Source organism: Actinomycetes bacterium (genome assembly GCA_024222295.1).
In the GTDB taxonomy this organism is placed as follows: domain Bacteria; phylum Actinomycetota; class Acidimicrobiia; order Acidimicrobiales; family Microtrichaceae; genus JAAEPF01.
The window spans coordinates 1-113,978 of record JAAEPF010000002.1 but is presented as its reverse complement, the minus strand read 5'-3'; the positions used below and the strand labels follow the sequence as shown (position 1 = coordinate 113,978).

Annotated in this window: 109 protein-coding genes and 1 tRNA gene (1 of these 110 running past the window's edge); 41 read left to right on the top strand and 69 right to left on the bottom strand. The window is 68.2% G+C overall.

Going from position 1 to position 113,978, the window contains the following annotated elements; genetic code table 11:
• Both GY812_00555 and GY812_00550 read left to right on the top strand, forming a co-directional pair.
• Positions 1–350 carry the 3' end of an ABC transporter substrate-binding protein gene (locus GY812_00555; protein MCP4433975.1) on the top strand. 1,099 nt of this gene lie to the left of the window's left edge, so 350 of the gene's 1,449 nt are visible here — the last part of the coding sequence; its start codon lies beyond the left edge, outside the window; it ends in the stop codon at positions 348–350.
• A gap of 67 nt (positions 351–417) precedes the next feature.
• Positions 418–1,875 (top strand): ABC transporter substrate-binding protein, encoded by a 1,458-nt coding sequence (locus GY812_00550; GenBank protein MCP4433974.1) that lies wholly within the window; start codon positions 418–420, stop codon positions 1,873–1,875.
• A 13-nt stretch (positions 1,876–1,888) separates the two neighbouring features.
• Here the strand turns inward: GY812_00550 and prmC are convergent, their stop codons facing one another.
• The 11 genes from prmC to GY812_00495 form a co-directional block, all read right to left on the bottom strand.
• Positions 1,889–2,752, bottom strand: coding sequence for a peptide chain release factor N(5)-glutamine methyltransferase (gene prmC / locus GY812_00545; protein MCP4433973.1), 864 nt, complete (start codon positions 2,750–2,752; stop codon positions 1,889–1,891).
• Between the two features lie 7 nt (positions 2,753–2,759).
• Positions 2,760–3,827 carry a peptide chain release factor 1 gene (gene prfA / locus GY812_00540; protein ID MCP4433972.1) on the bottom strand — a complete coding sequence of 356 codons (1,068 nt, stop codon included), beginning with the start codon at positions 3,825–3,827 and terminating at the stop codon, positions 2,760–2,762.
• Entirely contained in the window at positions 3,827–4,648 is an 822-nt protein-coding gene (locus GY812_00535; protein ID MCP4433971.1) for a hypothetical protein, read from the bottom strand. The genes prfA and GY812_00535 overlap by 1 nt, the downstream gene beginning before the upstream one ends.
• Positions 4,649–4,818: 170 nt before the next feature.
• Positions 4,819–5,103 carry a type B 50S ribosomal protein L31 gene (locus GY812_00530; protein ID MCP4433970.1) on the bottom strand — a complete coding sequence of 95 codons (285 nt, stop codon included), beginning with the start codon at positions 5,101–5,103 and terminating at the stop codon, positions 4,819–4,821.
• Between the two features lie 146 nt (positions 5,104–5,249).
• Positions 5,250–7,058, bottom strand: coding sequence for a transcription termination factor Rho (locus tag GY812_00525; protein MCP4433969.1), 1,809 nt, complete (start codon positions 7,056–7,058; stop codon positions 5,250–5,252).
• Positions 7,059–7,284: 226 nt separating this feature from the next.
• Positions 7,285–8,697, bottom strand: a complete 1,413-nt coding sequence (locus GY812_00520; GenBank protein ID MCP4433968.1) for a threonine synthase — start codon at positions 8,695–8,697, stop codon at positions 7,285–7,287.
• A gap of 45 nt (positions 8,698–8,742) precedes the next feature.
• Positions 8,743–10,047 (bottom strand): homoserine dehydrogenase, encoded by a 1,305-nt coding sequence (locus GY812_00515; GenBank protein MCP4433967.1) that lies wholly within the window; start codon positions 10,045–10,047, stop codon positions 8,743–8,745.
• A 176-nt stretch (positions 10,048–10,223) separates the two neighbouring features.
• Positions 10,224–11,159 carry a DUF559 domain-containing protein gene (locus GY812_00510; GenBank protein ID MCP4433966.1) on the bottom strand — a complete coding sequence of 312 codons (936 nt, stop codon included), beginning with the start codon at positions 11,157–11,159 and terminating at the stop codon, positions 10,224–10,226.
• Between the two features lie 182 nt (positions 11,160–11,341).
• On the bottom strand, positions 11,342–12,616 hold the full coding sequence (gene lysA / locus GY812_00505) for a diaminopimelate decarboxylase (GenBank protein MCP4433965.1): 1,275 nt from the start codon (positions 12,614–12,616) through the stop codon (positions 11,342–11,344).
• On the bottom strand, positions 12,613–14,244 hold the full coding sequence (locus GY812_00500) for an arginine--tRNA ligase (GenBank protein ID MCP4433964.1): 1,632 nt from the start codon (positions 14,242–14,244) through the stop codon (positions 12,613–12,615). The genes lysA and GY812_00500 overlap by 4 nt, the downstream gene beginning before the upstream one ends.
• A 37-nt stretch (positions 14,245–14,281) precedes the next feature.
• The gene (locus GY812_00495) at positions 14,282–14,542 is read right to left on the bottom strand and encodes a DUF1971 domain-containing protein (protein ID MCP4433963.1); all 261 of its coding nucleotides are present in this window, start codon (positions 14,540–14,542) and stop codon (positions 14,282–14,284) included.
• Between the two features lie 167 nt (positions 14,543–14,709).
• On the opposite strand from GY812_00495, the gene GY812_00490 reads away from it, so the two are divergent.
• Positions 14,710–14,784 (top strand) — tRNA-Arg (locus tag GY812_00490).
• An 88-nt stretch (positions 14,785–14,872) separates the two neighbouring features.
• Here GY812_00490 and GY812_00485 read toward each other — a convergent pair.
• Complete coding sequence (locus GY812_00485) at positions 14,873–16,615, bottom strand: hypothetical protein (GenBank protein MCP4433962.1); 1,743 nt, start codon at positions 16,613–16,615, stop codon at positions 14,873–14,875.
• A gap of 57 nt (positions 16,616–16,672) precedes the next feature.
• Positions 16,673–18,130: an LCP family protein gene (locus GY812_00480; GenBank protein MCP4433961.1), complete on the bottom strand. Its 1,458-nt coding sequence runs from the start codon at positions 18,128–18,130 to the stop codon at positions 16,673–16,675.
• A gap of 213 nt (positions 18,131–18,343) precedes the next feature.
• Between GY812_00480 and GY812_00475 the strand changes: the two genes are divergently transcribed.
• Positions 18,344–19,138, top strand: a complete 795-nt coding sequence (locus GY812_00475) for a methyltransferase domain-containing protein (GenBank protein MCP4433960.1) — start codon at positions 18,344–18,346, stop codon at positions 19,136–19,138.
• Between the two features lie 30 nt (positions 19,139–19,168).
• On the opposite strand, the gene GY812_00470 is transcribed toward GY812_00475, so the two are convergent.
• Positions 19,169–20,416 carry an acyl-CoA dehydrogenase gene (locus GY812_00470; GenBank protein ID MCP4433959.1) on the bottom strand — a complete coding sequence of 416 codons (1,248 nt, stop codon included), beginning with the start codon at positions 20,414–20,416 and terminating at the stop codon, positions 19,169–19,171.
• A 270-nt stretch (positions 20,417–20,686) separates the two neighbouring features.
• Between GY812_00470 and GY812_00465 the strand changes: the two genes are divergently transcribed.
• A complete protein-coding gene (locus tag GY812_00465) occupies positions 20,687–21,859 on the top strand; it encodes a 4Fe-4S dicluster domain-containing protein (protein MCP4433958.1) in 1,173 nt (390 codons plus the stop codon).
• Between the two features lie 396 nt (positions 21,860–22,255).
• Here GY812_00465 and GY812_00460 read toward each other — a convergent pair whose 3' ends face one another.
• The 3 genes from GY812_00460 to GY812_00450 form a co-directional block, all read right to left on the bottom strand.
• Positions 22,256–22,654, bottom strand: a complete 399-nt coding sequence (locus GY812_00460; GenBank protein ID MCP4433957.1) for a hypothetical protein — start codon at positions 22,652–22,654, stop codon at positions 22,256–22,258.
• Between the two features lie 110 nt (positions 22,655–22,764).
• The gene (locus GY812_00455) at positions 22,765–23,970 is read right to left on the bottom strand and encodes a UPF0104 family protein (protein ID MCP4433956.1); all 1,206 of its coding nucleotides are present in this window, start codon (positions 23,968–23,970) and stop codon (positions 22,765–22,767) included.
• A 77-nt stretch (positions 23,971–24,047) separates the two neighbouring features.
• The gene (locus GY812_00450) at positions 24,048–24,752 is read right to left on the bottom strand and encodes a uracil-DNA glycosylase (protein MCP4433955.1); all 705 of its coding nucleotides are present in this window, start codon (positions 24,750–24,752) and stop codon (positions 24,048–24,050) included.
• Positions 24,753–24,831: 79 nt separating this feature from the next.
• Here GY812_00450 and GY812_00445 point away from each other — a divergent pair, with 79 nt between their 5' ends.
• The 3 genes from GY812_00445 to GY812_00435 are packed head-to-tail and all read left to right on the top strand — an operon-like array spanning position 24,832 to position 26,811.
• The gene (locus GY812_00445) at positions 24,832–25,503 is read left to right on the top strand and encodes an MSMEG_4193 family putative phosphomutase (GenBank protein ID MCP4433954.1); all 672 of its coding nucleotides are present in this window, start codon (positions 24,832–24,834) and stop codon (positions 25,501–25,503) included.
• Complete coding sequence (locus tag GY812_00440) at positions 25,500–26,057, top strand: DUF3090 family protein (protein MCP4433953.1); 558 nt, start codon at positions 25,500–25,502, stop codon at positions 26,055–26,057. The genes GY812_00445 and GY812_00440 overlap by 4 nt, the downstream gene beginning before the upstream one ends.
• A 58-nt stretch (positions 26,058–26,115) precedes the next feature.
• Entirely contained in the window at positions 26,116–26,811 is a 696-nt protein-coding gene (locus GY812_00435) for an SCO1664 family protein (protein MCP4433952.1), read from the top strand.
• Positions 26,812–26,815: 4 nt separating this feature from the next.
• Here the strand turns inward: GY812_00435 and GY812_00430 are convergent, their stop codons facing one another.
• The 4 genes from GY812_00430 to GY812_00415 form a co-directional block, all read right to left on the bottom strand.
• Entirely contained in the window at positions 26,816–28,123 is a 1,308-nt protein-coding gene (locus GY812_00430) for an FAD-binding protein (protein MCP4433951.1), read from the bottom strand.
• Positions 28,124–28,205: 82 nt separating this feature from the next.
• Complete coding sequence (locus GY812_00425; GenBank protein ID MCP4433950.1) at positions 28,206–29,171, bottom strand: electron transfer flavoprotein subunit alpha/FixB family protein; 966 nt, start codon at positions 29,169–29,171, stop codon at positions 28,206–28,208.
• 29 nt (positions 29,172–29,200) lie between these two features.
• Positions 29,201–29,983 (bottom strand): electron transfer flavoprotein subunit beta/FixA family protein, encoded by a 783-nt coding sequence (locus tag GY812_00420; GenBank protein MCP4433949.1) that lies wholly within the window; start codon positions 29,981–29,983, stop codon positions 29,201–29,203.
• Between the two features lie 83 nt (positions 29,984–30,066).
• Positions 30,067–30,807, bottom strand: a complete 741-nt coding sequence (locus GY812_00415; protein MCP4433948.1) for a glycerophosphodiester phosphodiesterase — start codon at positions 30,805–30,807, stop codon at positions 30,067–30,069.
• A gap of 135 nt (positions 30,808–30,942) precedes the next feature.
• Here GY812_00415 and GY812_00410 point away from each other — a divergent pair, with 135 nt between their 5' ends.
• Positions 30,943–31,275 (top strand): WhiB family transcriptional regulator, encoded by a 333-nt coding sequence (locus GY812_00410; GenBank protein ID MCP4433947.1) that lies wholly within the window; start codon positions 30,943–30,945, stop codon positions 31,273–31,275.
• 240 nt (positions 31,276–31,515) lie between these two features.
• On the opposite strand, the gene GY812_00405 is transcribed toward GY812_00410, so the two are convergent.
• The 5 genes from GY812_00405 to GY812_00385 all read right to left on the bottom strand — a co-directional run bounded on the left by GY812_00405 (position 31,516) and on the right by GY812_00385 (position 37,087).
• Positions 31,516–32,820 carry a hypothetical protein gene (locus GY812_00405; GenBank protein MCP4433946.1) on the bottom strand — a complete coding sequence of 435 codons (1,305 nt, stop codon included), beginning with the start codon at positions 32,818–32,820 and terminating at the stop codon, positions 31,516–31,518.
• Between the two features lie 268 nt (positions 32,821–33,088).
• Positions 33,089–34,708: an ATPase gene (locus GY812_00400; GenBank protein ID MCP4433945.1), complete on the bottom strand. Its 1,620-nt coding sequence runs from the start codon at positions 34,706–34,708 to the stop codon at positions 33,089–33,091.
• On the bottom strand, positions 34,705–35,898 hold the full coding sequence (locus GY812_00395) for an ArsA family ATPase (GenBank protein MCP4433944.1): 1,194 nt from the start codon (positions 35,896–35,898) through the stop codon (positions 34,705–34,707). Before GY812_00395 ends, GY812_00400 begins: the two co-directional genes overlap by 4 nt.
• Positions 35,898–36,833, bottom strand: a complete 936-nt coding sequence (locus tag GY812_00390) for an ArsA family ATPase (GenBank protein MCP4433943.1) — start codon at positions 36,831–36,833, stop codon at positions 35,898–35,900. Before GY812_00390 ends, GY812_00395 begins: the two co-directional genes overlap by 1 nt.
• 20 nt (positions 36,834–36,853) lie before the next feature.
• Entirely contained in the window at positions 36,854–37,087 is a 234-nt protein-coding gene (locus GY812_00385; GenBank protein MCP4433942.1) for a DUF3107 domain-containing protein, read from the bottom strand.
• Between the two features lie 23 nt (positions 37,088–37,110).
• Here GY812_00385 and GY812_00380 point away from each other — a divergent pair, with 23 nt between their 5' ends.
• Together GY812_00380 and GY812_00375 are read left to right on the top strand one after the other, a co-directional pair.
• Positions 37,111–38,310 carry a glycosyltransferase gene (locus GY812_00380; protein MCP4433941.1) on the top strand — a complete coding sequence of 400 codons (1,200 nt, stop codon included), beginning with the start codon at positions 37,111–37,113 and terminating at the stop codon, positions 38,308–38,310.
• A gap of 28 nt (positions 38,311–38,338) precedes the next feature.
• Complete coding sequence (locus tag GY812_00375) at positions 38,339–39,301, top strand: D-cysteine desulfhydrase family protein (GenBank protein MCP4433940.1); 963 nt, start codon at positions 38,339–38,341, stop codon at positions 39,299–39,301.
• 135 nt (positions 39,302–39,436) lie between these two features.
• Here GY812_00375 and GY812_00370 read toward each other — a convergent pair whose 3' ends face one another.
• Complete coding sequence (locus tag GY812_00370; GenBank protein MCP4433939.1) at positions 39,437–40,585, bottom strand: Mrp/NBP35 family ATP-binding protein; 1,149 nt, start codon at positions 40,583–40,585, stop codon at positions 39,437–39,439.
• 109 nt (positions 40,586–40,694) lie between these two features.
• Between GY812_00370 and GY812_00365 the strand changes: the two genes are divergently transcribed.
• Genes GY812_00365 through GY812_00355 form a run of 3 tightly spaced genes read left to right on the top strand, consistent with a single transcriptional unit; the run spans position 40,695 to position 43,165 of the window.
• Complete coding sequence (locus tag GY812_00365) at positions 40,695–41,399, top strand: helix-turn-helix domain-containing protein (GenBank protein ID MCP4433938.1); 705 nt, start codon at positions 40,695–40,697, stop codon at positions 41,397–41,399.
• Between the two features lie 18 nt (positions 41,400–41,417).
• Positions 41,418–42,545: an aminotransferase class V-fold PLP-dependent enzyme gene (locus GY812_00360; GenBank protein ID MCP4433937.1), complete on the top strand. Its 1,128-nt coding sequence runs from the start codon at positions 41,418–41,420 to the stop codon at positions 42,543–42,545.
• On the top strand, positions 42,542–43,165 hold the full coding sequence (locus GY812_00355) for an HAD-IA family hydrolase (protein MCP4433936.1): 624 nt from the start codon (positions 42,542–42,544) through the stop codon (positions 43,163–43,165). The genes GY812_00360 and GY812_00355 overlap by 4 nt, the downstream gene beginning before the upstream one ends.
• Before the next feature lie 37 nt (positions 43,166–43,202).
• Here the strand turns inward: GY812_00355 and GY812_00350 are convergent, their stop codons facing one another.
• Positions 43,203–43,586 (bottom strand): hypothetical protein, encoded by a 384-nt coding sequence (locus GY812_00350; protein MCP4433935.1) that lies wholly within the window; start codon positions 43,584–43,586, stop codon positions 43,203–43,205.
• A gap of 49 nt (positions 43,587–43,635) precedes the next feature.
• Here GY812_00350 and GY812_00345 point away from each other — a divergent pair, with 49 nt between their 5' ends.
• Positions 43,636–44,097, top strand: coding sequence for a histidine phosphatase family protein (locus GY812_00345; GenBank protein ID MCP4433934.1), 462 nt, complete (start codon positions 43,636–43,638; stop codon positions 44,095–44,097).
• Positions 44,098–44,106: 9 nt separating this feature from the next.
• On the opposite strand, the gene GY812_00340 is transcribed toward GY812_00345, so the two are convergent.
• Positions 44,107–45,432, bottom strand: coding sequence for a DUF1446 domain-containing protein (locus GY812_00340; protein ID MCP4433933.1), 1,326 nt, complete (start codon positions 45,430–45,432; stop codon positions 44,107–44,109).
• Positions 45,433–45,534: 102 nt separating this feature from the next.
• Here GY812_00340 and GY812_00335 point away from each other — a divergent pair, with 102 nt between their 5' ends.
• Entirely contained in the window at positions 45,535–46,386 is an 852-nt protein-coding gene (locus tag GY812_00335; protein ID MCP4433932.1) for a hypothetical protein, read from the top strand.
• 95 nt (positions 46,387–46,481) lie between these two features.
• Here GY812_00335 and GY812_00330 read toward each other — a convergent pair whose 3' ends face one another.
• From GY812_00330 to ccmA, 7 genes are all read right to left on the bottom strand, one after another.
• Positions 46,482–47,921 (bottom strand): hypothetical protein, encoded by a 1,440-nt coding sequence (locus tag GY812_00330; GenBank protein MCP4433931.1) that lies wholly within the window; start codon positions 47,919–47,921, stop codon positions 46,482–46,484.
• Positions 47,918–48,502, bottom strand: a complete 585-nt coding sequence (locus GY812_00325) for a TlpA family protein disulfide reductase (GenBank protein MCP4433930.1) — start codon at positions 48,500–48,502, stop codon at positions 47,918–47,920. The genes GY812_00330 and GY812_00325 overlap by 4 nt, the downstream gene beginning before the upstream one ends.
• Positions 48,503–48,519: 17 nt before the next feature.
• The gene (locus tag GY812_00320) at positions 48,520–50,502 is read right to left on the bottom strand and encodes a heme lyase CcmF/NrfE family subunit (GenBank protein ID MCP4433929.1); all 1,983 of its coding nucleotides are present in this window, start codon (positions 50,500–50,502) and stop codon (positions 48,520–48,522) included.
• Positions 50,499–51,086, bottom strand: coding sequence for a cytochrome c maturation protein CcmE (locus GY812_00315; protein MCP4433928.1), 588 nt, complete (start codon positions 51,084–51,086; stop codon positions 50,499–50,501). Before GY812_00315 ends, GY812_00320 begins: the two co-directional genes overlap by 4 nt.
• A gap of 121 nt (positions 51,087–51,207) precedes the next feature.
• The gene (ccsA, locus tag GY812_00310) at positions 51,208–51,960 is read right to left on the bottom strand and encodes a cytochrome c biogenesis protein CcsA (protein ID MCP4433927.1); all 753 of its coding nucleotides are present in this window, start codon (positions 51,958–51,960) and stop codon (positions 51,208–51,210) included.
• Between the two features lie 55 nt (positions 51,961–52,015).
• Positions 52,016–52,696, bottom strand: a complete 681-nt coding sequence (locus GY812_00305) for an ABC transporter permease (GenBank protein MCP4433926.1) — start codon at positions 52,694–52,696, stop codon at positions 52,016–52,018.
• 16 nt (positions 52,697–52,712) lie between these two features.
• Positions 52,713–53,405: a heme ABC exporter ATP-binding protein CcmA gene (gene ccmA, locus GY812_00300; GenBank protein ID MCP4433925.1), complete on the bottom strand. Its 693-nt coding sequence runs from the start codon at positions 53,403–53,405 to the stop codon at positions 52,713–52,715.
• 71 nt (positions 53,406–53,476) lie between these two features.
• Between ccmA and GY812_00295 the strand changes: the two genes are divergently transcribed.
• Positions 53,477–54,394 (top strand): class E sortase, encoded by a 918-nt coding sequence (locus tag GY812_00295; GenBank protein ID MCP4433924.1) that lies wholly within the window; start codon positions 53,477–53,479, stop codon positions 54,392–54,394.
• A gap of 15 nt (positions 54,395–54,409) precedes the next feature.
• Here the strand turns inward: GY812_00295 and GY812_00290 are convergent, their stop codons facing one another.
• Together GY812_00290 and GY812_00285 are read right to left on the bottom strand one after the other, a co-directional pair.
• Positions 54,410–55,183 carry an enoyl-CoA hydratase gene (locus GY812_00290; GenBank protein ID MCP4433923.1) on the bottom strand — a complete coding sequence of 258 codons (774 nt, stop codon included), beginning with the start codon at positions 55,181–55,183 and terminating at the stop codon, positions 54,410–54,412.
• 65 nt (positions 55,184–55,248) lie between these two features.
• Positions 55,249–56,028, bottom strand: a complete 780-nt coding sequence (locus GY812_00285) for a hypothetical protein (GenBank protein MCP4433922.1) — start codon at positions 56,026–56,028, stop codon at positions 55,249–55,251.
• 23 nt (positions 56,029–56,051) lie between these two features.
• On the opposite strand from GY812_00285, the gene GY812_00280 reads away from it, so the two are divergent.
• The gene (locus GY812_00280; protein ID MCP4433921.1) at positions 56,052–56,723 is read left to right on the top strand and encodes a DUF5317 domain-containing protein; all 672 of its coding nucleotides are present in this window, start codon (positions 56,052–56,054) and stop codon (positions 56,721–56,723) included.
• A 75-nt stretch (positions 56,724–56,798) separates the two neighbouring features.
• Positions 56,799–57,074, top strand: coding sequence for a hypothetical protein (locus GY812_00275; protein ID MCP4433920.1), 276 nt, complete (start codon positions 56,799–56,801; stop codon positions 57,072–57,074).
• Here GY812_00275 and GY812_00270 read toward each other — a convergent pair.
• Entirely contained in the window at positions 57,022–57,471 is a 450-nt protein-coding gene (locus tag GY812_00270) for a hypothetical protein (GenBank protein ID MCP4433919.1), read from the bottom strand. The two genes, GY812_00275 and GY812_00270, sit on opposite strands and share 53 nt — an antisense overlap.
• 169 nt (positions 57,472–57,640) lie before the next feature.
• On the opposite strand from GY812_00270, the gene GY812_00265 reads away from it, so the two are divergent.
• Positions 57,641–57,916: a hypothetical protein gene (locus tag GY812_00265; protein ID MCP4433918.1), complete on the top strand. Its 276-nt coding sequence runs from the start codon at positions 57,641–57,643 to the stop codon at positions 57,914–57,916.
• Between the two features lie 290 nt (positions 57,917–58,206).
• On the opposite strand, the gene GY812_00260 is transcribed toward GY812_00265, so the two are convergent.
• The 3 genes from GY812_00260 to GY812_00250 form a co-directional block, all read right to left on the bottom strand.
• Positions 58,207–58,422 carry a hypothetical protein gene (locus GY812_00260; protein MCP4433917.1) on the bottom strand — a complete coding sequence of 72 codons (216 nt, stop codon included), beginning with the start codon at positions 58,420–58,422 and terminating at the stop codon, positions 58,207–58,209.
• A gap of 153 nt (positions 58,423–58,575) precedes the next feature.
• Positions 58,576–58,779, bottom strand: a complete 204-nt coding sequence (locus GY812_00255; GenBank protein MCP4433916.1) for a hypothetical protein — start codon at positions 58,777–58,779, stop codon at positions 58,576–58,578.
• A 179-nt stretch (positions 58,780–58,958) separates the two neighbouring features.
• Positions 58,959–59,981, bottom strand: a complete 1,023-nt coding sequence (locus GY812_00250; GenBank protein MCP4433915.1) for a hypothetical protein — start codon at positions 59,979–59,981, stop codon at positions 58,959–58,961.
• 124 nt (positions 59,982–60,105) lie between these two features.
• Here GY812_00250 and GY812_00245 point away from each other — a divergent pair, with 124 nt between their 5' ends.
• Complete coding sequence (locus GY812_00245; GenBank protein MCP4433914.1) at positions 60,106–60,696, top strand: TetR/AcrR family transcriptional regulator; 591 nt, start codon at positions 60,106–60,108, stop codon at positions 60,694–60,696.
• 131 nt (positions 60,697–60,827) lie between these two features.
• Positions 60,828–61,265: an inorganic diphosphatase gene (locus tag GY812_00240; GenBank protein ID MCP4433913.1), complete on the top strand. Its 438-nt coding sequence runs from the start codon at positions 60,828–60,830 to the stop codon at positions 61,263–61,265.
• Between the two features lie 28 nt (positions 61,266–61,293).
• Here the strand turns inward: GY812_00240 and GY812_00235 are convergent, their stop codons facing one another.
• Entirely contained in the window at positions 61,294–62,352 is a 1,059-nt protein-coding gene (locus tag GY812_00235; protein MCP4433912.1) for a YihY/virulence factor BrkB family protein, read from the bottom strand.
• Positions 62,353–62,422: 70 nt separating this feature from the next.
• Between GY812_00235 and GY812_00230 the strand changes: the two genes are divergently transcribed.
• Both GY812_00230 and GY812_00225 read left to right on the top strand, forming a co-directional pair.
• Positions 62,423–63,484 (top strand): TIGR03857 family LLM class F420-dependent oxidoreductase, encoded by a 1,062-nt coding sequence (locus GY812_00230; GenBank protein MCP4433911.1) that lies wholly within the window; start codon positions 62,423–62,425, stop codon positions 63,482–63,484.
• Positions 63,481–64,563: a phosphotransferase gene (locus tag GY812_00225; GenBank protein ID MCP4433910.1), complete on the top strand. Its 1,083-nt coding sequence runs from the start codon at positions 63,481–63,483 to the stop codon at positions 64,561–64,563. Before GY812_00230 ends, GY812_00225 begins: the two co-directional genes overlap by 4 nt.
• 19 nt (positions 64,564–64,582) lie before the next feature.
• Here GY812_00225 and GY812_00220 read toward each other — a convergent pair whose 3' ends face one another.
• From GY812_00220 to GY812_00210, 3 genes are all read right to left on the bottom strand, one after another.
• A complete protein-coding gene (locus tag GY812_00220) occupies positions 64,583–65,458 on the bottom strand; it encodes an LLM class F420-dependent oxidoreductase (GenBank protein MCP4433909.1) in 876 nt (291 codons plus the stop codon).
• Positions 65,459–65,537: 79 nt separating this feature from the next.
• Entirely contained in the window at positions 65,538–67,559 is a 2,022-nt protein-coding gene (locus tag GY812_00215; protein MCP4433908.1) for a hypothetical protein, read from the bottom strand.
• Positions 67,560–67,702: 143 nt separating this feature from the next.
• Entirely contained in the window at positions 67,703–68,356 is a 654-nt protein-coding gene (locus GY812_00210) for a DsbA family protein (protein ID MCP4433907.1), read from the bottom strand.
• A gap of 31 nt (positions 68,357–68,387) precedes the next feature.
• On the opposite strand from GY812_00210, the gene GY812_00205 reads away from it, so the two are divergent.
• Together GY812_00205 and GY812_00200 are read left to right on the top strand one after the other, a co-directional pair.
• The gene (locus GY812_00205) at positions 68,388–70,391 is read left to right on the top strand and encodes an ATP-dependent DNA helicase (GenBank protein MCP4433906.1); all 2,004 of its coding nucleotides are present in this window, start codon (positions 68,388–68,390) and stop codon (positions 70,389–70,391) included.
• Positions 70,392–70,449: 58 nt separating this feature from the next.
• Positions 70,450–72,021, top strand: a complete 1,572-nt coding sequence (locus tag GY812_00200; protein MCP4433905.1) for a site-specific DNA-methyltransferase — start codon at positions 70,450–70,452, stop codon at positions 72,019–72,021.
• Positions 72,022–72,037: 16 nt separating this feature from the next.
• Here GY812_00200 and GY812_00195 read toward each other — a convergent pair whose 3' ends face one another.
• From GY812_00195 to GY812_00170, 6 genes are all read right to left on the bottom strand, one after another.
• Positions 72,038–72,505, bottom strand: a complete 468-nt coding sequence (locus GY812_00195) for a hypothetical protein (protein MCP4433904.1) — start codon at positions 72,503–72,505, stop codon at positions 72,038–72,040.
• Positions 72,502–73,104 carry a hypothetical protein gene (locus GY812_00190; GenBank protein MCP4433903.1) on the bottom strand — a complete coding sequence of 201 codons (603 nt, stop codon included), beginning with the start codon at positions 73,102–73,104 and terminating at the stop codon, positions 72,502–72,504. The genes GY812_00195 and GY812_00190 overlap by 4 nt, the downstream gene beginning before the upstream one ends.
• A 77-nt stretch (positions 73,105–73,181) precedes the next feature.
• Positions 73,182–73,955, bottom strand: coding sequence for a hypothetical protein (locus GY812_00185; GenBank protein ID MCP4433902.1), 774 nt, complete (start codon positions 73,953–73,955; stop codon positions 73,182–73,184).
• Positions 73,952–75,838 carry a hypothetical protein gene (locus GY812_00180; protein MCP4433901.1) on the bottom strand — a complete coding sequence of 629 codons (1,887 nt, stop codon included), beginning with the start codon at positions 75,836–75,838 and terminating at the stop codon, positions 73,952–73,954. Before GY812_00180 ends, GY812_00185 begins: the two co-directional genes overlap by 4 nt.
• Positions 75,838–76,335, bottom strand: coding sequence for a hypothetical protein (locus GY812_00175; GenBank protein MCP4433900.1), 498 nt, complete (start codon positions 76,333–76,335; stop codon positions 75,838–75,840). The genes GY812_00180 and GY812_00175 overlap by 1 nt, the downstream gene beginning before the upstream one ends.
• Before the next feature lie 44 nt (positions 76,336–76,379).
• The gene (locus GY812_00170; protein ID MCP4433899.1) at positions 76,380–76,949 is read right to left on the bottom strand and encodes a macro domain-containing protein; all 570 of its coding nucleotides are present in this window, start codon (positions 76,947–76,949) and stop codon (positions 76,380–76,382) included.
• A gap of 167 nt (positions 76,950–77,116) precedes the next feature.
• Between GY812_00170 and GY812_00165 the strand changes: the two genes are divergently transcribed.
• Positions 77,117–78,619, top strand: a complete 1,503-nt coding sequence (locus GY812_00165) for an FAD-dependent oxidoreductase (protein MCP4433898.1) — start codon at positions 77,117–77,119, stop codon at positions 78,617–78,619.
• Positions 78,620–78,836: 217 nt separating this feature from the next.
• Complete coding sequence (locus GY812_00160) at positions 78,837–79,466, top strand: DUF1211 domain-containing protein (GenBank protein ID MCP4433897.1); 630 nt, start codon at positions 78,837–78,839, stop codon at positions 79,464–79,466.
• Positions 79,467–79,587: 121 nt separating this feature from the next.
• On the opposite strand, the gene GY812_00155 is transcribed toward GY812_00160, so the two are convergent.
• Positions 79,588–80,817 carry an acyl-CoA dehydrogenase gene (locus tag GY812_00155; protein MCP4433896.1) on the bottom strand — a complete coding sequence of 410 codons (1,230 nt, stop codon included), beginning with the start codon at positions 80,815–80,817 and terminating at the stop codon, positions 79,588–79,590.
• 202 nt (positions 80,818–81,019) lie between these two features.
• Entirely contained in the window at positions 81,020–82,375 is a 1,356-nt protein-coding gene (locus GY812_00150) for a cysteine--tRNA ligase (protein ID MCP4433895.1), read from the bottom strand.
• A 120-nt stretch (positions 82,376–82,495) separates the two neighbouring features.
• On the opposite strand from GY812_00150, the gene GY812_00145 reads away from it, so the two are divergent.
• Positions 82,496–83,746, top strand: a complete 1,251-nt coding sequence (locus GY812_00145) for a GGDEF domain-containing protein (GenBank protein MCP4433894.1) — start codon at positions 82,496–82,498, stop codon at positions 83,744–83,746.
• 15 nt (positions 83,747–83,761) lie between these two features.
• Here the strand turns inward: GY812_00145 and GY812_00140 are convergent, their stop codons facing one another.
• Both GY812_00140 and GY812_00135 read right to left on the bottom strand, forming a co-directional pair.
• Positions 83,762–84,448 carry a lysozyme M1 (1,4-beta-N-acetylmuramidase) gene (locus GY812_00140; protein ID MCP4433893.1) on the bottom strand — a complete coding sequence of 229 codons (687 nt, stop codon included), beginning with the start codon at positions 84,446–84,448 and terminating at the stop codon, positions 83,762–83,764.
• Between the two features lie 35 nt (positions 84,449–84,483).
• Positions 84,484–85,320: an SDR family NAD(P)-dependent oxidoreductase gene (locus GY812_00135; GenBank protein ID MCP4433892.1), complete on the bottom strand. Its 837-nt coding sequence runs from the start codon at positions 85,318–85,320 to the stop codon at positions 84,484–84,486.
• Positions 85,321–85,335: 15 nt separating this feature from the next.
• On the opposite strand from GY812_00135, the gene valS reads away from it, so the two are divergent.
• Positions 85,336–87,951: a valine--tRNA ligase gene (valS, locus tag GY812_00130; protein MCP4433891.1), complete on the top strand. Its 2,616-nt coding sequence runs from the start codon at positions 85,336–85,338 to the stop codon at positions 87,949–87,951.
• Positions 87,952–87,958: 7 nt separating this feature from the next.
• Here valS and GY812_00125 read toward each other — a convergent pair whose 3' ends face one another.
• Positions 87,959–88,522, bottom strand: a complete 564-nt coding sequence (locus tag GY812_00125; GenBank protein ID MCP4433890.1) for a PH domain-containing protein — start codon at positions 88,520–88,522, stop codon at positions 87,959–87,961.
• Between the two features lie 36 nt (positions 88,523–88,558).
• Positions 88,559–88,729 carry a hypothetical protein gene (locus GY812_00120; GenBank protein ID MCP4433889.1) on the bottom strand — a complete coding sequence of 57 codons (171 nt, stop codon included), beginning with the start codon at positions 88,727–88,729 and terminating at the stop codon, positions 88,559–88,561.
• A gap of 156 nt (positions 88,730–88,885) precedes the next feature.
• Between GY812_00120 and GY812_00115 the strand changes: the two genes are divergently transcribed.
• On the top strand, positions 88,886–90,871 hold the full coding sequence (locus GY812_00115) for an EAL domain-containing protein (protein MCP4433888.1): 1,986 nt from the start codon (positions 88,886–88,888) through the stop codon (positions 90,869–90,871).
• A 30-nt stretch (positions 90,872–90,901) separates the two neighbouring features.
• Here the strand turns inward: GY812_00115 and GY812_00110 are convergent, their stop codons facing one another.
• The gene (locus GY812_00110) at positions 90,902–92,536 is read right to left on the bottom strand and encodes an AMP-binding protein (protein MCP4433887.1); all 1,635 of its coding nucleotides are present in this window, start codon (positions 92,534–92,536) and stop codon (positions 90,902–90,904) included.
• Between the two features lie 72 nt (positions 92,537–92,608).
• On the opposite strand from GY812_00110, the gene GY812_00105 reads away from it, so the two are divergent.
• The gene (locus GY812_00105) at positions 92,609–93,916 is read left to right on the top strand and encodes a 4-hydroxybutyrate CoA-transferase (GenBank protein ID MCP4433886.1); all 1,308 of its coding nucleotides are present in this window, start codon (positions 92,609–92,611) and stop codon (positions 93,914–93,916) included.
• Here GY812_00105 and GY812_00100 read toward each other — a convergent pair.
• The 3 genes from GY812_00100 to GY812_00090 are packed head-to-tail and all read right to left on the bottom strand — an operon-like array spanning position 93,879 to position 98,706.
• Positions 93,879–96,986 carry a DUF4981 domain-containing protein gene (locus GY812_00100; GenBank protein ID MCP4433885.1) on the bottom strand — a complete coding sequence of 1,036 codons (3,108 nt, stop codon included), beginning with the start codon at positions 96,984–96,986 and terminating at the stop codon, positions 93,879–93,881. The genes GY812_00105 and GY812_00100 overlap by 38 nt on opposite strands.
• A 27-nt stretch (positions 96,987–97,013) precedes the next feature.
• On the bottom strand, positions 97,014–97,466 hold the full coding sequence (locus tag GY812_00095) for a peroxiredoxin (protein ID MCP4433884.1): 453 nt from the start codon (positions 97,464–97,466) through the stop codon (positions 97,014–97,016).
• Positions 97,467–97,506: 40 nt separating this feature from the next.
• Positions 97,507–98,706: a hypothetical protein gene (locus tag GY812_00090; GenBank protein ID MCP4433883.1), complete on the bottom strand. Its 1,200-nt coding sequence runs from the start codon at positions 98,704–98,706 to the stop codon at positions 97,507–97,509.
• A 157-nt stretch (positions 98,707–98,863) separates the two neighbouring features.
• Between GY812_00090 and GY812_00085 the strand changes: the two genes are divergently transcribed.
• Together GY812_00085 and GY812_00080 are read left to right on the top strand one after the other, a co-directional pair.
• The gene (locus GY812_00085) at positions 98,864–100,588 is read left to right on the top strand and encodes a carotenoid oxygenase family protein (GenBank protein MCP4433882.1); all 1,725 of its coding nucleotides are present in this window, start codon (positions 98,864–98,866) and stop codon (positions 100,586–100,588) included.
• A 36-nt stretch (positions 100,589–100,624) separates the two neighbouring features.
• Positions 100,625–101,164, top strand: coding sequence for a hypothetical protein (locus GY812_00080; protein MCP4433881.1), 540 nt, complete (start codon positions 100,625–100,627; stop codon positions 101,162–101,164).
• Positions 101,165–101,226: 62 nt separating this feature from the next.
• On the opposite strand, the gene GY812_00075 is transcribed toward GY812_00080, so the two are convergent.
• On the bottom strand, positions 101,227–103,038 hold the full coding sequence (locus GY812_00075; GenBank protein MCP4433880.1) for a hypothetical protein: 1,812 nt from the start codon (positions 103,036–103,038) through the stop codon (positions 101,227–101,229).
• Between the two features lie 130 nt (positions 103,039–103,168).
• Between GY812_00075 and GY812_00070 the strand changes: the two genes are divergently transcribed.
• Positions 103,169–104,185, top strand: coding sequence for an alpha/beta hydrolase (locus GY812_00070; protein MCP4433879.1), 1,017 nt, complete (start codon positions 103,169–103,171; stop codon positions 104,183–104,185).
• A gap of 46 nt (positions 104,186–104,231) precedes the next feature.
• On the top strand, positions 104,232–104,696 hold the full coding sequence (locus GY812_00065) for a redoxin domain-containing protein (protein MCP4433878.1): 465 nt from the start codon (positions 104,232–104,234) through the stop codon (positions 104,694–104,696).
• A gap of 14 nt (positions 104,697–104,710) precedes the next feature.
• Here the strand turns inward: GY812_00065 and GY812_00060 are convergent, their stop codons facing one another.
• The 4 genes from GY812_00060 to GY812_00045 all read right to left on the bottom strand — a co-directional run bounded on the left by GY812_00060 (position 104,711) and on the right by GY812_00045 (position 108,965).
• Complete coding sequence (locus tag GY812_00060; GenBank protein ID MCP4433877.1) at positions 104,711–105,844, bottom strand: glycosyltransferase family 4 protein; 1,134 nt, start codon at positions 105,842–105,844, stop codon at positions 104,711–104,713.
• A 4-nt stretch (positions 105,845–105,848) separates the two neighbouring features.
• The gene (locus GY812_00055; GenBank protein MCP4433876.1) at positions 105,849–107,549 is read right to left on the bottom strand and encodes an alpha-galactosidase; all 1,701 of its coding nucleotides are present in this window, start codon (positions 107,547–107,549) and stop codon (positions 105,849–105,851) included.
• A 6-nt stretch (positions 107,550–107,555) separates the two neighbouring features.
• On the bottom strand, positions 107,556–108,242 hold the full coding sequence (locus GY812_00050) for a dienelactone hydrolase family protein (GenBank protein ID MCP4433875.1): 687 nt from the start codon (positions 108,240–108,242) through the stop codon (positions 107,556–107,558).
• A gap of 96 nt (positions 108,243–108,338) precedes the next feature.
• Positions 108,339–108,965 (bottom strand): hypothetical protein, encoded by a 627-nt coding sequence (locus GY812_00045; protein ID MCP4433874.1) that lies wholly within the window; start codon positions 108,963–108,965, stop codon positions 108,339–108,341.
• 76 nt (positions 108,966–109,041) lie between these two features.
• Between GY812_00045 and GY812_00040 the strand changes: the two genes are divergently transcribed.
• Positions 109,042–109,524, top strand: a complete 483-nt coding sequence (locus tag GY812_00040) for a hypothetical protein (protein MCP4433873.1) — start codon at positions 109,042–109,044, stop codon at positions 109,522–109,524.
• Positions 109,525–109,534: 10 nt separating this feature from the next.
• Here the strand turns inward: GY812_00040 and GY812_00035 are convergent, their stop codons facing one another.
• Complete coding sequence (locus GY812_00035) at positions 109,535–110,320, bottom strand: SDR family oxidoreductase (GenBank protein ID MCP4433872.1); 786 nt, start codon at positions 110,318–110,320, stop codon at positions 109,535–109,537.
• A 121-nt stretch (positions 110,321–110,441) separates the two neighbouring features.
• Here GY812_00035 and GY812_00030 point away from each other — a divergent pair, with 121 nt between their 5' ends.
• Complete coding sequence (locus GY812_00030) at positions 110,442–111,530, top strand: hypothetical protein (GenBank protein ID MCP4433871.1); 1,089 nt, start codon at positions 110,442–110,444, stop codon at positions 111,528–111,530.
• A gap of 102 nt (positions 111,531–111,632) precedes the next feature.
• Positions 111,633–111,995: a VOC family protein gene (locus GY812_00025; protein MCP4433870.1), complete on the top strand. Its 363-nt coding sequence runs from the start codon at positions 111,633–111,635 to the stop codon at positions 111,993–111,995.
• A 5-nt stretch (positions 111,996–112,000) separates the two neighbouring features.
• Here GY812_00025 and GY812_00020 read toward each other — a convergent pair whose 3' ends face one another.
• The gene (locus GY812_00020) at positions 112,001–112,711 is read right to left on the bottom strand and encodes an RNA methyltransferase (GenBank protein MCP4433869.1); all 711 of its coding nucleotides are present in this window, start codon (positions 112,709–112,711) and stop codon (positions 112,001–112,003) included.
• Here GY812_00020 and GY812_00015 point away from each other — a divergent pair.
• Positions 112,688–113,083 (top strand): cobalamin biosynthesis protein CbiX, encoded by a 396-nt coding sequence (locus tag GY812_00015; GenBank protein MCP4433868.1) that lies wholly within the window; start codon positions 112,688–112,690, stop codon positions 113,081–113,083. The two genes, GY812_00020 and GY812_00015, sit on opposite strands and share 24 nt — an antisense overlap.
• Before the next feature lie 10 nt (positions 113,084–113,093).
• The gene (locus GY812_00010; GenBank protein MCP4433867.1) at positions 113,094–113,903 is read left to right on the top strand and encodes an META domain-containing protein; all 810 of its coding nucleotides are present in this window, start codon (positions 113,094–113,096) and stop codon (positions 113,901–113,903) included.
• Positions 113,904–113,978: the final 75 nt, after the last annotated feature.

The following is a 113,978-nucleotide window of genomic DNA, read 5'->3' as shown; positions in this document are numbered from 1 at the left end:
TCGGAGCCCAGAGCTTCTCGGCCTGGCTGCTCTTCGCCGAAGCGGCGAAGGCCTGTGGCGAGTCCAACGACGGGGAACTCAGCCGCGAGTGCATCCTGACCTCGGCAGCCGACATCGACGAGTGGACCGGCGGCGGCCTGCACTCGCCACACGACCCTGGCCCCGAAGGCGGCCCGTCCGGCACCTGCGGGATGCTCGTGGTCGTCAAGGACGGCCAGTTCGAGCGCCTGTTCCCCGAGGTCGGCAGCGACGACGACTCCGGCGACGGCTTCAGCTGCCACGACGAGGCAGTAGTGGCGGTCCCTGAAAACGAAGGCCTCGGCATCATCGGACCCAACCAGCCGATCTAGACCAACGGCCCCGGGGCGACAGATGCAGACCGACCAACAAGACAGACCGATCAGTGGGGAGTGACGGATGAAACCCGCTTGGCGCAAGACCGCGGCCCTGCTTGCAGCTACGACCATGCTGGCCGGAGCCTGCGCTGCAAAGGGGGACGAGGACGCGAGCGACGAGGACACTGAGACTTCCGGCCAGGACGCCGGTGCTGATGAGGGCACCGGTGGTGAGCCCTCGGACGGGCAGGGACCCGGAAGCTTCGGCGACCTGAGCGACGTGTGCGGACCCGGTGACTTCACCATCGCGGCCGACGAAGACGCAGGCTCGCCCGACAAGCTCCTGATTGGTGTGTCCAACGACCGCACATCCCAGATCCGCCCCGGGCTCAACAAGGAGATGTGGGACGCCTCCAACGCGTTCGTCGCCTGGTGCAACGCCGCGGGAGGTATCGGCGGACTCCCCATCGAGATCGTCGACCTCGACGGCAAGCTCCTCGAGGTCGAACCAGCGATGGCGCGGGCGTGCAATGGCGTGTTCATGATGGTCGGCGGCGGCCAGGTCCAGGACAACCTGCAGTTCACCGGCAAGCCCGACTCGGACTTCCACCTCTGCCGGCTCGCCGAGATTCCCGGCTTCGCGGTCTCTCCGGAGAAGTCGGGCTCCAACGGTCAGATCCAACCGATACCCAACCCGGGCGAGGAGTTCTACTCCGGATGGATCCGAGACTTCGAGCAGGTCCATCCGACAGAAGCCACCTCCGGTGCGGTGGTCTGGGGCGACCTGCCCTCCATGGGGTTCATCAAGAACCACTCGGTCGCGGCACTCGACGGTGAAGGCATGGAGAACACCGGCGTGTTCTCCTACCCGGTGACCGGCCTGAGCGACTGGACTCCCTTGGCCCAGCAGGTCATCGGCAGCGGAGCAACCTCCCTGCACTTCACCGGAGAGCCGACCAACCTCGGCGCCCTCGTGAAGTCACTGCGGGAACAGGGCTGGGAAGGGATCTCGATCTCCACCACCAACCACTACGACCAGACGTTCATCGATTCAGCCGGCGCAGAGAACGCCGAAGGCTCGATCATCCGCTCCGCGTACCACCCCTTCGAGGAAGCCGCCGACTGGCCCGCCACCCGGCAGTACATCGACATCGTCAACGACAACGTCGACGACCCCAAGATCGCCGTGCTCGGAATGGGGAGCTTCTCGGCCTGGCTGCTCTTCGCCGAAGCGGCAAGGCAATGCGGCGAGTCCAACGACGGGGAACTCAGCCGCGAGTGCATACTCACGGGCGCGGCCGACATCGACGACTGGACCGGTGGCGGCCTGCACGCAGTTCGTGACCCGGGCCCCGAGGGTGGCAGTCCCGGAACCTGCGAGATGCTCATGGTCGTCAAGGACGGCCAGTTCGAGCGCCTGTTCCCCGAGGTCGGCAGCGACGACGACTCGGGCGACGGCTTCAGCTGCCGCGACGACGCAATCGTGCCGGTGCCGGCCAACGCAGGGTTGGGTGTGGTGAGTCCCGACCAGCCGGTCTGAGCCGATCTCCGGGTCATCCAGCGAGTGGCCGCTGTGCCACGAGGACGCGGAGCTTGCCCGCCAGGTCAGGCTCGGTGCGCACATCGGCGAAACAGTCACCGGCCAACGACTCCGCTCCTGCCGCCTGCTCTGGCGAGAGTTCGCACACGAGCACTCCCTGCGGTTCGAGCCAGTCCGGCGCTCCGGCGATGATCACCCTCAGGTCATCCAGGCCATCGGGCCCGGCCAGCAGCGCGGAGGTCGGCTCCCAGCCGGCCACCTCGGCCGGCAAGTCAGAATCCGCTGCCACATACGGCGGGTTGGACACGATCAGCTGACAGTTGCCTCGCAGCTCGACAGGCAGCGCGTCGAACCAGTTGCCCACCGACAGCGTGACGCGCGCCGCCGCCCGCCCGCAGCCCACGAGGTTGGCGCGGGCCACCGCGATCGCATCGTCGCTTGCATCCGTCGCCCACACACTGGTGCGAACACGCTCGGTGGCGATCGCCAGCGCGATCGCGCCCGAGCCGGTTCCGAGGTCGACGACGTTGGTGGCCACGTCACGCCCACCAAGTCGATCAAGCTCGCCCAGGGCCTCTTCGACAACCTGTTCCGTCTCGGGCCTCGGGATCAGCACCCGGGAATCAACCATCAGGTCCAGGGAACGGAACCCCCAATGGCCGAGCACGTACTGCAGCGGCTCCCCCGCCTCGCGCCGCCCCACCATGTCGTCATAGCGGGCCATCCCGCCCTCGGTGACCGGGTCATCGAGCACGAGGGCCAATTCCACTGCCGAAGCTCCCGAGGCCTCCTCCACTATCCGGCGGGCGTCATCGCGCCCCCCTTGGGCGCGCAGGCGATCAGTCGCCTCGGCCAGCAACTCGCGCCACGCGATCATGGCGTCGTCAGTCCGCTCCCTCGGCGAGGAGACGGGCCCGCTCGTCGGCCAGGAGCGCATTGCTCACATCGTCGAGTTCGCCCGTGAGAACCCGGTCGAGGTTGTGGGTCGTGAGCCCGATGCGGTGGTCGGTCACGCGGTTGTCCTTGTAGTTGTAGGTGCGGATCTTCTCGCCACGACCACCGCCCCCTATCTGGGCACGTTTCGCTTCACCGGCCTCGGTTGCCGCCTTCTCCTGCTCGGCCTGCAACAGGCGCGACCGAAGGACCCGCAGCGCCTTGTTCTTGTTCTGCAGCTGCGACTTCTGGTCCTGCATCGACACCACGAGGCCAGTCGGCTTGTGGGTGATCCTCACCGCCGAGTCGGTCGTGTTGACCGACTGACCACCCGGGCCCGACGAGCGGTACACATCGACTTCGAGGTCGTTGGGATCTATGTCCACATCGACCTCCTCGGCCTCGGGCAGTACAGCCACGGTGGCGGACGACGTGTGCACACGACCCTGCGACTCCGTGACCGGCACCCGCTGGACTCGGTGCGGGCCCGCCTCGAACTTGAGGCGTGACCAGGCATCATCGCCGCTCACTCGCACGGTTGCCTCCGCGACACCGCCGAGGTCGGACGGCGACGACGACAGCACCTCGAGCTTCCAGCCCAGCCGCTGGGCAAACCCCCGGTACATCTCGAGCAGGTCGGCGGCCCAGATGTTGGCCTCCTCACCACCCTCGGCGCCGCGTATCTCCAGAATCACGTTGCGGTCGTCGTTGGGGTCCTTCGGCAGCAGCAGAACCTTGATCCGATCCTCCAACTCCGCGAGGCGCTGACGTGACCCCGACAGGTCCGCCTCGAGCGTGGACCGCTCGTCGCCCTCGGCAGACTCGATGAGCTCCGACGCCGCCTCGATGTCGCCTTCGACTTCGAGGAGTTCGTTTCGTGCCTCGACCAGAGGCTCGAGCTCCTTGTAGCGCCGGCTCACCGACACGAAACGCTCCCTGTCCGCCACCACGTCCGGGTCCGCCATCTGCGCCTCGCAGTTGCGGAACTCCTGGGCGAGATGGTCGAGACGCCCGCGCATCACGCCCACCCGGGTTCGAGGTCAACGATGCCGACGTCACCTGTGAGTTGCGCGGCAAGCTCGCCGGTGACCCGCAGGTGGTCCTTCGGAGGAACGACCAGCAGGAGCCGCCCGTCAGGGGCATACATCGCCCTTGTGTCTGCTGCCACGGGCACGAGGTCGAGCCCTGCACCCGCCCCGAACACGACCACGAACTGGCTGCCGTCGGCATCGGTGGCGATGGCGGCGGCCGGCGGGTCCTCACGAACACTGTCAGGCGGGTAGGCGGTCTGCACGGACTCGAGCGACACCGCACCCACAACCGCGGGATCCGCCGCCGCGTCGGAGCGCAGCCAACGGGAGCGCGAAAGGAGGCTCAGTGGATGTGTGGTTGCTCCACGGTGCCGGCGCTCGGACACGATCCGCACGGCGCGCTGCAGGCCCGCCTCGGGTGTCTCACCTTCATGCATGGCGGCGGCAGCATCGCGGTCGAACCGGCCCACGCCGGCTTCCAGGTGGTACTCGCCATCGCCTCCGGTCTCGGTCGGCCACAGGACCAGCCGGGCGATCTCCAGTCCCAACAGCTCACCTCGCCACGACCCCTCCTCCGCCACGACCTCCAGGCCATGGGTACGGAGCTGTGCGAGCAAGTCCTCAACGCCGACAGGTGGGGGAGGTACGACCGGCAGTGGGTCCGGCTGGGCGGCTACAGAGGTGTCCCCAACGACCGCGCGAACCTCTATCGGCATTGCGAAGTGCGATGCGAGGCGCGCGGCGACACCGGCGCCCTCGTCACAGAACAACACCAACTGAGCGGCATCGGCACGCAGCGCGTGCAACACCGAGCCTCCGAACTCCGATGGCCCACACTTCGACTGCAACACGAATGCGGTGCCGGAATCCGACGCCGCGGCAGCAGCGCCGAGCGGTCGTGCATCGACGTCGACGCCCCTGAGGCCGACGACCAGTGCACCCAGCTTGGCAGCGAGCAGTTGTGCCCGCTGGTCGGATCTCAGCTGTCGGCCTTCTCGGCGTCGGCAGCCTTCTTCTTGCGGCGGTTGCCGTAGCGGCGCTCGAAGCGCTCCACGCGGCCGGCCGTGTCGACGATCTTCATCTGGCCGGTGAAGAACGGGTGGGTGAAGGCCGAGATCTCGACCTTGGCGAGCGGGTACTCGTTGCCGTCGTCCCAGGTGATCGTCTCGTCGGTCTCGATGGTGGAGCGAGTGAGGATCTTGTCGCCCGAAGAGGTGTCCTGGAACACGACGTATCGGTAGTTGGGGTGGATTCCGGCCTTCATCGTTTCTCCATCTGGCGGCCCCGGTTTCCGAACGGGGCCATATGGGGGACTTGTCAGTATGACAGCCGCAGCGTCCCGGCTCCCAGCCGGACCTGATGGCCGAGCGGACGGGGCGTTGGCGGGTCAGGGCATGCCCGCAGGCTTGCCTACCCGCCCACCGCGGGAGCCTTGCCGATCTCGGCGAGGAACTGGTCGTTGTCGGGGAAGGTCTTCATGCGGTCGATCAACAGCTCCAGTCCCGCACCGGAGCCACTCTCTGCAGCCAGGCCCGACAGCACCCGACGGAGCTTCCAGACCTCCTGGAGTTGTTCACGGCTGAACAGCAGCTCCTCGTGGCGGGTAGAGGAGCCATCCACGTCGATCGCCGGGTAGATGCGCTTCTCGGCTGCCCGGCGGTCAAGACGCAGTTCCATGTTGCCGGTGCCCTTGAACTCCTCGAAGATCACTTCGTCCATCTTCGAGCCGGTCTCCACGAGGGCGGTGGCGAGGAAGGTCAGCGAACCGCCCTCCTCCACGTTGCGCGCCGCGCCGAAGAAGCGCTTTGGCGGGTACAGGGCGCCGGTGTCGATGCCGCCGGACATGATGCGGCCGGTGGCGGGAGCAGCGATGTTGTACGCCCGGGAGAGCCGCGTGATGCCGTCGAGGATGATCACGACGTCCTGGCCCGACTCGACCAGACGCTTGGCCCGTTCGATGGCGAGCTCCGCGACCATGGTGTGCTCATCGGAGGGGCGGTCGAAGGTCGACGCGATCACGTCGCCCTGGACCGATCGACTCATGTCGGTGACTTCCTCGGGTCGCTCGTCGACCAGCAGCACCATCAGGTGCACATCGGGGTTGTTGGCCTCGATCGACTGGGCGATGGTCTTCATCACGGTCGTCTTGCCGGCCTTGGGCGGCGACACGATCAGGCCGCGCTGGCCCTTGCCGATGGGTGAGATCAGGTCGATGATGCGCGACGTCATGTCCTGGGGCTGGTCCGTGCGCTCGAGGCGGAGCCTCTCGTCCGGGAAGAGTGGGGTCAGGTCCTCGAAGCGAGGTCGCTTCCTCTGTGATTCGGGGTCGAGGCCGTTGACCTTGTCGACCTTGAGCATCGCCGGGTTCTTCTCCTGGCGGTTGGCCGGGCGGCTGGTGCCGGCGATCACATCGCCCTTGCGGAGTCCGAGCTGGCGCACCTGCTTGACCGATACGTACACGTCGTGCTTGGAGGGCAGGAAGCCCTTGACCCTCAAGAAGCCGTAGCCGTCGTCGCGTAGGTCGAGCATCCCCTCAACGGGAACCGGCTCGCCGTCCCATTGCTGTTCAGGCTCATCGTTGCGGTCGCGATTGCGGCCCCGGCGACGACGGCCGCGCCGGTTGCCCGGCTCCACGTCGTCCTGGTTGCCGCCACCCTTGTTGCGGTTCTGGTTGCCACCCTGGTTCTGCTTGCCACCCTGGTTCTGCTTGCCACCCTGGTTCTGGTCCCCGCCCTGGTTCTGGTCCCCGCCCTGGTTCTGGTTGCGGTCACGGTTGCCCTGGTTGCCGCCACCCTTGTTGCGGTTCTGGTTGCGGCCGCCGTCGTTCTGGCCACGGTCACGACCGCCCTGGTTCCGGTTGCGGTCGCCGCCACCATCACCAGAGTCAGCCTGAGCCGGGCCGCTGTCGCCGGACCCATCAGCATCGGTCTCACCGGCGGGCGATTCGTCGCCACCGGCATCGTCGGCGCCTTGTTCGGTCTTCGCGTCGTTCCCGGAGCCGCCGTTCCCCCGGCTCGCCCCGCCGGCAGCCGCAGACCCGGAGTCTGGCCCCGCGTCGCCGGCCTTAGCGTCACCGGGCGCATTGCCGGAGAGCTCGAGGATCATGTTGACCATGTCGGCCTTCTTGGTCCGACTGGTCGTCTTGCCGCCCAGGGCCTGGGCGATGGTGGCGAGCTCGGCGCGGTCCTTGCGCTCGAGACCCTGCAGATCAACACTCACTTTGGTGTCTCCGTTCTCGGAGTTGTGGGTCGGGGCATGGATCGCCACGACCGGTCGTCGGGAGGACCGGCGGTCATCAGCAGCGGGGTTGCGGCTGTGGAACGGTTGAGCGCTCAGCGGGCGAAGAGGTCGAGTTCCTGGCACCGGGACTCGGCTGAAACCGGCACCGGGTGTGGATCGTCCGCCTCAGCCCCCGCCGGAGACGACACGGACAATGTACCGGCGTTCAGTTCGCAACTGCAAGCACCCGGCGCACGTGTGCCTCGACCGCACCTAGGTCATTGGCAGCATGCTCAATGCGCTCGGGGCGATCCATCAGGTCGGCCAGGTGCGCCGGAAGCGGCGGGCGCACGCCGCTCGCCTCGAACACCGCGTCCGGGAACTTGGCCGGGTGAGCCGTGGCCATGCAGACCACAGGGGTGTCGACCGAGCCGACCATCTGCTGTGCCACGCCCACACCCACGGCCGTGTGGGGGTCGAGCAGGACGTCGTCGGCCTCATACACCGAGTCGATCACCTCGGCGGCATCTGAGTCCTCCAGGCGACCCGCATCGAACTCCGACCGGAGCGTCTCGAGCACATCGGCCGGCACGGCCACTCGGCCATCGGCTCGGAATCTGGTGAGCAGCTCGGCTACCGACGAGCCGTCCCGACCCAGGACCTCGAACAGCAGCCGCTCCAGGTTCGAGGACACCTGGATGTCCATCGACGGCGACGTGGTCGGCACCACCGGCTCGACCTCCATCGCGCCGGTCGTGAAGAACCTCGTGAGGATGTCGTTGCGGTTGGAGGCGACGATCAGGCGATCCACCGGGAGGCCCATCTGCTTGGCCACCCACCCGGCCAGGATGTTGCCGAAGTTGCCGGTGGGCACACAGAAGCTCACGGGACCGCCTTCGGGGGCGACGCGCAGCTGGGCCCACACGTAGTAGACGACCTGGGCCATGACCCGGCCCCAGTTGATCGAGTTGACCGCGCTGAGGTGCACCTCGGAGCGAAACGCCACGTCGGCGAAGGCGGCCTTCACGAGGTCCTGGCAGTCGTCGAACGTCCCATCGACCGCGACTGCGTGGCAGTTCGGCTCCATGATCGTCGTCATCTGGCGGCGCTGTACATCGGAGACCCGGCCGTCGGGGAACAGGATCACACAGTCAGCGCGCTGGCGGCCGCGGAAAGCATCCATCGCAGCCGAGCCGGTGTCGCCCGAAGTGGCGCCGAGGATCGCAACCCGGCCGTCGCGGCCCGTGAGCACGTGATCGAACAAGCGGCCGACGAGCTGGAGCGCAACGTCCTTGAAAGCGAGGGTGGGGCCGTGGAACAGCTCCACGAGCGAAATGCCGCCAACCTCGGAGATCGGACAGACCTCGTCGGCGTCGAAGGTTCCGTAGGCCTCCGCGACGAGGCGATCGAACGACTCCCTGTCCAGGTCACCGGCAACCGGCGGTCCGTCGGGGGCCACGTAGGGCCACATGACCTCGGCCGCCAGCTGCGCGTAGTCGAGGCCGCGCAGGTCCTCGAGCGCCGGCAGCTTCGGCCAGTGCTGTGGCACGTAGAGCCCCCCGTCCGACGCGAGGCCCGCCAGCAGCACATCGGCAAAGCCCAGCATCGGCGCCTGACCGCGTGTCGACACGTACTTCATCGCGGCCCTCCAGAGGGTTCGACACCCATCATCGCGAGCACCGCGTCACTCGGTCCCGATGACCCGGAGCACAGAACCCACCGAAGTGACGGCATCGAGCCCGCGCAACTCATGCAGCGTGGAGCGAACATCGGACTCGCGGGCGTCGTGGGTGATGAAGATCAGGCGTGCACGATCCAGCGGGGCGGGGTCGTCCTCGAGGCTCTGCTGCTCCATCGAGCGAATCGACACCTCGTGGGCGCCGAACACGCCTGCGACCGCGGCGAGCACTCCGGGCTGATCCTGCACCTCGATGTTGAGGTAGTAGCTGTAGTGCAGGTCATCGATCGCACGCACCTTCGCCTTGGCGAAGCTCCCGAGGGAGGCATGCGTCGCCTTCGACAGGTTGGCAGCGGCATCGACCACGTCGCCGAGCACTGCGGAGGCCGTGGGAAATCCGCCGGCACCGCGGCCGAAGAACATCAGGTCACCAACGGCGTCGCCCTCCACGAACACAGCGTTGAAGCTGTCGCGCACAGAGGCCAGCGGGTGGTGGTCGGGAACCATGGTGGGGTGCACCCGCACCGCGACCGACCCGTCGTCGAGCAGTTCGCAGATGGCCAGCAGCTTGATCTGGTACCCGAGACGCTTGGCGAAGTCGATGTCGGTGGCAGTGATCGACGAGATGCCCTCATGGCTCACGTCTCCGGCAACGACCTTCTGGCCGAACGCGATCGTGGCGATGATTGCGGCCTTCGCGCCGGCGTCGTAGCCCTCCACATCTGCGGTCGGGTCACGTTCGGCATAGCCGAGGGACTGCGCCTCGGTGAGGGCCTCGGCGTAGCTCCAGCCTTCCTCGGTCATCTTGGTGAGGATGTAGTTGGTGGTGCCGTTGACGATGCCCATGACCCGGGACACGTCTTCGCCCACCAGCGACTCGCGAAGCGGCCGGATCAACGGCACGCCACCGGCGACGGCTGCTTCGAACAGCAGGTCGACGCCCGAGTCATCGGACGCGGCGTAGAGCTCGGCGCCGTGATTGGCCAGCAACTCCTTGTTGGCGGTGACAACCGCCTTGCCGGAATCGAGCGCCTCCAGTACCAGTTCCCGCGCCGGCTCGATGCCGCCGATCACCTCGACCACCAGGTCGACCGCCGCGTCGGACACCACCTCGTGGGCATCCGTCGTGAACACCTTCGCCGGCAGTTCCACATCGCGTTCCTTGGACAGCGATCGCACGGCCACCCGCGTGACCTCGAGGCGGATGCCGGTGCGCGATTCGATGTCGTCCGCACGCTCGCCGATCAGGCTGATGAGCGCCGCGCCGACGTTTCCGCAGCCCAGTACGCCGATGTTGACGGTTCTTTCCACGCCCGCCACGGTACCGGCCCCCAACCCGCACCCCCGAACGCGTTCCTCTCACCCACCCCCGTGCTCTCCTACTCAGCCTCCTTTCCCGAGTGGCTGAGCGTTCGAGCGGCTCCGAGCGCCTTCAGAAACAAGGCTGAGTGAGCCATCACAGCGAGCGCCCCAACCAGAAGGCCTGCTCAGGCCACGTCGCGGACGCGTCGGCAGTAGATCTCCGCGAGCTCGATCGCGGTCCCAGCCTGGTCGCCCACCAGGTCCTCGTGCCTGAGCCTGATGGTGAGGAAGCCCGCTGCCGCGGCGGCGCGGTCACGGCGGGCGTCGGTGGACGCCGCCTGGATCCGGTCGTGCCAGACCCGCCCGTCGGCCTCCACGATGAGACGGGCCTCCGGCCATGCCCGGTCAACGAACTCGCCGCCGTCCGGGCGTCCCGGGTGCGGGAACTGCGCCACACCGTCTGGCAGGCCAGAGCGTCGCACCGCCTCCAGCAGCCGGACCTCGAGTGCTCCTTGGGCCAGGCCTGCGCCGCCGAGTCGGCGGGACAGTGAGTGCACCAAGGCAGGCACTGAGTGTTTGCCCTGCCGCCTCAGCTGCTGCACCAGCATCGCCACTTCTACGGGGTCGACCCGGCGCTCGGCGGTCAGCTGATCCAGCCAGGCGTCCATGCGGGAGGCTGAAACCATGCCTCCGAGGTCGAACAGAGTCCGCTCCACGTTGGTGCAGCGCAACCTCCTCACCGTTGTGAGATGACCATCAACCAGATCCGTTCGCTGGTGGACCGTGAAGCCCGGTACCGACCTGTTGGCGCCCGCAGGAAGAATCACGCTGTCGGGCTGGTCGTCGGCTACCGGTAGCCCGTGAAGCCGCGCCGAGCTGAAATGGCTGAGTGCCGAGGTCGGTCCGAGATGCAATACGGCGGTCCACATCGACCCGCGCCTGCTTCTTGGTGCGCCGGGAAGCGACAGCACCCGTGAGGTCTCACGACGCCATTTGTGTGCACGCAATTGCGACTGGACGAGCACGCGGCCACGCGCATCCAGCCCAGCGACCTGGCTCCGGGAGAAACGGCCCATCTGCGTGTGTGCGAGTTCCTCGATGGCGACGATCGACGACTGCATGCTGCGACGATCACATCGGTGCTCGCTCACCACAACGGGTCGCGCGACCCGGTCTGTGCTGTGCCACTCAACCTCCCTTCTTGAGTAGCTCCGCGTCGATACGACGCGAGTCGCCTCGCGAAAGCAGGATGAGTGGCTCAGCACACGCGAGCCGCGCATGGGCGGGGGTCGACGGGGCGGGCTCAGCCGACGTCGGTGGAGAGGAGGTCCGCGATGGTCTCGCGGCGGACCACGAGGCGGGCCTCGCTGTCACGCACGAAGACCACGGCGGGGCGCAGGACCTTGTTGTAGTTGCTACCCATCGAATGCCCGTATGCACCGGTCACCGGCGTGGCCACGATGTCGCCGACAGCGAGGTCACCGGGCAGGCGGCCCTCGCGCACGATCACGTCGCCGGACTCGCAGTGCTTGCCGACCAGACGCACCGGCAACTCGCGCTCGGCCTGGCCGGCTCGCGGCAGGAACGTCTCGTAGCCCGAGCCGTAAAGCACGGGGCGCGGGTTGTCGCTCATGCCACCGTCGACGGCCACGTATGTGCGGATGCCGGGAATGAACTTCACCGCGCCCACCGAGTAGAGCGTCACGGCGGCCTGCGCCGCGATGGACCTGCCGGGCTCGGCCGAGATGGCGGCCTCAATGCCGGCCTCACGACACGTCCGCACGATGGCACCCGCCCATGCCGAGATGGTCGGCGCCTCTTCGCCCTCGACATAGGCCACACCCAGGCCGCCACCGACGATCAGCTCGGGGAGCCCCTCGGAGCGCACGAAGGGAGCCACCGAGCGGAGGCCCTCCAGGAAGTTCTCCACGCTGAAGACCTGTGACCCGATGTGCATGTGCAGCCCGACGACCTCCATCGCGTCCGATGCACGCGCAGCCTGTACGGCCTCGTGGGCCTGGCCGGTGGACAGCGGGAAACCGAACTTGGAGTCGAGGTTGCCGGTCTGCACGTGCTCGTGGGTGTGGACCTCGATGCCCGGATTGACCCGCAACAACACCCTGGGTGCGGGAAGCCCCTCAGCAACGAGGGCCTCGATCCGGTGGAACTCCTCGATGCAGTCGACCACGACCCGCCCGACGCCGGAGTCGAGGGCGGCGCGCAGCTCCCACACCGCCTTGTTGTTGCCGTGCATCACGAGACGGTCAGCGGGTACGCCGGCCGCGAGCGCCACGGCCAACTCACCACCAGTTGCGACGTCGAGCCGCATGCCTTCTTCGTGCACGAGTCGGGCCATGGACCGACACAGGAACGCCTTGGTCGCGTAGATCGCCCCGTCGGAGCCGAGAGCCTCCACGGCCTCTGCGGCACGGGCTCGCAGATGTGCCTCGTCGTAGACGAACAACGGGGTGCCGAAGTCGTGCGCGACGTCGATCAGGTCGACACCCCCGATCGAGACCCGACCGTCTTCGGCAACGGATGCCGTGTCTGGCAACAACCCCGGCGGCAGCGCGCTCACATCGACTCCGGCGCGTCCACACCGAGCAGATCGAGACCCACGCGCAGGCCGATGCGGGCCGACTCCGCCAACCACAAGCGAGCCTGGCGCAAGTCATCTGGCGTGTCGGGCGAGAGGATCGGGCAATCGTGGTAGAAGCCGTGCACCGACGCGGCCAGGTCGCGCACCCATGTGGTGACCTTGTGTGGCGCCCGCTCGCGGGCGGCCAGCTCGACCGTTGCCGGTAGCTCCTGCAGGGCCCGCAGCACCGCAAGCTCGCGTTCGTGTACCAACAGGGAGATATCTGCGTCGGCCAGCGGCAGGCGCTCGACTCCCCGTTCGGCGGCCACGCGGCCGATCGAGTTGAGCCGGGCGTTGGCCATCTGCACATAGAACACCGGGTTCTCGTTGGATTCAGCGATGGCCAGGTCGAGGTCCACGGTCTGTGGCGAGTCGATCGACTGGAGCAGGTAGGTGAGTCGCACCGCGTCGGGACCGATCTCGTCGATCAGCTCCTCGAGCGTCACCAGGTCACCGGACCGCTTCGAGATCTTCACTTCCTCCCCGTCGCGTTCGAGGCGCACCAGCTGCGTGATCACCATCTCGAGGTCGTCCGGGGGATGGCCCAGGGCTTCGGCGGCAGCTTTCATGCGCGCGACGTAGCCGTGATGGTCGGCGCCGAGCACGTCAACCAGCACGTCCCAGCCGCGGCTGTACTTGTCACGGTGGTAGGCGATGTCCGGCAGTAGGTAGGTGAACTCGCCATCGCTCTTGACCAGCACCCGGTCCTTGTCGTCTCCGAAGTCGGTCGACCGCAGCCACACCGCCCCGTCGCGATCGTCGACCACTCCCCTCTCCCGCAGGTCCGCCAGTGTCTGCTCGATCGCGCCAGAAGCCACCATGTCGCGTTCCGAGAACCAGTGGTCGAAGTGCACGTTGAGCAACTCGAGCACCCTGCGCTGGTCGCCGAGCGCGTGTGCGTAGCCCCACTCGAGCGGATCGGCACCAGCCGGCATGAGCTGCGCCCAGTCGGCCACGTACTGGCCCAGGTATCCACCCTCGGGTGGCTCCTGGCCGGCGGCGCGAGCCTCAAGACTCGTCGCGAACGTGAGCATCTGCACGCCACGGTCGTTGATGTAGAACTCGCGCCCGACATCGAATCCGGCGAACCCCAGCAGCCGGGCCAGGGCATCCCCGTAGGTTGCGCCGCGGGCGTGTCCGGCATGTACAGGGCCGGTCGGGTTGGCCGACACGAACTCCACGAGCACCCTACGCCCGTCGCCCAGGCTGCTGCGCCCGTAGTCCGGTCCGGCCGCGACCACGACGGGCAGCAACTCTTGCAGCCACGACGGCTCGAGACGGAAGTTGACGAATCCCGGTCCGGCTATCTCCACGTCGGCGACGTGCGGTATGCCGGCGGAGCGCAGCGCTTCGGCCAGCTCGGTTGCCAGGTCGCGCGGATTGCGCCCGTTGCGCTTGCCGAGTGCCAAGGCCGTGTTGGTCGAGAAGTCGCCGTGATCGGCAATCGCCGGCTTCTCCAGATGGACGCCTTCGGGTGACTCCGGCACCCCGTCCAGCCCGAGGGGCACCAGGACGGCGTGAATCGCGTTGCGGATCGCGTCAGGGGCGAGTGGCGTGTCGGAACTCATGGCAGGGGCGATGGTACCGGTGCCGCCGGCGCGGGCTTCAGCCCGTTTGCGAGCCGGCTCGGTGGAATTCGATGCAGAACCTTGAATGGCCCGCGAGTTCCACGTGATGGACGAGCCCGGGCGGCACGATCTGGACGTCTCCCTCAGCCAGGTCGCGCGACTCCCCGTCGTCCTCGGACACGAACTTCACCTGACCTACCAGCACGCGAAGGCGACCCCAGGCGCCGGATGCGATCTCGTGTGACTCGAGCAGCGCCGGCAGGACCGTGTCGGGTGTGAACTCGGGAGTGGTTCGCACGAGTTCGACGTCGGGGGCATCTGGATGTCGGCAAGCACAAGTGGTGTGTACCACAGCCCCGACCGCCCGGGCCCACGGCCGTGTCGTCACTCACCCGACAGCACGCGCGACCGCCAGGATCGGGTTCCCGGCGTATCAAGGCGAACCGCTACGATTCGCAGACCCGAGCCCCCGTAGCTCAGGGGATAGAGCATTGGCCTCCGGAGCCATGTGCGCAGGTTCGAATCCTGCCGGGGGCGCCACCGCCACCGCCGCTGCATCCTGACCCGGCCGGCTCCCGACGAAGCGGGCAGGGCATGGGGAGTGGCATGTGTGTTCGCCAGTCGCCAACTACGCACCCGCAGTGATGCCGATGCAGCGATCATCAGGCCTCGGCTTCTCGTGATACGGGTGCAGGTTGACGTGCCCCGCCGGCGTGACCGCAGCGACCACCAGGGCATCAGCCAGATCGTCGTCATCGAGTACCCGCACCTGCCCGCCGTCGGCAATCAGGTGGCCCACATCTGTGTCGGTGACATCGGGTCCGAAGGCGAGTGCTGTTGCCGCCGCCTCGAGGCGCCGTTCCACGAGCGATTCCTCCCCGTGCAGCACCCGGTGCACATGGCGGCGGCCGAGTCGCTCGATCAGCATCGCGGTCACCAGGTTCTCGGTGAGCCCGGCGTGCAGGCTCACCACGGCCTTTGCGGCTCCTGTGTCGGTGATGCGCGAGCGCAGGTCGGAGTCGGGGTCGAGCAGCGATGCGGTCGGCACATCCTCCTGTCGACCTTCGATCTTCACTTCCGGGTTGGATGTGATCAGGAGCACCGACACGTCGAGATCCCGGAAGCATCGCGCCATGTCCACCATCCAGGCGTCGTTGCCCACGAGAACGACCCCCTGCGGTGGCGGTAGCCGGACGCCGAGCAAGCCGGCCACCAGCCCCGCTGACAAGCCGTACACCACTCCGGCTCCGAGGACCACGCCGAAGACCACCGGGAGCAGGAAGTCCGCGTCGAGTCCGGCCGACGCCAGCGAACCGGCGAAGGCTGCCGCGGTCGCCGCGGCAACCACGCCCCTGGGGTCAACCCAGGCGATCAGGGCACGGTCGCGCCAGCCGATCTGCGAACCGATCATCGAAAGCCCCACCGCGACCGGTCGAACGACCACCACCAGCGCAGCCACCAGCAGCGGGATGCGCCAGCCGAAGCTGAGCATGTCGCCGACGTCCACGAGCGCGCCGAGCACTATGAAAAGCGAGCCGATGATCAGCACCTCGAGTGTCTCGCCGAAGCCCGAAATGCGTGATGTCGGCACTATCGGCTGGTTCGCCGCAACTACTCCGAGCACGACTGTGGCGAACAAGCCTGCCTCTGACAGGAACAGTTCGGCGGTGGTGAATGCTGCGACTGCGAACAGCAGGGCGACCGCGGCTTCCATGCTGTCGGAGATGTAGAAGCGCGACATCAGGAACACGAGCAGGATGCCGAACGCTGCGCCGACCCCCACGCCAAGAAGGAGCCGGCCGCCCATCTGCATCACCGGATGCAGCCCCAGTCGCTCCGATGCGAGCACGAGGTTGAGCACAACCACGCCGAGACTCGCTCCGATCGGGTCGAGCATCGTGCCCTCCCAACGCAGGATGGCGCCGGTGGGTTCGCGGGGTCGCACGGTGCGCAGCAGCGGACCTATGACGGTCGGGCCACTGACCACGAGGATCGCCCCTGTGAGCAGCGACAGGTCGGAACTGATTCCGATGATGAAGTAGACGGCGGCCGCGCTGGCCAGAAAGGTCACGATGACACCGATCACCGTGAGGCGGATTACCGGGCCGCGCGCCATCTTGGGCAGGTCCTTGATGCGCAGCTGGAGCCCGGACTGGAACAAGAGCAGTCCGACCAGCATCGTGACCCCCGGGAAGAGAGTGTCCCCGAACAGCTCCTCGGGGTCCACCAGGTCGAGGACGCTTCCGGCCAGGAGTCCGAACGGCAGCAACAGCAGCAATGATGGGAAGGAGCGGCGCCGAGCGATCGATTGGGCGCCGACTCCCAGCACGACGATCGCGGCGAGGCCGACCATGATCTGGGTGTCGCTCACGGCGAGCAGTCTTGTCGCCGCAGCCGGGTTTTCAAGTGATGGCCCCCGGCCATCGGATCAGGTGCAGACGACGCCCTCGGGTGCCACTCCGGGAGCCCAGCCCGGTTGGGTGGTGGTCGTGGTTGTCGATGGACCGGCCGTTGTCGACCCGGCGCTGCCATCTCCGGCGCCAACGGGCTCCTCGGCCGGCGCTGTGACCGGGGCCGTGGTGGTGTTCGTCGTGTCGGCCGGCTCGTTGACTTCGGGGGGTTCTGCCACCGTGCGGAAGTCGCTGCCGAGCTCGATGGTCACCTGGCCTGGCGACAGGTCCTCGTCTTCGAGGATCCCAGGTGTCGGACCGAGCCACGATGCCACGAGCTGGGCCATCCGCTGGGCGCCTGGCGCATGGGACACCGTTGTGCGCGATACCTCGTCCTGTGCGGTCTCAACTGCGTCGAGTCCGAAACCGCCGCTGTCGAGTACGTAGCTGACCCGCCGGGCCTCGCCGTCGACACCGCCGCCGTTGTAGATGGACACGGTTATGTCGGACGGGCTCGGGGGCGGAACGGTGGTTGTCGTGACGACGCCAGGGGCACCGACCCCGCGGAAGAACTCCAGGGTCGCAGCGCTGGCTGCCTCATCGAGCAACAGGACGGCCGCGCCTCCGCTGGTGGTGTGTGGCTCGACTGCCAGGACGTGTGTCTGCAGACGCTGGGGGTCGAAGTCGGAGAACCGCTCGCCGAGGGCGAGGATGTCCCTGAACCCGAGCCCGGAGTCGACCTTTGTCGACTCGAGACCTGCGTTGACGAGGCTCGTGAGCTTCGCCACGTCACCGAGGCCCAGTGTGCGGGACTTGGCGAGCGCCGCCCGCATGAGCGTCTGCTGTCGGGTCATCCGGCCGAGGTCGCCGGAACCGTCGCTCTTCCAGCCGGCATCGGTGCGGTACTGCAGGTGTCGTGAGCGGGCGAATGCGAGGCCCTGTTGGCCGTCGAGAACGACGCATCCGGTGGAGTCGATGCGCAGTCCGGAGTTCGCGTCGCGGACCTCGGTGTCGAAGTACATGGGCACGCCACCGAGGGTGTCGATCAGCCGCTGGAAGCCGTTGAAGTCGACTTCGGCGAAGTGGTGGATCGGTATGCCGAGGTTGTCACTGATGGTGTCGATGAGGGTCTGTGTCGAGTCGGCATACGCCGAGTTGATCCTCTGCTTCTGGCCGTCGGGCAACGTGACCCACAGGTCACGCGGGATCGAAAGCACGTCGATCCGGTCGCTGCCGGGGTCGACACGCAGCACGGCGATGCTGTCGGAACGCTGCCCGCCGGGGACCTCGTCGCCCAGCATCACGCCGGCCATCGGATCGTCGCTGGTGATCTCCGAGCGGCTGTCGGAGCCGATCACGAGGTAGTTGCGCGGTTCTCCGGAGACTGTTTCGGCGAGGTCGAGGTCGATCCGGTCGACCTTCTGGTAGGTCCACCAGCCGTAGCCGGCCACGGCGGCGGCCAGCACGACGATGACCGCGAGTACGCCGACGAGCACCCGGGGCCAGCGCCGTTTCGACGGAGACTCTCGGGGGCGTCGCCGCACGGTCGGCTCAGGATCCTCGCCGGGACCGGGCCGCTGCGGTCTCGGGGGTCGTTCGTTCCCTGCCACTGCAACACAACCGTAACGCGAGGGGGCTCAGACCCTGAACACCGTGAGGTACGCGAAACCGCCTCTCTGGTGATCCCCTCAGGCTGCTGTACTGGCCAGATGGCCGATCGTTACACCCACGGGCATTCCGAAGCGGTGCTGCGTTCGCACCGGTGGCGCACCGCCGCAAACTCCGCGGCGCACCTTCTCCCCCATCTCGAGGCCGGGCAGCGGCTGCTTGATGTGGGGTGCGGGCCCGGCAATATCACCGGGGAACTTGCTGGCCTGGTGGAGCCTGGCGAGGTCGTGGGCATCGACATGTCCGCCGAGGTGGTTGCACAGGCCGAGGCCGACGTTGGGCAGGTTGAGAACCTGTCGCTGCGCACCGCCGATGTGTACGAACTGCCCTTCAAGGAAGGCGACTTCGACGTGGTCCATGCGCATCAGGTGCTCCAGCACCTCGCCGACCCGCACGCTGCGCTGCTGGAGATGCGGCGGGTGCTGGTCGATGGTGGTGTGCTGGCGGTGCGCGACTCGGACTACGGCTCGTTCATGTGGTCACCCGATGACCCACTGCTCGACCGCTGGATCGCGCTGCACCACGCCGCCGCCACCGCCAACGGTGCCGATGCCGATGCCGGCCGCCACCTGCTCGGCTGGGTGCGCGATGGCGGCTTCCGCGAGGCCGTCTATTCGAGCTCCACCTGGACCTATGCCACTCCCGGAGAGTGCGGCTGGTGGGGCACGCTCTGGGCGGACCGGATCGAGGGATCCGCGTTCACCGAGCAGGTGCTCGGTTCGGGCCTTTCCACCCGCGCCGAGATCGAGGCAATCGCGGGCGCGTTCCGGCGGTGGGCGGTGGCACCCAACGCCTCGTTCGTGTGCGTGCACGGCGAGGTGATCGCCCGCAAGTAGGCAGACCGCCTTTGTCTGTCGACAGCCGGGCTACCCGGCCGCAGCCGGCGGCTTCGGTTCGCGGGGCAGGCCGAGGACCTTCTCCCCGACGATGTTGCGCTGGATCTCCGCCGTGCCACCCCAGATGGTCTCGGAGCGGGAGAAGAAGAACGACGACACCATTGGGCTCACCGGGTAGGCGTCGCGCCCCTCACCCCGGAGCGCGCCGGGCCATGAGCCGGACTCGGGGCCGGCGGTGGACAGGAACGCCTCGACGCCCCAGATGTCGAGGGCGAGTTCCATGGCATCGCGGTGCATCTCGGACCAGAACATCTTGTTGCCGGCACCAAGCGCGGTGACACCGAAGTCCTTGCGTTTGTTGACCGTGGCGGTGAGCGACCGCAGGCCGTTGATCCGCAGGATCTGGAACTTCGTGTAGTACTCCATGAGCCGCTGTCGGATGAGCGGGTCCTCGATGGCGCCGTTCTCGGTGGCCTTCTCCACCATCACCCGGTACTCCTCGGCGAATCGGCGGTAGCCGGTGGTGGCGGACATGCCGCGCTCGAAGCCCAGCGTGTCGTTGGCGACCTTCCAGCCGTTGTTGACGCCACCGACGACGTTGTCGATCGGGCAGCGCGCATCGGCGAAGAACACCTCGTTGAACTCGGCGGTGCCGTCGGGCTGGGTGATGCCACGCACCTCGATGCCGTCCTGCTTCATCGGCACGAGCAGGTATGTGATGCCGGCCTGCTTTTTCACGTCGGGGTCGGTACGGGCGAGCAGGAAGCAGTAGTCGGCGAACTGGGCCTGGGTGGTCCACACCTTCTGGCCGTTGATGACCCACTCGTCGCCGTCCTGTACGGCGGTGGTCTTGAGCGACGCCAGGTCGGAACCGGAGTCGGGCTCGGAGAAGCCCTGGCACCAACTCATGGTGCCGTCGAGGATCTTGGGCAGGAAGAACTTCTTCTGTTCCTCGGTGCCGTTGGCGAGGATCGTGGGGCCGACGAGGGTGTCGCCGAAGAAGTCGGCGCGCATCGGGGCCTTGGCGTTCGCGAACTCTTCCGCGAGCACCACGCCCTGCATGGTGGTCAGACCCTTGCCGCCGTACTCCTCGGGCCATGTGGCACAGATCCAGCCGCCGTCATGGAGCCTGGACGGCCATTGCCTGTTGAAGTCGGCTTTCTCCTCGGCAGTCATCTCGAACCCCTCGTCGAACCAGCCGTCGGGCAGGTTCTCCTCGAGCCAGGAACGAATGACTGTGCGGAACTCAACGGCTTCGGGGGGATAGGTCAGGTCCATTTCCCAATCTTGACTGAGCGGTCAAGCCTTCTCAAGGCGCCGGTGAGCTCCACGAGCAACGCGCCGCCTTGTGGCGGTGCGGCCTGCGAAACAGCATGCGATCGGGCCGGCCTGGCCACCCGGGTGGCCGGGTCCACGTGGTAGCGGCTCCTCGAGTCCCCGGCGTCGCAGCCAGCGCACTGGGCACGGCTGCCCTGGCCCACCCGGTGAGTGGGCTGGGGCGCCCGGGCTGGTAACGCCCGAATCGCACCTCGCCTACGATGCGGAGCCATGACGGTCTCCCACGAGCGCCTCGAAGAGGTGCAGTCCACCCGCTGGCGCAACCAGTGGAAGGAACTGAAGGGCCAGGTCATTGACACCGACCTGTGCACCGGATGCGCAGGCTGTGTGATCAGCTGCCCCCACGACGTGATCGGCTACAACCACGAACAAGGTGGCTACCGACCCTTCCACCTCGAAGACGAGCTCGGGGCCGATGACTGCGTTCACGGCCAGAAGGGCTGCACTTCCTGCACGCGGGCCTGCCCCCGGTTCGGGATCTGGGAAGCCCAGGCCGACGACCACCTGTTCGCGCGCATGCGAGAGGACGACGAGGTTGCAGGGATCTACCAGGACATCCTGCTCACCCGCGCCTCCGACAAGACGGTGCATGAGATGGGCCAGGACGGTGGACTCGTCTCGGCGATCCTCATCTGGGCGATGGAGAACGACTACATCGATGCCTCGCTCGTCTCCTACCTGGAGGGCGACAGGGACTCGTGGAAGGCCAAGCCCGGTGTAGCGGCCACCCGCGAGGAGATCCTCGACGCGGCCGGCAGCCGCTACACGTACTCCGCCAACACCCTGGCGCTTGACGAAGCACTCGAAGCCGGCCATCAGCGTCTCGCCCTCGTGGGCATGAGCTGCCAGAGCTCGGTGCCCCCGGTGATGTGGAGCCGCAAGATCGGCAAGATCGGCAAGCCGATCGTGTTCAACCTCGGGCTGCTCTGCTCCAAGACCTTCGACGACGCGATCTTCGAAGAACTCTTCGAAGCCAAGTACGGCCTGAAGCGCTCCGACATCACCAAGATGAATATCAAGGGCGTGTTCCAGATCTGGACCAAGGACGGCACCTTCCGCGAGGTCAACCTCAAGGAATGCCATGCCTGGACCCGCGACGGCTGCAACCACTGCCCCGACTTCGCGGCCGAGCACGCCGACATCTCCTGTGGCGGCATAGGCGAGAACGCGGACTGGACGCTCACCCTCGTGCGCACCGACCTCGGCCGCGAGATCGTCCGCCGCATGATCGACGAGGGCGTCATAGAAGCCCGCGCGGGCGACTCCGACCCCGGTGCGATCGCCTTGATGCGCAAGCTCGCCGAGCGCTCACGCAGCCGTTGGCCGGCCACCGCCGAGGCCAGCGTGCGCATCGGCGTGCCCGAGGACGTGAAGGCTCACTGAGGGCAGCTCCGCCATGGGCCATTCGGCCCCCAGTTGGGTCCGCCGAATCATTGGCGGGGCAATGGGTCCAACGACTCTCTAGAGCGCCCCGCCGGGCGCCGATCGGATTGCATGCGTCCCAACGCCCTGACCGCGCCGAACGCGGTGCCCCGTCTGGCCGTGCCCACGGCTACCAGCGGCCTCTGGGCGGCGATGGCCGCTCGGTTCCGTTCCCATGAACCCATGCCCACGGTGGAAGTTGCTGAGCTCAGCCCGAGACCATCGATGTTCGAGTACGACCCAGCCGAGGCCGCGCCGCTACACGAGTTCCCCGACGAGCTGCTCTAGAAGGCGTCGCCCCCGGGGTCCGGATACGAAACTCGATGAAACCGACCGGGGCAAGGCGACCGGACCTGGTCAGCCCGGCTCGCCCCGGCAGTCGTCGATGATCTTCGCGATGTTGTCGGGAATCTCGATGTCGTCGCCCGTCTCCGCTTCGGCCTGGCGGTCCTCGAACTCCTTGACCTCGGAGAACGGGATCGAGCCCTCGAATCCGGCGTACATGCACTCGCATTCGGCCACTGGCGTGGTGACCACGGCATCCTTCGACTTGTCCAGCTGGCGGTCGTCGGGGTCCTCCGCTCCGGCGTCCCAGAAATATCCTGAGCATCCGAGCATGTAGTTGTTCTCGTAGTCGTCGCCGTAGTCGGTCGGCTGCGGGTTGACGCCGCAGGCCGCGGACGCGAACACCACGAGCGTCGCTACGACTGCGAGCCGCATGGGAGATTTGGGGGTGGGGCGGGCGGGGTTGCTCATCTGGGCGTCTTCGCTCCGGGAAGGTGATCTGGGGGCCACACCAAGCTAGCGGCCAGCAGACCACGGCCACCATGTCGGGACGCCGGCGAGCGCGGGAACCCGGATCGCCGTCAGGCGGCGGCCTGTGACTTCTGCTTCGCCAACGAGGCGGCCTGCTTGCGCCACACGAGAAACGTGATGATCCCGATGATCACCTGCGGGAAGTAGGACGCAGCACGCCAGACAAGGTCCGCGGCCAGGGCGTCTTCCCTGCTCGCACCCATGGCGGCCATCAACCCGACCATCGCGGCGTCCACAGTGCCAAGGCCACCCGGGGTCACAGGGATGAAGCCGGCCAGGCGGGCGAGGGCGAAGGCAGCGAAGAGCTGGGCCGGATTGATGCCGCCGTCGGACCCGGTGATGCCGAAGTAGGCCACGGCGAGGATCAGGAACTGGCATAACTGCTGGGCGAAGCTCGTGACGGTGAGCCGGCCCCAGCGGTCGTACACGACTCCGCGCAACTGGTCGCGGAACTGCAGGATCGACGCGGTCACGTCGCCCACGCCCTCGTTGCCCGGCGTGGCCGGGTCCTCGCCGGGCGAGATCTGCTCTGTGGCCCCGGCCGAACCGCCTGCCGTGGCGGCTTTGTCACCGCCGGACTTCTTCCTGCGGAACCTCCGCGACAGCGCACCGACGACACGGTCCCCGATCGCGCCCAGGCGGCGTGCCGCGGACTCGCTGCGCAGCACGAGGGCGAACACGACGACGAGCAGCACGATGGCGGCCAGGCCGACCAGCGCTCCGACCACCTCATTGGATTCGGCTCCGCCCTGGAACACGAGGATCAGCACGCCGAGCACGGGCAGGCCGAGCGTGACGAACAGGTTCCACACGCTTGTGGCCGCGATCGCGGTCGTGGTGGCCGCGGCGCCGTAGTTGTACCCCGACAACATTGCGTACTGGACGCCGAGCCCGAAAGCGCCACCGGCCGGCACCACGTTGGAGATCATGAATGATGTCTGGCGCACGACGAAGCCATGGCCGTAGCTGAGCCCTGGGAGCGCCGCCTGGTACGGCAACACGTAGACGAAGATGTTGATGATCGTGACCGCAATGAGGGCCACCACCGCCACGGTGGACATCTTCTGGATCGATTCCCATGCATCGCTGTAGTTGGCGAACTGCGGGAAGATGCCGACGAACACCACCACGAGAACCGCAACCGTCAACAGCCCGGCGAAGATCTGCTTCTTGCGATCGAGCTTGCCGGTGGGCACGCCCGAGCCGGCTGTGGCGTCGGCCGCAGCGTCGCTCGTGCTCTCGTCGGGCGCGGTCACCCGGTCCACGGTAGGCGGGAGATGGGGCAGATAGGTGGCAAAAGGCGCAATGGGTGCCCCAACGGTTCCTGGCCGGATCAGTCGGCAGCCAACTCCAGCGCCCGGGTGAACACCGAATCGAGCATCTCCTCGGTCAGGCGTCCGGTGAATGTGTTCTGTTGGCTCACGTGGTACGAGCCGAGCAACACCGTTCCATCCGGCGCAGTCACCTCGGAACCGTGGCCGAACCTGGGCCTGGGCCTGATCCCCAACAGCCGTGCCACCTCGGCGTGGCCGAAGCCCCCCAGGGCGACCACCACGCGCAGGTCGGCGAGCAGGTCGAACTCATCGATCATCCACGGACCGCATGCGTCGCGCTCAGCCGCAGTGGGCTTGTTGGCAGGAGGGGCGCACTTCACCGGCGACGTGACCCAGGAGCCGATCAGCTCGAGGCCGTCGTCGGCTGCGGTGGACTCGGCCTGACTGGCCAGCCCGGCACGGTGCATCGCCCGGTACAGCCAGTCACCGGAGCGGTCGCCGGTGAACATCCGACCGGTGCGGTTGGCTCCGTGAGCCGCCGGCGCAAGCCCGACTACGGCGATGCGGGCCGCAGGATCCCCCCAGCCCGGCACGGGTCGACCCCAGTACTCCTCATCCGCGTATGCGGCACGCTTCTCGGTGGCCACCTGTTCGCGCCATTCGACGAGGCGCGGGCACTCGCGGCAACTGCAGACCCGCTCCGCGAGCCCTTCCAGTGCGGCTGCTCGCCGTTGTAGGTCCGCATCCGTGTCAGGTTCGCCCATCCGGGCATCCTCGCGCGCTGCCGACCGCTCCCCCACGCCCGGTACCGTCACCCGGCCCGGACGTCCCTAGGATCGGTTCATGGCCACGCGCCGACCCAGAACCAGAACCAAGCAAGCGACGAAGGCCAAGGGACCGACGACAGTGCTGCTCGTGCGCCATGGCCGCACGTCCACAACCGGATCGGTATTGCCCGGCAGGGCGCCCGGCCTGCACCTCTCCGATGAGGGAACCACCCAGGCCGAAGCGGCGGCGGCAAGGATCGCCCCGCTCCAGCCCCACGCAATCTACGCCTCACCCATGGAGCGAACCCGTGAGACCGCGGCCCCGATCGCGAAGGCAGCCGGCCTGCGCACACGTACCGCAAAGGGGCTGATCGAGTGCGATTTCGGCGACTGGACAGGCAAGAAGCTGTCGAACCTGCGCCGCAAGCCCGAGTGGGCCACGGTGCAGCACGCGCCGAGCACGTTCCGCTTTCCCGACGGTGAGTCGTTCGCACAGATGCAGCAGCGGATCTGGGACGAGCTCGAGAGGCTTGTCGTGTCCCATCCGGGTGAACGGATCGTGGCGGTGAGTCATGCCGATCCGATCAAGGCAGCGGTGGCGATGGCCTCGGGCGTACACCTCGACAACTTCCAGCGACTCGTCGTATCACCATGCTCGGTCACCGCCTTGCTCTTCGGCGCCGGTGCACCCATCGTGTTGTGTGTGAACACGATCGACGGCAACCTCACACAACTGGCGGTCTCGTGAGCGAGTCGGGCTCCTTCGAATTCGAACACGTCGATGCGTTCGTGCCGGGCGCGATCGGCGAACCGGGCGACCGCACCTTCTACCTGCAGGCGCGGGTGGGTGAGCAGGTCGTGTCGCTGCGCTGCGAGAAGCAGCAGGTGGGAATGCTCGGCCGCTACCTGGGCCAGCTGGCGGAGGCCCTCGGCCCGGTCGAGCCCGACCGCGACGTTGTCGGACTGGTGGAGCCGGTCGAGGAGCGTTGGGCTGTCGGCCAGCTCTCGGTTGGCGTCGATGAGGTCAACGGGCGGATCCTCGTGACCGCCGAAGAGCTGCTGGTTGAGCAGGTGGAGATCGAAGGCGGTGAGGACATCGGCGACGACGAGCTCGAGGCCCTGCTCGAGACAGCGGGCGAGTTGATGGGCGACCCGGCAGAGGCGAGGTTCGTGCTCACGGCCGGCCAGGCCGTCGCCTTCGGCGAGGTGGCCGAGGAGCTGCTGTCAGCCGGCCGGCCCTCCTGCCGGCTGTGTGGAGCGCCCATGGACCCCGAGGGCCATGCCTGCCCCCGCTGGAACTGAGGGCGACCCCTCACCGTTCGTCTACGACGCCACTGTCGCGCCCGCGCAGACCGAGGCGATGGTCGAGTTGTTGCAGCACGGTGAAGTCGACGTGCTCGGACTGATGCCCTGGTCCTCCAACGGGACCTACCTCACCGAGGTGCGCTGCGGGGACGACCACGCCCCGGCCATCTACAAGCCCGGTGGTGGCGAGCGCCCGCTGTGGGACTTCCCCGATGGACTGTGGGAGCGAGAGGTGGCCATGTGGGAGCTCTCCGAGGTGCTGGGCTTCGGGTTGGTGCCGCCCACGGTCGGACGCGACGAAGGCCCGATGGGTGAGGGGTCATTGCAGGCGTTCGTACCGGCCCGCTTCGAGGAGCACTACTTCACGCTGCGCGAGATGGAGCTGGAGGGTCTGCAAGACGACCTGCGCCGGTTGTGCGTGCTCGACCTCGTCGCCAACGCGACCGACCGCAAGGGCGGGCACTGCCTGATCGACGACGACGACCGGCTGTGGGCGATCGACAACGGTCTGAGCTTCCACCGCGAGTTCAAGCTCCGAACGGTGATCTGGGACTTCGCGGGCGAGCAGGTTCCGGCACCGATGCTGGAGCCACTGCGCGAACTGATCGACGGCGGTGTGCCCGATCGGCTTGCGCGGTGGCTGTCGAAACCCGAGTGCGAGGCGCTCACGTCGCGCGCCGGCGGCGTGCTGGCCTCGCGGCACTTCCCCCATGACCCGACCGGCCGGCGTTACCCCTGGCCGCTGGTCTGAGCAGTCACCTCGCGCTGGCGGTGGGGCCGAAGCAGCGGTGGGTGTACGCGTTCTCGAACGTGCCGTCGGGGTCGAGACGGGCGCGGGCGGCCTGGAAGTCATCCCACCGCGGGTACACCGGCTCCAGATCCTCCGCCCTGCGGAAGTGGAGCTTGCCCCAGTGGGGCCTGCCGTCGTGTGCTCGCATGATGTCCTCCACGGCGTGGAAGTAGCGCTCATAGGGCGTGCCCCTGAATGCGTGCACTGCGATGTAGCCGGTCGCACGGCCGTACGCGGTGGACAGTGCGATGTCGTCGCCGGCGACCGCGCGCACCTCGATGGGGAACATCGTGGGGCTGTCGGTCGAGTCGATCCATGACCGCACCTGGGCCAGGGCCTCCGTGGTCGCCTCGAGGGGCACCGCGTACTCCATCTCCACGAAACGCACCCGCCGCGGGGTCGCGAGCACCTGGAACGACGGCTCGTTGTACTCGACCCGGCCCGGTCCCGGGACCAGACGTGCGAGTCGCGGCACCGCCGACGGCCGCGCCTTGCCGATCACGTTGGCCAACCCGAAAGCAGCGTTGGCGTAGAGCGTCTCGTGGCGCCACCGGTTGACACGGCTGCGGGGCTGGAGCGGATCGTGGTTGCGCCGGTTGGTCTTGGTCAGCGCCCAACCGGTGTGGGGTACGTAGAAGAACTCGAAGTGGTCATTGGAGGCCACGAGGTCATCGAAGGACGAGACCACTTCGTCCACGCGGCGCGGCTCCTCGATGGCGTGCAGGTGAAACGCCGGCACTACGCGCAACGTGATCGTCGAGACGATGCCGAGTGCGCCAACGCCCACCCGAGCCACCGAGAGCAGTTCCGGGTTGTGCTCCTCGCTGCATTCGACGACCTCACCGCAGCCCGTCACGATCCGCATGCCCACGATTCCCGCGGCCAGGTTGGGGAACCGGAGGCCTGTGCCATGCGTGGCAGTCGACGTGGCGCCGGCAAGGGACTGCACGTCGATGTCGCCGAGGTTCTCGAGTGCGAATCCGCGGCTCCACAGGTATCGCGAGATCTGGTGTAGCTGGGCACCCGCCTGCACTGTGAGCAACCCAGCGGCCGCATCGAGGTCGAGTACCCGGCTGTAGTCCTCGAGCGAGAGGAGCACTCCGTCGGTGAGCGCCGCGTCGGTGAACGAATGCCCGGCACCGAACGCCTTCACGTGTCGGCCATCGGTCGCGGCGCGAGCCACGATCTCGCAGATCTCGTGCTCGGTGGTGGGGTGCTTCAGCTCGACGAGCGCTCGCTGGTTGCCGGCCCAGTTGGTCCAGATCTGCGGCATCGGGTCCCCCGGAGAAACGTTCAGCGGCCCCCTGCGAGCGCAGGAGGCCGCTGATAGTAGTCGTGTGTGGTTGCCCGCAGGCTCAGCGGTTCTGCAGCGCCTCGATGAGTGCCGGCATGACCTTGTGCACGTCGCCGACGATGCCGAGGTCGGCCACCGAGAAGATCGGGGCTTCGGCATCCTTGTTGATGGCGATGATGTTCTTGGAGCCCTTCATGCCGACCAGGTGCTGGGTGGCACCGGAGATGCCCGCAGCGATGTACACGGTCGGCTTCACGACCTTGCCGGTCTGACCGACCTGGTAGGAGTAGGGCACCCAGCCGGCGTCGACGATCGCGCGGGAGGCCCCCGGCGCTGCGCCGAGCAGCTTGGCGAGGTCCTCGACCATCTCGAACTTGTCCTGCTCGCCGAGGCCACGGCCGCCGGAGACGACCACTGCGGCATCGTCGAGCGACGGGCCCGTCGACTCCTCGACGAAGCGGTTGGTCACGGTGGCGGCGCCGGTGTTGCCGAGTTCGCCTGCGGCGAGTTCCTCGGTCGCGGCAGCGTCGCCCGAAGGCTCTTCAGCTGCAGCGAACGACTTGGGGCGCACCAGGAAGATGCCGACCTTGTCGCCGGTGAACTTCGTGTAGACGTTGGTGGTACCGCCGAACACGGGCTCGACACCGGCGAGCGCGCCGTCGCGATCGACGATGTCGACCACGTTGCTGATCACCGGGGCGTCGAGCTTCACGGACAGGCGCCCTGCAACGTCGCGGCCGCCGTAGCTGGTCGCGATCAGGAGCGCATCGGGAGCGTTGCCGCCCTCAACCGCACCGGCGATGGCGCTCGACACGATGGGGCCGATGAGCTTCCCGTCGGTACCACCGACGGTGTACACCTTCGAGGCGCCGTGGGCGCCCAGTTCGGCGGCCACGTCGTCGCCGGCAACGGTGACGCACTCGACCGTGTCGGCCAGTTCGCCGGCCTTGGCGAGCATTTCGAGTGTGGTGGTGCTGACCTTGCCGTCGGTGGCCTCGGCGAACACCCAGATCTTGGAAACAGTCATGGTTCTTTCCTCAGTTCTCTCGGTGTCGCTCAGATGACCTTGAGCTCGGCCAGGTAGTCGACGATCTTCTGGAAGCCTTCACCGTCGTCCTCGACGACGGTGCCTGCCTCACGCTCTTCAGCAGCCGAGATCTCGACGATCTCCTGGCCACCGCCAGCCCAGCCGACGGTGCCGGCGTCGACGCCGAGGTCGGAGAGGGTGACCTCGTCGACCGGCTTCGACTTGGCGGCCATGATGCCCTTGAAGGACGGGTAGCGGGGCTCGACCACGCCGGCGGTCACAGAGATCAAGGCCGGCGTGGGCGACTCGACGTCGTCGTAGCCGGCCTCGGTCTGACGTTGCACCTTGACGGTTCCGCCATCGACCGCGATCGACTTCGCGAATGTGATCGAGGGCAGGCCCAGGAGCTCGGCAACCTGCTCCGGCACGGTGCCGGTGTAGCCGTCGGAGGACTCGGTGGCCGTGATGACCAGGTCGGCCTCGCCGGCTCGTTCGATCGCCTTGGCCAGCACCTTGGAGGTGCCGAGGGCATCGGAGCCCGCAAGCGCATCGTCACTGACGAGCACAGCCTTGGCAGCACCCATGGCGAGGGCGGTGCGAAGGCCGCTCACCTCGTTGTTGGGGGCCATGGAGACGAGGGTCACCTCGCCACCGCCGGCGGTGTCGACAAGCTGGAGGGCCATCTCGACTCCGTAGGAGTCGGACTCGTCCAGGATGAGCTTGACGTCCCGCTTGAGGGTCTTTGTGTTGGGATCCAGCTCGCCCGGGTCTGCCGGGTCGGGGATCTGCTTCACGCATACGACGACGTTCATGGCGACGAGTTTGCCGCGACTACCCGTCGGTAACAAAACCGTGGGCGCAGCAGGTCCGGGACGGGTTGCGCCGTTGCGGTCCGTCAGGCCTGCAGGGCCCTGCGCGCCGAGGCCGGGACGTTGGTGACGATGCCGTCGACGCCCATGTCGGCGAGTTCGATGATGCGGTCGTGCGCGTCGACTGTCCACACGTTGGCCGCCAGCGCGTGGTCATGGCATCGCTGCACGAACGCGGCGTCGACGAACGGGTCCCATGGGTTCACTGCCACATGTCCGCGATCTGCGGTCGACTCGACCACGTCGGGCCACCCCTCGACGTCGGCCACCAATTGGCCCGTCGGTGGTCCGCCCAGTTCGCGGACGCGGTCCACGGTGGGTGCATCGAAGCTCGTCAGCAGTACGTCGCCCAGACCTTCGACCGAACGGTGCTGTGCCAGCACTTCGAGCACGGGTTCGACTACGTCGAGGCTCCAGGGCACGTCGTCGCCTCCGAGGTCACCCGGGGTGTTCTTGATCTCGACGTTGACTCCCATCGGCGTACCGCCGCGGGCAATGGCACCCCGTGCGCAGGCCTGCAATGCCTGGGTGAGGTCGGGAACCTCCGGTGGACGCTGCGCGGATGGGGTCTCCCAGACCGTTCGCTGATCGTGATACCACGCATCGTGGTTGACGATCAGCGAACCGTCCGACGCCAGCCGGACATCCAGCTCGACCCAGTCGGAACCCTGCTCTGCCGCCCCAGTGAAGGCATCCCGTGTATTTTCGGCATAGTCCGCGGAGGCTCCCCGGTGGGCGATTATGAGCACATCTTCCCGGGACGTCATGATCTCGCAACTTTTCCTTTACACGGTGAGTGACCGACAGTAGCGTGGAGTTTGTTCACGGATTCACAAGTTCCCAGCCTGCCGCGGGAAACACGGAACGTGACAAGACCGAAACACACACACATCGGACTCGCCATGTACGCGGGTCCACTCTCTCACGGAGGACCCCCAGTGGCCCTGACATCGAGCCGAAGCCTGGACATCGCAAACGACGACTGGAGGGCCAATTCCGCCTGCCGCGACACCGACCCGTCGCTGTTCTTCCCGGTCGGCACCACCGGCCTTGCAGTAGAGCAGATCGCATCGGCCAAGGCTGTCTGCGAGACCTGCGACGTCAACGAGCCCTGCCTGCAGTTCGCCCTCGAGACCAATCAGGACTCGGGTGTGTGGGGTGGCCTTTCCGAAGAGGAGCGTCGCCACATCCGCCGCCAGGCACGTGCCGCCGCGGCGCGGCGCAGCGCTTCCTGAGGACTCCCCGGCAGCACCCTGAGGTGCAGCCGAGAACCCCCTACGGGTTTCGATCACCCGGCCCTCCGGCGAGGGCCCACCAACGGCCTCCCCCCGGGGGCCGTTGTCGCGTCTGGTCGGTCACCGGATGGCCGGCGAGGGGCCCGGCGGCTTCCGAGGGTTCAGACAGCCCCCATGCGCTCGAGCCCATGCGCTCGAGTCCGCCCTCGAGGTGAGCCGCGTGGGCTGCCGTCGGTTTCCTCAGAGCCGGAACACGATCTCCTTGGCGACCGAGCCGAGCGCGACGGCGTCGCCGAGCGGCTGCTGCGCGTCGCTGAGCACGGCCAGATCGACCACGTAGGGGCCCCGCTCGAGGATGATCCGGTTGCTGTTGGGCCACACCCGGCCGGCAACGATGGAATCCGGCTGGGACCAGTGGTTGTAGTCGTCGCCCGGGGCGAGCAGCTCGAGCTCGTCGCGGTGCGCAACTCCGTAGTCGTCGTAGTCCTCGACCCCGAAACGGGCCATGCCCCGGCAACGCTGGGGGACCACGCCGGTGGTCAACGAGAGCGCGGTCGCCATCTCGTGGGCCATCCACGGTTCTGCCAGACGGCCCACGGAGACCTGGAGCCATCCGCCCGGCCACTTGGCCCCGCGCTCCCAGAGGCCCACGACCTCCAGCTCGCGGGTCATCATGCCCCTGCATCTGATGTTGTCGCCCAGCGGGTTGAACGCCTGGTAGTGGAACCGGCCGGGCATCTCGAGAAAGCCCAGCTCATAGACCGGCGACGGCTCGACGTCGATGTCACCGAAGGCGCGGAAGATCAGGTGTTCTTCGGAGAGGGCCAGCTCGATCTTGGAGGAGACCTCTTCGAGGTCGGGGGCCGCCTCCACTCCGGGCTGGATTCCGGCCAGCTCGGACTCCGGCAATTCCTCCAGCGTCACTGTGGTCTGGCTTTCCACGGTCGCCTCGGGCACAATTGCGTTCTCTGTCGCAGCGTCACCATCACCCACGACATCATCGGCACCAGCGGCGTCCTCGGCATCGCCACCGCCGGCGGAGACCACCAGCACCATGGCCATCACGAGCCCGACCGTGGAGGCGATGCCCACAGCGCTCAACCGGGCCCGCCGGGCCCGCCTGGGACTGCCGGCCCCGCAGAGGTCGATGACGGCGCCGGCGAGCAGTGCCTCGGCATGCTCGCGACGCGAGAGGCCCCCCAGTTCGCCGAGCGGCGCGTTGAGTGCATCCCAGGTAGTGACTCCGAAGACCTCGTACCCGGCACGTACGCCGCGACCTGCGTCGGCCTCCGATATGTACTTGCGACCTAGCGCCGGCCAGCTCGGGGTGCCGTCGAAGGGAAAGGGCAGCAGCAGCTCGAGGAACTTCCGGTAGTCGGACTCCTCGACGTGCTCGATCGCTCGGGCCAGAAGCTCCGAGCGCGTGAGACCCAGGCCCTCACGGCACTGGTCGATCATCGGGAGGTCGAGCGCCTGCAGGTCATCGAGTCGCCTCACCGACGCGACCACCTCATGGAGCTCCGCGGAGAGCTGCTCCGTTCGCATGAGATCGTCAGCCGCCGCTTGACCCTCCGGCTCGCGCTCCTCGGTTCCACCGTGCACTGTCTTCGCCCCCCCGATTTCTCACGCAATTGCTGACCAGTGAAACGTTACACGATGCGTACATTCCAGCGAAACACTCGCTGCCGTTCCGATACTCTCAATGCATCTGGAACAGTTCCGTCTGCCGTCAACTAGGTGAGACGGCCCGAGTCCGGTACCTCGGATCCTGGTCTACCGATTGCGCGGTGCAACAGCCTCCGGCGCTCGGGGCCTATGCGGCCCCATCGGTGTCGGTGCGCAGCGGCACCCGGACCAGCACCTGCGTGCCCGACCGGCCCGGAGGGCCACCTGCTGAACCGAACTCGATGGTGCCGTCGAGGTCGCCGATCAGGCCCTGCACGATCGACAGGCCCAAGCTGGTCCCCGCTCCCGGCTCCAACTCCGCCCGCGGACCGATGCCATCGTCGGTCACGACCGCCATCAGGCTGTCGGAGTCATGCGCAAGCGCGATCCGCACCGTTCCACCCTCGCCCGGCGCAAGCGTCCCCGGCGGGTAGGCGTGGTCCATCACGTTCTGCAGCAGCTCGGTGAGCACCACCGCGAGCGACGTTGCCTCCTCGGAACCGAGCTCGCCTGCGTGGCCGGTGATCTCGAAGCGCACCGGGCGGTCCGGCGACGTGAGCCCCTCTTCCACCATCCGCACGAGCGGCCGCACGATGTTGTCGAAGTTCACCTCGTCGGCAGCGGCACGCGACAGGGTCTCGTGCACCAGTGCAATCGAGCCGATCCGGCGCACCGACTCCTCGATCGCCGCCTTGGCCGAGGGCTCGTCGAGGCGCCGCCCCTGCAGGCGCAGCAACGACGAGATCGTCTGCAGGTTGTTCTTGACCCGATGGTGGATCTCGCGGATGGTGGCGTCCTTGGAGATGAGCGCCCGGTCACGACTTCGCAGCTCGGACACGTCGCGCAGCAGGACCACGGCCCCGTCGACCCCACCGTCCGCCAGCAGCGGGATGCAGCGACTCACGACGGTGGTCTCGCCATGTTCCACGTCTTCGATCGCTGGTCGGCGGCTGAGGAACGACCGGAACACGCCGTCGCCGGCCGGCCCCAGGTTGGAGGACAGCTCCCCGAGGATCGCCCCCGACACACCGAGGCGCCGCAACGACGACACGGCGTTGGGCGACGCGAACGTGACCCGCCCGGTCGAGTCCACGAGCAGCACACCATCTCCGACGCGTGGTCCGCCCGCAGAGAGCACCTCCTCGTCGGGGAACGGGAACTCCCCTGCCGCGACCATCGCGGCCAGGCGGTCGAAGATCTCCAGGTAGGTGCGTGCGAGGTCTCCCGGGGGCCGTGCCAGAGCGAGGGCCGACTCGCGCGCCATCACCGCGATGACCCTGCCGTGGTACAGCACGGGCACCGCAGTGACCTTCACCAGCTGGCCGAGCCATTCCGAGTCGACCACATCGTCGATGATCTCCGCGTCGGCAGATGCCCGCGCCACCAGGGGTCGCTGCTGGTCATCCACCGTGCGGCCCACGACGTCCTCTTCGAACAGTGTCTGGCCGGTGTTGGGCCGGATCTGGTTCACGACCAGATGACGCTGGCCACCGCCCGACTGATTGGGCAGCGGTACGTAGAGCAGCAGGTCGGAGAACGAGAAGTCCGCCAGCATCTCCCAGCTGACCACGAGACGCTTCAGGTGGCGCGACGCGTCGTGGTCGACAGGCGGCACCACCAGGGCCACGTGCTCGGCGGTGAAGTCCTCCTCCTCCTCGAGCTCCGTCTCCTTGGCGGCAGCCAGGTCACCGCGCAGTGGCGGCAGGAAGCGCGTGGGGTCCGATGGTTCCAGTTCGGCGGGGCCGTCGCCCGGTGGCGGCTCGTTCACCGCCAGATCCTCTCACCCAGCTCGAGCAGTCCGCCGAGCGAATGGATGTCGTCGTCCAGCCAGGGCACCGTGAGGGTGAGCTCCGGCGAGGCGGAGAGCTCGTTGCGCTGCTCCGCCTCCCTGCGTGCCACGACCTGGTAGTCGAGGAAGCTGCCCCCCATCTCGCCCAGCACGTGCGCGAGGTGCGCCGGGTCGACCGCGGGATCGCCGAGTTCCTCGGCGAGCGGGCCGGCCAGATCCTTCGCCGAATCCTTCATCTGTCGGGCGGCGTCGCGACCCGAGCCGTGCAGCAGGAACCCGGGCAGCACCTTGTTCAGCACCAGGGCACCTACGTGGTACCGCCGCTCCTCCAGCAGCTCGAGGAAGAACTCGGCCTCGCGCGCCGGTGCGACCTCGAGCGTGGAGACCACCACGAAAGTGGTCTGCGGACCACTGAGCAGCGACGTGACGGCCTCGGCACGCTCCACGAAGCCGTCGTACATCGTCTGGAACAACATGAAGAACTCGGCGATGTCCTCCAGGAACTGGCTGCCGAGGATCCGGTCGGCCACCGAGTAGAAGGGCTTCGAGGCGAAGTTGAGCACCCGGCTGCGATACGGGGTGATGAGCCAGCGCAGCAAACGTGACGAGAAGAAGTCGGCCATCCGCTCCGGCGCCTCGAGGAAGTCGATGGCGTTTCGGGTGGGCGGGGTGTCCACCACGATCAGGTCATACCGACCCGAGTTGTGGATCTCGTAGAGCCTCTCCATGGCCACGTAGTCGTGGCTCTGGATGAACTTGCCGGTGATGTTCTGGTACAGCGGGTTGGCGATGATCGCGTCATGGGTCTCGCGGTCGGGCGCGTGCTGGGCAATCAGGTCGTCCCACGACTGCTTCGTGTCGAGCATTGCCACCCAGAGTTCGCCCTGCGGGTTCAGCCCGGCACTCACGAACGCCTCGTCCGGGACGCGGGTCTCCACATTGCCGAAACGCTCCAGGCCAAGCGCGTTGGCCAGCCGACGCGCAGGGTCGACAGTGAGCACCAGCACCTTCACCCCGAGGTGTGTGGCGGCTGCGGCACCGATCGCGGCCGCTGTGGTTGTCTTGCCCACCCCGCCGGAGCCGGTGGAGACCACCACTTCCTTTGCAGCACACAGCTGCTCGAGGGTCTGGGTGGCGGATCCGCCAGCGGCCGCCTTGCTGGGGGCCATCAGCCGAGCTCCTCTCCGAGCGCCTCGGCAATGCGGCTGGTGGCCCGCACACCATGGGAGCGGTGGAACAGGAACGGCAGGTAGACCAGGGGCACGTTGCCGGGAACTCCCTCGCGCAGGCGCGTCAGGTGACCGACGCTGCTGCGGCGCAACCCGACGGCCAACTCCGCACCATCGAGCACGTCGCCAGAGCCGTCGCCGGCCGCCTCGCGCAGTGCCACACGCCCGGACTCCGAATTGAGCCGCTCGAAGATCGCCTCCTCGCCCCTGCCGAAGAGCTCCGGCAGCACGCGGTTGACCACCACGGAGGCGACGTCGATGTCTGTCTCGTCCTCGAGGCGGTCGAGTAGCTCGAGGGTCTCCGAGACCGGCATCTCCTCGGGCACGGTAACCACCACCACCCCGGTCTGGGCCGGATCGGTGAGGATGTCGATCATCCAGTCGGTCTGGCTGCGCACCACGCCGACGCTCACGAGCTCCTTGATGGCGACGGGCGAACCGAGTTCGCCGACCACGTGGCCGGTCGCAGAGGCGTCCACGACGACGAGGTCGTAGTTGCGTTCGCGGACCTCGTAGGTGAGCTTGCCGACGGTGAGGATCTCCTTGACCCCCGGCGCCGCGTTGGCCACGAAGTCGAACGTGCGCGCGAGCGGTCCCACGCGCGAGAGCAGCGGCACCCTCAGCTGGAGGCTCAGGTACTCCTTGAGCGACTCCTCGGTGTCCATCGCCATGGCGTGCAGGTTCTTGCGCACCTCGGTACCCGCGAAGTCGAGCGGGCCGACGCCGTAGAAGTCCGCCAGGTTCCCCTTGGCGTCCACCTCGCACACGAGGGTCTTGCGACCCCGCGCCGCCGCGAGCACACCGATGGCCGAAGCCACCGAGGTCTTGCCCACGCCGCCCTTCCCAGTGACGAAGAGCAGCTTGCGGTCGAGCAGGTGGGGAGACCGTGCTGGGCTCAGGACGAGAACCCTATGGACCGGCTGTCGTCGTCGGAGCCGATCTCCACGTAGGCCACCTTCGAAATGGGCACGCCCACCACCCTGCCTCGCTTGTCATTGAGCCACAGCACTCCGGTGTCGGAGCCGAGAGTGCCGTCGATGCTCTCGCGCAGCTCCTCACGGTCTGTGTCATCAGCGAGCTGCACATCGATCTCGCGGGTCGAGTAGGTCACTCCAATGCGTACATCCACAAGGGCCATGGTATAGATCGCGTATGGCAGCGGAATCATCAGGGGGATCGCGCGCGGCCAGCGGGGTGCGCGTAGTGGTCGTGGCGCACGGTCCGCCCATGCGCGGAGGCATCGCCACGGTCGCCCTCGACATCGTGGAAGACCCGGTTCTCGACCAGGAATTCGAGGTCGTCTTCTACAACACTTCACAAAACGACGACCGGCGTGGCGAGTTCGGCATGCAGAACGTGGCGCGCGCCTTCGAGCACGCGTGGGGCACCTTTCGCCTCGCCCGACGCGGCTCGGTGGTGCACAGCCACGCCGTGCAGCACCCGGTGTTCGTGGCATGGCGTCAGGTGGCGATCGCACTTGCAGCCCGTGCCCGCGGCGCCAGGGTGCTGCTGCACAACCACGCCCAGCCCCCGTACATGGAACCGCCGGGCGAGTACCGCGTGAGCACTCCGCACCGTTGGGCGTTTCGGGTGCTCGACCGCCTCGTGGACGCCAACGTCCTCATAGCGGCTGCCGGCGAGCCCAACCTGCGGCAGTACATGCCCGGCACCGAATTGCCGGTGATCGCCAACTCGATCGAAGTCGACGAGGTCGAACCGACGACCGCCGACCATGACCCGCCGGTCGTCCTCTTCGTGGGCGAGATGCTCGAGCGCAAGGGCCTCGTGGTGCTCATGGACGCACTAGACATCCTCGAGCAGCGCGGCGTCACCGATTTCGAGCTCCGGATCGTGGGCGACAACACACCGGGGCTGGACCCCGACAAGGACGCCATGAGCGAGCTCATCACCGCAAGGGGGCGCGCCGGGGCCATGACCGGGCCGCTCCCGCGCGACGAGGTCTACCGGCACCTGAGCGAGGCCGATGTGTACGTGTTCCCCACCTACACCGAAGGCCAGCCCTTCACGGTCATCGAGTCCCTGGCTGCAGGCGTGCCCATCGTCGCGAGCGACATCCAGGCGATCCACAACATGATCGTCGACGGCGACCACGGCGCCCTGGTCGAGGCGGGCGACGCCGAGGGCTTCGCCAACGCCATCCAGGAACTCCTCGAGGATCCGGCCCGGCGACGCAAGGTCTCCGAGGCGAACCGTGCGCACGCCAAGCGCCGCTTCGACCGCTCGGTGTTCCGCGGGCGGATGGCCGAGCTCTACCGGCTGCACGGCCGGCCCTCGCGGCGGGTGCTGCGGCGCCAACGCCGAACACGCAGCACACAGGCCGACCGTGGCTGACCTCGGGTCGTTTCCCAGGGTGGACCTGATGTCTGCCGCCACCCCGCTGGTGCGCCTCGAGCGTCTCGGCGAGGCGCTCGAGGCCGACGTGTGGATCAAGCGCGACGACCTCGGTGAAACGGGCCTGGGTGGCAACAAGCTCCGCAAGCTCGAGTTCCTGCTGGGCGACGCGCTCGCCTCGGGGTGCGACACGGTGGTCACGTTCGGGGCGGTGCAGTCGAACCATGCCCGCCAGACGGCTGCAGCCGCGGCGCGTTGCGGACTCACCTGCCATGCGCTGCTCACCCGCACCGTGCCCCGCGATGACGCGCTGTACAACAGCGGCGGGAACCTGCTGCTCGACGGCCTCTTCGGGGCCGACGTTCGGCTCTGTGACCCCGATTCCATCGGCGAGGCGGCGGCGGAACTCGAAGCGGAGCTGGCCTCCTCGGGAGCCAACGCCCGCTGGATCGCTCCCGGAGGCTCCGAGCCGATCGGTGTGCTGGGTTATGTGGCAGCGGGCCGCGAGCTCGTGGCCCAGGCGAGCCGTCTGGGTCTGGTGGTCGATGACGTCGTGGTCGCCAACGGCACAGGCGGCACGCAGGCCGGCCTGTTGTGCGGCACCAGGACCGCCGGGGCGGACTCCCCTCCGGCGATACGCGGTGTCGCGGTGCTGCACCCGGCCGCTGAGTCGGTCGAGTCAGTGACACTGCTCGATGCCGGCGTGTCGGAACTGATCGGTGTGCCCCACGCGCCGGCCGCCACGATCGAGGTCGATGGCGCGCAGTTGGGCGAGGGCTACGGCGTGCCCACGGATGCGATGCGCGAGGCACTGGCGCTGTTTGCCCGGACCGAGGGCATCGCACTGGACCCGGTCTACACGGGCAAGGCGGCAGCGTCGCTCGTGGCGCGGTGCCGCAGCGGGGAACTGGGCAATGACGGAGCCGTGGTGATGGTGCACACCGGTGGCACTCCGGGGCTGTTCGCCTACGGCGACGACGTCCTGCAATAGCGGCGCCCGGGAAACGGGCCCGAGGACGCGAGGACCTAGGCATCGTTCTGTTGGTGCTCAATCACGCCTGGCGTGATTGAGCACCAACAGAAGACGGATCGGAGCCGGAACGCCGGTCGGGCCGGGCCCGCCCGGTCAGATGATCTTCAGCTCGGGGTGGGTGCGCCGGGTGGGGGCGAGTTCCTCGATCTGCCCGGCGATGGCGGCGAAGGCCGAAGCAGCCTCGCCGTCCGGGTCGACCACGGTGATCGGCCGGCCCGAGTCGCCGCCCTCGCGCAGCTCTGGAACCAGGGGGACCTGACCGAGCAGGGGGACATCGAGTCGACCTGCCAGCTCAGCGCCGCCGCCGCTGCCGAAGATCTCGTAGCGCTTGTCGTCGTCGCCGGTGAACCACGACATGTTCTCGATGACACCCTTGACCTCGAGGTTGACCTTGTGACCCATGAACGCCGCCCGCTGCGCCACCCGCTGTGCTGCCGGCTGCGGCGTGGTGACCACGTAGAGCTCGGCACGGGGCAGGAACTGGGCAAGCGAGAGCGAGATGTCACCGGTACCCGGCGGAAGGTCCACCACCAGGTAGTCGGGGTCGTCCCAGTACACGTCGGTGAGGAACTGCTCGAGAGCCTTGTGGAGCATCGGGCCCCGCCAGATCACCGGCTGGTCGTCCTCCACGAAGAAGCCCATGGAGATGCACGACACCCCGTTGGCCTCGGGCGGCACGATCATCTCGTCGATGACAACTGGTGGCCGCTCCACCCCCAGCATGCGAGGGATCGAGAATCCCCACACGTCGGCGTCGACGACGGCGACCCGCTTGCCGAGGTTGGCCAGCGCTATGGCGACGTTCGTGGTCACCGATGACTTGCCGACACCGCCCTTTCCGGAGGCGATCAGCAGCACCCTTGTATTGGACGCGGGGTCCGCGAAGGGGATCGCACGCCCTTCCGCATGGCCGTGAGCGTCCTGGGATCCGGCTGAGGCCGAGGGATCGCCATGGAGCTTCTCGCGCAGCGCCGCGCGCTCAGCGTCGGTCATCGAGTCCCAGTCGATCTCGACACTCTCGACTCCGTCGAGCGCCATCACCGCGTCGTCGACTCGCTGCTGGATCTCGTTTCGCAACGGACATCCGGGGATCGTGAGCACGATCTTGAGCGACACGGCGCTGCCCCGGACCGACACATCGCGAACCATGTCGAGTTCCACGATCGAGCGGTGCAGTTCGGGATCCTCGACGGGCCTGAGTGCCTCGATCACGTCTTGCGGGGTGCTCTGGGGGGAGGCCATGGGGGTAATTCTCCCCGCTTTGGCCGTGAAAACCCAATCACCACCCGGGCCGCGGCCCCGCACCGTGCCGCCGACGGGTGTGCAGAGGGCCGACCGGTACCATTGGCACATGCCACAGCTGTCCCCAACCGAGTTCGCCTCGACGGTGACCGCAATTACCAGCGCGTTCGGCGACCCCACGCGCCGTGAGATCTACCTCTTCGCCCACGAGAGCTCCGAGGGCGTCACCGCTTCGATGGTTGCCGAGCAGTTCGACCTCCACGCCAATGTGGCCCGTCACCACCTCGACAAGCTCGCATCCGGCGGGTACCTCGAGGTGAGCACCGAACGGCCGGCAGGCGGTGCCGGACGCCCCTCCAAGCGCTATCGGGTGATCGGCGAGCAGATGGAGCTCGAGGTACCCGTACGCCACGACGACGTGCTCGTCGAGCTGCTGGGCCGGGCCCTCGCCGAGTTAGGCCCCGAGCGGTCAACGAGTCTGGCCGAGGAAGTCGGCGAGGAGTTCGGCCGCACCATGGCAGAGGAGATGGGTGACCACAGCACCACGAGCTTCCGCTCGGCGCTGCACACGGTGGCCGACGCGCTGTCGGCGCACGGCTTCGCCGCCCATGCCGAAAAGGAGGGCAACAAGCTGCGGATCGTGACCGAGCACTGCCCGTTCGGCGACGCTGCCGTCGAACACCCCGTGATCTGTGCCGTCGACCGCGGAATGGTGCGCGGGATGCTCGGCACCCTCTACGGCGAGACCTCGGTCGACCTGAGCTCGTCCGTGGCTGCGGGTGACGAGCACTGCGTCACGGCCGTCGACGACTGAGCGGCGCTTGCTCCTGACATGAGCCGCATCTACCTCGATCACGCCTCGACGTCGCCGCTGCGCGAGTCCGCTCGGGCAGCGATGGCGGAGGTGGCCGATGCCGGCTCCCACGGCCTGCTCGGTGACCCCGGCAGGATCCATGCCGAAGGCATGGCGGCGAGGGCCACTCTCGAGGACGCGCGGGATCGCGTCGCGCACTGGCTGGGCGTACGGGCTCGCCAGGTGGTGTTCACCTCGGGAGCCACAGAGTCGATCGCTGCCGTCTCGTGGGTTGCCGTCAGCGGTGGCGGACACGTCGTGTCGAGCGCCGTGGAACACTCCGCTGTTCGCACCTGGGCGCAGCGCTGTGCGTACACAGAGGTTGGCGTGGACCCGACCGGCACGGTCGACGTGGAGGAGCTCAGCGATGCCGTGCGCGACGACACGGCGATCGTGCACCTGCAGTGGGCCAACCACGAAGTGGCGACCATGCAGCCGGTGGCCGAAGCTGTCGCCGCCCTAGACGCGATGCCCGGGTTGTTGCACGTGGACGCGGCGCAGGCCGGCCCAGCAGCCCCACAGGTGGCCCGCAGCGGTGCAGATGTCGTGACGCTGTCGGGCCACAAGCTGGGTGGCCCGACGGGAATCGGAGTCACGGTCGTGAGGCGCAACCTGCGGCTTGCGCCGCTGATGGTGGGCGGGGACCAGGAACGAGCCCGGCGAGCCGGAGTCGAGAACATTGCAGCGGCGGTGGGGCTGGCCGCTGTCGCCGATGAGCTCGCGTCCACCGGTGCAGGGGAGCTCGACCGACTGGCCGGGCTGTCGTCGCAGGTCATCGACTGGGCGGCGCGTACCGACGGAGTCAGCCTGCTCGGCCATCCGGACGAACGGGCCCCGCACCTCGTCTGCCTGGCGCTCGACGGCATCGAGCCCCAGCCGGTGTTGCTCGGGCTCGACCAACGCGGGGTGGCCGTGCACTCCGGATCCTCGTGTTCGAGCGAGGCATTCGAGCCGTCGCCGGTCCTGCTTGCCATGGGGGTCGACGCCCAGCGCTCACTGCGGATCTCGGCCGGGTGGTCGAGCACCGAAGCCGATGTCGACCGAGCCCTGTCCGCACTCGATGAGGTGCTGTCCGAACTCCGGGCGCTGGGCCGGGGCACACGATGACCGCGGCACCCGAGCAGCTCGATGCGGTCGTGTTCGATCTCGATGGCGTGATCCGCCACTGGAACGACCACGACCTCGACTCGGTCGAGGAGGCCCACGGCCTGCCGCCACGCACCATCCTCGATGTGGCGTTCTCACGGGAGCTCGGACCCGCCGCGATCACAGGCGAGCTCACGTACCGTCAGTGGATGGACAGCATCCGCGAGACGGTGATCGAACGGCACGGCGCCTCCGTGGCGCCCGCGCTCGACACGTGGGAGTCCAACGTGGGGGTGGTGGACCCCGAGATGGTGCGCCTGCTGCGGCGCCTCCGCAACGGACTGCTCGTTGCACTTCTGTCCAACGGCACCACGAGGCTTCGCCGCGACCTGCACGTGCTGGACCTGCTCGACGAGTTCGACGTGGTCTTCAACACCGCCGAGATCGGAATCGCCAAGCCCGATCCGCAGGTGTTCCGCATCGTGTGCGACGAGCTCGGGGTCGACCCGGCGAGGGCCGCCTTCATCGACGACCTCGCCGAGAATGTGGCCGGCGCCGCCTCCATCGGCATGCACGCGCACCAGCACCGGGACCGCATGGCCACAGAGGCATTCCTAGGGGAACTGACCCCTCACGTGTGACTCGGATCGCCAACGGCAACCGACCGCACCGGCTGTGTCAGCTGATGGGCGTGCGATCCACCGGCGCTGTGCGGCCACGCCGCGCGGAGTTGGCCACGACGTCCTCTGGCAGGTCGACCTCGAGGCGCAACAGCGCCCCCCCGAGCGTCTTGCCGAGGTTGTCCGAGCGCAGAGACCTCGGCCCGCCACCGCCCAGGGCATCGTTGAGCACGAACTTGAGCGCCCAGATGTTGGGCACCTCGTAGCGTTCGACATCGCCCGCGACCAGGTCACCGAAGTGGGCGGCCACAGCCTCTGGGGTCACGGCTGCACAGACGGCGTCGTAGGCAGCGTCGTCGTCCATGAAGAGCGTGAGATCGGACCGATCACCCTTGTCGCCGGAACGAACTCCACAGATGTCTCGCAGGCAGACCCGGACCATGTACGCAAGCTAGCTGCGCCCCGGGCACCCCGCTAGCGTTGCTCGAACCATGACGCTGTACCTGGTGCGCCACGGATCGGCGGGGCGACGCAACAACGCAGACCCCAACGACACGGAACGCCACCTCGACGACAAGGGGCTCCGCCAGGCTGTCGCCGTGGCGGACCACCTGGGGGTGGAACCCATCAGTCGCATACTCTCGAGTCCGCTGCCCCGTTGTGTCGAGACCGTGGAACCTCTGGCGGAGGTGCTCGGACTCGAGGTCGTCGTTGAGCGCCGCCTGCGCGAGGGGACCGACCTGTTGGGCACGTGGCCGCTGATCGAGGAACTGGCCGAGAGCAAGGTGGTGCTCTGCACCCACGGCGACGTGATCCCCGAGCTGGTGCGGGCCAACGAGTTGCGGGGCATGCGAATCGCCGGCAAGGCCGGCTTCGCCAAGGGTTCCGTGTGGGCCCTCGAGGGCTGGGACGGCACCCGGTACGCCAAGGGCTCCTGGGACAAGCTCCGCTGAGTCGCCCGGTCAGGAGGTCTCGATCGACAGCGCCACGGAGCCGTCGACCAGCTCGCGATCGACCGCAATCGCCTCCAGCGCCAGCAGCTGGGTCGGGCCCGACTCACGGGCGCGACCGAATGGCGAGACCATCGGCGGGCCGCCGAGGCCCATGGCGCGGTACTCAGCCATGAGGCGGCCCGCATCGGCTCGGTCCTCGCACCTCCACACGAGGCGGCCCATGACTTCAGGAGGCTCGAGGTCTGCCTCACCGAGTGCAGCGAGGTCGACCGTGGGCCCGCCGAAAGCATTGAGACCGAAGTACTCCTCGTGCCACTCGAGCACGTCGAGGCCCAGGTCGTCCGCGCGCTTGGCCAGGAAGCGTGCAGCTGCCCGTGCCTTGGCCTCGGCGTCGGGCCACGGGTACGGCAACCTGGCCTCGCCGGAGAAGCCGGCGCGGGTGCACACGAGCCCCTTGTAGGTGTCGGGCCGCGGAGTGCCGCGCACGTCGGCAATCCCCACCCGGTCGTCTCCTAGGTCGTCGAGGCGCACCGACGTGAAGTCCGCGGTGACGTCCGGATTGAGGTAGGCAGCCGGATCGTGCACCTCGTACATGAGCTGCTCGCGGACCGTGTCGAAGCTCACGACTCCGCCGGTGCCCGCCGGCTTGGTGATCACCGCCGTTCCGTCGGGCTCGCACTCGGCGATCGGGAACCCCGGCTCGCTGAAGTCGCCGTGGGCCCACCAGTCGCCCGAGTAGTTCCCTCCGGTCACCTGCGCGGAACACTCGAGCAGGTGACCGACGGTCACGCCCGCAGCGAGTCGGTCCCAGTCGCGGGCGTCCCACCCGAACTCGTGGATGAGTGGTGCCAGGAACAGCGAGGCGTCCGCCACCCGGCCGGTGATCACCATGTCGGCGCCGGCTTGAAGGGCCTCCACGATGGGTGCCGCGCCAAGGTAGGCCGAGGCGAACACCGCTTCATCGGTGATGCCGAGAACCGCGCTGTGGGGGCGGAGGTCGTCACCGACGACAGTGGCGACCTTGATCCCGTGGTGACCCTGGGACCCGAGCGCCTCGACCACGGCCCGCCCGGCTGCGATCGGGTTGATCCCTCCGGCGTTGGTGATGAACCTGGTGTCGCCCGCGGCGACCTGCGGAGCGACCATGGAGGCGTAGATGGGCAAGTCACGTGTGAACCCCGCGCCTTCGTCACGTCCACGATCCTTGGCGAGAATGGCGAGCGTCAGTTCTGCCAGTGCCTCGCACACCAGATAGTCGACGCCCTCGGCCAGAAGCGGCCCCACACCCGCGTAGCCGTCGCCGTAGAAGCCCTGTCCGCCACCGATTCGAACCATCCGCTGCAGTCTGCCCCAAGCCGAGGCCGTGTGTCACCGGGCACACCTGACCACGAGGCACTAGAGTTCCGCAGGACCACAACCGCGCTCTTGGAGGGGTCAATGGACCGCAAGCTAACCGTCGCCGCAATCATGGTGGCAACGATCGCCGTACTGGCGGCGTCCTGCACGCTGCCTGCACCCGCCGAACGGACCTGGAAGGTCTCGCCCGTCTCGGTCGAGGTCGTCGACCAGGAGGACTGGGACGCAGGCGACGAGCCCTACGTGATCCAGCTCGGGTTCCGCTCCAAGCTCGGCGTGGTCGGCTCGTCCGACTCATGGGTCGCGTCCCAGTGCACCTCCGGAGCCGGCATGCCGGCCACCGACGTGGGTACGCCGGGCACCGTGGTGCCCATCCCGCCCGGTGGCGCCGACATCGCGTTCCCCGAGGCGCAGAACGTTGACATAGGTGACCTGCTCTTCGAGACCGCGGCGCTCGAGATCTTCGGGACGATGACGCTCGTCATGGAGCGCGACGTGCTCATCGGCACGTGCGCCTGGACCGAGACCATCAACGCCACCCTGCCCGGCCTGTTGCGCGATTCGCTCAACCTGTTGGTCGCCGGCGCTGACGTGCCCCCCACCGAGGAAGACCTGATCAACCTGATAGTCGGCCTCATCGACGACTTCATCGCCTTCGTGCCCGGCGCGATCGCAATTGCGGTCGAGGGACTCGGCGACCCCGACGACATGCTCGGCACCGCCATCCAGATCCACCTGCCGACTGCTGGAGCGTTCACCAACGCCCTCGACCTCGGCCTCACCCTTGCCGGCCTCGACAACGGCATCATCGAGATCGAGGACATACCCGGCAACATAGCGATCCGGGTCGGCAAGCTCCTGCCTTCCACGGCGGCGTTCACCTTCACGGGCCCTGGCTACGAGCACATCTACACCTCGAGGGTGACCGCCTGAGTCGGCCACTCACACTGACCGGACGTGAAGGGGGCTGGGCTCACGCCCAGCCCCCTTTCGCGTCCAGTGGGAGCAGCGCGTCCGCCGACGTCCCCTCAGCCACCTTCGGGATTGGGTACCGATGCCAGCCGGGCACGCTCGAGCGCTGCACGCAACGCCGCCTCGTCACCGAGCAGGAACGCAGCGGGTCCCCTCGGCAGTCCTGCGAGGGTCTCGAGACCTGCCTCGGCGGCATCAAGGTCCCCGGAGAGGATGTCGAGCTGGACCAACAGCGCCAACGCATCCGCATTGTCCGGCTCGTCGGCCAGCAGCCCGAGCAACAGGATCCGGGCCGTGGCCCCGTCCGCCGACTCCGGACCCAGATACGAACGGGCCCGCCACAGCCTCGCGTCGCTGTCAGTCGGATCGGCAACAAGCACGGCATCGAGGCACGTACCGAGCGCGTCGAGGTAGGCCTGGTCGAGCCCGGAACCCGAGTCGTCCGAATCCGCGGCCAGCCAGCATTCCCGGGCAGCCGGAGACATGTTGCCAACGAACACCCTGGCCTCCAGCCCCTCGGCCTGCACCACCGACACCGCCACCTCGGACGGCTCGGTTGCCCAGAAGCGCTCCAGCTCGAGCGCCGCTCCAGGGAAGTCACCCGCGTCGGCTGCAACCACAGCGAGGAACACGTGGGCATCGCCGTAGGCCGGATCAGCAGCGACCGCCGCTTCGAGGTCGGTCACGCCGGCGGCCTGCTCGCCGGAGCGGATGTGGGCCCAACCCCGGTAGGTGAGTGCTTCCACGTCGGTCGGCGACGATTCCAGGACCCTGTCGTAGCACTCGATGGCGGCTTCGGGATCACTCATTGCCAGCGGCTGGCAGGCTGCCGCGCCTTCGCGTCCGGTCGGCACGCCGCCGGTCAGTTCGCCCTCACCGCGGTCGTCGCTCCCCCACACGACCAGCCAGCCGGCGAGAAGCAGGAACACCGCTATGCCACCCGCGATGGCGGCGCCGCGCCATGGCGCCGGGTCCGCCGGCTCCGGTTCCCGGGCGCCGACCTCGTCGCCGGTGTCTGACGCCTGTGACACATCCACCGGGCTCGACTCGGCGGCACCCACCACACCCGCGCCTTCATTCTCCTGGTTGGCACGCCAGCGGCCGAACGCCATGACCAGACCGGCGACGGCGGCCAGCACGAGCAGCACAGGCAACAGCCACACAAGTGCACCGAAGCCGCTCGCCGGTGGCTCCAGCAGCACTTCGTCGCCGTAGCGGTCGACGAAGAATGCAAGGATCTCGTCGTCGGTCGAGCCCGCTGACATCTGCTGGCGGATCTCGGTGCGGAACTGTTCGGCCAGCGGCGCCTGGGAAGCGGCCACGGACTCACCGACGCACTGCAGGCACTTGAGCTGCCCGGCGATGCCGTAGAGCCGATCATCGCTCGTGCCGTCCTGTGGCGTGCGGGAGCCGGCCAACACCAGCAAGCCCGCGACCACGACCGCCATCACGGTCCACCAGGCCCAGTGTCGGCGCGCGGCCGCCGGAAGGTTCACCCGGGGTCTCCGCCCGCGCTGCGCTCAGCGATCAGTTCCTCGATTTCGGCGGCGGTGATGCCGCCTTCCAGCTTCTGAACCACCACGCCATCGGGGGACACGAGGTACGACTCGGGCAACTTGATGACGCCCCAATCGAGCGGGATGCCTTCAGCGTCGGCGAGCACGGGCCAGTCACCGCCGTTGGCTTCGAAGAACGCCTCGATCACCTCAGGGGGCTCGTCGAAGGCCACCGACACGACGGTTGCGGTATCGCCGTTGCGGGCGGCGAACTCGACCAGCTCCGGATGCTCGGCCACACACGGCGGGCACCACGTCGCGAAGAAGTTGACCAGCACCCACTTGCCCGACTCGTCGGCCAGGTCGAACGGTTCGCCGGAGGCCGTGGTGCCCGCCAGCGACGGCGCTGAGTCGTCCTCGAACTGCGCGGCGCTGTCGGGACCGCTGTCGGAGTCAGAACTCATGCCCCACAGAAACAGGCCTACCAGCGCCGCCATCACCACCGCGACGACAGCCACGATCGCAGGCACCGGGCTGCGCGGCGGGGCCGCCTGCTCCCGTACGCCTCGATCCGTTCCCATGCCGCCCTGTCCACCGCTCACGTCGCCACCTCAGTTGCCTCGTTGCCGGATTCGTCGGACACGGCATCAGGTCTCGCACGGGTGCGCGCAGGGACCAGCGCAAGGACGGTGCCGCCGACCATCACCATCCCGCCGACCCACACCCAGACCACCATCGGCTGGATGATCACCCGCAGTCCGATCTCGTCACTGCCCAAATCAGCGCCGGAGCCTCGGGCCTCCGGCGACGACGTGAGCGCGAGGTACACGTCCTCGGTGGGACCAACCCTGACCGAGGGAGTTCCGATGACCATGCCGCTGCTGCGGTAGCGGTTGAGCCGTGGCTCGTACACCCGGCCACCGTCGACCCTCACACGGGCCGCCACGGTCACGACCCTGTCAGTGCCCCGGGTGGTCGTGTCCAGGTACTCGATCGTGTGGCCGGCCACGGTGACCTCCTCACCGGGGGCCAGCTGCACCTCGGCCTGGCGCACGTAGCTGGAGCTGGCAGCGAAGGCGAACGCGACGATGATCGTGCCCAGGTGCACGACCATTCCGCCGTTGGAGCGACCAACGAGGCCGCGCCATGCGCCGCGGCGCACGGCCAGGAAGAGCTGGCGCAGCGCGGAACCGGCGGCGAAGCCCGACAACGCAAAGGCGAGCAGCGGCGCCCACCCGCGCGCTCCGACGAGGACTGCAACCACGAGCGTGGACACACCGAGCCATGCGGGCCAGAACAGCCTCTCGCGCATCACGCTTCCCGGCGCTCGCCTCCAGGGCATGGCCGGCGCCACGGCCATGAGCGTCAACAGGGCGAACCCGAGCGGCATCGTCATGCGGTTGAAGTACGGCACGCCGACCGACACCCGCTCGTCGTTGACGGCTTCGAGGATCAGCGGGAACACAGTGCCGAGCAACACGACGAAGGCCATCGCGGCGAAGACCAGGTTGTTGGCCAGGAACGCCCCTTCACGCGACACCGGCGACTCGATCCGCCCCACGGAGCGCAACTCTTCGGATCGCCAGGCAATGAGCCCGAGCGACACCGCCACCGTCACGCCGAACAGGCCCAACAACATGGGGCCGACCGCCCCCGAGGCGAAAGCGTGGACCGACTCGACCACACCCGACCGGGTGAGGAACGTGCCGAGGATCGTGAGGCTGAACGTCGCGCACAACAACGCGATGTTCCACACCCGCAGCATTCCGTGGCGCTCCTGGACCATCACGGAGTGCAGGTAGGCGGTGCCGGTGAGCCAGGGCAACAGCGAGGCGTTCTCCACCGGGTCCCACGCCCAGTACCCGCCCCACCCCAGGACCTCATAGCTCCACCAACCCCCGAGGATGATTCCGGCGGTCAGGAATGCCCACGCGAACAGGGTCCAGCGGCGGGTCTCCACCAGCCAGCCCTCGCCCAGCCGGCCCGACACGAGGGACCCGATTGCGAACGCGAACGGCACCACGAACCCGACGTAACCGAGATAGAGCATCGGCGGGTGAAAGGCCACGAGGATGTGGTTCTGCAGCAGCGGATTCGGTCCCGGGCCGTCGTAGCCGACGGGCGGGTCGAACTGACCGAACGGGTTGGCTGCGGTCAGCAGCATCACGAGGAAGAAAACCGACACCACGAAGATGGTGAGCAGCGCCCAGGCGACGAGCGGATCGGTGAGCCGGCGGCGGAAGCGGTGCGCAACCGCATAGAGGTAGCCGGCGAGGATCAGCACCCACAGCAGGATCGACCCCTCGAGCGCCGACCAGAGCGTGGCCACGTTGAACAGCGGCGGGGTCGTGCTGGAGCCGTTGTTGGCCACGTACTCCACGGTGAAGTCGCGCGTGATCAGTGCGCGCTGCATGGCCAGGAACGCCACGAACGCCCCGAGCAGCACGAGCCCTGCCCAGCCGCGTGCGGAGCGCAGGTGTCCTGGCCGCTGCGAACGAAGTCCCGACAGGATCGCGACGATCCCCGCCAGCGCCGCCAGCAGGGCAATGACGACCCCGGCAAGCCCCAGGGCCCTGTTCACCGCGGCCCGGCTCCCTCGGCTGGGTCGCCGGCCAGCGCCTGCGCGTCGCGCTCGGCGTCGGCAACGCGGTCGGGGTTCTCCTCGTCGTACTCGTTGTCGTGGCGAATGAGGATCTCGTCGCTGGCGAAGCCATCGCCCTCGAAGCTGCCCTCGAGCACGACCGGGATCTGTGACCCGAAGAGTTCGGGTGGGGTGCCTGTGTGAGTCACCGGCATCTCCACGCCTTCGAAGGTGATCACGAAGTCGACACCCGTGTCGGTCTGCTCGACTGACCCCTCGACCACATTGCCCTGCATCCGGAATCGTTCGCCCTCGAGGTCACTGCGCTGCTCGACGGCCTCATCGACGTTGTAGAAGAACGTGGCTGCGTCATTGAGGCCCTGGAACAGCACGAAGCCGAGCGCGGCCAACAACAGCACGATTGCGACGAGCGGAATCCAACGCCTCGAGGAGCGCGGCGCCGCTGCACTCGACGGCCCCGTACGGGGCGCGAGGTCGAAGTCGGCCGACCCGGGAGCGGATGGCGCCCCTTCGCCGTTCACCGGTTCGGCGTCGGGGGACTCCGGATCGTCGGTCACATCCATCGGCGCTGGTCCTCCGGGACCTCGGCCGAGAGTTCCCGGCCGCGCTTGATGATCCACAGTGAGTAGAGCGCCACGACGACCATGGTCACCGTCCAGGCGATGGCGATGTACGTACCGGTGCTCATTTCGAGGCTCCTTCTGCTCGCCGCTGAGCGATCGCTCCCTCGAGGCCGACATCCGCGGCTCGTTCGGACAGCCAGGCCAACCGGAAGCGGTGCATGAGAAGCCAGGCGAACAGGACCATGAACACGGCCAGCGACAGATAGGTGGTGAACAACTGCATGCCCTGCATCTCAGGATCCACCGTTCCGAGCACCGACCGCGACTGGTGCAGCCCGCGCCACCAGTCAACCGCCTTGTGGGTGATCGGGATGTTGATGACCGCCATGATCCCGATGACGGCGCTGACGGTGCCGCGGGTGCGGGGCTGTGCAGGGATCGAGCGCACGACCAGGTACCCGATGTAGGTGATGAACAGCACGGTCGTCGTGACGAGTCGGGGCTCCCAGCGCCAGAACACCCCCCAGGTGACCTTTCCCCACATCATTCCGTTGAAGATCGTGAGTGCGAAGAACAGCACACCGATCTCCGCTGACGAGGCAGCGAGCAGGTCCCAGAACTCTGTGCGCTTCCACAGGTAGGCGACCGACGCCACCGCTGTGATCACGAACGCGAGGTAGGCGACCGACACCGTCGGCACGTGCATGTAGAGGATCCGGATGGTCTCGCCCAGCTCCGTGTCGGGCGGACTGATGACCAGCCCGAACAGCGCCACTGCGCCGAGACCGATCAGCGAGATGATCCCGAGCACCATGGTGACTCGTGATCCGGTGGTGGTGGGAGCCGGCCTGGCTCGCTCTGCGGTGGCGCTCATGGTGCCGGAGTCCCCTTGGTTTGCACGGATTGTGCCCTCAGTCGGTCGGTCACGGTCATGTCTCGTCGAGCAGCGGCTTGAACAACACGGTGCCCAGGGCCAGGTATGCCACAGCGAAGACGCCGAGCAGGGAGGCCCATGACCACCCGCCGCCGGCCTCGCTCCGCAGTGCGACCTCGCTGCCTCGGGTTGCGGCGATGAGCACTGGTGCCAGGAGCGGCAACAACAAGATTGGCAGCAACGCGGACCCCTGACGAAGTCGGGCCGCGAGGATGCCGTACGTGACCCCGGCCGCAGCGATGCCGACGGTGGCGGCCACCAGAACCACCACGAGCAGACCCCAGCCCTCGAGCCGGGCGTCATAGAGCACCGCAACGCCGATTCCCAGCACGATCTCCAGTGCGAACAGCTCCAGCACCAGGGCCATGACCTTGCCGAGGTACACAGCGGCAGGAGGGATCCCGGTGAGCCTCAACGCGTCGAGCACGCCTTCTTCGAGTTCGACCGCGAACGACCGCTGCACCGCCAGCACTGCTGTGAACAGCACAGTCATCCAGAACAGCCCGGCTGTCGCCTGCTCGAGCACGCCGCGGTCCGGATCGAGCGCGAACGCGAACAACAACAGCACCAACATGGCGAACGGCAGCATCTGGCCGAGCGCCACCTTCGAGCGGCGCTCCAGGCGCAGGTCCTTGCCGGCCACCAGCAGCGCGTCGCGCAACACTGCTGCGATCATCGGTTGCATCCCGCGGTCATGTGGCCACGCCTCCCGCGAGTGACACGGTGCGTGTGGCAACCGCCGACGCCCGGTCGGCCTCGTGCGAGGCGAACAGCACAGTTGCCCCAGCGGCGGAGGCCTCGGCGATCAGGTTGTCGACGAGGTCGCGGCCCGATGCGTCGAGGCCGGTGTGGGGCTCGTCGAGCAGCCACAACTCGGGCCGCCTCGCCAGCACCGACGCGAACGACACCCGGCGGCGCTGGCCGGCTGACAGCGCCCGCACCGGTAGGTCCCGGAGCCTTGATGCAATCTCCAACCGCTCGAGGGCGGCGTTTCCCTCCGCTTCGCTGGCGCCTGCGGCCTTCGCCCAGAACGCCACGTTCTCGTGCACGGTCAGCTCGGGGTACAGCCCTGCTGCGTGGCCGACCAACCCGACACGGCGACGGATCGACCGACGGTCGTTGCGCAGGTCCACTCCCAGCACTTCGGCCTCGCCCTCCACCACTGCGACGAGGCCCGCGCAGACCTGCAGCACTGTCGTCTTTCCGGCGCCGTTGGGGCCTGCGAGCAGCACGACTTCGCCGCGGTCGACGCGCAGGTCGAGCCCGGCAAGTGCCGGGAACCGCCCGAGCACCGCCACCGCCTCGCGGAGCCTGACGACGGGCGGGTCGGGGTGCCCGGCTGGCTCGTCGCGCTCGTGGCGTCGGGGCGAGTTGGCGTCATCCATGGCTGTGAGGGGGGTCAGGCAACGCTACAGGGTCCGTATCCGCAGGCGGAATCCGTCGCTACGGTGAGACCATGCTGTCGAAGGTCCTGGGTGTCACCGGGCGTCTCCTCATCATCGCTGGTGTGGTGATCCTCGGATTCGTGGCGTACCAGCTCTGGGGTACGGGTCTCGAGGAGTCCCGCCAGCAGGACCAACTACTCGCGGAGTTCGCCGAGGAACTGGGTGTCGACGCCGATGCCGGGTTGACCGAGGTCGTCGCCGGGTCAGGCGAGGTGGGCGGCCCACCTCCGACCCCGACGCAGGGAGAACCTGCTGGTGTGATCGAGGTTCCGGCCATCGACATGTCACGCGTGGTCGTGGAAGGCACGTCGCGCGACGACCTGAAGAAGGGGCCGGGCCACTACACCGGCACACCGTTCCCCGGCCAGGTCGGCAACGTGGGCATCGCCGGTCACCGCACGACCTACGGCGCACCATTCAATCGGATCGACGAGCTGATCCCCGGCGACGAGATCACGCTCTCCACCAGCCAGGGTCGCTTCACCTACCGGGTGATTCCGGCGCCCGACAACCCCGCGCAAGCCTGGTACGTGGTGTCCCCGTCACAGACCGAGGTGCTCGACGACTTCGGCGACAACCGGGTCACCCTCACGGCCTGTCACCCCAAGTACTCCGCGAAGCAGCGCATCATCGTGCACGCGGTGCTCGAGCAACCCCCGGTCGAATCGCCCCCACCAATCGCCCAGGAGCCCGAGGCCGTGCAGGTCTCGGTGGCCGAGGACTTCGACGAGGGGCTGGGCTCCTCACCCGAGGAGTTGCCGATCGCGCTGAGCTATGCAGGAGCAGCGGCACTGCTGGCCCTGGGCGCGTGGCTGCTGGCGCGGAGCTTCTCGCACGGCTGGGCGTTCTGGGTCGTCGCCACGCCGCTCATCCTCTGGATGATCTGGAACAGCTACGTGCACATGGACCGGTACCTGCCGGCCATCTGACTTGGCAGCGCCGACCTACTGGCCGCGGAACTCAGGGGACCGGCGCTCGCCGAACGCCCGTCGGCCCTCGGTGAGGTCATCGGATGCCCATGCCCGCTCGAAGGCTGCACGGTAGGCACCGTCGGGGTCCGCCTCCCCAGCTGGACGCTCCAGCAGGTCGAGACCCAGTTTCGAGCCGGCGAGCGCCAGCGGCGCGAGCGTGGCTATGTTGGCGGCGAGCCTCGAAGCGTCGGCCAGCACCTCGGCGCCGGGTTCTTCGGTCTCCGGTTCGATGAGGCGCTGTACCAGCCCGACGTCGGCCGCGTGCCCGGCGCTGATCGGCTCGGCGGTGAGCATCATCCAGCGCGCTGTGGAATGCCCGGCATTGAGGGCAAGGCGCTGCACGGTCCAGTGGTCGACCATCAGCCCCAGCTTCGCCACCGGCACCGCGAAACGGGCGTCGGGCGTGGCGATGCGCAGGTCACAGGCGAGCGCGATCTGCACGCCAAGGCCCATGCATGAGCCTGCGATTGCCGCAATCGTGGGGAACTCGAGCGCGCCCAGGTCATCGAGGGTCGCCCGGAGCGCCTCGGTGAAGGCCATGTCCTCGAGCTCGGTCAGGTCTGCACCGGCACAGAAGTGGCCTGCGTCGCCAGTGACCACCAGGCAGCGCAACTCGTCGGACGCCGCCTGGCGCACACCCGCGTGCAGCTCCTCGAGCGCTGTGTGGTTGAGCGCGTTGCGGCGCTCAGGGCGCGAGATCGTGATCGTGCCGACACTGTCGGAGGACTGGTAGGAGACAATCGCCATGGCTCGTTTCTACTCCGTTGGTGCGACGCGTCGCAGCGCCGCTCGAGGGCGCACCGCTGCGGTGCTCAGCGGCCGGTCCATCGGGGCTCGCGCTTCTCGGCGAACGCGGCGATTCCCTCCGCCGCGTCCTCCAGGCCCGTACCCACTGTGAGCATGGGGTGCAGCACCGCCAGGGCCTCCGCTGCTCCCAGGTCCCAGGTTTGGTAGAAGCTGTCGCGTCCGAGCTTCATGACCGAGGGCGATGCAGCGGCCAGACTTTCCGCGAGCGAATCCACGGCCGCATCGAGTTCGTCGGCAGCGACCACCTGGTTCAGGAACCCGAAGCGATCGGCTTCGGTGGTGTCGATGCGGCGGCCGGTCATCATCAGCTCGAGCGCCCGCTTCGGAGGCATCGAGCGGCACAACGGCACCGTGATCATGTACGGCCACAACCCGACGTTGATCTCAGGCGTGCCGAAGGTGGCGTCATCGGAGGCAACCACCATGTCGCAAGCCAGCGCGAGGCCGAATCCGCCGGCGAGGCAGTAGCCACGCACCTTCGCAACGATCGGCTTGCCGAGCGACCAGAGGTCGTCGAACAGGCGGGCCAACTCACCGCGGGCGTCGTGCAGCTCGGCATGGCTGTCGCCCTTCATGCCGGTGAGGTCGGCGCCGGCACAGAACGCCTTGTCGCCGGCCCCGGTGAGCACGACCACCCGCACCTCGGAATCGTCACGCACATCGGCCACAGCACGACGCATCCCGGAGATCACGTCCCAGCTGAGGGCGTTGCGCCGCTCGGGCCGATTGATCGTGAGTGTGGCCACCCCGTCACGGGTGTCGAGCAGCAGTTCGTCGCCGTACATGCCACGCAGGTTAGTTTTTGTTCATGGCCTTGATCCCCACGTTGCTGGCGCTGGCCGTCGGAGTCGGCCTCGGGCTGCGCTGGGGCGGCAACTTCGGCAACGTCATGGACTGGCGGCCCGATGGGTGGATGATCGGCCTCGGTGGCGTCACGGTGTGGTTGGTGGCCGACGTGACGGGCCTCTTCGGCACGCCCGCGGTGCTGTTGCGCCTCCTCGGGCTCGGCCTGGTACTCGCCTTCGCCGTGCTCAACATCCACACCGGCGGGATGGTGCTCGTAGCCGCGGGTGTCGGACTCAGCCTGGTGGTCACCTTGATCAACTGGGGCATGCCGGTGGCCGAGTCGGCGCTGACCGCTTCAGGCATCGTGGAGGACTCCGCAGACATCGACTCGATGGTGCTGACCGGTGGCCGCGAGGTGGCCGACGGTGCACTGCTGGGCTTCTTCGGCGATGTCATACCGTTGCCGTGGGGCCAGGTGATCTCCATCGGCGACGTGCTCTGGTTGTGCGGTCTGGCGCTGGTGACCGCTTCGGTGATGCGGCGCTACCAAGCCCGCCGGCCCGGCCGCGGAGGTGGCCGTGGCTCCTATTCGGACTCGCTGACAGCCCTCGGCCAGGGCCCGGCTCCACGGCGGGGCCCTGGCCTGCACCCCTCACGCCTGGGCAGTCGGGGACCGGGTCGCGCGACCCGGTGACAAGCCGGAGACTTCGGGTTTCACTCGGGTGATCCCGCCGACCAGCGGCGGGTTTCACCAGGAGGAAGAACCCAGATGGCACAACTCGGACTGGATCCGGCGCAGATGAAGGCGCTCGCCAACACCATGGTGGAGGAGGCCGGAAGCATCGAAGCGTCCAGCAGCACGGTCGACGGCAAGCTCCGTTCCACATGGTGGCAGGGCAACGACCAGAAGCAGTTCGTCGGCCAGTGGGACGGGCAGCACCGCAAGGCGCTCAAGTCGGCCGCTGACCTGCTTCGCCAGGCCGCCAAGCACATCACCAAGGAAGCCGAACAGCAGATCCAGGCCTCGGACGCTGGTCGTCATTGAGGTCGACCGTGCCCCACTCGAGCGTGCGACGGCCCTCGGCGGGAGCGGCGGCCACCTCGACCTGGTCGACAGCGTCCTCCACGGCGGCGTCGAGCTCATAGCGGCTTCGGCCGGCCACGAAGCTGACCGCCACGTCCGCCATCGTGAGCACCACCGTGCCGCGCGGTGCCACCACAGCGGTGTTCGCAGAGTTGCGGTCATGCAGGTTGATGACCGTGGAGCTGCCGGTGTTGTCGAGCCACCAATGCCCGTCGCGGTGCTCGAATCGCCCCAGCACGCGGTGCAGGTAGGGGTTGTCGTCGATCACCAGGTCTGCGTCGCGACCGAAGGTCGCCGAGTCACCGGGTGCGAGCTTCAGCTGCTCGCCACAGAAGTCAACGTAGAGCCGACCCGCCATGAACCTCTCCCATTCCTGCCCGTCACGCGGACTGCGACAGCCGGGCGTCTTCCTCGCTCGTCAGTGTATGAGAAGGCACGTGATGCGGCCCAAGGGGGGTCATCGCGGGACCCAGGCCCCGGGGACCCGGGATGCGGCGACGAACCGGCAGGTACGGCAGGCTCTTGGCATGGAGCTCGAACCCGACGACCCTGTTGTGCAACGACGCGCGCAGATCCTGCGGGCGACGAGCCTCGGTCAGCGCTTTGGCTACACGTGCTTCGCGCTCTCGATGCTCTTGTTCTTCATCGGGCTGGTGCTGCAGTTCCCGCAGTGGCTCGTGACCACGATCGTCGTTCTCATGGTCGCCGGTTCGATCGTGTTGCTGCCCGCGATCATCTTCTCCTACGCAGCCAAGGCGGCGGACAAGTTGGACGACCATGACGACCGAGAAGGCTGGCGCTGAGAAGACCTCCACCACTGTCGCCTACATCGGTAAGAGCAGGTCTCCTGACTCCGACGCCTCGCCCGAGTCGCAGCGTGAAGCGACGCCGGCTCATTGCACCGCTAAAGGCATCACTCCCCCTAGCAGTCCTCGCTCGTTGAGTCGTGTCACTGGGGGCCGTGCGTGGCCTCAGCCTCGACGACGCTGCCTCGTTTGAATCGGTTGGGCGGGGACCTCGGTTTCACCCGACACGCCGGGCCGGTGCCAGAGCAGCGGGTGCGCCCGTCGCTCCGCCGGCCCGGCTTCTCGGCTCAGTCGGCCAGAGCGTCCATGATGTGTGGCACGGCATCGTCGATGGAGAGCAGCACCTTGGTTTCGTACTCCACGAACTCCCCGTAGTTGAGGATGTTCCGGTATCCGGTGCCCGCCTCATCTGCTTCGCCGATCACGACACCGCCGCTGCCGTCGCCGAACACATAGTGAGCGACGGTGCCGTCGGTGGTTCCAGCCTCCGCGAATATCTCCATCAGTCGCTTGTTCTCATCCTTACCCGATGGTGACCGACGCAGGGCGCAGGTGGGAGAAGCGCCACTCCGACAGGAGGAGGCGGGCACCGGGCGACGGCGCACGGCAGCCGGCATCGTCTGCGCAGCCGGCACCGTCTGCGCTCACGCCCTGAGTCAGTCGCTGCGACCGCTGCCGATCCTGCAGCAGCCGCCGGTCGAGCCGATGCCGAGTATCGAGCCGGTCGAGCCGATGGACAGGATCGACCCGGCCGATCCGATCGACAGGAGGCTTCCGGCGCTGAGCGCGGAGCCGGCCGACGCGACCGAGCCAGCAGACCAGGCCGACAGCACGGAACGGAAGCTGCGATGGGACAGCACGACGACAGGCTACGGCATTTCGGGGTCCGGGCGTCGCGATCGCGGGTGGGGGCCGCACGCCCCCAAGCGGCGGTCCCACCCAGTTCGTGCGCTGCTTGCGGAGGCCGGCACAGCAGTAGCTGTTCGGGGTGAAACGACCGCGGCGGATCCTTCACCTACTGGCCGGAGCCGTGAGCGGGTCAGTCGGTGCCGGTTTCGGTCTTGGTGATCATCCACACGGGCTCGGTCTTCAGCTCGGGCTCGTCCACGGCGCCGCAGGTGGGCATCGAGATGTGGCGCTCGAGTGCCACTGACACCCGCACCGAACGGACTCCCGATCTGCGGTCCTCGGCGAGCACGTCGACGGTCGTGTCGAGCGAGTTGCGATCATGTGCCACGAGCACGGGCTTGCGGTCCGCGGCGAGCCAGTTCCAGCCGAACTCGGAGAAGCCCTCCCGGTCGGCCACCTGAGCGGGGCCGGGCTCCATGGCCACCGCACCACGCCAGTGCGTTCCGAGCACCCGGGGGTCGCCCGCGCGGTCGAGGATTGCCAGCACATCTGCAGTGTCCATGTGTGCCCAGGAGACCCCATCGGGGAACGACACGCCCGTGGGGGCAAACCGGTGACCACCGGCGTGCGATGTCCTCCAGAGCCGCCGACGGCCGCCGCTCGCGCCTTGCGTGTCAGCGCCGCCCAGGGCTGTCACCGCGGCGGCGTGCAGCGCAGCACCTGACCCGCCACAGCAGACGTCGCGGTTGCCGTGGGTGCACAACAGCAAGTCAACAGTCCCCTCGGACGGGTCGTCGCGCCACTGCGAGAAGCCACCTACCGCGTCGCTGTCAGCGGCGAGCAAGGCGGTGCACAGTTGGCGCAACCGGACAGGGTCGCCGCCGGGCAGCCGCCATTCGCGACGAGCGAAGGGGCCGCACCCTGAAGTTGCCCGCTCGAAGGCCATCACCCGAACGGAGCCGTCGGCGGACTCGGGCAGCACGCCCTGCGGGCGCCACATGCGGCCATCGGCGCCGACGATCGTCGCCGCCGGGGCGTCGGTGAGCGACGCGAACGGCTCCGCCATCGAGATGTCGCGTGGCCACGGGCCGGCCATCTCGACCACCAGCACGGCGTCCCACTGCGGCGCCGTACCGGCGGGGTCCGCATCTTCGGCGCGGTGCGCGCCGGCACACCTCACCTTTTCGAGCCGCAGGCCCTCCGCATGGTCCATGGCCTCATCCTACGGGGCCACCAGCGGCTGCTTCGTGCGAGGATTCCCGAGTGGACACGGCCCTTTGTTACCGTTGGGTAACCAGAGGAAGCCGGATGGTCCGGAGCCCGACCCAACCACCGACATGCGACTACCCGCAGCAGAACGACGAGCACAGCTGATCGAGACCGCCATCGGCGTGTTCTCAGAGCAGGGCTTCCATGCCGCGTCGATGAACGACGTGGCCGACGCTGCGGGCGTCACCAAGCCGGTGCTCTACCAGCACTTCTCCTCCAAGAGGGACCTCTTCGTGGAGTTGCTGACCGAGATCGGCAACCAGCTCCGCGACACGATCGCCAAGGCCACAGCTGATGCCGAAGGCCCCCGCCAGCAGATCGAGATGGGATTCGGGGCCTACTTCCGCTACGTGGCCAACAACACCGATGCGTTCAAGGTGCTGTTCGGCGCAGGGGCTCGCCGCGACCCCGAGTTCGCCTCGCTCACCCGTTCGGTCGAGGCATCGATCGCCGAGGCGATCGCAGAGCTGATCGTGGTCGACGGCCAGCCTGCCGAGCACCGCGTGCTCCTCGCACACACGATCGTTGGCATGACCGAGGCGGCCAGCCGCTACTGGCTGCAGCACGACCGCACACCCGACGTCGACGAGCTCTCCGAAGCCGTGGCAGGCCTCGCCTGGTCCGGCATGCGGGGCCTGGACGCCGAAGCCCAGGGCTGAACCGCCGAGCCACCCGCTGACCGGCGCGACCATCGCGTGGCCACCACCGAGTTCCGGCGATCCGCCGGTAGGGTCATGCTGTGACCGATAGCGACGTGTTCGAGGTGATCGTCGAGATCCCGCAGGGCTCGATGAACAAGTACGAGATCGACCACGACACCGGGGAGGTCTGGCTCGACCGGCACCTGTTCGCCGCCACTGTGTACCCGGCTGAGTACGGGTTCTTCCCCCACACGCTCGCCGAGGACGGCGATCCTCTCGATGCCCTCGTGCTGCTCGAGGACCCGACATTCCCGGGCTGCCACATCAAAGCCCGCGCCGTCGCCGTGCTGGAGATGAGCGACGAGGCCGGCCGCGACCTCAAGGTGTTGTGCGTGCCGGCCGACGACCCCCGCTGGTCACAGATCACCGACGTGGGTGACGTCGACGAGTTCCTCCTCGCGGAGGTCAGGCACTTCTTCACCGTCTACAAGGACCTCGACCCGGGCAAGGAAGCCGTGATCGGCGACTGGTCCGGCAAGGAAGCCGCAATCCAGGCGATCGCCGCCGCCCGCGCAGCGTACGGCTAGCCAGAACCCCGGTCACCCGAACCACCGCTCATCGCGGCAGCTCGGGCACCTCGACGTCGAGACCGGTTCCTTCGACGCGCAGTTCGCGGCGCAACACCCGTGCCTGGGCCTCCACGTCCGCCGGCCCGAGGTTGCGGCCGGTGAGGCTGCGCGGCCACCGCCGGTCGTGCATCACCGAGGCCAACTCGTTGCCGTACAGGTACAGAAGGCCCAGCAGGTAGGCCCACGACAGGATTCCGAACACCACCACGAAGATCCCGTAACGGTCCGATGCCTGCAACACATAGCGGTTGACGTACCAGGTGCCGAGCAGCTGGAGCCCAAACCAGGCTGCCCCGACGAACCCGGCGCCCCAGAGCTGCGAGGTGAAGGGCACCTTGCGCACACACAGCAGCCAGTGCAGGCCGAGGTAGCAGAGGGCGCCGGCCAGGAACGGCAGCAAGTAGCCGGCGGCGCGTTGCACCCATGGCAGGTCGCCGTCGGAGAAGATCCACGCCGATGCTCCGGACAGCACGAGGCAGGCTCCGATGAGAACGGCGCCAGGCAGTGCACGGAGGCGACGGATGATCCACGGAGGCCGTTCGTACAGGGGCACACCCCAGATCGTGTTGAGCGTTTCCTGGAGCACCTCGAGCAGCCCCAGCCCCGCCCAGATCGAGACGAGGACCGAGCCGACGACCACAACCACGCTTCCGCTCGGCACGGAGGCGGCGTCCTGTATCTCGGAGCCGATTACCGGAACCGCCGACAGCGTGGAGTCGATCAGCTGGTCACGCAGATCGGGGTTGTCCTGCAGCAACAACGACACGACGGCCACGAACGCCAGAAGCAACGGGAAGATCGCAAAGAAGCCGCGGTAGGACAGCATCATCGCCAACTGGCCGCATCGGTCCTCTCCGTACTTCTTGAGCACCGCGTGCACCACGGCAACGGGCGGGATCCCCCTCTGGATCGCATCCACGCGGTCCAGCGTCCGGTCAATCAGGTTGGGGCCACCGTCGCCGGCCTCTGATGGCTCGCCGTCGCCTCCCTCGGCTGGGTCTTCATCGCCCGACGGTTCAGATGTGTCCTCATCGGGCTCGGCCATCGGACCCGACCGTACCCCCCGCGTGGGCAGGCGGCCGCGAGGCGGCGCCGGGGCGCCCTATCGTGCGGCCATGGCTGGAACCCCGGGCTCGGCGACAATGGAAGAACTCGGCTGCTACCTGCTCGCAGGCGCGGCAGCGGATCCCTCCGCCATCGGCGAGGAAGCCAGAGCCGCCGAGACACTGGGCTTCGGGACCGCCTTCATCTCCGAACGATTCAACGTGAAGGAATCGATGACCCTGAGCGGGGCCGCCACCGCCGTCACGTCGTCACTGCAGATCGCCACCGCCGCCACGAACCACAACACACGCCACCCACTCGTGACGGCAAGTGCCGCAATGACCTTGCATCGCATGGGTGGAGGCCGCTTCACCCTGGGGCTGGGCAGGGGAATCGACGTGATCTTCGACATGTCCGCGATCCCCCGGATCACGACTGCCCAGATGGAGGACTTCACGGGCCTCATGAAACGGCTGTGGCGCGGCGAGGCAGTGGTCGGCCACGACGGTCCGGCAGGCGCGTGGCCGCTGCTCGCGCTCGGCAGTGAGTTCGACGACCACATCCCCGTGCTGTTGTGCGCGTTCGGCCCCAACAGCCTCGCCCTCGCCGGCCGTTGCTTCGATGCGGTGGTGCTGCACACGTTCTTCACCGACGAGACCACGCGACGCGCCGTGGAGACCGTGCGCACAGCAGCCGAACTGGCTGGCCGCGACCCCGACGACGTCGAGGTCTGGTCGTGCTTCGCAACGGTGGGCGACCACCTCGACGAAGACGTGCGACTCCGCAAGACAGTCGGCCGCATGGCCACGTACCTGCAGGGCTATGGCGACCTTCTGGTGCGAACCAACGACTGGAATCCGGCGTTGCTGGAACGGTTCCGCGCAGACCCCACCGTCGGGCAGTTCCTCTCCGCCATCGATGCCAACGCCACCACAGCCCAACTCGAGGCAATCGCCGAAGTGGTGCCCGGGGAGTGGCTGGCCCCGTCCGGCACCGGGTCACCCGCGCAGTGTGCCGCCGCGGTGCGCGCACAGTTCGACCTGGGCGTGTCCGGGGTGATCATGCACGGTTGCACGCCGTCAGAATTGGCACCCGTGGTCGAGCAGTACCGCACGATCAGGGGATTGCAGTGACAAGCGCACCCGAGGACTTCGCGTCCCGCTGGCTGGCCGACCACGACCTGTTGCTCGCCGCTCTCGAGACGCCCGCGTTCTGGGCCGAGGTGCTGGACGGAGCCCTCGGTGGTGCAGAACCCGAGGCGGTCCACGTGGAACCCGTGGGCACCGGACAGGTCGCCTCGTGCCTGCGGGTGCGCATGGCCCACGACATCGAGGGTGCGCCGAAGTCGGTCGTGGCGAAGGTGGCCTCGGCGGATCCGGTGAGCCGGGCCACGTCGGCAGCGCTGCGCCACGGCGAGATCGAGACCGGCTTCTACAGCCGCTTCGCCCCCGATTGCGCCGTGCGCACCCCGCAGTGCCACCTCGCGGCGGTCAACGAGGCCGGCGATGACTTCATCCTCGTACTGCAGGACATGGCCGACAGCACCCAGGCCGACCAGATCCACGGGATGGACCCCGACGCAGCCGCGGCGGCGCTCGACCAGTTGGCGGCACTGCACGCGACCTGGTGGGAGGCCCCTCCGCCGCACACCGGCGAGGTGCTTGGCGAGCAAGGCGACCCCAACGCCCATGCCGCCCTGCTCGGGATGCTGTTTCCAGGGTTCTCGGAGCGCTATGCCGAACGCATCGGCCCACAGGTGATGGAGGTCGCCGAGAACCTCGTCGAGCGCGCGAGTGACTACCTGGGCAACCGGGAAGGGCCGGTGGCGCTCGTCCATCGCGACTTCAGGCCCGACAACCTGCTGGTCGACGACGACGGCGTGACGGTGGTCGACTGGCAGACGGTCAACGCCGGCGCGGCGCTCGCTGACCTCTCCTACTTCCTCGGCGGCGCACTGGTCACCGAGCAGCGGGTCGCGCACGAGCGCGAGATGCTGGACCGATACCGAGCCGCGCTGCTGGTGCACGGCGTGCAGGTGGATGCCCAGACCGTCGAGCGCGGTCACCGCCGGTATGCCCTCGATGGGCTCGTGATGGCCATCGGAGCGTCACAGGTCGTGGGCCAGACCGATCGCGGCGACGCCATGTTCTGCGCCATGGCCGAGCGTTCCGCCCGGCACGCCCTCGAAGCCCACACCTTCGAGCTGTTCTGACCCGCCGCCGGGCACAGGCCTAGAGGTCGACTGAGGGCGCGATCACCTTCTCGCCGAACTCGGCCAGGGCAGCGGCGGGGTCTGGCGCCAGGGCGAAGATGAAGCCGGGCACACCGAGGCGGTCGACTCCCCTGGCAGCCATCTTCTCGACCGCGGCCAGCGGATCGTCGCCCCACAGGCCGGGGTGCGACGACGTGATCTCGATCGAATCGGCATCACGCCCGGCATCATCCGCGGACGCACGCATCACATCGAGCAGCTCACCGAGGTCACCTTCGCCGGGGAAGAAGCCGTCGCCCAGGCGACCGGCACGACGGGCCGCGGCCTTGGTGTGGCCACCGATGTGGATGGGCACCCGGCCATTGACCGGCTTCGGGTTGACGGAGATCCCGGAGAACTGCATGAACTCGCCGTCGTGCACGGCGTGGTCGTTGTCCCAAACCGCCCGCATCGACTCGATGTAGTCGTCGGTGCGCCGGCCCCTCGCCTCGAAGGGTATGCCGAGGGCGTCGAACTCCTCTTCGAGCCAGCCGACGCCGACCCCGAGCTCGACGCGGCCGCCGGAGATCTCGTCGAGCGTGGCGAGTTCCTTGGCGAGCACGATGGGGTTGCGCTGGGGGAGGATGAGTATGCCGGTGGCGAGGCGAAGCCGCTGGGAGTTGGCGGCCACCCAGGTGAGCCAGATCAGCGGATCGGGCAACGGAGTGTCTGCCGCCATGGCCATCTTCCCGGACTTGTCGTATGGATACGACGACTCGTAGCCGTCGGGGTACACGACGTGTTCGACGGTCCAGAGCGACTCGAAACCCGCGTCGTCCGCTGCGCGGGCCATCTCTGCGGCCCCCTGCGGTGTGGCGAAGCCGAGTGTGTTGGCGAAGAGCATCCCGAATTTCATGCCGGGACCGTACAGCGCGGCGGGGTGCGCCGCGGCGCACCCCCCTCGGAGACTGGAGATCGGTTGTGCAGACTGTGACTCAGGACCGCCCGAAGGGGTCTCCGCCGAGGAAGTCGTAGCGGAAGCCGCAGACGCCGTAGGTGTTGTTCCAGACGTCGTTGGGCACCGTGGGGGCCACACCGGCCGCAACGTCGCCCAGCACCGAGGTACCGAGCCCGCTGTTGGCCAGCGCCTGCTCGTGGTCGCCGTTGGTCTCGAGCTGCACCCTCGTGGCTCCGCCGGCTCCGTTGGCCGAAGCGGGCAGCCCGACCACCGGTGGATCGAGCGTCGGAGAGCCGTAGAAGCTGCTCGGGAACTGCTTGTTGGCGAGCCCGAGACCCATCGCTGTTGCGAAGTGCCGCGATGCTTCCAGTGACACGCAGCCGTCGTTGGCTCCGGTGACGTTCACGTAGTGCAGCCCCGAGGGAAGGCCGGCGGCACCGACGTTGATGCCGTCGGATGCCTCGGTGGCGGTCTGCACGAGCTGAACGAGCGGGTTGAGCTCGTCGAGCGGCACCTCGTCTGCGGTGAACAGGGCGAGGTTGTAGCGCTGGAACGTGTGGGCGAGCGAGTGGTACTGGCCACCGGAGCCCGAGCTCGAGTAGACGGCCTCCACGCCGGTCGCCGCCTTGGCCACGAACGGCAGCGACCAAGCGCCCTGGCTGTGACCGGAAGCCACGGTGGAGGCCTCGTCGGTCTGCACGGTGCCGGTGGTACCAACAGTCGCGCCGTCGACGCTGAACGACTCGAGGGCCCTCAGCAGCGAGATGTGGTCGGACGCCTGCTGCAGCGGGTTGGCCCGGCCCGACTTCGGGTTGATGAAGTTCGCGTAGAGCAGGCCCGGCTGGTCAGCAGCCGCGATGTTGACCGCGGTGAGGGCCGGGTCTGTTGCACCGGCCATGTGGGCCGGGATCTCGGCGAACAGGTGGCCGTCATATGAGAACGGCGGCGGGTAGTTGTCGCTGTCACCTTCGGACTCGATGGATCCGATGTGGGCGACCGTGGGCCACCCGTCGAGCGGTGCCGCCCCACAGGGGATGCGCATCCGCACCGGCACGTCACGGTTCTTCTTCACCACGGCGATGCCACCGGTCAGGTCCATGCCCCCACCGTTCTGCAGGTACGGGTAGGTCCCGATCTGGTAGTCGGGCACCGACATCGTGGCGGTCACGAGGCTGTTGGTGGCGCCGTTGCCCCCAGCGGTGTTGTCGACCGCACATGGGGCCTGGCTGTCGACCGTGATCGTCGGCGCAGCAAGGCCGGCGTGTGCCGCCTCAATGGCGTCGATCTCGGCGCCTGTGTCCTGGGTGCGGTACACCGAGAAGGCCGCGATGTCTGCCGGATCCCAGTTGGTGGCTGCCGATACCGCTGCGGTGACTGATGCCCGCTGGGCCTGCAGGTTCGCCCATGTGGGCTCGTCGACGCCGTGCTCGTCGGTCCAGACGCTGTCGAGCTGGCTGATCAACGGGGCCTGCTCGATCGGCGCGCCCTGGCTGTCGAGAATGCCGTTGAACAGCACCGCGGCGTAGTTGGTCCCCGGCTTCAGGGGGTGGCCCGGGTAGGGCACGAGCGTGAGCAGCCGGTTGGGGCTGTAGCGGTCACCTGTCGGCTCATACACCGCGATGACAGGGTGAAGCGTGTTGCCGTTGTCGAGGTCGATCAGCATCGCACTGGCATCCGGCGAGAGGCTGTCGGTCGCGCCCGAGGGAAGCGTCGAGGGGTCGATGTCCACGTTCGCCTGGAAGAACACGGCGGTGTTGGTGCCGAAGTCGGTCACTGCCGCGGCGGCCTTGCCGACCGACTCGGCAAGGAACGGCACCGCCGGGATCGGGTCGACCAGCGGGTTGCGTGCGAGGCCGGGCAGGCCGCGCATGTCGAGGGTGCCGTTGGTGTACTTGCGGATGTCGTTGGGCCACGGCAGCGAGAAGAACCCACCGGCGCGGTTCGCGACCATCATGAACCCGCCATGGGGAGGCACCGCGGTCACGGTCGGTCCGCCTCCGCCACCGCCTCCCGATGTGGGTGCGCACGCCGCGAACAGCAGAGCCGCGGCGAGCGCCATTGCGCATAGGCCAAGACGGGCGCCGCGGCGCCTGACGGGCAAAGACATGAGAATCCCCCTCGAAATCGCTGGCCCCATCCTGCTGGCAGGCCGGCTGTAGCGCAAGCGTCGCCAAGGGTTTCGGGAACTACTGCGCTACGCAATCATTCCAGTGCGGCGGCCAGGAACCGGTCGAACCCTTCCCGGTCGGCAGTGACCCGCAGGTGGCCGTCGTCACCACGCGAGACATCGAGCGCCGGGCAGAAGAAGCCGCCGGCCCCGGTGAGGAAGTGCGGCGAGCCGACCACACCCAGATCGACACCCCGCTCGTGGTCCGCTGCCACCTGGGCCTCATGGGCATCGTGCTCGGACGGGTCCCAGTCGACTCCGTGGCTCCGGGCCAGCCCGGCGAGGAGGTCGTCGTCGGAGATGTCGAATCCCTGTTCGAACAGCAGATCGCGCAGCCGGAGACTCACGGCCTCGCCCACCGACGTACCGGACTCATATGCGCTGGCTGCAAGTGACATCGCCGGGATGGAGGTGTGCGGGAAGCTCGCCTCGTCGAATCCCGAGAACAAGCCGCCGCCGAGCTGCGAGCGGATCTCGTCGACCTCCTCGCGGATGAAGGCGGGGTCGAGCGGCTTGCCGTTGACGACTTCGAGGGGCCAAGCCCTCACCACGAGGCCCAGGTCCTCACGGCCGTGACGGGACCGCTCCTCGACGAAACGGAGCAACCCGACATGGGTGAATGGGCATCCCACGTCGGCGAACACCTCGATATCAGCCACCGCACCTCCGTTGCCGGACCGGTCGTCCATTGTCCCAGACGACCGGCAGTACCGTTGCCGGATGGCCGGCGAGCACGATCCCGAAGCAGATGCACGGCGCCTGCTCGACGAGCTCGTCGAATCGCTGCCATCCGGCGGCGAGACCCGTGACGGCCAGGCGGACATGGCGGCGTTGGTCGCGCAGGCGCTTCCCACGGGCGGGCGACTGGCCGTGCGGGCCGGCACCGGCACGGGCAAGAGCCTCGCCGTGCTCGCAGCCGTGGCGACCACCGGGGTGCGCACGGTGATCGCCACAGCCACCAAGGCGCTGCAGGACCAGTACGCCGACAAGGAGCTGCCGTTCGTCGCCGCACACCGCGACCTGCACTGGGCGGTGCTCAAGGGACGATCCAACTACCTGTGCCTGGCGCGGCTCGCCGAGGCGCAGTCCGTGCTCGCGGGGGAACCCCCACCCGGTGCGCAGGACGAACTGTTCGAGACCGAGCCCACCCCCGGCACGCCAGCGGACCTGTCGGGGGCCTCGGAGGACCGTCTCGAGACGATCACCGACTGGGCCGACAGCACCGTCACCGGCGACCTGTCCGAGCTGCCCTTCGAAATCGACCGGCGGACCGCGCCGTGGGTGGCCACCGGACCCGACGGATGCCCCGGCGCCGACAAGTGCGCGCAGGGCGCCGACTGCTTCGCCGAGTCGGCGATCGCCGCGGCCCGCGAAGCACAGGTGGTGCTGGTCAATACGGCCCTGCTCGGCGCCGACCTGGCCCTCGAAGGCGCGTTGCTCGGCGACGCGCAGGCTTACGTGATCGACGAGGCCCACGAGGCAGAGGACATCCTCGCCTCCGCCTTCGGTGCCGAACTGCGAGGTGATGACCTGCTGCGCGTCGAACGCAACATCCGCGTCGCCATGGGTGACACAGAGGACCTACGGAGCTCGCTTCGTCGCACGGCCGCAGTGGTCGACACCGAGCTGGGCGAGCACGCCGACGAGGTGTTCCGCGAGGGCTTCCCCGACTCGGGAGGCATCGCTGCCACCATCGCCCGGGCCGCGGGAGTCGCGGCCGAGGCACAGTCGGCGGCCCGCGACGCAGTGAAGGCTGACGGCGACGACCCGCGTGCCGAAGCAGCACGCCGCAGTGCCGACCGGCTCGCCGAAATGATCGACCGGCTCGCTGCCGATGGCACCGACGACGCCATCTGGGTGGGCGATCCAGGCCCCACGATGCGCCGGGTGCCGATCGATGTGGGCGACCGCCTCCAGATGACGGCATGGGGCGACGCCGCGGTTGTCCTCACGTCGGCGACGGTGTCAGCGCCGATGATGGGCCGACTCGGCCTCGGGTCGAGGGCGGAGTTCGAAGACGTTGGCAGCCCGTTCGACCACCGCGACGCCGCAATGCTCTACGTGCCGCCGCTGTTGTCTTCGGACCCGCCCCGCGACCGCAACCCCAACCACCCCGAGTGGATGGACGAGGCCTGGGCCGAGGCGGCCGAGCTGATCGACGCCGCTCAAGGACGCACCCTGTTTCTCTGCACATCGATGCGCAACGCGCGGGAGTTTGCCGAGAGAGCCCGCGACGAGCTGCCGTGGCCCGTGCTGCTGCAGGGTGAGATGCCCAAGCCGAAGCTGCTGGCCGAGTTCGCGGACGACGAGCACACGGTCGCGGTCGGGACAATGGGGCTGTGGCAGGGCGTGGACGTGGCGGGCCCGTCGCTGAGCCTCGTCATCGTCGACAAACTCCCCTTCCCCAGGCCCGACGACCCGCTGTGGCAGGCACGAGCCGATGCGGCCCGGCGGAGGCTGGTGGAGGCCGGGACGCCGGAATCCGACGCCGGCTTCAAGGCATTCCTCGAAGTCCAGGTGCCCAGGGCGGCGTCACTACTGGCGCAGGGCACCGGTCGGCTGATCCGCACCGCGTCGGACCGGGGTCTCGTGGCGGTGCTGGATCCACGACTGGCAGAGAAGTCCTACCGCAAGGCGATCCTCGACGAACTGGCACCGATGCGACGCACCCGCACCCGGTCCGAGGCGATCGCGCACCTGCACGAGGGCCTGGAATCCGCCTGAGCCGCCGCCCGCCGGGCCGTCGGAGCGGGGTAACCGGCCACTGTCACTCCCCACTTCTATGCTCGTGTTCGTGGGTAGCAGCTCCAGCGACAACTCAGGTGGCCAGAAGTCCACCGGCCGCGGGCGCACGTCCACCTCTGCATTCGGCGCCGGTCGCCGCGAAGGCCACGACGCCTCGGAGTTCTACGCCCGGTTCTCGCCTCCCGAGCTCAGCGACGACGAGACCGTCAGCCGACCACCCCAGTTGATCGACGAGCTGGGTATCGGCCGGGTCTTCAATGCCTCGGCCACCGACATGTCCCAGCTGCCCGACAACAGCGTGGCGCTGGTGGTGACCTCACCCCCCTACTTCGTCGGCAAGGAATACGAGCTGGCTGTCACGGGTGGGTCCGACGACAGCGGGATCCCCTCCACGTACATCGACTTCCTCGAGATGCTCCGCGACGTGTTCTCCGAGTGCGTCCGCGTGCTCGAGCCGGGCGGGCGCATCGCGGTCAATGTGGCCAACCTCGGCCGCAAGCCGTACCGCAGCCTCAGCGCGGATGTGGTCGGGATCCTCCAGGACGACCTCGGCCTGTTGCTGCGCGGCGAGGTGCTGTGGGAGAAGTCAGAGGCCTCCTCGGGATCGTGCGCCTGGGGTTCGTTCGCCAAGGCATCCAACCCGGTGCTGCGCGACATGACCGAGCGGGTCGTGATCGCCAGCAAGGGGCGGTTCTCGCGTGCCATCAGCGCACCGAAGCGCGAAGAAGCGGGGCTGCCTCACGTGTCGACCATCACCAACGACGAATTCGTCGAGGTCACCCGCGACGTCTGGCGTATGGATCCCGAGTCGGCCAGCCGAATCGGCCATCCCGCCCCGTTCCCGGTCGACCTCCCGCGGCGCCTGATCGACCTCTACACCTACGTGGGCGACCTCGTGCTTGACCCGTTCGCCGGGTCCGGCACCACCCTCGTCGCCGCGGCACGCACCGGCCGTGTGGGGGTCGGCTACGACCTCGATCCCAACTATGTGGCACTTGCAGAGGAGCGCATCGGTACGGAGGTCGCCCGGATCGACGGCGTTGCAGCGTTGGCCGAGTCACTGGATGACCCGGATCCCGAGCTGCGCGCAGCGGCGTTCGAGAAGCTAACCCACGAGGACCGCCTGGAGCACTTCTGGTCGCTCGCTGTGAGCGAATCGATGAAGGTGGCCGACATCGCCACTGCACGGCTCAACGAGGCTGGCTTCGGCGACGTGCGCAGTTCGGTGAAGCACCCCGGCGGCGCACTCGAGGCCGACTTCGAGGTGACCACCGCCGATGGCAACCCCTGGTATGTGGAACTGGGCGGCTCGTTCACGAGCGCCCGGCCGGGCCTCCAACGTGCCGACGCCGTCTGGCGCATGCTCGGGCGCCTCAGCGTGCTCGGCGCTCACCACAACGCTCCGCCGCCGATCGTTCTCACGCCGGCGCTGCCACCGCCAGGTTCGGCGAGCGACAAGGCACTTCGTGCCGCCGGACCAGCAGCCGTGTTCGATGTGATCGAGCTGCACGAGCCCGCCGGCCTGGCCCGCCTGGCCCAGTACGCATCGAGCAAGGGTTCCCCGGAGCCGATCCCCGGTTTCTGGTCGACCGACGACCTCGACTCCTGACCTGCGGCTACCCCGGTCAGTCGATCCGCAGCGTTGACATGACCATCATCACGCCGGTCGCGAGCTGCTGGCGGCGGCGGTAGCTACCGACCGCGCTGTAGAGGCAGAACGCCCGGCCCGCCTCGTTGAAGAACTGCTGGTGTCCCGCTTGGCCGGGCACCGGGCGGTGCATCGTCTCGCGCCTGAATCCGTCGGCCGTGATGGTGGCAAGGCCGCGCTGGCGGTACAGCGGCGCCGAGGCCGCAGCCGAGTCGAACTCGACCAGAGCCAGGAAGATCTGGTTGGACGCCATCGTGTCGATCGGACTGCCACCGAAGTCACCGCGCGGGTTGGGCAGCGCGAAGTTGGCCAGGTGCAACACGGCGTGGTCAGTGCCCTCGGCGCCGTTCTCTCCGGGGCCGTCGCCATGGGTGAGGGTGATGGACGCCTCCCAACCCGTGGGGACCACGATCGACAGGCCGTGCGCCGCCAGCCGGTAGGTCATGCCGATGCCCCGGACACGACAGCCACCGCGGCCGTGGCCGCCGCCAGCACGACGAGGCCCGTGCGCGTAGCGCGGGCCGTGGGGGCCGCCGACGAGGCAATGCGAGCATGCAGGTCCGCCAGGCGCTGGGGCGTGTCGGCTCGACGCGCGGCGAGCAGCACCAGCCCGCGTGCAAGCCCGAACGTCGCCCCGATGGCCAGCGCAGACCACCAGGTACCGCTCAGCACGGCCACCGCGAGCACCGCCCAGGTCGACCAGGACGTGATGATCGTGACCAGGGCGAACCCGAGCTGGAGCCCGAAGCCGGCTCCGTACACCCAGCCCCGGTAGGCATGCAGCCAGTTCTCGTCGACCTGCCGGCGGATCGTGGGAATCGGCACACCTGTGGCCTCGAACACGGCAGTGAGCACCAGCACAGCAGCGGTGAGGGCCAGCCGGACGTCGGTGCCCGCGACCCGGCCGATGAGCTCACCGAGAGGCGCCAGCAGGACCCCGAGCGCGGCACCGCCAAACGCCGATCCGGCCACGTACGCGGCCGTGGTCAGAGCCCATGAGTTGCCTTTCGCACGCTCACCGAGCGGCGTGATGCTCGACAGCATCGACTCTCCTCAAGGCGACCAGCTGGCCCGGACGGCTCCGAGCACAGCGGTCGCCATTCCGATCAGGATGAGCGCCGTCACGTCTCGCGCCCTTCACCCGGGTCGTCGCCCGACCCGTGCGCGTCGTGATGCAGACGCGGGTCGCCGGGCTCGATCCTCGCCGCGCTGAGCTCTGCGTCGATGCGCGCCCGGTTGCCGCCGAGCAGCTCGCGGCGCGAGTGAACGGACCGGCCCGTGTCGTGGCGGGCCCGCTCCAGCAGTCCCCTCACCTGGTCCCAGCCCGCGGCTGCGCCCTCTCCGACCACCAGCCCGCGCTCGACGAGCACGAAGTACGGGGCGATCGGGATGCCGTAGGCCTCCCACGCATCGGTCGACATGACCACGGGGATTCCGTCAGGCGCCAGATCGGCGACTACCGAGGGCGACTCCGCTTCCTGTCCCTGGGTGACGATCACCGTGCGCGTACCCTCAGCCGCCCCCGAACGCTGCGGTGACATGTCCTCCCAGAAGCCCCGACAGGTCATGCATCCCGTGCTCAGGAACGCGATCAGCGTGGGCGAGTCGCCGACCGCCATCGACAGCACCACCGCATCACCCTGGGGTGTGGGCCCCACTATGTCCCCGGCCACCCGGCCGAGCGCGTCGCCGGGCTCGGGGACTCCTTCGGCGGTGCGGCCGACCGGCGACTCCTGGCTGCCGTCCGCCGCCGCGGCGGTGGGGGTGGATGGGTCCATGTCGACACCCATCTCATTGAGTGCGCGCAGGATCTCGGCATGGCTACGCAGCAGGCTGACCACCAGAACGGCCAACAACACGACGACGACTGCAAGGACCGCAACGACGACCGTCATGGCTGCACACCAGCTTCGGCGGGCGCCGCCACCGGTGCGCCGGGCACGGTCAGCCTGGCTGTGGCCATCACCACCGGCACCGTCGCCGGGCCATCGACCTTTGCGACCACCGCGACCTCATGCTCGCCCGGGGGCACATCGAAGTCCCACGTGCCTCCATCGGGTCCCGGGCGAAACGATGCGCGGTAGCCGCCGTCGACCAGCAGCCTCAGCGTCGCCGGGTCGGCTCCGCCCACCTGCAACACACCGGTCGCAGTCACCCGCACGCCGGCCTCGATCGCTGCGAGCTCTGTGACCTCGCCGGCAGCCACCGATGCCACGAGTACCGGCGAGCAGCCGAGCTGCACATCGGCACCCTGGCCGACGTTGAGTGCGGTCACGCAGACTTCCTGGTCACCGGAACCCACGGAGTTGAGCGTGATGTCGAACCCATGGCCGTCGTGTCCGTCGCCCCGCGCAGCATCGGCGGTGAACCGCCCGACCGAGATGCCGGCCACTGTGACGTCGACATCGATCGCGGCGCGGGAATCGTCGTCGGACGCCCAGCCAACGAGGCGGACCTGCCCGGGGCCCGGCGAAGTGACGGACTCGAGCACCCCCTGCGGATGGGTCCCCACCGTCACGGTGCGGCAGCCGAGATCCACGTCGACGCCTGCGTTGGCGTTGCGGGCGACGATGCAGACCGTGTGCTCACCGGGTGTGGCGGGGATCACCTCTTCGAATCCGTAGTTGCCGCCGAGGTGCGGATATGCCGCTTCGAGGTCTGACCGGTAGCGGTCGGCCACCACGCTGCGAACCAGCTGGCCGTCGACGGTGATGTCGATGCCCGACGAGGCGTAGGCATCGGGATCGATCACCCAGCCGCCCACCGTTATCTGCCCGACATCGGCGGTGGCGACGTCGAAGTGGCCGAAGCCCTGGCCGGTGATGTTGACCATCTGGTGGCCGATCCACGTCGACCCCTGCCCCGAGGTGTCGATGGAGGCGACCGAGACCAACTGCTCACCCGGGCAGAGTCGCAGGAAGATGTCGAAGCCGTGGTTGGGGCCGTGGCTCGGCCACGCCGATCCGACATCCGCGCGCGGCAGGGCTGCCTGGAAGGAGCCGGCAGGCCTGAGACAGGAGTAGACGTTGACCGTGTTGGGTCCCACGGTGCCGGGGTCGAGGGTCCAGCCCCGGAGGCGCACGCCGCCGGGCACCACGTCGATCGCGTCGAGGTTGCCGACTGCGTCGACCATGAGGCACGGCCGGTGGTGGTAGCGGGTGACGTTGTCGGTGCGCACCGCCTGGGTGCACGAACCATCGAGCTTCCACGGTTCCGTGCAGGAGACCACACGGCACTTGATCGGACCGAGGCACGCCATGTGCTGGTTGCACTGGCCATAGCGGAAGTGGGTGCAACCGGCCTTGCGGTTGTTGCAGTCGCCCCAGGCGCAACCGCAAGTGGTGTCGGCACAACCTCCGCTGCACACCCCGTTGCCCGGGCAGCCGCAGCCACCGCAGGTGCCGTGGCAATCCATGTAGTAGCGCGGGCCGCCGCCGCAGAACTCATGGCCGTCGACCTTCCACCAGCCACCGAGCACAGAGTTGGGCGGACAGCGGTTGGCCCCGTAGAGCGTGCAGCAGAACTCGGTGTAGCCGTCGTAGCAGAGGGCCCCCGGTGCACAGATCGCCCCGTAGGCGGTGCCCGGGCGCAGCACGAACGTGCCTGGCGCGACGGTCATCGCGGTGCCGGCCATCGCAGTTCGCCGAAGGAGCTTGCGTCGGTCGATGCCGCGGCCCATCAGCCCGGCGACCCTGTCGGCGAGCCCGCCACCGGCGAGGGCGCCGCGCCGCTTGGACTCCTCCGCGGTCTCGGTGCGCCGACGACCCATGGTGCGCATCAGCCGCGCACCGACTCGGACTCGGCCACGAGGCGAGACACCTCCGCAGCCTCGGAAAACACAGCAGAGATGAGGAAGCCGGCCATCACGGCGAGCAGTGCCGCGCCCGCCTGGGCTGCGGCGGTCAACTCGGGCCAACCCGCGATCACCGAGAGGCCCGCAGCGACCGCGAATCCGGCGTTCATGACCGTGTGGAAAATGCTCGGCCGCACGGGTGCGGAACCGAAGCACCCGCAGTCCTGCACGCCCATGCTGTGCTGCCAACCGGTCAGGGCCGCGAGAAGGGCATACGTGGACCCGAGAACGGCCAGCGACACCGTGCCGGGAGCCACCAGCGCCCAAGCCCCGATGCCGACCTCGACCATTCCGAGCAACGGGCCCTGTGGCACGAGATCAGGAAGGCCATCGACCCGGCCAGCACCGCCCGCGACGAGCTTGGACACCCCTGCCGCGACCAGAAGGCCTGCCCCGACCATCGACACCACCACCAGAACCACGCGGCCAACATAGCGACGGATCGCACCCCATGTGCGGAGGGCGGTCAGTCCGAACTGTGCCCGCCCCGAGCCAGAGCGGATTGCAGCGCGTCGAGCGTCGGCGCATCGAAGGCAACCAGAACGCAGCGTTGCGTCGAGCGGGGGTCCAGCGCCACAAGTGTCCGGACCGCCACGTCACAACCGACCTCCAGCGGCATGCCGTAGATGCCTGTCGAGATGGCCGGGAACGCGATCGACTCGGCTCCCAACTCGTCGGCGATCTCGATGCTGCGCCGGTAGGCCGACGCCAGCAGTTCGGGTTCGTCCCGGTCGCCGCCATCCCACACAGGCCCGACTGCGTGGATCACCCACCTCGCCGCGAGATCGAAACCGGGCGTGGCCACCGCTGACCCGGTGTCGCAGCCACCGATTTCCGCACATGCCAGCGCGAGCTGTGGGCCCGCCGCTGTGTGGATGGCTCCGCACACTCCTCCGCCCCGAGTGAGGCGCTCGTTCGCAGCGTTGACGATCGCGTCCACGGTCAATGTCGTGATGTCGCCGAGGAATGTCCCGATCTGCACGCCCACCACTCTCCCAGCCCCGAGCACACGAGCGGGGCGACGACAGGAGTCCATCCCACAGGGAGTACTCCCTCGCGGTTCGACAGGAAGAGAGAACTCCCCAAGGACGGCCGGCGTCCAGTGAACACATGGGCCCGCACCTGGACCTCGCATGGCCGAGGTCCGGGGCCGGATCCGCGCCAAGGCCACTCGTCGACCAGGTGGCTGGGTAGCATCCGCCGATGGCAGGCGAGCGACTACCGGGCGACCCGTCGGCGAGCCTGACCCTGCCGATTCCGCCAGCAGAGGCTTCGGGTACAGCGGCAGCCGATTCCGGCGCTGACCTGAGCGCCGATGTGGTGGTCGTGGGTCTCGGGTGCGCGGGTGCATGCGCAGCGATCGAGGCTGCCGAAGCAGGGGCCGAGGTGCTCGTACTCGAGGCAGCCGCCATAGGTGGCGGCACCTCGGCAATGTCGGGCGGGATCATCTATATGGGCGGCGGCACGCCCATCCAGAATGCCTGCGGGTTCGACGACACACCAGAGGCCATGGAGGCTTTCCTGACCGCTGCCTGCGGACCGGGCGTGAACGAGGCAAAGGTGCATGAGTTCTGCCGCGACAGCGTCGGGCACTTCCACTGGCTGGTCGACCACGGCGTTCCCTTCGAGCCCCGCTACCACCCCGAACACGACCGGGAACCCGACGACGACTCGGGGCTGTGCTACTCGGGCGGCGAGGACTCCTGGCCGTTCAACGACATCGCGCCACCCGCGCCCCGCGGCCACCACCCGAAGTTCCCCGATGCGGCTGGCGGCTTCCTCATGCAGCGGCTCACCGAGGCGGTACGCGCCGCGGGGGTGTCGGTGATCACCGACGCCCGCGTCGATCGCCTCGCTGTGGACAAGGGAGAGGTCGTGGGCGTGCAAGCCACGATCGACGGCGAGGCCTCGACAGTCGGGGCGCGCTTGGGCGTCGTGCTCACCGCCGGCGGATTCACGTTCAACCCCGAGATGGTGGCGCAGCATTGCCCAGCAGTGTCCCGGGTCAACGTGCCGATCGGCACCGAGTTCGACGATGGTGCGGCCATCCGCATGGCACAGGGAGTGGGCGCCGTGGCGACCGGCATGGCACACATCGAAGTCGGTCTGCCGCTCACCCCACCGCGCTCACTGGTGCGCGGCGTCCTCGTGAACGGCAAAGGCAAGCGATTCATCAACGAGGACACCTATGCGGGCCGGGTAGGCAAGGCCTCGCTGCTCGACAACGATGGCCAGATGTTCTTCATCCACTCCGACGAGACGTTCGCGGTGAACATCGCCGGCTACAAGCCCAGGTGGGTCGCCGAGTCGGCCGCGGAACTCGAGGCCGAGATGGGCCTGCCCGACGGCTCACTCGTTGACACGCTCGAGCGATACAACTCGCATGCCCAACATGGCGAGGACCCCGAGTACCAGAAGGACCCCGAGTGGGTCATCCCCCTCGAGCCGCCGTTCGGAGCGGTCGACATGACCGTGGAGGGCAGCTTCTACGCCTCCTTCACGCTCGGCGGCCTGCAAACGTCCGCCAACGGATCCGTGCTCGACGAGTCGGGGCAGCCGGTTCCCGGCCTGTTCGCGGCCGGACGAACGACTGCCGGGATCGCTGGCGCTGGTTACGTGAGCGGCATCTCGCTCGCTGATGGCACCTACTTCGGCCGCCGCGCCGGTCGCTCGGCCGCGACGGCTGGCCCGCCGGCACGGCGCTAGATCGGTTACACCTCGTTGGTTCACCCGGGTGAACCAACGCTCTTCGCCCCGAAGGCCTGTTGCCACGCGCGAGAGTGGGACGTGGACGAGCTCACTCTGCGCACGGTCGCCACTACTGCACCAACCGATTGTGCAAGCCTTCCGACATGAACGACCCGGGAGCCTCGATCTTCTCCGCTCGGATCGGCGGGCCAAGCGGACCGCCGGGTACCTGATCATGCCGCGAGTAACCACAGACAGAGGGATCGACCGACTCGTCAACTTCACCGACGCCGTAGTCGCCGTGGCCGTGACACTTCTGATTCTGCCCATCGCCGACCTGGTCCAGGAAGGCGACACCGTGGCGGACCTGTTCACCACCTATTCCAGCCAGCTGATCAGTTATGTAGCGGTGTTCCTCCTGATGGTGTGGATCTGGACCGGCCACCACAGGTTCTGGGAGCTGATGGACGACTACAACTATCCGCTGCTCTGGTTGAACACGATCTGGCTGCTCCTGCTGAGCCTGTTCCCGGTGATCGCCGGCTTCACGTTCAGGGGCCTGGAGCACGGTCAGGGGATCGCCTACCTGAGTTTGCTGGCGCTCATCACCCTCGTGAAGGTCTTCATGACCCTCTACAGCAGGTCGCGCAAGTCGCTCATCAGCCCGTCTGCCGAACCCGGTGACTTCGTCGTCACCATGGATCTGTGGCGCGCTGCCTGCTATGCGATGGTGGCCGGACTGATCGCCATCTGGCCAGCAGAAGCCGACTACCTGATCTGGTTGGTGATCCCGCTCATCACGCTCACCCATGTCGTCGAGTCGCCACGCAAGCGGTCGCCCACGGACAACCCGGAAGGGGAATGATCGCGCGGGCAAGCAACATGAGTCGCTGCCATGGGACGATCCCGGACCTCGCCTGGCGCCGAGGACAAACCACTGCGCCGGACAGGACGGGCCCGCAATGAAATGTGGATCCGTGGTCGAGCTACTCGATGCGCAGACCGGAGATCGCACGGGCGATGACGAGCTGCTGTATCTGCTCGGTTCCCTCGAAGATGTCGTAGATCTTCGCGTCGCGGTGCCAGCGCTCGACGGGGTACTCCTTGACGTAGCCGTATCCACCGAGGATCTGGATCGCACGCTCGGTGACCCAGACGGCGGTGCGGCCTGCGTGGAGCTTCGACATCGACCCCTCGGCCTTCTCGAAGTTGCCGTTGCTGCCCAGCCAGGCCGCACGGTGCACCAGCAGGCGTGACGCCTCGACCTGGGTGGCCATGTCGGCGAGCATGAACGAGATCGCCTGGTTCTGGATGATCGGCTTGCCGAACGCCTGGCGCTCCTGCGCGTAGTCGAGGGCGTACTCATAGGCGGCACGTGCGATTCCGACCGCCTGTGCTGCGACCGTAGGGCGAGTGGCCTCGAAGGTCGACATGGCCGGCTGTTTGCCGGATGAGATCTTGGGGTTCTTCTCGGCCTCTCGGGCGATGGCGAGCTTGTCGTCGAGTTTATCCTTGCCGCCGAGCAGGCAGGAGCCGGGGATGCGAACGTCGTCGAGCACGACCTCTGCGGTGTGCGACGCACGGATGCCCATCTTCGAGTACTTCTGGCCCTGCGACAGGCCCGGCGTATTGGGCGGAATCACGAAGCTGGCCTGGCCGCGGCTGCGAAGGTCGGGATCGACGGCGGCCACGACCACGTGGACATCCGCGATGCCGCCGTTGGTGATCCATGCCTTGGTGCCGTTGAGCACCCATTCGTCCTTGGCCTCGTCGTAGACCGCACGGGTGCGAAGCGAACTCACATCGGAGCCGGCGTCGGGCTCGGACACGCAGAACGCGCCGAGCATGACGTTGTCGGCATCCCCGTAGCACTGGGGGATCCACTCCATTACCTGCTCGGTGGTGCCGACACCGGCGATACCCGCTGCGGCGAGGCCGGATCCGAAGATCGACAGGCCGATGCCTGCGTCGCCCCAGAAGAGTTCCTCGACTGCGAGCGGCATTGTGAGACCAGTGGAGTCCCCCATCATCGACTGGGCCATGAAGTCCCACCCGTAGAGGCCGATCTGGGCGGCCTCCTGCACGACCGGCCAGGGGAACTCTTCCTTCTCGTCCCATTCCTCGGCCACGGGGCGCACGACGCCTTCGGCGAAGTCGTGTACCCACTTCTGGATCTGGATCTGGTCCTCGTTCAGTGCAAGTGAGAATTCGGTCATCGGACGTCCTCGTTGGGTGGCGGCAGCGCGGCCACTGGCCACAGCTCTTGTTACCAGTCAGTAGGTTACCCAGCGGTAACCACGGAGGCCAAGCACGAACCCGTTGCATCGACAGGTTCGCCGAGCACCTCATGAAGTCCGCCAGCACTCGCCCGTGGCATCGCGGTCACACGACGCGGCCGAGGGAGCCGGCGCCGAGTCCTCAGCTTGGCCGTACCGCGGTGCCCGAGGGCGTGTCCTCGACCACATAGCCGAGGACAACGAGTTCGTCGCGGATCGAGTCGGCGCTGCCCCAGTCCTTGTCGGCGCGCGCCTGATCACGGCGGCGGCACAACTCCAGAACGTCTTCGGGAAGGTCCGCTCCGTCGCCCTCCACAGGCAACCCGACGGCGGCGAGCATCGCCCGCCACGCCGCAACCAGGCCAGCGGCTGCAGACTCGTCGCCCGAGTCGAGAGCCCGGTTCGCCTCGGTCACTGTTGCGAACAACACGGCCATCGCCCCCGGCGTATCGAGGTCGTCGTCCATGCGCTCACGAAATGCCCCCAGACGCTCGCCGTCGGGCTCTGAGTCGGCCAACCCCGAAACCCTGCGGGCGAGCGTGTCCAGACGTTCCAGCGCCGCCTCGGCGTTGCCCATCGACGTCGGCGTGACCTCCACCGGCGAGCGGTAGTGGGCCTGCAGGATCAGCAGGCGCAACGCGCGGGGGTCGTGTCGCTCGATCAGGTCGTCGACCGTCGTGAAGTTGCCGAGCGACTTCGACATCTTCTCGCCGCCCACCTCCACGAATCCGTTGTGTACCCAGCGCTGCGAAAACGGCCTGCCGACCGCAACAGCCTGGGCGCGCTCGTTCTCGTGGTGGGGAAACGCCAGGTCGATGCCGCCTCCGTGCAGGTCGAATCCGTCTCCGAGCAGGTCGAGGCTCATCACCACGCACTCGGTGTGCCACCCCGGGCGGCCGGCACCGAACTCCGCAGGCCAACTCGGCTCGCCCTCCTTCGCGAACTTCCACAACGCGAAGTCAGCCGGGTTGCGCTTCTCCTCGCCGATGATCTGGCGATCACCGCCACCTGCGAGCATCTCGTCGAGGGACTGGTGCGCGAGCAGCCCGTAGTCGGGCACCTTCTCGACCTCCAGGTACACACCGTCGGAGGTCACATAGGCGTGGTCGTTGGCGACCAGCTCCGAGATGAGCGTGGCCATTGCGTCGACATAGTCGGTCGCGTGCGGATCCGAGTCGGGGCGCGCTACCCCGAGCGCGTCCATCGTGGAGTACCAGGCGGCCTCCCACTCACCGGCCACCTCGGCCTCGGAACGACCCTGGGAGTTGGCCAGGGCAATGATCTTGTCCTCGATGTCGGTGATGTTGGACACGAACGTGACCTCGAGCCCCGACCATTCCAGGTACCGGCGAAGCACATCGAACACGAGAGCCATGCGGGCATGGCCGAGGTGCGCCGGCCCGTAGACAGTGGGTCCGCACACATACATGCCGACCTTGCCCGGCTCGCGCAGCTCGAGCGGCTCAACGCTGCGCGTCACCGTGTCGTAGAGGCGGATCACGTTGCGATCCTACCGGTGTCGGCCATGGCCACAGGCCCGGCATTTTTTGGCCCGCCCGGCGATACGGTCGATCCAGGGCCGACAGCCATGCCGGCACCGGGGACGAAAGGGGTGACGGTGCCCGACAGCGACAACCAGCGCCCCGAGGCCGCCACCCCCTGGACGCCGCCCACCATCCATGGCTCAGAACCCCTGCGCGTTGCCGCAGCAGTGGCCGGTCCGCCCGTGCTGGCCGAGTTGGTCATCGCTGCGGCGTCGCTCACCGGCACCGCAGCGACGGCAATCCGGATCGCTGGTTGGGTGCTGGCAGTTGCCGTGGTGATCAGCACGGTCGTGCGCTCACTCATGGGCCAGGTGGCCGCTGCGAGGGTCGCTGCGGCCGACGCACACGGCAAGGCTCTGGTGGCACGCACCGAGGTCGACTTCCGTTCCAGCTTCGAGCGTGCACTGGCACAAACGGAGTCAGAACCGGCGGCGATCCGCTGCCTGTTGCGCGCCGTTTCCGAACTGCGACCCGAGACCGACACAGCGTTGCTGCTGTCGGTACCCGATGAGCCGAAGGTCGGCTGGTCCGTGCGGCTCGTCGACGGTGAACTCGAACCGGCGCGACCGGTTCCCGACACACCCGGGTGTGCGGCGCTGGCCTCCGCGACAACCACCTCCACCACTTCATCCTCCCTGGATGCCTGCGCCCACGTGACGGCACTCGACATGGCCGTCGCGTCGATCTGCATTCCGATGCGACTGGACGACCGACTCCTGGGTGCAGTGTCGATGATGGACGCCCCCGGCGAGTCCCCTGATGACCACACCATCGCCCTGCTGGAGTGGATCGTCGAGCGCACCGCGGTGCGCGTGAGTGAACAGCGGCGCCTGCAGGGGCGCTCGGTCATCGCAAGGGAAGACGACATCACAGGACTTCCCGGACCCCAGGCGCTCGACCGCCAGCTGCGCGACTCGATTCGCTCGCTCGTGCCGTTCTGCGTGGCGCTCGTCGACGTGGACGACTTCGCGGGCCTACGGCGTCACCACGGCGAAGACGACACCAACGACTCGTTGCGGGTGCTCGCCGACTCCCTGCGACTAACCCTGCGTCCGGAGGACCTGGTCTGCCGCCTCGACGGCGGGCGCTTCGCGGTCGTGCTCGGCAACTGCGGCGCCACCCACGCGTCACTGGCACTCGAACGCGTCCGCGAAGCGCTGGCCCTCACGCTGTCGATGGACCACAGAGCCCCGTTCACCTTCTCCGCGGGCGTCGTGGAGTCGCACAAGGCAACGTCGATCGACGACCTGATGGACCGCGCCACGCGTGCGGCCAAGCTCGCCCACGGCAACGGCGGCAACCGGGTTGCCGTCGCCCCTGACTGAGCCGGACTCGTCCGCTCAGCCGCCGCGGCGCACGTCGAGGTCGACCCGGCCATCGATCCCGTTCACGGCCGCGAAGTAGCTCGCCTGCCACACCACCCATCGGTTCGTGTCGGGTCGGCGCAGGATCCGCCTCTGCCACAGCCCTTCGGAGAACTCTCCGGTCACCGAGTAGAGGTCGTCGAAGGCATCACCCACGTACAACAGGACGTCCTGGCCGGTCGACCTCGAAACCGTGGTGAGAAAGACCGCCAGCTCCTGGTGCAGCCACCATTGCGGTGGGCGTGAGGCGCAGTTGCCGCCAACCTCCAGGTCGACCGCCGGCGGCATGCCCGCGCCACCCTCGGGCAACTCGGCAAGGAAGTTGTCAGCCTGCTCCCGGCCGGTCGTGCACAGGGTGAAGAAGTGGTACGCACCGACGTCGAGACCGGCAGCCGTGGCCCCCTCCCAGTTGGCCTCGAATGAACCGTCCACGTGGTCACCGCCCTCGGTGGCCTTCAGGTAGGCGAACTGGATGCCGTCGGAATGAACGTCCTGCCAGTTGACAACTCCCTGGTGGTGGGACACATCGACGCCGTACACCTCTCCGGCCTCGAGCGTCGGACGCCACGAGGGCGCCCATACGAACCAGCCGAGTGCGGCGGCGCCAACGAGCACCACCACGATCGCTCCTACCGCCAGCAGCAACTTGGTGCGCAGCGCCATGGCCGATTCAGCCCGACCCTGTCAGCACCGGGGCATCATCCGAGCAGGTCCACCGGGTCCTCGCCCTCAGCGAGTCGCCGCATGCGGTCCGTGGCGGCCCATGCCAGCTCCGGTTGGGGCAGGACCCAGAACCGGCCCACGCCAACTCCGGCCACCAGGGCATCCGCAACCGTCGAGGGGTCCGCGCCCGACTCGACCCCGCGTCGGGTAGTGGCCTGGATCGCGTCGATCACCTCGGGGAACGCTGAACCATCCGCGGCGTCGATGCCCGCCATTGCCGGCTTGTCGTCGGTGGCCGTGTCGATGTTGCCGGGGCAGATCACGGACACGCCCACGTCGGAACCCACCCGCGCAAGCTCGTGGTGCGTCGATTCCATCAACCCCACGATTGCGTGCTTGGTCGCCACGTACGGCGCCAGCCCCGGTGTGGCCACGAGGCCTGCGCCCGACGAAATCGCCACGACCCAACCATCACCACGGGGCACCATCGTGGCCAGGGCGGCACGCATTCCATGCACGACGCCCCACAGATTGACGTTCACCGTCAGCTCCCAGCGATCGATCGGCTCCTCCCAGGACAGGCCGGGCAGGGACACGGCGGCATTGAGCACGCTGAGGCGCAGACCGCGGGAGTCCTCGGCCGCGGCGATCAACTCAGCGTTGTACGCCGGGTCGGACACGTCGCCGACCAGGGCCACGAGATCGGCATCCGGGCGGTATTCGAGGATCGCCGCCCGCGCCAGCTCCAGCCCCTCGGCGTCCAGGTCGGCCATCACGACCGACATGCCCTGCGACGCGAGACGGGCGGAGATCACCGACCCGATCCCCCCTGCTGCACCGGTAACGATGGCTGACCCCGAAGTGAGTTCCATTACCTTGAGCACGTTATGCGTTCGCAGCCCCCCACGTTCCTCAACGACCGGTCGGTTCCGAAGAAGCCGACCGTTGACGGCCTCGACGAGCGGTGGTCCGCCGTCTGGGACGAGCAGAAGACATACGCCTTTGACCGCACCGCGGAGCGCAGCGAGGTGTTCTCGATCGACACGCCTCCGCCCACTGTGTCGGGCTCGCTGCACGTGGGTCACGTGTTCAGCTACACGCACACCGACGCGATCGCGCGCTACCAGCGAATGCGGGGCAGGGAAGTCTTCTACCCCATGGGTTGGGACGACAACGGCCTGCCCACCGAGCGCAGGGTCGAAAACTACTTCGGGGTCCTCTGCGATCCAGGCGTGCCCTACGTGGAAGGCCTCGAGCCGCCTGACGAACCGCCCAAGAAGCGTGGCGACTTCGTGCGGGTCAGCCGCCCCAACTTCATCGAGTTCTGCGAGCGCCTCCTGGTCATAGACGAGCAGGCGTTCGAGGACGTGTGGCGCCACCTCGGGCTGTCGGTGGACTGGTCGATGACCTACGCCACCATCGACGAACGGAGCCGGCGCACCTCCCAGCGTGCGTTCCGGCGAAACCTCGGGCGCGGCGAGGCCTACTCCAGCGATGCACCGTGCCTGTGGGACATCACCTTCCAGACCGCTGTCGCCCAAGCAGAACTCGAGGACCGTGAACGCCCGGGCGCGTATCACAAGCTCGCGTTCGCCAGGCCCGACGGGGCGGATCCGGTTCTCATCGACACCACACGCCCCGAGCTCGTGGTGAGCTGTGTCGCGTTGGTCGCGCACCCCGACGACGAGCGGTACCAGCCGTTGTTCGGCACGACCGTGCGCACACCGGTGTTCGGCGTCGAGGTGCCTGTGCACGCGCATGCGCTCGCGGAGCCCGACAAAGGCACCGGCATAGCGATGATCTGCACGTTCGGCGACACCACCGACGTGACCTGGTGGCGCGAGCTCGACCTGCCGACGCGCGCGTGCCTGGCTCGTGACGGAAGGTTCGAACAGGACCCGCCCGAGTGGCTCGAATCCCACGAGGCGCGCGAGCGCTACGCCCGCATCGCACGAAAGGGGGCCGGCGGGGCCCAGCAGCAGATGGTGGAGATGCTCACCGAGACCGGGGAGATGGTCGGCGAACCCCGGGCGATCCAGCACGCGGTCAAGTTCTTCGAAAAGGGCGACAAGCCCCTCGAGATCGTGACCTCACGTCAGTGGTACATCCGCAACGGTGGCCGGTCAGACGAGCTACGTGGTGAGCTCATCGAGCGCGGCAACGAGCTGGCGTGGCACCCCGACTACATGAGGCACCGCTTCGACAACTGGGTGGGCGGACTGAACGGCGACTGGCTCGTGTCGCGCCAGCGCTACTTCGGGGTTCCGATCCCCATCTGGTACCGCCTCGATTCCGAGGGCAACCCGGACTACGACGACCCGATCGTGCCCGCCGAGGACACGTTGCCGATGGACCCCCAGGCCGAGTGCCCACCCGGCTACACCGAGGACCAGCGCGGCGAACCCGGTGGCTTCGTGGGCGATCCCGACATCATGGACACCTGGGCGACGTCGTCGCTCACACCACAGATCGCGTGCGCATGGGAAGACGACGCCGACCTGTTCGGGCGCACCTTCCCGATGGACCTGCGCCCACAGGCCCACGACATCATCCGTACCTGGCTGTTCTCCACGGTGCTTCGGAGCCACTACGAGTTCGACTGCGTGCCGTGGTCAAACGCGGCACTCTCGGGATGGATCCTGGACCCCGACCGCAAGAAGATGTCGAAGTCGAAGGGCAACGTCGTGGTGCCCACCGAGCTGCTCCACGAACACAGCCCCGACGCCGTTCGCTACTGGGCCGCATCAGCCCGACCCGGCACCGACACCGCCTTCGACGTGGCGCAGATGAAGGTGGGGCGTCGCCTCGCGATCAAGCTGCTCAACGCCTCGCGCTTCGCTCTGGGCTTCGCCACCGATCGCGAGACCGGCGAAACGACGCTGTCCGACCCGGCCGAGGTGGCCGAGGTGCTCGACCGGTCGATGCTGGCCGGCCTCGCCCAGCTGGTGGGTGAGGCCACCGCCGCTTTCGAGGACTTCGACTATGCCCGTGCGCTCGAACGCACCGAAGCCTGGTTCTGGTCGTTCTGTGACAACTACCTGGAACTGGTCAAGGTCCGCGCCTACGGCGAGAACGGCTCCGATCCCGACGCCACGGCGTCAGCGCGCGCGGCGCTCGACATCGCGTTGTCCACTGTGTTGCGCCTGTTCGCACCATTCATGCCGTTCACCTGCGAAGAGGTCTGGTCGTGGTGGATGCAGGGGTCGGTGCACCGAAGTGAATGGCCCGACGCAGAAGCTCTGGCGTCGCTCGCAGGCGACGCCGACAACGAGGCCCTCGACATCGCCGCCTCGGTGCTCGGCAGCATCCGCGGCGCCAAGTCGGCCGCAAAGGTCGGCATGCGCAACCCGGTGCGCCTGGTCACCGTCACCGATACCGCCGAACGACTCGCCCTGCTGGCGCTCGTGTCCTCAGACGTGCACGAGGCCGGGCGCGTCGAGCGCATGGAAGCGGTCGAAGGTGACCCGGCCACGGTCGAGGTTGACCTGGCAGAGGCCGACTGAGCCCTGTTCAGCGCCGCGGAGAGAACCTGGTGAAGTCGATCGGCTCGAGTCCTTCCACTTCCACATTGCCGCTGTAAGCAGCTGTGAGGTCCTGCAGGGTGCGGAAGAACGCGCGCGGGTTGCTCACGTCGGTCATCTCGCGGAACTGCGACGCTTCGTTGGCGGACTCGATGCGGATCGTCGACGCACCGACCATCCGCTGCCAGAACGAACGGCGCAGGCTCACGTCGGTGACCTTGCGCCAGGGGATGAACTCTGCGTTGCGATCGAGCACTCCCGAGACCCTCATGACCCTGAATCCGGTCAGCACATAGCGCGTGTGCCAGGCATCGAGGGCCCTCCAGGCGACTGCGCCCAGCAGCACCACACCAACGACCAACCCCAGTCCGGCACCCACCACGGATCCGGCGACGACTGCCAGCAACACCCCTCCCAGAGCCAGTGGCGTCTGGTCGAGCACCACCAGCCGCCACTCCGGCTTCTCGATGGCGTACGGGTCCTCGCCCTCGACCATCAGGTCGCGGATGAACTCGTCGGGATGCCACGACTGGACGCGGTCGCGAAGCGACATCCGTGTCGCGTAGCTGTCTTGTTGACCGGACATGGGTCAGAACTCGGCGAGGAAGTCGGCGAACCGTCCGACCGCTTCCTGTACCAGCCCTGCTGCCCAGCCGATCACTTCGCCGACATCACCTGCGGCAGCGGCCGGGCTGCGCCAGAGCGCCACCACGACCACTGAAGCGGCGAGCACGGCAATGAGTTGGACGATCTTGTTCATTGGGCCACCTGTGCGCGTGAATGGCCCCGGATTCCGTCCGCACCAAAAAGCTATCCGGCCGGCCCGCGGCGCCGGTGGACCCTGCCGACAAGTCGCCCCATAACTCGGCCGGGACCCGGTCCACGACCTATTGTGACCGGCGTGGGATTCCCTTTGATGCGAAGGCGGACGGCGGCGCGGCACCTCGATTCGGTCAGGTCGGCATACGACCAGAGCCTCACCGATTCCGGAGTCGTTCTCGTGCAGCAAACCGCCGCGGGCGCCGACAACCACCACATGTCACGGTCCGTGCTCGATCTGCTCGGTTGGGATCCAGCGGCGTTCCTCACCCCGGGCACACTGCGGGCAATCGTGCACGTCGAGGACCTGCCCGAATTCCGCACCGCGGCGAGTGACCCATCCAGCGAAGCCGCGGTGGTACGCCTGCGCCATGCCGACGGCACCTACCACTCGTTCCGCTTCGGGGTGAAGGACTCGGGCCCCGACCGCCCGCTCACGTTCACCTTGGTCGACGTGTCCAACGACACCACTGCACGCAGCCGCCGTCGGCGGGCCGAGGAACTGCTCGACAAATCGCATGACGCACTGCTGATACTCACCCTCGAGGACCAGGCCCACCTCGCATCCGTGTCGGTGATCGACCTCAACGGCTCCGCTGCGGAGCTGATCCGCCGCCAGAGCGTCGGGCTGCTCGACGAGATCTTCGGCGACGTGTCGCTCAACCTGATCCGCAACTCTGCCTTCGACGTCGCCCACACCGGCGAGTCGATCGAGTTCGGGCGCCTTCAGATGGCCGAGTTCCCCGGCCGCCTCCTCGATGCCGAGCTCAGCCGGCTGTCCGACGGGTCGGTGGCCCTGCGCCTCAGCGATGTGACCCAGCAGGCCGAGCTCGAGGAGCACCTGCGCCACCGGGCCCTGCACGACCAGCGCACCGGCCTGGCCAACCTCGCGATGCTTGAGGACCGCCTGGTCGAACTGGCCCACGGCGAGGCGGCCACGATCGGCATGCTGGCCGTCGACATGCGCACCACGGATACCGACGACCAGATGATCCGCGAGGTCGCCCGCCGCCTCGAGGGCACGATGACCCCGGGGGCGCTCATCGCCCGCGTCGGCGAGTGCCGGCTGGCCGTGCTGCCTCCGCCGTTGTCACACGCCGACGAGCTGGGGGGCCTTGCACAGACCGCTGCAGCAGCGCTCGCGATCGCCTTCGATGTGGACGGCGATGCGGTGGCTGTCGACGCAGTGGTGGGCGGTTCCGCCGCCGCCACGAGCGACGCTCCACAGCGCCTGTTGCGCGATGCCGAATCCGCAGCCCGGCGCGCCGCCGCGGAGGATCGCACCTGGGCACTTCACTCCGAGGGTGGCCGCCAGCTCCCGAGCGGGCTGTTCCACCAGGTCCGCGACAGCATCGGCTCGGGCGACATGGAGCTGCGCTACCAGCCCATCATCGACCTGCGAACAGGCCGCGTGGCCAAGGTCGAGGCTCTCCTGCGCTGGGGCGGATCGGCCGACAACTCGTTGTCAGCGCTCGAACTCGCCAGCCAGTCGGGTGTGGTCGACTCACTCCCCCGCTGGGTGATCGGCGAAGCGGCCACTGCCGCCAACGCGCTCAGCGGGTTGCACGACGGGCTCAAGGTGGCGATCAACCTGTCGGCCTTCGGCAACGGCGAGGACCTCGACGGTTTCATCCGGCTGCTGCACGCTGACGGCATCGATGTCACCGGACGCCTGGAAGTGGAAGTCGCCGAGACCGCCCTCACCGACAGCCCACTTCGGGGCGCAGAGCTCGTCGAGCGGCTGCGCTCGATCGGCCTCGCCGTGGTGATCGACGACTTCGGCGCCGGCTACACCTCGCTCTCCACGGTGTCGGATCTGGCGGTCGACGGGCTCAAGATCGACCGCAGCTACATCGCGACGCTCACATCGATTCCGGCGGACGCCACGGTGGTGCAGTCCACCATCGAGTTCTGCCACCAGCTCGGCATCGAGGTCACCGCCCTCGGCGTCGCCGACGAACCCACGCTTTCGGCCCTGCGCTCGATGCGGTGCGATCTGGCACAGGGATTCCTGCTGTCCGAGCCGGTTCCACTCGACGACGTCTCCCGGCGCGTCGCCGAGCTGGAGCACGCCTTCGTCTGAGTCGGCGCGGCAGGCCATCAAGCGTCCGCGTCAGCCGGCTTCACCCGTGCCCGCCGCGGCCAGCACCGAACGCGCCCACTTGTAGTCGGGCTTGCCGTTGGGGCCGCGCTGTACCGAATCGACGACCTCGATGACCTTGGGGCACTTGTAGCCCGCAAGCTCCTGCTTGCACCACGCCTGCAGATCGGCCTCATCGGCACCGCTGCCGGGCTCCAGCGACACGACTGAGCACACCATCTGACCCCACTTGTCGTCGGCGATGCCCACGACGTTCGCGTCGTGCACGGCCTCGTGCTCCTTCAGCACCTCTTCGACTTCCTCGGGGTACACCTTCTCCCCGCCGGTGTTGATGCACACCGATCCACGCCCGAGCAACGTGATCGTGCCATCGGCCTCCACGGTTGCGTGGTCGCCGGGCACCGACCAGACCCTGCCGTCGACTTCGCGGAAGGTCGCGGCCGTCTTGGCGGGGTCCTTGTAGTAGCCGACCGGGATCGGGCCGCCCACCGCCAGCACGCCCTGCTCGCCGGAGCCGGGCTCGACCACGCGGCCGTCGTCGGTGAGCACCGTGGCGTTGTCCCCCAGCGTGAACTTCGCGGTGGCGGTGCTCGCACCGCGCCTGGACACGGAGCTTGCGATACCCAACCCCTCCGAAGAGCCGAGCAGGTCCGCGAGCGCGGCGTCGCAGTGCTCGAGCAGGGCCTCCTTGGTCTCTCGTGCCCACATCACGCCCGAGCTGACGACCACCTTGAGCGATGAGAAGTCCCACGGCTTGCCGACAGCCCTTGCCCGCTCGAGCTCGGCCACGATCGGCTTGGCGAACGCGTCGCCGACGATGTTGAGCTGACCGGGCCGGTCACGCTGCACCGCCGCGCAGAGCTCCTCTGCATCGAGCGAGTGCGACGTGAGCGTGATGATCGTGCCGCCCGCGCTGAGTACGCCGATCATCGGGATGCCCGAAGTGCCGTGCATGAGCGGCGCGGCGGCCAGCATCCGCACCGAGCGGCCCGCGTCGGCGAACCGCCTGGCGGCCTCGGCAGCCTCCGCCGGCGTGGTCGGCACGTCAGCGCCCACGATCCTGAACGTGGGAGCCGACGCAGTGAGCAGGCTGGAATGTGGCCACATCACGCCCTTGGGCATCCCCGTGGTGCCGCCGGTGTAGAGGAACCACAGCTGTGACATCTCACCCTCGACCCGCGTGGCCGGAGTGCCTGACGTCGCCACCTGCTCGAAGCTGTGCATCCCTTCGGGCAGGTCTGTTCCCCGCTCGGCGCCGACGACGAGGACCGTCGACACCCTTGGCACGTTCACCAGCACCTCGGCGAGCCGTTCGACGAGCTCGGCGGAAACCACTACGGCTTCGGCGTCGGAGTTGTCGAGCAGGTACTCGAGTTCGTGGGCCAGGTACCGGTAGTTGACGTTGACCGGCACCGCCTGGCGCTTGAATGCCGCGAACGTGGCTTCGGCATACTCGGAACAGTTGTAGAGGTACAACGCCACCTTCGAATCCGCGCCCACGCCGGCCGAGGCGAGGTGTGCCGCGACCCGGGCCGAGCGTCGTTCGAAATCGGCCCAGCTCGTCGCCTGCTCTGCGTGCACGAGGGCAGGAAGCTCACCGAGTTCGTCCGCGACTGCCTCCCAGACATTGGCCAGATTCACACGTATCCTCCGTGTCGGTCCGCTACGTTCGCCGTGCAACGGCCCGACACCGGGCCCCAACGGACGGAGCGAACAATAGTGGCGAAAACGGTCGACTCACCCGCCGAGGCAGTTGCAGCACTCGGCTCCGCCGACGTACTTGCACTGGGGCTCGGACCTGCCCACCCGCCGGCGTTTCTCCACGCACTCGGTGACCGCGACGACTGGGTGGACCTGCAGGTCTTCGGGGCGTTGCTCACCGACCTCTACTCGATCTTCACCCAACCCAACGTTCGCTACCGCAGCGGCTTCTATGGCCCAGCCGAGCGGTTCCTGCGCGATTCGGGCGCCGACATCGACTACGTCCCGGCCGACTTCCGCCGCTTCGGACCCATCGTGCAGCAGTTGGCTCCAAGGGTGATGGCCACCGCCGCCGCTCCACCCGACGCCGACGGCAAAATGTCGCTGTCGCTGCACGCGGGGGCCACGGTCGACGAGCTCCACCGCTGCGCGGCCGACCCCGACCGGCTGCTGATCGTGGAGTACTCCGAGCACTTTCCCCGCACGCTGGGTCTCCCGCCGGAGCACACCCACAGCCTGAGCCTCGACGAGGTCGACATCGCGTTCGAGAGCGAAGGCCAGCCGGTGAACCTGCCCGACGCGGCAGGGTCTGATGCCGACCGCGTCATCGCAGGACACGCCCGTGCGTTCATTCCCGACGGGGCAACACTGCAGACCGGAATCGGTGCGATTCCCTCACTGATCGCCACATTGCTGGCCGAAGGCCCGGGCGGTGGCTACGGAGTCCACTCCGAGATGTTCACCAACGGGCTCATGAAGCTGCACGAGGCCGGCAAGGTCACCAACTCCAACAAGGGCGAGTACGACGGTTACTCGATCACCACGTTCGCTGCGGGCACGCCCGAGCTCTACACCTGGCTCGACGGCAACCCGGAGGTCCGCTTCCTGCCGGTCGACATCGTCAACGACGCCCGCAAGATCGCGGCGAACCACCACTTCGTTTCGATCAACGGTGCGACCGCGGTCGACCTCTACGGCCAGGTGGCAGCGGACACGATCGGCGGCCAGCAGCACTCCGGCACCGGCGGCCACGAGGACTTCCTCGCCGGCGCAGGGCTGCGGGTCGAGGACCGGTCCCTGCTCTGCCTGCGATCGTCCTCCGTTCTCTCCGAGGGCCGGGCGAGCCGCATCACCGGCAACCTCGCGCCAGAGATGACAGTCACCACGCCGCGCCACCAGGTCGACGTCATCATCACCGAGTACGGCACCGCGGAGCTGTCGGGACTCACCGTGACCGAGCGTGCGCAGGCCCTGGTGGCCATCGCCCACCCTGACTTCCGCAGCGAGCTCAGCGAGGCTGCCGAGAGGATCGGCCAGCCCCTCTGAGGCGCGGCCGCCCTGCCCACACGACCGCCGGGTCTTCGCGCGGGCCCAGCCCGCGCACCAGCAGGTCCATGGTGTGGCTACCGGCGGCGATGCGGTACTTCGCACGCGTCTCCTCACCAAGTGACGACTGACCCAGACCGCGCTGTGCCACGTCGACTGCCAGCCATGTAGAGGCTGCATCTGCGGCGCCGGCCAGCTCACCTGTGTGGCGGGCCTCCCAGAGCTCGGAGTCGCTGTGGTGCCGCGCCGAGAAGCCTCCGGTGCCATTGCTGCCCACCAGCACGCCCACGCCGCTGCCCTGCAACGCAACCCAACGCATGCCCGTGTGGTGGCCGTGCTCCTGGGGCATGCCATAGCCCACGTACTGATCCGCCACCGTGGAGCTCCACTGTCCCACCAAGGCGCCGCAACGACGGTCGGGATACGACTCGGCGGGTCCGTCACCGAACCACTTCAGCTGGTCCAGTGCCGCCGGCAAGCGCCACACGACCCCGAGCCGGGGCGGGTCGGCCAGTTCTGTCGGCAGCTCGAACACGAAGCGGTACCGATGCCACGAGTCCACGAGCTCCTCGACCTCGAGGTCCACCCCCATCGGTGGTGCATCGACTGCGGGCCGCAGCTCCCCGGCCTCCGGTTCCCACCGGCAGCGGTCGAGGCCGAGGTCGTTGACCCAGCGATTCAGCGACCCGTTGAGGCCACGCATCCAACCCTGCGAGATCCCGTCATTGTCGGTCAACGCCCTGAACAACGTGGGCGTCCATTCAGTCTCGAAACCGGCCGGCAGGTCGCGGCGCACACGGCGCGACGACGCGTGCTCCACCTGATCGTCACCGCTGCGGCTGACCGGTGGACCGGCCACCGGCACCTCGAGCTGCTCCCAACCCACCAGTGCGCCCTTGGGTGCCCATGGTGTGGCCCGAAGCTGGCGCCACCGCAGCGTCAGGTGGTGTTCGGCACCGCGCCTACTGGCCGACGCCGGCCACCTGAGTTTCACCGTGCGCTGTGAACGAGGGGCGATCGGCCTGCCGCTCACGTCACCGGCTGCGACAACTTCGCCGTCGGCTGTCAGCTCCCAGTCCGCCACGAGGTCGGAGGTGTCGGTGAACCAGCGCGTGTTGGCGAGCGTGAGCGCAGCCGAGCGCTCCGCCACCTCGCTCTGCACACACCTCACGGGTCGGCCCAGCCAACGCACCTCGGTGAGTACCGGCCGTTCCTCACGGTCCGCGCCCACAAGGCCGTCGAGCACGAAATTGCCCTCCTCGGGGTCGTCGCCGAAGTCGCCTCCGTAGCCCCAGCTCGGCGCACCGTCGGGGCCCCGGTCCTCCCCGAGGGCCAGACCGTGCTCGACCCACTCCCATATGAACCCGCCCTGCAACCCGGCCTGGGACTCGAAGGCGTCGTCGTACTCGTGCAGGGAACCGCAGGCGTTGCCCATTGCGTGGGAGTACTCGCACAGGATGAGCGGCCTGAGCGGGTCCCGGGCGCGCTCTGCCCAGTCAACGATCTCGCTGGGCGAGGTGTACATCGGGCACACCACGTCGCTCACGGGCGCCTCCGCATCCAGGTCGTACATGAAGGGCCCCTCGTACTGGAGTGGCCGACTCGGGTCGAAGCGCCGCAGGAAGGCAGCCGCCTCGTCGTGGGCCGGCCCGTAGCCGGACTCGTTGCCGAGCGACCACAGGATGACGCTCGGGTGGTGCACGTCGCGGCGAGCCATGCGCTCGACCCGCTCGGTGATCGTGCGCACGTAACGGCTGTCGTGGCAGAGCGACCACTGGCGGGCGTGGCTCTCCACGTTGGCCTCGTCGACCACGTAGAGCCCCAGCTCGTCACAGAGTTCCGCGAAGTGCTCGTCGTGGGGATAGTGCGCCGCCCGCACCGCGTTGAGGTTGGCGGCCTTGATCATGCACAGGTCGCGGCGGGTCTGGTCCCGGCTCACAGCCCGTCCCCGTAGCGGATCGTGCTCGTGGATGTTGACCCCGCGGATGATCACCGGCGCTCCGTTGACCCGCAGCTCGCGATCCGCCACCTCGACGCTGCGAAAGCCTGTTCGCAGCGCGTTGACCTCCACGACCGCACCATCGGGATAACGAAGCACCACCAGGGCTGTGTGCAGCACCGGCGACTCGGCCGACCACGGCTCCACCTCCGGCACCTCCAGAGTGGTTCGCAGGGTGCCCGGCTCGGTGAACATGGCTCCGCCGAGCTGAGCCAGCTTCGAGGTGTCGTCCCAGTGCGGCAGAGCAACCCGACCGGTCCCTGCCAGCAGGTTTCGGCGCCGGCCCTCCACGCGGACCTCGACGCTCCAACCCGGCTCGCTGCGAGCCGGACCGTCCACGGCCACCTCCACCGCCAGGCTGCCAACCGCTGCGCGGCTTGCGCGCGGCAGCGACACGAGGCCGGGGGTCAGTGCGACCGACGCGAGGTGCGACTCGGCGGTGCTGTGCAGCGTGACGCTGCGCTGAAGCCCTCCGTGCCACCACTGGTCCTGGTCCTCCACCCAGCTCTGTGCCGACCACTTGACGACCACGAGCGCAAGGGTGTGGCTGTGACCGGCGCGCACGTGGGGCGAGAGGTCGAACTCGGCGGGCAGTCGGGAGTCGGTTGAATAGCCGACAGCCTCCCCGTCGACGTACACGAACACCATCGACTCGGCCCCACCCACGCGCAGCACGCAGCGACGGCCGGCCCAGCCGCGCGGCACCTTCACCTCGCGGCGGTACACCCCGGTGGGATTGTCGTCGGGCACCGACGGAGGCTCTCCGGGAAACGGCATCACCACGTTCGTGTAGTGCGGGTTGCCGAAGCCCTGGGTGGTCCATGCTCCAGGCACGTCGATGCTGTCCGGGGCGGACGTGGAGCCCAGGTGACCCCGCGTGAGCTGCCCCGGACCGGCCAGCATCCGGAACTCCCAGGTGCCGTCGAGGCACAGCCACCAGGGCGACTCGGCGGGATCCAGCCGTCGCGCAGTGACGGCATCGGGGCACGGTACCGTGGCGGGCCTTACCGGCAGCCGGTTGAGGCCTGTGGCGGCCGGATCCAGCCAGGGACGCGTTCCGTCGAACAGCATCCGGGCAGGTTAGGGGGCGCCGGCCACTCAGGTGGCGTTGCGCAGCACCTCGAGCGCCTGATCGGCGTGGGCCTCCATGTTCATCTCGCTCGTGAACGCGCCGAGCACCCGGCTGTCGGTGCCGATCACGAACGTCGCCCGCTTGTAGCCGAGCGGACCGGGTCGCTTCACGCCGAACTGCTTGGACACCGTACGTGCGGGGTCGGCCAGCAGCGGGAACCCGAGCCCGTTCTTCTCGTCAAACCGGGCCTGGCGGTCAACGGAGTCACCGGAGATACCCACACGGGTTGCGCCCACGTCGGCAAACTCGGATGCGAGATCACGGAAGTGGCATGACTCCCTGGTGCACCCGGTGGTCATGGCCCGCGGGTAGAAGAACAGCACCACCGGGCCGGCCTCGAGGAGCGATGAAAGAGAGCGGGCCTCGCCGGCCTGGTCTTCGAGTGTGAAGTCAGTGACTTTGTCACCAGTAGAGAGCATGTTGGTGTCAACTGATCCGCGCGGCGGTCTATTCCGGCGTTCAGGCGAGGGCCAGCGCCACACCGACGCCGTCGGGCGACACCCTCAGGTCATCGACGCGTACGCCGACCGTGTCATCACTACCCGGGACGAGCGGCACCTGGAGGGTGGCCGGGAACCGGAACCTCAGAGGTGCGATCGACCACAGATTCCCGAGCTTGCGGTTGAGCCGGTTGACGAACGACGGCACGATTCCGGGCAGCTCCAGCCAAGCCGCTGTGACGGCCAGTTCGAGTCGCCCACGCGCCAGCCGCACTGCCACATCGGTGTGAACCGTGCTGCGTAGGTCGGGGAACCGGTCAGAGATCACACGCGGCTGGCGAAGCGCTCCGCCCACCTTGCGCTCACCGAGGTCGAGCTCCAGCTCGAACGGCAACGGCAGACCTCCCACCGCGCGCTCGAACAGGCCACCGGCGAGACGGTCGATCCCCGAGCTTGCGAGGCTGACCCCGAGCCGGCGCCCTGCAACCGGGACGGGCATGGCACGGCCGTCGACATGGCCGGCGGCCGGCAGGCCGATGGAGAGAACGCCGGAGCCGACGGTGGCATCGGCAACGCCGGGTTCCACACCGAGGTCGGCGAGGATCATGCCGATGTCGTCACCGAGGTCGAGGCCAACCGAGCCGACCGCCTCACCCAGCCCGGCGAACAGCTCGTGGCCCATCATGTTGAACATCATTGAGGTCATCTGCAGGACCCCGGTCCAGGCGTCGTCTTCCACCCCGTCGGGCAGCTCGGCCTCGTGGTCGACATCGAGCGACACCAGCGTGGCATCGCGCAGGTCGAGGCCCAACGAGAGCGTGTGGTCGTCGCGCAGCTCGAAGTACGGATCGGCCAGGGCCGTCAGCGACACCGGGAGCGGCGCAGGCGGCGTCTCCATGCCCATGGCCGAGTCCGAAATCGTGTCGCCCTCGTAGTCGGATCCCTTCACCGACACATCGCCGGCACCGATCACGGTGACTCGTGCGCGCCCGTCGTCATCCGGGCGGAGGTCGAACGTGACAGCGGTGACCGTGAGTGCCAGCCGCAGGCGCACCTCACCCATCGCGGGCAGGTTGACCTCGTGCTCGACCGCCTCCAGAGCGACTCCGTCTCCCAGTCCGATCAGCGCGAGGTCGTTGAGCAGCTCATCGGTGACCGAGGCGCACACCGCCCATCGGCGCGCCCCCCCATCGGGCTTGCCGCTGGGGGGCGCAGTCACGCCGGGCTGTCCAGCGGCCCCCCGGGCCGACCCGCTCTGTGTGCTCTGTTCACCCATGGGACCCGTTCTAGTGCACAGCGTGCGGGCGTGTCGCACCTCTGTGGGCGTGATTGAATGTGGCCCCGGTTAACACCGTCAACCTCCGAGGGGATCCAAGATGCCAGTTCCGCGATCGATAGCCAGCACCCAGCACCAGGACATGGACCTGGAGCTCACCTCCGGCGAGTGGCCCGAGGACCTGGCCGGCGAGTTCGTGTTGAGCTCCCCGCGGATCGAAGAAGGCCTCCCGTACGCCCTGTTCGGCTCGGGAACGGTCTGCAAACTGTCCCTGCGGCCCGGCACCAACGGCGCAGCGTCGGATCGGTGGGCATGGCGCACCCGGGTCGTCGAGAGCCCGTCGGAACGGCTACTGGCGGCTGCCCCCGAGCACTTCAATGCCGGACCCACCGGCTACACCTCACCCTTCGGTCCGCCCAACCAGGCCAACACCGCCCCGCTGCCGTGGGGCGACCGGCTGTTCGCCACCTGGGACGTCGGTCGGCCCGCCGAGGTCGACCCCAACACCCTCGACTTCCTCGGAGAGATCGGCCACCGCGACAGCTGGGGTGAGCCAAGCATCGACATGGGGGGCGTACTGCCCTTCTACCTGTCATCTGCGCATCCCGTGGTAGACCCCGACCGCGACTGCCTGTGGACCGTGAAGCTCGGGCTCGACATCGCCAGCGGGGCCCAGATGCTCCATGTCGTTCAGTACAGCGGGGACGGCACCGAGGTGAAGGTGTGGCCGGTCGAGGGCGGCGCCGTGTTCGGCGGTTCCCACACGATCACCCAGACCGAGAACTTCCTGGTGCTCATCGACTCCGGCAACTTCAAGACCGATCTCGGGGAGATGTCGGGCGAGAATCGCTCGGTCACCATCGATGACGACGCTGCGGTCTACATCCTGCGCAAGGAAGCGATCGAGTCCACGCCCATCGGCCAGACGCTCGTGCCCGTCACCTCCCGGGTGGCGCCCACCACCGGTCACTTCTACGCCAGGTGGGGCGATGCCGACGGCATCTCGATCATCTTCGAGCACATGGACCGCATGGACCTCGGCTACAAGCTCCAGGCGGGTGACCTGGACGCCAACGGCGACCCGATCGACCCGGCGCTGGTCGGTTTCTACAACACCGCCATGGCCGCCAACTCGTGCTCCGAGGTCGTGTTCGACCCCGAATCAGGCACATCGCGACAGGATGCGCTGCTCCGCGACCCGGAGTGGACCTGGAACCTGCAGCTCTCCGCGATGGACTGGTCGAGCGAGGCGCTGCGTGCACCCACGCTGCACCACATCGCCTACCAGGGGTTCCGGCCGGGCGCAGTCACCCACCGCGCGGTCGAGAACTACGGGGACCGCCTCGATCCGATGCCTTCCGAGGACACGCCCGGGGTGCTGGCTTCGCTGCACCGCGGGTCGCTCGACATCGAGGGGACCTGGGAGTACGGCGACACCAACGACCACATCACCTCCCCGTCGTTCGCCCCGCGCGATCCCAACGCCTCGGGCACCTATCCCGACCGCAGCCGCTACGCAGGGTCCCACCCCGGCGGCCATGACGGATACGTGGTCATGCCGGTGCTCAACGACAGCGGTTTCCGTGTCGAGGTGTTCGATGCGGCAAAGGTGTCGGCTGGACCTGTCGCCACGTTGTCGAGCCCCAACGGTGAGTGCGTGCCAGTGGTGCTGCACTCTGCGTGGATGCCGACCGCCGACGCCGTCGCCGACCGCGAGCGACTCCGGTTCTCCGACGAACTCGACGGCCACATCGAGAAGGTCGACGAGAGCCTCAGGCCGATCGTGCACGGCGTGGCCGAGGAACTCGACGCCGGCGCGCGGTAGCGCGAACGACCACCCGGAGGTGCGACACTGGGCCGGGTGAGCAGCTCTGAGGACGACTTCACCGATCCGGGCGACGGTCCCGCGCCGGATCCGCAAGACCGCGTGGACGCGCCGCCACCCCCGGACCCGCCCGAGGTGCCGGCGCATGAACCCGACCCCGGCCACCCGCTCCGATCCGCCGGCCAGACGCTCGCCGAAGCGGCACTCGAAGCCGAGATCGCTACCGGCCGCCAGGAGGAGACCCTCGAGGAGGCCCGGGCCGGGGCGATACGCCGCACGATCCGTGCAGTCGGAGGCTTCGTCGTCATCGGCCTGGGCATCGCGCTTCTGCCACTTCCGGGGCCGGGCTGGCTTGTGATCATCTTCGGCCTCTCGCTGCTCCCCTTCGCGTGGGCGGAGCGGACGATCCTCGCCATCCGACGGCGCATCCCCGGAATTCCAGAGGACGGCAAGATCCCGCTGTCAACGTGGATCGTCATGGGCGTGCTCGTGGTGTCGGCCTCGGTGGTCGCGATCCTGTTCGGTGGTGCCATCGGCAACTGGCTGGGCGACGTCTGGACGTCGATCTGGGAGTGACGCTCCCGGCCGGCCCTGCCTGACCGTGCCCTGCCTGTGACTGTGCCCTACTTGACCGTGCCCTACTTGACTGTATGGGTGCGGCAGTCGAGGCGAGTCCATCCGCCGGTCTGCGGATCCAGTGCGTCGAAGCACACGTCATGGGTTCCGGGTGGGAGCTGCGCGAGGACCACCAGCGACTCGTGGCGGTTGGTGCCCGTGAAGGCGGGCATGTCGGCCCACCAGTAGTTCCAGTCGAACTCGCGGTTGAGCACCCCGGGAATCACCACGCGGGTGCGGACCGGGGCATTGGTCTCGGGGTCGAGCGCCCATGCAAGCATCCCGTAGCCGCGCCCATCTGTGGCCGAAAGGACGATCCCGCCATAGGGCAGGCTGTTGGTTGCGCCGGCGCCGGCCACCTGGACGGTGGTCTTCACCGCGACCTGCGTTTGGCTTGATGGACCGGGGGAACCGTTGCGCCAGGGGGTCACCGTGACGGTGTAGGTGCCCGGCACGGCGTTGAAGTTGGCCACCAGCCCGGTCGTGTCGACCGACCCGACGCCGGCCACCTGCACCCGGTAGAAGTCGGCGTCCTGGCATGACCGGGTGGGGCCATAGTCGACCCGCAGCGAGTTGCCTGTGTCGGTCGCAGTCACCGACGCGACCGCGTGGACCGACTGCTGGTCGTCGTGGCCCACGAGGTAGCTGCTGCGAGCGGTGTTCCAGTAGTCGCACAGGTAGCTGCCACGCAGGGGGTCGGTGTTGAAGTAGTCGTCGTTGCCGCAGTCGAACAACGCGTCGTCGGTGACCGTCGGGCACTCGTAGCGAAGGTCCTCGCCGTAACACATGAGGTCGTATTCGTCGTGGCAGTGACCGTGGTTGCCCGCGTTGGGTGCCGTCTCCTGAACCGCTCCCAGCGTGTGCATGATCTCGTGGGCGGACGTTGACCCGCCGCCGTTGATTTCCCAGCACCGCTCGTCTACTGCAGCTCGCGACGTGTACTGGTTGAGGTTGCTCGGATTGGCCACCTGGTCACCGGGACCCCACGGGCGGTCGTCGGTCCAGGCCTCCCCCAGGCCACAGGTGGACGGCCGGTCGGGGCTGATGGAGCCCTCGGTGAACACGATGTACTTGACCCTGTCGGAGCCGCCCTGCGGCGTGACGGCTCCTAGCGCCACCAGTTCATCCATCAGGCCGTCGTAGCTGGCCGCCCCCCCGGTTCCGATGTTCGCGGTTCTCAGCAGGCGCCGGCAATCGGCAGATCCGTGGTCGGTCACCCAGCGCAGCTGCCGGTCGCCGCCGGTGCGGGCTGCCGACTGCGTGAATGCCCAGTCGATGTTGTTGAGCGCTGCAGCGATCTTCGCAACCTGGGCGGAATCGGCCGTTGCCGAGGTGTGTGCATAGACCGGCTGCACCCGCCACATGCCCGAGCCCGTGCCTTCGCACACAGGGGGGATGTACTCCGGGGCGACCGCCGACACGGCCAGCAACTCGGGGGCCACCTGCTCGGCGCGCACATCGGCGCCGGTTGCGTGTCCCGAGTCGATCAGCCCCGCCTCCTCTAGGTCGAAAGCAGCAGTCTTCTGACCGGCGGTGCGGCGACGCATGCAAACCTCGGCGTCGCCCTCCTCGGCGCAGGCCACCTGCACGGCGTCCGGCTGTGCCTCGAGGTCCTCGATCGCTTCGGCCGAAGCGGCCTCACTGTCCTGTCCGGACGGTGGAGCCACGGGGTCAGGAGCAGGACCTCCCGCGGGCACCGGCGAGACCGCTGACATCCCCACCGGGGTGGGTTCGGGTAAACCGTTCTCATCGGCCTGCAGTGCGGCTGTGGGCCAGAGGGCAGCCGGCGCCGCAAGGGCGAGGGGTAGCACGAGGGTTCGGGGGAGCCGGGCCACACCTCGACGGTACGCGAGCAACGGCCCGAAACCCAGGGACCCCCCATGGGTAGATCATCCCGGACGGGCCATGACCTTCCGCCCGAACGGCCAGTCGGCAGGGCCGGGAGGAGGCGGATACGGTGCCGCCATGGCTGAATCCCCCGGCACGCAGTTCCCCGACGCCGTGATGGTCGAGCTCGGCGGCTCATACGACCCCGATGGCGCTCCCGAACCTCCGATTACCCTCGCAGTGCACGACACAGGGGGTGGTGAAGGACGGCCGCCGGTCGTGTTCTGCCACGGATTCCCCGAACTCGGATACTCGTGGCGCCGGCAGTTGCCGGCGGTAGCCGGCGCCGGGTTCCGTGCCATCGCGCCCGACCAGCGCGGCTACGGCGCGTCATCGGCACCCGAGGGCGCCGGGAACTACGGCCTGGGCCAGCTCTGCGGGGACCTGGCGGACATGCTCGACGCCCTCGAGATCGACAAGGCCATCTTCGTCGGCCACGACTGGGGTGGTTTCGTGGCCTGGGCGATGCCAGCGCTGCACCCCGACCGGGTCGAGGCCGTCGTCGGTGTGTGCACGCCCTACACACCCTTCCCGCCCACCGAGATGCTGCGGGCCATGTTCGATGACGACGAGAAGATGTACATGCTCTGGTTCCAACGCCCGGAGGAACCAGAGTCGGTCATGGACCCGAGGGCGAGGACGATGTTCGAGAAGCTCATGGTCGGAGGTGTGGACCCGGCCCAGTTGCTGGAGGCAGGCGTTGCCCGCGACGGCGGCATGGACCTCAACCCGTTCCGACGGATCGATGAACTGGAGCCGATGGGTGATCCGATTGCGACACCCGAGGAGGTCGACCACTACGTCGAGGTCTTCGAGCGCACCGGCTTCGGAGGGGGCATCAACTGGTACCGCAACCTCGATGCCAACGCCGCGGCGTTTCCGGAGGCCGGCACGATGCCGCTCGGCATCCCCACGCTGATGATCACCGCCGAGTGGGACCCCGCCCTGCCACCGGCGCTGGCCGCGAACATGGGCAACGTGTGCTCGGACCTCGAGACACACATGGTCGAGCGTGCGGGCCACTGGGTGCAGCAGGAGTGCCCCGAGCAGGTCAACGCGATCCTCGTCGACTGGCTTACCAGGCGGTTCGGCTGACAGGGTTCATGCACACAAGCACGCGAACCCAGGAGACCCCGCAACAATGACCATCGAGATCGGCGCCGAGGCGCCCGCGTTCACCCTGCCCGACACCGACAAGAGCGAGGTTTCCCTGGCCGACTACGAGGGCAAGCCAGTGGCACTCGTGTTCATACCGTTCGCGTTCACCGGCGGCTGTGAGGGAGAGCTCTGCGCGATCCGCGACAACTACTCGCAGTTCACCGACGCCGGTGTGCAGGTGATCATGATCGGATGTGACCGTCACCCGTCGCTCGCCGAGTGGCGCCGCCAGCAGGGCTACGAGTTCCCGATGCTGTCCGATGGTTGGCCCCACGGCGCCGTGTGCTCCGCCTACGGCGTGTTCAACGAGGACATGGGCTGCGCGTGGCGGGCCACCGTGATGATCGACGCCGAGGGCAAGGTGGCCGACGTCCACCAGACCGGGGGACTCGGGGACACCCGCTCCATCGACGACTTCCAGGCGTCCCTCGCGAAGCTCGGCGCCTGACGCCGGAGGCTGGTTCAGCCGGCCAGGTCCGAGAGCAGCACCCGTAGCTGCCGCGTGCGCTCCGCCCAGCTGAATCGCTGCGCGACCCAGGCCGCCCCGGAGCGGCCCATCTCCTCGCGCCTCGGACCATCTGTGAGCAGTGCTTCCACGGCGTCGGCCACTGCGCCTCCGTCGGTGCCGTCCACGAGCAGGCCCGTTTCGCCATCGCGCACGGCGTCGGGCACGCCGCCGATGGCCCCGGCCACAACCGGCACCCCCACCGCCTGTGCCTGGATGAACACGATCCCGAAGGCCTCCACCTCGAATCCGCCGATGCGTTCGCGGCAGGGCATGGCGAACACGTCGGCGGCGGCGAAGTGCGCAGGGAGTTCGTCCTCTGGCACCTGGCCCGTGAACACGACGTGCTCACTGACCCCGGCATCGCTGGCGCGCTGTTCGAGCGCGCTGCGGTGCGGTCCGTCGCCAACGATCATGAGCCGAGTCCCCGGCGTGCTGGAACGCCACTGAGCCAGCGAGTCGATCAGGCGGTCCTGGCCCTTGCGTTCCACCAGCCGCGACACGCAAACCACGAGCGGGTCTTCACCGATCCCCCATCGTTGCCGCACCAGCGACCCGTCGACGCCGGCGTGGTACTCGGCCACGTCGACTGCCGGCGGGAGCATCGAGTGCACCGGGTTGGGGCCGAATGCCGACTCCAGGTGGCTGCGACACCAGCCCGACACGTATGTGACGGCGTCGAGGCCGTTGCCGATCCGGTTGAGCACGGCCCGTCCCCCAGGCCCTCGCACGGCGGAGACCTCGAGTCCGTGCGTGAACGCGAGGCTCGGCGCTCCGGTCGCGCGCCTGATCGAGTCGGCCAGGATTCCCAGGGGGAACGCTGCGCCGAACACGACCACGTCGGCGTCGATGTGTTCGGTGAGGCGCACGGCGTGGCGGCGCACCCGGGGGGTCGGCAACAGGATCGAGGTGGGCTCGCGCACGACGCCGTAGGGCGCCGAGGCGTCGAACTCACGGTCGCCCGGCGAGCTGGAACCGAAGAGCACCACTTCGTCTCCGGTGGCGCACAGGCCCCGGCAGAGCTGGTCGACGTAGTACTGGATGCCCCCCACGCGGGGCGGCAGGTCGTTGGTGATGACGACTACGCGCAATGCGTCACTCCGAGACGTCGCCCGACTCGGCAATGAGGCGTACGAAGCCGCGCTCCGGCTCCCCTTCGAGCAGCATTCCGGCCGCACTCAGGCGCGTGGGCAGCGGCGACACCATCAGGTCATTGCAGCGCGCCGCGTGACCCTCGGCGGCGGCAGCGTCGGAACGGGCACCGATCTCCAGGACCTCATCGAGCAGGGCAGCGGAACGCCGGTCGAGCGTGGCCAGGTTGTCGCTGATGACCGCCATGCCACCGCTGACCGCCACCGCCATCGCCCACGCACGCACCTGACCCTCGTCGAGGTCGGTGTCGGTGTGCCGGAGCATCAGGCAGTCCGGGTCGTTGAGCCAGAGCTTGCGGTGCATGAATGAGCGACTCAGCGTGTTGCGCCACGCGTTGACCGTCGCGGGGATCGTGCCCATGTAGCCGGGCACGTCCCAGAGGTCACGCAGCGGCGACCACCACGGCGCCACGTCGGCGCCGATGCGCATCCCGTCAACCACACCGACCGTCGCACCCAATGGCGCACCGCAGCCGAGCAGGAACGCGCTGTCGCCCGCACCCCGGCGGATCGCGTCATAACCGGCACGCACACGCTGCGCCGGCGTCATCGAGGCGTCGGAGTAGATGCCCTGCATCGCGGGCGCATAGGTGAAGTCGAGCTTCAGGTAGGTGAACCCCATCTGGACGACCGACCGGGCAAGGCCCTCGAGGTGTTCCTGCACGTCGGGGCGCGACGTGTCGAGCGTGTGCACGAAACCACCCCAGTGGTCGTTATACATCGCGATGAGGGGCGTACCGTCGGCGTACCGGGCGATCCAGTCGGGGTTGCGCTGCGCGAGCCTCGAGCCCGGCGCCACCAGGAACGGGGCCAGCCACAGGCCGGGGCGCATCCCTGCGCGGTCGACTGCGGAGGCGATCGCACCGAGACCCGAGGGAAAGGTCTCGTCGGTGCTCAGCCAGTCACCGACTTCAGACTGGAACCCGTCATCCAGCTGGAACACCTGGATTGGCCAGTCGGATGCCGCTGCCAGGTTCTCGCGCATGTCGATCTCGCGTACATGCTCGAAGTAGTGGTACCAGGAGCACCAGCCGAGCTGGTATGGAGCGCGCACCCTGGCCAGGGATCGGCGGCCGTATTCGCCTGCCCAGTCAGCCAGGGCATCGTTGGCGTCGCCGATTGTCTCGAGGCGCACCTCATGGAGGTCCCGTTCCTCGCCCGGGGCCAGCTCGGCGCCGCCGAGGAAGGCCTGCACATGGAGTTCCTGGCCCGTGGGTCCATGCGCCAGCCAGATCGTTCCCTCGTGCAGGTCTCCACCAAGGAATCCGGCCAGCACGGCGCCGCGATCGTCGCTCACGACGGTAACCATCTCCGAGCGCAGGCGACCCGGAGCAGGCAGTGAACTGTCGGCGTGGTGCGACATGATCTGCAACTCGAGGGCCCCCGGCGTGAGCGCTGGATCGGTATCGACCCCGAGGGTGGCCACACCGGTCTCGCTCCACGATTGCCACCCATTTCGGTACATCCGAAGGCGCCCCGAAATCCCTTCGATGGTGCAAGCGGCTGTCACCGAGTTGACGGCGGCTGTCGCCGCGGAAGTGTTGGCGATTCGCCACGCGAACCCGCGGGCGGTTGCGCGCATGGAGACCGAGATCGCCTCGGGCTCCGCCGCGTCGACGCTCGTGCGGTGGCGGTGTACCTCCACGCGTGGTCAGGCCAGGGCTTCGCGGAAGAACGAGACCGTCTCGTCCCAGGCGCGCCGGCTGGCTGGCTCCGCGTAGACATCGGGTCGCGTGTCGTTGAAGAAGGCGTGGTCGGCACCCTCATGGACGGTGATGGCGGCGTCCTTGCCGAGCCCCCTCAGTTCCTCTTCGAGGGCTGCGGCGGCCTCGGGTCCGAAGAAGCCGTCGAGCTCGGCGAAATGCCCCCGGATGGGCGCTTCGATTGCTGAGAAGTCCGGCTTTGCGTCTTCCCAGGGGATGAGGCCGTAGAACGGCGCCACCGCGCCCACCTTCGACGCCGAATTGGCAGCTACGACCAGGGCCAGACCACCACCCATGCAGAACCCGATCACCCCGACGCGCTGCGAGCTCACCTCGTCGCGGCCGGTCAGGTAGTCGATTGCGGCATCCATGTCCTTGGATGCAGCCTCGACGTTGAGGGCCATCATCAGCTTGCCGGCCTCGTCGGGCTCGGTTGTGGTCTCACCCCGGTACAAGTCCGGTGCGAGGGCGGTGAACCCGGCCTCGGCGAAGCGATCACACACATCGGTGATGTGCGGCACGAGACCCCACCATTCCTGGATCACGAGCACGCCGGGACCGGAGCCGGTGGCTGACACAGCGAAGTATCCCGGGCAGGTCGAGCCGTTGACAGGGAAGTCGATCAGTTCACCCATGGGGCGGCAAGGTACCAGAGCCCCGCCGGGCTCCGCTGACAAGCGACGCCGTCGGGGCCGGTGCACACGCCGGCCGTGCAGGCCGACCGGGCCACCTCAGCCGACGAGGCGGAACAGTTCCGGAGCAACCGGACAATCGGGCTCACCGAGGGCCACGAGGGGCAACGGCCCGTCGGGGCCGACGAAGTGCGTGAAGCGATCGAGCGGCACCAGGTCCTCACCCGATCGTGGCTCAGCGGACCAGTGTTCCACCAGCGACCCCCACATCGGGGCGCTCAGCTGCACGCCCACGCCGGCCACGAGCCAGCGCTGCGGTGCGTGGTCGTCGTCGAACGGGGCATCGAGGTCCTCGGCCGCGTAGGCGTCGACGATGGCGCCGCCGTCGCCGATCGCATGAGCGTCGACCACGATCGGCTGCACCGCGTCGGAGTCAGGATCCAGGTCGAGCGACAACGACAACGCTGCGCCTGTCGTGTCACCCTCGAGCGCCTCGATGGTGGCCCGGGCAGCCTCGTGGACCCGCTCGGAGGTGAGCAGGCGTGCACAGGCCCACCAGAGCTGGCCACAGCCAACCTGACGCGACAAGACCCGGCGGCAGCCGGCCACGAGGGCCGCCGGATCCTCGGAGAACGTCATGAGGGCCGCTGTCGCCTCGGCAGCCAGCACGTCGCCCGGCACTCCCTGGGCCCTGGCCACGTATCGAAGCCGCTCGATCGGATGCACGGCCGAATGGTAGGTCGTGGCAGTGGCGCTCTGTGGCCGTTACAGCGCAACGGCGGGCCCGCGCTAAGTTCGGCGCGTGGCACTTGACACCGATGTAGAGCTGCACCCGGTCGGCGGAGAACCGCTGACCCTTGCCGAACAGACCCAGCTGTTCCACCTGGTGGCGGTCGTCATCGACCCGTACACCGACGAGAGCGCCTGGTTGCTGCGCACGGCGGCCCGAATCCTCAGTGAGCTGCGAGAGGCCGACTGCCGTGTGGCGTGGCTGGTCACCGGTCCCCAAGAGGATGCGCTCACGTTCCTCGGCCCCTGGGCCGAGGAGTACCTCACCTTCGCCGATCCTGAGCGAAAGGCGGTCGAGGCACTGGGAGTGGAACAGATCCCGTCGCTCGTGGTGGTCGGCACCAACCAGGAGATCGTCGGCAAAGCCGACGGCTGGGATCCCGCGCGGTGGCGCCCGATCACCGACGACCTGGCGAAGGTGCTCGCATGGAATCGCCCCGCGTACCCCAAGCCGGGTGACCCCGTGGCGTTCGCGGGCTCCCCGGCCGCAGGCTGAGCCGAGCCGTTCAGCGAGCCAGCCAGCCGCCGTCGACGGCGATGTTCTGGCCGGTGACGTAGGTCGAGTCGTCGCCCGCGAGGAACAGCAGCGCACCATCCAGCTCGTGCAGCTCGCCGCCGCGCCCCATGGGCGTGTTGCGGCTGATGAAGTCCATCCCGGCTGCGTCGTCGAACATCTGCTCCTGGGTCATCTCGGTGGGGAACCAGCCGGGAGCGATCGAGTTGACGCGCACACCCTTGCGGGCCCACTCCGCTCCGAGGGCGCGGGTCATGTTGACCACGCCACCCTTGGCCGCACAGTACGACACCTCCTTGACCGGCGCGGAGCCGACCATGCCGAGTATCGACGAGATGTTGACGATGCTTCCCCGCCCGGCGGCGAGCATGTGCCGCCCGGCCAGCTGCGACAGGTGGAACACGGCCACCAGGTTGATCTCGAGAGTCATCAGGAAGTGTTCGAGCGGCTCCTCTTCGGCAGGCGCCGGGGTTCCGTAGCCGGCGTTGTTGACCAGCACGTCGAGGTGGCCGGCCACGTCGAAGGCCTCCTGCACCAGGCGCTCGCGCTGTGCCGTGTCCGACAGGTCCGCTGCGACCGCAGTGACCCGGTCACCCAGTGCCGACGCGAGCTCGTCCAGGCGGTCCTGGCGGCGCGCCGCCACAACCACGTGGGCACCGGCACCATGCAGTACCTCGGCGAAACGGTGGCCGAGGCCTGACGACGCGCCGGTGACGATCGCCACCTTGCCCTCGAGCTGGTTGGTCGGGAGCACGCTGTGGGAGTTCGGCTTTGACATGGCGCCCGAAAGTACCAGCGACGCAGTCGTGGGCTTCACCCCACCCGGGCGCATATCACAGCACTGCACGGGCCGCCCCGCTGGGCAGGTGCTTAGTCTTGGGTCACCAAGGGGGTGGGCCATGAGCCCGGATGCCAAGCGAACCGACCAGTTGACCTTCACCGAGGAGGAACTCCTCGCCACCGCGCCGGTGGCCGAACCGCTCGTCGTGGGCGGCGTATTGTGCCACGGCGGTATCGCCTCCGACGGCAGCTACGTGTCTCCGCGCACGCTGCACCGCACCCCTGCGATCGAGGCGTGGCAGCGCAACCACACAGCCGAATTCGACACCGCACTGATCGACATCGGGATCGACGACTGGCCCGCCAACTACCCCTCGGTCGCCCAGACGCGCTTCCTGCTCCAGCACGAGGTCGCCGAGCCGATCGTTGCGAGCCTCACGCGCATCGGCACCGTCGAGGGCTTCGGCTCCTTCCTGCGCTACACCGAGGTGCCCGACCTGCGCTCCCTGATCGTGGAGGACATCGAGGGCACCGCGCTGGCGCACCTCGACCAGGGCCTGATCGAGGCCCACGCCCGCGACGAGGCGGGCTGGGGTGGCGACGGCGACACGCCCACCGAGGCCGGCCACCGCGACATGTGGTTCGCGGCACGCGACGTGGCGTTCGACTCCCCGGCCACCGAAGACCAGACCCAGCTGATGCTTCAGCGCATGGGCATAGTGGGCCCCGGCGGCGGCGCCGGGCCCGCGGCGACACCGGAGCGCCTGCTCGATGACGACGTCGACCCCGTGCTCGAAATGCTGCTGCAGCGGATGATCCGCCTGCTGATGATCGAGATCTCTGCATTCCACACGTTCTCGTGGGCCGAGGATGTCCTGTCGGACACCGACCTTGTCGGCGGCGAGGGCCAGGCGGCCTTCCTCGTGAGCTGCATCCGGGCGGACGAGACCCCACACGTCGAGTACCTGCGAGCCGCGCTCACCGAACTGCGCGACCGAACCGTCGTCGGTGCGAGCGGCCGCCACCACGCCGGCAGTCAGATCATCCGGACCATCTGGGACCGGGCCCGCGCCGACGCGATCGGCCCACGGCGCGACGAGTTCGAGCAGACCATCGGCGCCGAGGTCCTCCACGCCCTCGACGGCCGCTCCAACGGGGAAGAGATCTGGGAGGGATTCCTCCACCTCGCCCCGCAACGTGCGGCCTAGCTTGGACATGTGAGCGAACAGCAACACAGACCCGAGCACCTGCACCCGGGTGAGCACCCGGTCGACCTGGGCCTGACCCATGTGGCGCTGCCGGTGAGCGACATGGACGCGAGCCTCGGGTTCTACGCCGAGTATGCGTCGATGGAGGTGGTGCATGAGCGAGGCGAACCCGGCGAACGCGTGGCGTGGATCTCCGACCGCACCCGCCCATTCGTGGTGGTGCTGCTGGAGCGCAGTGTCGACCACCGTCTCGGCGGATGGTCCCACCTCGGGATCGGCGTGGAGTCGCGCCAGGCGGTCGACGACGGACTCCAACGGGCTGTCGCTGCGGGTTTCGACGCGCTCGGCCCCTTCGATGCGGGCCCGCCCGTGGGCTACTGGGGGATCATCGCCGACCCCGACGGCCACAACCTCGAGCTGGCATACGGCCAGGAGGTCGGCATCACCGTGGCCAACGCCGGCTGAGTGACCTACCGGTGCCCCGCGTGCGCTGCCAGCCAGCTGTGCATCGCGATGCCGGAGGCAACCCCCGCGTTGATCGACCTGGTCGAGCCGTACATCGTGATGGAACGGACCTCTGCACACAGGGCGTGGGCCTCCGCTGACAGGCCGGGGCCCTCCTGGCCGAACAGCAGCACGCAGTCACGCGGAAGTGGCGCGCCCTCCAGCGGCGTGGAATCCGCCAGGTTGTCGATCCCGACCAACGCCAGAGCGGCCTCATCGGCCCACTCGCCGAGCGCGGCCACCGAGTCGTGGTGGTGGACATCGAGGTAGCGGTCGGTGACCATGGCCCCGCGACGGTTCCAGCGGCGCTTGCCGACGATGTGAACCCCCGCCGCGCCGAACGCGTTGGCGTTGCGCACCACCGTTCCGATGTTCATGTCGTGGCGGAAGTTCTCGATGGCGACGTGGAACGGGAATGCGCTACCGGCCAACTCCTCGGCGATTGCCTCCGTGCGCCAGTAGCGGAACCGGTCGATCACGTTGCGGCGGTCTCCTGCCTCGAGCAGCTCCGGGGCCAGCCGCGGGTCATCGGGCCAGGGCTGCGGATGCGGCCCGACGCCCACTTCCTGGCTTGCGTCCTCGCCTGCATTGTCCGTCACGGCAGCGCACCGTACCGTGGCTCCGTGCCAAGACCCCCAGCCGGCTCCCCGGCCGTGGCCACGATCCTCGTGGCGCATGGCAGCCGCAACGAGGCGGCTCAGCGCGCCCACGAGCAGCTGGTCGACGCGGTTGCGGCAAGGCTCGCGGGCGACGATGCCGCCCGGGTTCTGGCCGCCTACCTCGAGATGGCGGATCCCGACATCGCGACGGCCATCGATTCCGCGGTCGCCAACGGTGCCATGGCGGTCCGGATCCTGCCGTGCTTCCTGCACCCGGGCAACCACGTCGAGGTCGACATACCTGCGATCGCCCGGGTCGCTGCCGACGATCATCCTGAGGTCAGCATCGAGGTGCTGTCACACCTGGGTTCGCACGAAGCACTGGTCGGCATGCTGGCCGACATGCTCAGCGACGACCGACCCGCGGGACCGGCCGGATCCCCGCCCTAGAGTCCTGGCCATGAGACTCCATCCCCTCGCCACGGTGGGTTCGATCGTCGCCGTTGTCCTTCTCGGCGCGGCCTGCGCCGGCGATGATCCCGAACCGGCGAGCGAGACCAGCGCGCCACCGACTACTGAGCCCGCAGCCGGACTGACCGGCACATCGTGGTTGCTCACCTCGTGGGATGGCAGCAACGAGGCGGTTGCCGACGCGGCGCTTGAGTTCGGTGCTGACGGCGAGCTCACGGGTTCGACCGGATGCAACCGGATCGGTGGACGTTGGGAGGGCGCCGATGGTGAGCTCATGGTCACACTCGGCCCCATGACGCAGGCGGGGTGCCTAGACCCCGTGACCTCGGACCAGGAGAGGGCCGTTGTGGACGGGCTCGGCTCCGCGGTGGCCTACGAGGGCGGCGTCGACATCCTGCGGCTGCTCGACGACGACGGGCAGGTCACGCTGGTGTATGCGCCCGTCACCCAGGACCTTGCGGGTACGTCCTGGCAGGCCACCGGGATCAACAACGGCAAGGGCGGGGTGGAGACCAACGCCAACACCGGACTCGCCACGATCGAGTTCCTCGACGACGGCAGCGTCGTCGGCACGGGCGGATGCAACTCCTTCAGTGCGACATGGCAGACAGACGGCGACATGGTCACGATCTCCGAGGGCGCCATCACCGAGATGAGTTGTGGACCCGAACTCGACGCGATCGACCAGCAGTTCATGGCTGCCCTGGCCGCCGCAACCACCTACACGGTGAGCGGCTCGACCCTCGAGATGCGTGATGGCAGCGGCGCACTGCAGGTTGCACTCACGCGCCAGAGCTGACTCGGCGAAGCTGAGCAGACACTCCGCCGCTGAGAGGGCACTCCGCGACTGAGAGGGCACTCCGCGACTGAGAGG

Bases quoted from the DNA above. Each gene is read 5' to 3' on its own strand.
- GY812_00085 (MCP4433882.1), top strand. From the start codon at position 98,864: ATGCCAGTTCCGCGATCGATAGCCAGCACCCAGCACCAGGACATGGAC.
- GY812_00215 (MCP4433908.1), bottom strand. From the start codon at position 67,559: ATGGCGCTCGCCGCGGCTCTGCTGTTCGCGGCGTGCGCACCCACATCG.
- GY812_00230 (MCP4433911.1), top strand. From the start codon at position 62,423: ATGGCTGGAACCCCGGGCTCGGCGACAATGGAAGAACTCGGCTGCTAC.
- GY812_00345 (MCP4433934.1), top strand. From the start codon at position 43,636: ATGACGCTGTACCTGGTGCGCCACGGATCGGCGGGGCGACGCAACAAC.
- GY812_00260 (MCP4433917.1), bottom strand. From the start codon at position 58,422: ATGGAGATATTCGCGGAGGCTGGAACCACCGACGGCACCGTCGCTCAC.
- GY812_00340 (MCP4433933.1), bottom strand. From the start codon at position 45,432: ATGGTTCGAATCGGTGGCGGACAGGGCTTCTACGGCGACGGCTACGCG.
- GY812_00530 (MCP4433970.1), bottom strand. From the start codon at position 5,103: ATGAAGGCCGGAATCCACCCCAACTACCGATACGTCGTGTTCCAGGAC.
- GY812_00295 (MCP4433924.1), top strand. From the start codon at position 53,477: ATGCTGTCGAAGGTCCTGGGTGTCACCGGGCGTCTCCTCATCATCGCT.
- GY812_00335 (MCP4433932.1), top strand. From the start codon at position 45,535: ATGGACCGCAAGCTAACCGTCGCCGCAATCATGGTGGCAACGATCGCC.
- GY812_00275 (MCP4433920.1), top strand. From the start codon at position 56,799: ATGGCACAACTCGGACTGGATCCGGCGCAGATGAAGGCGCTCGCCAAC.
- GY812_00070 (MCP4433879.1), top strand. From the start codon at position 103,169: ATGGCTGAATCCCCCGGCACGCAGTTCCCCGACGCCGTGATGGTCGAG.
- GY812_00350 (MCP4433935.1), bottom strand. From the start codon at position 43,586: ATGGTCCGGGTCTGCCTGCGAGACATCTGTGGAGTTCGTTCCGGCGAC.
- GY812_00550 (MCP4433974.1), top strand. From the start codon at position 418: ATGAAACCCGCTTGGCGCAAGACCGCGGCCCTGCTTGCAGCTACGACC.
- GY812_00050 (MCP4433875.1), bottom strand. From the start codon at position 108,242: ATGGGTGAACTGATCGACTTCCCTGTCAACGGCTCGACCTGCCCGGGA.
- GY812_00165 (MCP4433898.1), top strand. From the start codon at position 77,117: ATGGCAGGCGAGCGACTACCGGGCGACCCGTCGGCGAGCCTGACCCTG.
- GY812_00290 (MCP4433923.1), bottom strand. From the start codon at position 55,183: ATGGCGATTGTCTCCTACCAGTCCTCCGACAGTGTCGGCACGATCACG.
- GY812_00020 (MCP4433869.1), bottom strand. From the start codon at position 112,711: ATGCGCCACGAGGATCGTGGCCACGGCCGGGGAGCCGGCTGGGGGTCT.
- GY812_00210 (MCP4433907.1), bottom strand. From the start codon at position 68,356: ATGGACGACCGGTCCGGCAACGGAGGTGCGGTGGCTGATATCGAGGTG.
- ccmA (MCP4433925.1), bottom strand. From the start codon at position 53,405: ATGGATGACGCCAACTCGCCCCGACGCCACGAGCGCGACGAGCCAGCC.
- GY812_00220 (MCP4433909.1), bottom strand. From the start codon at position 65,458: ATGAAATTCGGGATGCTCTTCGCCAACACACTCGGCTTCGCCACACCG.
- GY812_00430 (MCP4433951.1), bottom strand. From the start codon at position 28,123: ATGCCGCAGATCTGGACCAACTGGGCCGGCAACCAGCGAGCGCTCGTC.
- GY812_00465 (MCP4433958.1), top strand. From the start codon at position 20,687: ATGACGGTCTCCCACGAGCGCCTCGAAGAGGTGCAGTCCACCCGCTGG.
- GY812_00360 (MCP4433937.1), top strand. From the start codon at position 41,418: ATGAGCCGCATCTACCTCGATCACGCCTCGACGTCGCCGCTGCGCGAG.
- GY812_00065 (MCP4433878.1), top strand. From the start codon at position 104,232: ATGACCATCGAGATCGGCGCCGAGGCGCCCGCGTTCACCCTGCCCGAC.
- GY812_00095 (MCP4433884.1), bottom strand. From the start codon at position 97,466: ATGCTCTCTACTGGTGACAAAGTCACTGACTTCACACTCGAAGACCAG.
- GY812_00190 (MCP4433903.1), bottom strand. From the start codon at position 73,104: ATGCTGTCGAGCATCACGCCGCTCGGTGAGCGTGCGAAAGGCAACTCA.
- GY812_00370 (MCP4433939.1), bottom strand. From the start codon at position 40,585: ATGGCCTCCCCCCAGAGCACCCCGCAAGACGTGATCGAGGCACTCAGG.
- GY812_00410 (MCP4433947.1), top strand. From the start codon at position 30,943: ATGTACGCGGGTCCACTCTCTCACGGAGGACCCCCAGTGGCCCTGACA.
- GY812_00115 (MCP4433888.1), top strand. From the start codon at position 88,886: ATGCGAAGGCGGACGGCGGCGCGGCACCTCGATTCGGTCAGGTCGGCA.
- GY812_00420 (MCP4433949.1), bottom strand. From the start codon at position 29,983: ATGAACGTCGTCGTATGCGTGAAGCAGATCCCCGACCCGGCAGACCCG.
- GY812_00450 (MCP4433955.1), bottom strand. From the start codon at position 24,752: ATGGGCGAACCTGACACGGATGCGGACCTACAACGGCGAGCAGCCGCA.
- GY812_00270 (MCP4433919.1), bottom strand. From the start codon at position 57,471: ATGGCGGGTCGGCTCTACGTTGACTTCTGTGGCGAGCAGCTGAAGCTC.
- GY812_00510 (MCP4433966.1), bottom strand. From the start codon at position 11,159: ATGCAGTCGTCGATCGTCGCCATCGAGGAACTCGCACACACGCAGATG.
- GY812_00140 (MCP4433893.1), bottom strand. From the start codon at position 84,448: ATGGCGCTGCGCACCAAGTTGCTGCTGGCGGTAGGAGCGATCGTGGTG.
- GY812_00205 (MCP4433906.1), top strand. From the start codon at position 68,388: ATGGCCGGCGAGCACGATCCCGAAGCAGATGCACGGCGCCTGCTCGAC.
- GY812_00395 (MCP4433944.1), bottom strand. From the start codon at position 35,898: ATGGCCCCCAGCAAGGCGGCCGCTGGCGGATCCGCCACCCAGACCCTC.
- GY812_00305 (MCP4433926.1), bottom strand. From the start codon at position 52,696: ATGATCGCAGCAGTGTTGCGCGACGCGCTGCTGGTGGCCGGCAAGGAC.
- GY812_00185 (MCP4433902.1), bottom strand. From the start codon at position 73,955: ATGACGGTCGTCGTTGCGGTCCTTGCAGTCGTCGTCGTGTTGTTGGCC.
- GY812_00315 (MCP4433928.1), bottom strand. From the start codon at position 51,086: ATGGATGTGACCGACGATCCGGAGTCCCCCGACGCCGAACCGGTGAAC.
- GY812_00405 (MCP4433946.1), bottom strand. From the start codon at position 32,820: ATGCGAACGGAGCAGCTCTCCGCGGAGCTCCATGAGGTGGTCGCGTCG.
- GY812_00195 (MCP4433904.1), bottom strand. From the start codon at position 72,505: ATGACCTACCGGCTGGCGGCGCACGGCCTGTCGATCGTGGTCCCCACG.
- GY812_00285 (MCP4433922.1), bottom strand. From the start codon at position 56,028: ATGTACGGCGACGAACTGCTGCTCGACACCCGTGACGGGGTGGCCACA.
- prfA (MCP4433972.1), bottom strand. From the start codon at position 3,827: ATGCGCGGGCGTCTCGACCATCTCGCCCAGGAGTTCCGCAACTGCGAG.
- GY812_00240 (MCP4433913.1), top strand. From the start codon at position 60,828: ATGAACAAGTACGAGATCGACCACGACACCGGGGAGGTCTGGCTCGAC.
- GY812_00380 (MCP4433941.1), top strand. From the start codon at position 37,111: ATGGCAGCGGAATCATCAGGGGGATCGCGCGCGGCCAGCGGGGTGCGC.
- GY812_00265 (MCP4433918.1), top strand. From the start codon at position 57,641: ATGGAGCTCGAACCCGACGACCCTGTTGTGCAACGACGCGCGCAGATC.
- GY812_00325 (MCP4433930.1), bottom strand. From the start codon at position 48,502: ATGGGAACGGATCGAGGCGTACGGGAGCAGGCGGCCCCGCCGCGCAGC.
- GY812_00160 (MCP4433897.1), top strand. From the start codon at position 78,837: ATGCCGCGAGTAACCACAGACAGAGGGATCGACCGACTCGTCAACTTC.
- GY812_00445 (MCP4433954.1), top strand. From the start codon at position 24,832: ATGGCCACGCGCCGACCCAGAACCAGAACCAAGCAAGCGACGAAGGCC.
- GY812_00235 (MCP4433912.1), bottom strand. From the start codon at position 62,352: ATGGCCGAGCCCGATGAGGACACATCTGAACCGTCGGGCGATGAAGAC.
- GY812_00245 (MCP4433914.1), top strand. From the start codon at position 60,106: ATGCGACTACCCGCAGCAGAACGACGAGCACAGCTGATCGAGACCGCC.
- GY812_00365 (MCP4433938.1), top strand. From the start codon at position 40,695: ATGCCACAGCTGTCCCCAACCGAGTTCGCCTCGACGGTGACCGCAATT.
- GY812_00010 (MCP4433867.1), top strand. From the start codon at position 113,094: ATGAGACTCCATCCCCTCGCCACGGTGGGTTCGATCGTCGCCGTTGTC.
- ccsA (MCP4433927.1), bottom strand. From the start codon at position 51,960: ATGAGCGCCACCGCAGAGCGAGCCAGGCCGGCTCCCACCACCACCGGA.
- GY812_00475 (MCP4433960.1), top strand. From the start codon at position 18,344: ATGGCCGATCGTTACACCCACGGGCATTCCGAAGCGGTGCTGCGTTCG.
- GY812_00120 (MCP4433889.1), bottom strand. From the start codon at position 88,729: ATGAACAAGATCGTCCAACTCATTGCCGTGCTCGCCGCTTCAGTGGTC.
- valS (MCP4433891.1), top strand. From the start codon at position 85,336: ATGCGTTCGCAGCCCCCCACGTTCCTCAACGACCGGTCGGTTCCGAAG.
- GY812_00100 (MCP4433885.1), bottom strand. From the start codon at position 96,986: ATGCTGTTCGACGGAACGCGTCCCTGGCTGGATCCGGCCGCCACAGGC.
- GY812_00520 (MCP4433968.1), bottom strand. From the start codon at position 8,697: ATGAAGTACGTGTCGACACGCGGTCAGGCGCCGATGCTGGGCTTTGCC.
- GY812_00200 (MCP4433905.1), top strand. From the start codon at position 70,450: ATGCTCGTGTTCGTGGGTAGCAGCTCCAGCGACAACTCAGGTGGCCAG.
- prmC (MCP4433973.1), bottom strand. From the start codon at position 2,752: ATGATCGCGTGGCGCGAGTTGCTGGCCGAGGCGACTGATCGCCTGCGC.
- GY812_00035 (MCP4433872.1), bottom strand. From the start codon at position 110,320: ATGTCAAAGCCGAACTCCCACAGCGTGCTCCCGACCAACCAGCTCGAG.
- GY812_00170 (MCP4433899.1), bottom strand. From the start codon at position 76,949: ATGGACTCCTGTCGTCGCCCCGCTCGTGTGCTCGGGGCTGGGAGAGTG.
- GY812_00025 (MCP4433870.1), top strand. From the start codon at position 111,633: ATGGACGCGAGCCTCGGGTTCTACGCCGAGTATGCGTCGATGGAGGTG.
- GY812_00280 (MCP4433921.1), top strand. From the start codon at position 56,052: ATGGCCTTGATCCCCACGTTGCTGGCGCTGGCCGTCGGAGTCGGCCTC.
- GY812_00135 (MCP4433892.1), bottom strand. From the start codon at position 85,320: ATGGAACTCACTTCGGGGTCAGCCATCGTTACCGGTGCAGCAGGGGGG.
- GY812_00125 (MCP4433890.1), bottom strand. From the start codon at position 88,522: ATGTCGCTTCGCGACCGCGTCCAGTCGTGGCATCCCGACGAGTTCATC.
- GY812_00030 (MCP4433871.1), top strand. From the start codon at position 110,442: ATGAGCCCGGATGCCAAGCGAACCGACCAGTTGACCTTCACCGAGGAG.
- GY812_00180 (MCP4433901.1), bottom strand. From the start codon at position 75,838: ATGCGCACCATGGGTCGTCGGCGCACCGAGACCGCGGAGGAGTCCAAG.
- GY812_00250 (MCP4433915.1), bottom strand. From the start codon at position 59,981: ATGGACCATGCGGAGGGCCTGCGGCTCGAAAAGGTGAGGTGTGCCGGC.
- GY812_00415 (MCP4433948.1), bottom strand. From the start codon at position 30,807: ATGACGTCCCGGGAAGATGTGCTCATAATCGCCCACCGGGGAGCCTCC.
- GY812_00425 (MCP4433950.1), bottom strand. From the start codon at position 29,171: ATGACTGTTTCCAAGATCTGGGTGTTCGCCGAGGCCACCGACGGCAAG.
- GY812_00500 (MCP4433964.1), bottom strand. From the start codon at position 14,244: ATGAGTTCCGACACGCCACTCGCCCCTGACGCGATCCGCAACGCGATT.
- GY812_00470 (MCP4433959.1), bottom strand. From the start codon at position 20,416: ATGGACCTGACCTATCCCCCCGAAGCCGTTGAGTTCCGCACAGTCATT.
- GY812_00460 (MCP4433957.1), bottom strand. From the start codon at position 22,654: ATGAGCAACCCCGCCCGCCCCACCCCCAAATCTCCCATGCGGCTCGCA.
- GY812_00155 (MCP4433896.1), bottom strand. From the start codon at position 80,817: ATGACCGAATTCTCACTTGCACTGAACGAGGACCAGATCCAGATCCAG.
- GY812_00375 (MCP4433940.1), top strand. From the start codon at position 38,339: ATGTCTGCCGCCACCCCGCTGGTGCGCCTCGAGCGTCTCGGCGAGGCG.
- GY812_00435 (MCP4433952.1), top strand. From the start codon at position 26,116: ATGGTCGAGTTGTTGCAGCACGGTGAAGTCGACGTGCTCGGACTGATG.
- GY812_00355 (MCP4433936.1), top strand. From the start codon at position 42,542: ATGACCGCGGCACCCGAGCAGCTCGATGCGGTCGTGTTCGATCTCGAT.